General features: G+C 61.9%; 91 protein-coding genes, 1 tRNA gene, 1 pseudogene and 1 riboswitch (1 of these 94 running past the window's edge). Of the genes and pseudogenes, 44 read left to right on the top strand and 49 right to left on the bottom strand.

Translation table 11 applies throughout. From position 1 onward, the window contains the following. Positions 1-143, bottom strand: the 5' portion of a protein-coding gene (locus tag HNQ81_RS04725) for a carboxyl transferase domain-containing protein (RefSeq protein WP_183348832.1). The gene continues 2,131 nt to the left of window position 1, outside the view; only the first 143 of its 2,274 coding nucleotides appear in the window; it begins with the start codon at positions 141-143; its stop codon lies off the left edge, out of view. Between the two features lie 27 nt (positions 144-170). Further along, positions 171-1,574 carry a biotin carboxylase N-terminal domain-containing protein gene (locus HNQ81_RS04720; RefSeq protein WP_183348830.1) on the bottom strand — a complete coding sequence of 468 codons (1,404 nt, stop codon included), beginning with the start codon at positions 1,572-1,574 and terminating at the stop codon, positions 171-173. A gap of 387 nt (positions 1,575-1,961) precedes the next feature. On the opposite strand from HNQ81_RS04720, the gene HNQ81_RS04715 reads away from it, so the two are divergent. The 5 genes from HNQ81_RS04715 (at position 1,962) to HNQ81_RS04695 (ending at position 9,547) form a co-directional block, all read left to right on the top strand. Next, positions 1,962-2,840 carry a hemolysin family protein gene (locus tag HNQ81_RS04715; RefSeq protein WP_183348828.1) on the top strand — a complete coding sequence of 293 codons (879 nt, stop codon included), beginning with the start codon at positions 1,962-1,964 and terminating at the stop codon, positions 2,838-2,840. Further along, positions 2,840-4,423 (top strand): apolipoprotein N-acyltransferase, encoded by a 1,584-nt coding sequence (gene lnt / locus HNQ81_RS04710; protein ID WP_183348826.1) that lies wholly within the window; start codon positions 2,840-2,842, stop codon positions 4,421-4,423. Before HNQ81_RS04715 ends, lnt begins: the two co-directional genes overlap by 1 nt. A 68-nt stretch (positions 4,424-4,491) precedes the next feature. Then, positions 4,492-5,602, top strand: a protein-coding gene (prfB, locus tag HNQ81_RS04705) for a peptide chain release factor 2 (RefSeq protein WP_183348824.1) whose coding sequence is annotated in 2 segments (ribosomal slippage) — positions 4,492-4,575 and positions 4,577-5,602 — 1,110 coding nt in all. Because the reading frame shifts where the segments join, the coding sequence is not laid out codon by codon here. A 28-nt stretch (positions 5,603-5,630) separates the two neighbouring features. Continuing rightward, positions 5,631-6,875, top strand: coding sequence for a heterodisulfide reductase-related iron-sulfur binding cluster (locus tag HNQ81_RS04700; RefSeq protein WP_183348822.1), 1,245 nt, complete (start codon positions 5,631-5,633; stop codon positions 6,873-6,875). A gap of 188 nt (positions 6,876-7,063) precedes the next feature. After that, positions 7,064-9,547, top strand: a complete 2,484-nt coding sequence (locus tag HNQ81_RS04695) for a PAS domain S-box protein (protein WP_183348820.1) — start codon at positions 7,064-7,066, stop codon at positions 9,545-9,547. A gap of 25 nt (positions 9,548-9,572) precedes the next feature. On the opposite strand, the gene ald is transcribed toward HNQ81_RS04695, so the two are convergent. From ald to HNQ81_RS04655, 8 genes are read right to left on the bottom strand one after another with little or no spacing between them, the layout of a single operon-like run. After that, positions 9,573-10,688: an alanine dehydrogenase gene (gene ald / locus HNQ81_RS04690; RefSeq protein ID WP_183348818.1), complete on the bottom strand. Its 1,116-nt coding sequence runs from the start codon at positions 10,686-10,688 to the stop codon at positions 9,573-9,575. Between the two features lie 46 nt (positions 10,689-10,734). After that, positions 10,735-10,980 (bottom strand): hypothetical protein, encoded by a 246-nt coding sequence (locus tag HNQ81_RS04685; RefSeq protein ID WP_183348816.1) that lies wholly within the window; start codon positions 10,978-10,980, stop codon positions 10,735-10,737. Positions 10,981-11,004: 24 nt separating this feature from the next. Beyond that, a complete protein-coding gene (nqrF, locus tag HNQ81_RS04680) occupies positions 11,005-12,228 on the bottom strand; it encodes an NADH:ubiquinone reductase (Na(+)-transporting) subunit F (RefSeq protein WP_183348814.1) in 1,224 nt (407 codons plus the stop codon). A 15-nt stretch (positions 12,229-12,243) separates the two neighbouring features. Beyond that, entirely contained in the window at positions 12,244-12,852 is a 609-nt protein-coding gene (gene nqrE / locus HNQ81_RS04675; RefSeq protein WP_183349056.1) for an NADH:ubiquinone reductase (Na(+)-transporting) subunit E, read from the bottom strand. After that, positions 12,849-13,472: an NADH:ubiquinone reductase (Na(+)-transporting) subunit D gene (locus HNQ81_RS04670; protein WP_183348812.1), complete on the bottom strand. Its 624-nt coding sequence runs from the start codon at positions 13,470-13,472 to the stop codon at positions 12,849-12,851. Before HNQ81_RS04670 ends, nqrE begins: the two co-directional genes overlap by 4 nt. Further along, positions 13,465-14,250, bottom strand: coding sequence for a Na(+)-translocating NADH-quinone reductase subunit C (locus HNQ81_RS04665; protein WP_183348810.1), 786 nt, complete (start codon positions 14,248-14,250; stop codon positions 13,465-13,467). Before HNQ81_RS04665 ends, HNQ81_RS04670 begins: the two co-directional genes overlap by 8 nt. Further along, positions 14,243-15,451 carry an NADH:ubiquinone reductase (Na(+)-transporting) subunit B gene (locus HNQ81_RS04660; RefSeq protein ID WP_183348808.1) on the bottom strand — a complete coding sequence of 403 codons (1,209 nt, stop codon included), beginning with the start codon at positions 15,449-15,451 and terminating at the stop codon, positions 14,243-14,245. Before HNQ81_RS04660 ends, HNQ81_RS04665 begins: the two co-directional genes overlap by 8 nt. Positions 15,452-15,494: 43 nt before the next feature. After that, on the bottom strand, positions 15,495-16,841 hold the full coding sequence (locus HNQ81_RS04655) for a Na(+)-translocating NADH-quinone reductase subunit A (RefSeq protein ID WP_183348806.1): 1,347 nt from the start codon (positions 16,839-16,841) through the stop codon (positions 15,495-15,497). A gap of 254 nt (positions 16,842-17,095) precedes the next feature. On the opposite strand from HNQ81_RS04655, the gene HNQ81_RS04650 reads away from it, so the two are divergent. Both HNQ81_RS04650 and HNQ81_RS04645 read left to right on the top strand, forming a co-directional pair. Continuing rightward, positions 17,096-19,519 carry an ATP-binding protein gene (locus tag HNQ81_RS04650; RefSeq protein WP_183348804.1) on the top strand — a complete coding sequence of 808 codons (2,424 nt, stop codon included), beginning with the start codon at positions 17,096-17,098 and terminating at the stop codon, positions 19,517-19,519. Between the two features lie 66 nt (positions 19,520-19,585). Next, a complete protein-coding gene (locus HNQ81_RS04645) occupies positions 19,586-19,918 on the top strand; it encodes a carboxymuconolactone decarboxylase family protein (protein ID WP_183348802.1) in 333 nt (110 codons plus the stop codon). Between the two features lie 24 nt (positions 19,919-19,942). Here HNQ81_RS04645 and HNQ81_RS04640 read toward each other — a convergent pair whose 3' ends face one another. The 3 genes from HNQ81_RS04640 to HNQ81_RS04630 are packed head-to-tail and all read right to left on the bottom strand — an operon-like array spanning position 19,943 to position 22,093. Further along, a complete protein-coding gene (locus HNQ81_RS04640) occupies positions 19,943-20,593 on the bottom strand; it encodes a TPM domain-containing protein (protein WP_183348801.1) in 651 nt (216 codons plus the stop codon). 1 nt (position 20,594) lies between these two features. Continuing rightward, entirely contained in the window at positions 20,595-21,491 is an 897-nt protein-coding gene (locus HNQ81_RS04635; protein ID WP_183348799.1) for a TPM domain-containing protein, read from the bottom strand. 14 nt (positions 21,492-21,505) lie between these two features. Further along, a complete protein-coding gene (locus HNQ81_RS04630; RefSeq protein WP_183348797.1) occupies positions 21,506-22,093 on the bottom strand; it encodes a LemA family protein in 588 nt (195 codons plus the stop codon). Between the two features lie 341 nt (positions 22,094-22,434). On the opposite strand from HNQ81_RS04630, the gene HNQ81_RS04625 reads away from it, so the two are divergent. Continuing rightward, positions 22,435-23,742, top strand: coding sequence for a CDP-alcohol phosphatidyltransferase family protein (locus HNQ81_RS04625; protein WP_183348795.1), 1,308 nt, complete (start codon positions 22,435-22,437; stop codon positions 23,740-23,742). 63 nt (positions 23,743-23,805) lie between these two features. Here the strand turns inward: HNQ81_RS04625 and HNQ81_RS04620 are convergent, their stop codons facing one another. The 4 genes from HNQ81_RS04620 to eno form a co-directional block, all read right to left on the bottom strand. Next, complete coding sequence (locus HNQ81_RS04620) at positions 23,806-24,591, bottom strand: DODA-type extradiol aromatic ring-opening family dioxygenase (protein WP_183348793.1); 786 nt, start codon at positions 24,589-24,591, stop codon at positions 23,806-23,808. 121 nt (positions 24,592-24,712) lie between these two features. Beyond that, the gene (locus tag HNQ81_RS04615) at positions 24,713-24,913 is read right to left on the bottom strand and encodes an ankyrin (protein WP_183348791.1); all 201 of its coding nucleotides are present in this window, start codon (positions 24,911-24,913) and stop codon (positions 24,713-24,715) included. 62 nt (positions 24,914-24,975) lie between these two features. Then, positions 24,976-25,164 carry a hypothetical protein gene (locus tag HNQ81_RS04610; RefSeq protein WP_183348789.1) on the bottom strand — a complete coding sequence of 63 codons (189 nt, stop codon included), beginning with the start codon at positions 25,162-25,164 and terminating at the stop codon, positions 24,976-24,978. Positions 25,165-25,453: 289 nt separating this feature from the next. Beyond that, positions 25,454-26,728 carry a phosphopyruvate hydratase gene (gene eno, locus HNQ81_RS04605; RefSeq protein ID WP_183348787.1) on the bottom strand — a complete coding sequence of 425 codons (1,275 nt, stop codon included), beginning with the start codon at positions 26,726-26,728 and terminating at the stop codon, positions 25,454-25,456. 264 nt (positions 26,729-26,992) lie between these two features. On the opposite strand from eno, the gene HNQ81_RS04600 reads away from it, so the two are divergent. After that, positions 26,993-27,385, top strand: a complete 393-nt coding sequence (locus HNQ81_RS04600; protein ID WP_183348785.1) for a universal stress protein — start codon at positions 26,993-26,995, stop codon at positions 27,383-27,385. A gap of 59 nt (positions 27,386-27,444) precedes the next feature. Here the strand turns inward: HNQ81_RS04600 and HNQ81_RS04595 are convergent, their stop codons facing one another. Then, the gene (locus HNQ81_RS04595; RefSeq protein WP_183348783.1) at positions 27,445-29,121 is read right to left on the bottom strand and encodes a glycerol-3-phosphate dehydrogenase/oxidase; all 1,677 of its coding nucleotides are present in this window, start codon (positions 29,119-29,121) and stop codon (positions 27,445-27,447) included. Between the two features lie 28 nt (positions 29,122-29,149). Further along, positions 29,150-30,070 (bottom strand): hypothetical protein, encoded by a 921-nt coding sequence (locus tag HNQ81_RS04590; RefSeq protein WP_183348781.1) that lies wholly within the window; start codon positions 30,068-30,070, stop codon positions 29,150-29,152. Positions 30,071-30,235: 165 nt separating this feature from the next. On the opposite strand from HNQ81_RS04590, the gene galE reads away from it, so the two are divergent. The 3 genes from galE to HNQ81_RS04575 all read left to right on the top strand — a co-directional run bounded on the left by galE (position 30,236) and on the right by HNQ81_RS04575 (position 33,834). After that, positions 30,236-31,258, top strand: a complete 1,023-nt coding sequence (galE, locus tag HNQ81_RS04585) for a UDP-glucose 4-epimerase GalE (protein ID WP_183348779.1) — start codon at positions 30,236-30,238, stop codon at positions 31,256-31,258. A gap of 176 nt (positions 31,259-31,434) precedes the next feature. Then, a complete protein-coding gene (locus HNQ81_RS04580) occupies positions 31,435-32,619 on the top strand; it encodes a polysaccharide pyruvyl transferase family protein (RefSeq protein ID WP_183348777.1) in 1,185 nt (394 codons plus the stop codon). A 15-nt stretch (positions 32,620-32,634) separates the two neighbouring features. Beyond that, positions 32,635-33,834 (top strand): glycosyltransferase, encoded by a 1,200-nt coding sequence (locus tag HNQ81_RS04575; protein ID WP_183348775.1) that lies wholly within the window; start codon positions 32,635-32,637, stop codon positions 33,832-33,834. A 3-nt stretch (positions 33,835-33,837) separates the two neighbouring features. Here HNQ81_RS04575 and HNQ81_RS04570 read toward each other — a convergent pair whose 3' ends face one another. From HNQ81_RS04570 to HNQ81_RS04555, 4 genes are all read right to left on the bottom strand, one after another. Next, positions 33,838-34,845 carry an NAD-dependent epimerase/dehydratase family protein gene (locus HNQ81_RS04570; RefSeq protein ID WP_183348773.1) on the bottom strand — a complete coding sequence of 336 codons (1,008 nt, stop codon included), beginning with the start codon at positions 34,843-34,845 and terminating at the stop codon, positions 33,838-33,840. Positions 34,846-34,975: 130 nt separating this feature from the next. Next, positions 34,976-35,476, bottom strand: coding sequence for a thiol peroxidase (gene tpx, locus HNQ81_RS04565; RefSeq protein WP_183348771.1), 501 nt, complete (start codon positions 35,474-35,476; stop codon positions 34,976-34,978). A gap of 155 nt (positions 35,477-35,631) precedes the next feature. Beyond that, the gene (locus HNQ81_RS04560) at positions 35,632-36,003 is read right to left on the bottom strand and encodes a cupin domain-containing protein (protein ID WP_183348769.1); all 372 of its coding nucleotides are present in this window, start codon (positions 36,001-36,003) and stop codon (positions 35,632-35,634) included. Then, entirely contained in the window at positions 36,000-36,779 is a 780-nt protein-coding gene (locus HNQ81_RS04555) for an MBL fold metallo-hydrolase (RefSeq protein WP_183348767.1), read from the bottom strand. Before HNQ81_RS04555 ends, HNQ81_RS04560 begins: the two co-directional genes overlap by 4 nt. Positions 36,780-37,040: 261 nt before the next feature. Here HNQ81_RS04555 and HNQ81_RS04550 point away from each other — a divergent pair, with 261 nt between their 5' ends. The 10 genes from HNQ81_RS04550 (at position 37,041) to HNQ81_RS04505 (ending at position 49,447) form a co-directional block, all read left to right on the top strand. Continuing rightward, complete coding sequence (locus tag HNQ81_RS04550) at positions 37,041-37,637, top strand: YfbR-like 5'-deoxynucleotidase (RefSeq protein ID WP_183348765.1); 597 nt, start codon at positions 37,041-37,043, stop codon at positions 37,635-37,637. Between the two features lie 150 nt (positions 37,638-37,787). Beyond that, entirely contained in the window at positions 37,788-38,762 is a 975-nt protein-coding gene (locus HNQ81_RS04545) for a radical SAM protein (protein ID WP_183348763.1), read from the top strand. 63 nt (positions 38,763-38,825) lie between these two features. Next, complete coding sequence (locus tag HNQ81_RS04540) at positions 38,826-42,248, top strand: DUF748 domain-containing protein (protein WP_183348761.1); 3,423 nt, start codon at positions 38,826-38,828, stop codon at positions 42,246-42,248. Positions 42,249-42,291: 43 nt separating this feature from the next. Further along, positions 42,292-42,642: an argininosuccinate lyase gene (locus HNQ81_RS04535; protein ID WP_183348759.1), complete on the top strand. Its 351-nt coding sequence runs from the start codon at positions 42,292-42,294 to the stop codon at positions 42,640-42,642. Positions 42,643-42,764: 122 nt separating this feature from the next. Continuing rightward, the gene (locus HNQ81_RS04530; RefSeq protein WP_183348757.1) at positions 42,765-43,859 is read left to right on the top strand and encodes a deoxyguanosinetriphosphate triphosphohydrolase; all 1,095 of its coding nucleotides are present in this window, start codon (positions 42,765-42,767) and stop codon (positions 43,857-43,859) included. A 247-nt stretch (positions 43,860-44,106) separates the two neighbouring features. Then, positions 44,107-46,776, top strand: coding sequence for a valine--tRNA ligase (locus tag HNQ81_RS04525; protein ID WP_183348755.1), 2,670 nt, complete (start codon positions 44,107-44,109; stop codon positions 46,774-46,776). A gap of 9 nt (positions 46,777-46,785) precedes the next feature. Further along, positions 46,786-47,622: a carboxylating nicotinate-nucleotide diphosphorylase gene (gene nadC, locus HNQ81_RS04520; protein ID WP_183348746.1), complete on the top strand. Its 837-nt coding sequence runs from the start codon at positions 46,786-46,788 to the stop codon at positions 47,620-47,622. Between the two features lie 137 nt (positions 47,623-47,759). Continuing rightward, complete coding sequence (locus HNQ81_RS04515) at positions 47,760-48,638, top strand: hypothetical protein (protein ID WP_183348744.1); 879 nt, start codon at positions 47,760-47,762, stop codon at positions 48,636-48,638. A gap of 76 nt (positions 48,639-48,714) precedes the next feature. Beyond that, positions 48,715-48,790 (top strand) — tRNA-Phe (locus tag HNQ81_RS04510). A 441-nt stretch (positions 48,791-49,231) separates the two neighbouring features. Further along, positions 49,232-49,447, top strand: a complete 216-nt coding sequence (locus tag HNQ81_RS04505) for a hypothetical protein (protein WP_183348742.1) — start codon at positions 49,232-49,234, stop codon at positions 49,445-49,447. A gap of 2,361 nt (positions 49,448-51,808) precedes the next feature. On the opposite strand, the pseudogene HNQ81_RS04500 reads toward HNQ81_RS04505, so the two are convergent. The 5 genes and pseudogenes from HNQ81_RS04500 to HNQ81_RS04480 all read right to left on the bottom strand — a co-directional run bounded on the left by HNQ81_RS04500 (position 51,809) and on the right by HNQ81_RS04480 (position 57,912). Further along, a pseudogene (locus tag HNQ81_RS04500) lies at positions 51,809-52,079 on the bottom strand (nucleotidyltransferase family protein). Positions 52,080-52,424: 345 nt separating this feature from the next. After that, on the bottom strand, positions 52,425-52,928 hold the full coding sequence (locus HNQ81_RS04495) for a hypothetical protein (protein ID WP_183348738.1): 504 nt from the start codon (positions 52,926-52,928) through the stop codon (positions 52,425-52,427). 204 nt (positions 52,929-53,132) lie between these two features. Continuing rightward, a complete protein-coding gene (locus tag HNQ81_RS04490; protein ID WP_183348737.1) occupies positions 53,133-54,539 on the bottom strand; it encodes a sensor histidine kinase in 1,407 nt (468 codons plus the stop codon). Next, positions 54,536-55,216 (bottom strand): response regulator transcription factor, encoded by a 681-nt coding sequence (locus tag HNQ81_RS04485; protein ID WP_183348736.1) that lies wholly within the window; start codon positions 55,214-55,216, stop codon positions 54,536-54,538. The genes HNQ81_RS04490 and HNQ81_RS04485 overlap by 4 nt, the downstream gene beginning before the upstream one ends. Continuing rightward, the gene (locus tag HNQ81_RS04480; protein ID WP_183348735.1) at positions 55,213-57,912 is read right to left on the bottom strand and encodes a glycosyltransferase family 39 protein; all 2,700 of its coding nucleotides are present in this window, start codon (positions 57,910-57,912) and stop codon (positions 55,213-55,215) included. Before HNQ81_RS04480 ends, HNQ81_RS04485 begins: the two co-directional genes overlap by 4 nt. Positions 57,913-58,235: 323 nt before the next feature. Between HNQ81_RS04480 and HNQ81_RS17755 the strand changes: the two genes are divergently transcribed. Next, the gene (locus HNQ81_RS17755) at positions 58,236-58,364 is read left to right on the top strand and encodes an IS3 family transposase (protein ID WP_275888834.1); all 129 of its coding nucleotides are present in this window, start codon (positions 58,236-58,238) and stop codon (positions 58,362-58,364) included. A gap of 96 nt (positions 58,365-58,460) precedes the next feature. On the opposite strand, the gene HNQ81_RS04475 is transcribed toward HNQ81_RS17755, so the two are convergent. From HNQ81_RS04475 to HNQ81_RS04460, 4 genes are all read right to left on the bottom strand, one after another. Further along, positions 58,461-59,090: a DedA family protein gene (locus HNQ81_RS04475; RefSeq protein WP_183349054.1), complete on the bottom strand. Its 630-nt coding sequence runs from the start codon at positions 59,088-59,090 to the stop codon at positions 58,461-58,463. Positions 59,091-59,314: 224 nt separating this feature from the next. Next, positions 59,315-60,550, bottom strand: coding sequence for a CDP-glycerol glycerophosphotransferase family protein (locus HNQ81_RS04470; protein ID WP_183348734.1), 1,236 nt, complete (start codon positions 60,548-60,550; stop codon positions 59,315-59,317). A 53-nt stretch (positions 60,551-60,603) separates the two neighbouring features. Continuing rightward, positions 60,604-60,768, bottom strand: a complete 165-nt coding sequence (locus HNQ81_RS18050; RefSeq protein ID WP_353740482.1) for an ATP-binding cassette domain-containing protein — start codon at positions 60,766-60,768, stop codon at positions 60,604-60,606. A gap of 130 nt (positions 60,769-60,898) precedes the next feature. Continuing rightward, positions 60,899-61,243: a PepSY domain-containing protein gene (locus HNQ81_RS04460; RefSeq protein ID WP_183348733.1), complete on the bottom strand. Its 345-nt coding sequence runs from the start codon at positions 61,241-61,243 to the stop codon at positions 60,899-60,901. Between the two features lie 908 nt (positions 61,244-62,151). Between HNQ81_RS04460 and HNQ81_RS04455 the strand changes: the two genes are divergently transcribed. The 6 genes from HNQ81_RS04455 to HNQ81_RS04430 all read left to right on the top strand — a co-directional run bounded on the left by HNQ81_RS04455 (position 62,152) and on the right by HNQ81_RS04430 (position 67,925). Continuing rightward, positions 62,152-62,898 (top strand): glycosyltransferase family 2 protein, encoded by a 747-nt coding sequence (locus tag HNQ81_RS04455; protein WP_183349050.1) that lies wholly within the window; start codon positions 62,152-62,154, stop codon positions 62,896-62,898. Between the two features lie 12 nt (positions 62,899-62,910). Then, entirely contained in the window at positions 62,911-63,192 is a 282-nt protein-coding gene (locus tag HNQ81_RS04450; protein WP_183348732.1) for a lipid-A-disaccharide synthase N-terminal domain-containing protein, read from the top strand. A 212-nt stretch (positions 63,193-63,404) separates the two neighbouring features. After that, positions 63,405-65,087, top strand: coding sequence for an FG-GAP repeat domain-containing protein (locus HNQ81_RS04445; RefSeq protein ID WP_183348730.1), 1,683 nt, complete (start codon positions 63,405-63,407; stop codon positions 65,085-65,087). A gap of 49 nt (positions 65,088-65,136) precedes the next feature. Next, positions 65,137-66,729: an ArnT family glycosyltransferase gene (locus HNQ81_RS04440; RefSeq protein WP_183348728.1), complete on the top strand. Its 1,593-nt coding sequence runs from the start codon at positions 65,137-65,139 to the stop codon at positions 66,727-66,729. A 45-nt stretch (positions 66,730-66,774) separates the two neighbouring features. After that, complete coding sequence (locus HNQ81_RS04435) at positions 66,775-67,245, top strand: GtrA family protein (protein ID WP_183348726.1); 471 nt, start codon at positions 66,775-66,777, stop codon at positions 67,243-67,245. A 434-nt stretch (positions 67,246-67,679) separates the two neighbouring features. Continuing rightward, positions 67,680-67,925: a DUF47 family protein gene (locus HNQ81_RS04430; protein WP_337833421.1), complete on the top strand. Its 246-nt coding sequence runs from the start codon at positions 67,680-67,682 to the stop codon at positions 67,923-67,925. A 671-nt stretch (positions 67,926-68,596) separates the two neighbouring features. On the opposite strand, the gene HNQ81_RS04425 is transcribed toward HNQ81_RS04430, so the two are convergent. The 12 genes from HNQ81_RS04425 to HNQ81_RS04370 all read right to left on the bottom strand — a co-directional run bounded on the left by HNQ81_RS04425 (position 68,597) and on the right by HNQ81_RS04370 (position 79,301). Beyond that, entirely contained in the window at positions 68,597-69,007 is a 411-nt protein-coding gene (locus HNQ81_RS04425) for a single-stranded DNA-binding protein (protein WP_183348724.1), read from the bottom strand. Then, positions 69,004-69,234, bottom strand: coding sequence for a hypothetical protein (locus tag HNQ81_RS04420; protein WP_183348722.1), 231 nt, complete (start codon positions 69,232-69,234; stop codon positions 69,004-69,006). The genes HNQ81_RS04425 and HNQ81_RS04420 overlap by 4 nt, the downstream gene beginning before the upstream one ends. Positions 69,235-69,523: 289 nt before the next feature. Then, a complete protein-coding gene (locus tag HNQ81_RS04415; protein ID WP_183348720.1) occupies positions 69,524-71,617 on the bottom strand; it encodes a bifunctional DNA primase/polymerase in 2,094 nt (697 codons plus the stop codon). A 200-nt stretch (positions 71,618-71,817) separates the two neighbouring features. Then, on the bottom strand, positions 71,818-72,069 hold the full coding sequence (locus tag HNQ81_RS04410) for a hypothetical protein (protein WP_183348718.1): 252 nt from the start codon (positions 72,067-72,069) through the stop codon (positions 71,818-71,820). Between the two features lie 389 nt (positions 72,070-72,458). Continuing rightward, the gene (locus HNQ81_RS04405) at positions 72,459-72,776 is read right to left on the bottom strand and encodes an addiction module antidote protein (RefSeq protein WP_183349046.1); all 318 of its coding nucleotides are present in this window, start codon (positions 72,774-72,776) and stop codon (positions 72,459-72,461) included. A gap of 223 nt (positions 72,777-72,999) precedes the next feature. Continuing rightward, the gene (locus HNQ81_RS04400; RefSeq protein ID WP_183348716.1) at positions 73,000-73,404 is read right to left on the bottom strand and encodes a type II toxin-antitoxin system HicB family antitoxin; all 405 of its coding nucleotides are present in this window, start codon (positions 73,402-73,404) and stop codon (positions 73,000-73,002) included. Beyond that, positions 73,401-73,595: a type II toxin-antitoxin system HicA family toxin gene (locus HNQ81_RS18040; protein ID WP_183348714.1), complete on the bottom strand. Its 195-nt coding sequence runs from the start codon at positions 73,593-73,595 to the stop codon at positions 73,401-73,403. Before HNQ81_RS18040 ends, HNQ81_RS04400 begins: the two co-directional genes overlap by 4 nt. Before the next feature lie 68 nt (positions 73,596-73,663). Further along, positions 73,664-74,908, bottom strand: coding sequence for a tyrosine-type recombinase/integrase (locus tag HNQ81_RS04390; protein WP_183348712.1), 1,245 nt, complete (start codon positions 74,906-74,908; stop codon positions 73,664-73,666). Between the two features lie 296 nt (positions 74,909-75,204). Then, positions 75,205-75,708 (bottom strand): hypothetical protein, encoded by a 504-nt coding sequence (locus tag HNQ81_RS04385; protein WP_183348710.1) that lies wholly within the window; start codon positions 75,706-75,708, stop codon positions 75,205-75,207. 417 nt (positions 75,709-76,125) lie between these two features. Next, on the bottom strand, positions 76,126-77,037 hold the full coding sequence (locus HNQ81_RS04380) for a glycine betaine ABC transporter substrate-binding protein (RefSeq protein ID WP_205240250.1): 912 nt from the start codon (positions 77,035-77,037) through the stop codon (positions 76,126-76,128). A gap of 107 nt (positions 77,038-77,144) precedes the next feature. Continuing rightward, positions 77,145-77,978: an ABC transporter permease gene (locus tag HNQ81_RS04375; RefSeq protein ID WP_183348708.1), complete on the bottom strand. Its 834-nt coding sequence runs from the start codon at positions 77,976-77,978 to the stop codon at positions 77,145-77,147. Continuing rightward, positions 77,979-79,301 carry a quaternary amine ABC transporter ATP-binding protein gene (locus HNQ81_RS04370; protein WP_183348706.1) on the bottom strand — a complete coding sequence of 441 codons (1,323 nt, stop codon included), beginning with the start codon at positions 79,299-79,301 and terminating at the stop codon, positions 77,979-77,981. 925 nt (positions 79,302-80,226) lie between these two features. Between HNQ81_RS04370 and HNQ81_RS04365 the strand changes: the two genes are divergently transcribed. Further along, positions 80,227-81,483, top strand: a complete 1,257-nt coding sequence (locus tag HNQ81_RS04365) for a multiheme c-type cytochrome (RefSeq protein WP_244960470.1) — start codon at positions 80,227-80,229, stop codon at positions 81,481-81,483. A 160-nt stretch (positions 81,484-81,643) separates the two neighbouring features. Here HNQ81_RS04365 and HNQ81_RS04360 read toward each other — a convergent pair whose 3' ends face one another. Beyond that, positions 81,644-82,084 (bottom strand): acyl-CoA thioesterase, encoded by a 441-nt coding sequence (locus HNQ81_RS04360; RefSeq protein WP_183348702.1) that lies wholly within the window; start codon positions 82,082-82,084, stop codon positions 81,644-81,646. Positions 82,085-82,561: 477 nt separating this feature from the next. Here HNQ81_RS04360 and HNQ81_RS04355 point away from each other — a divergent pair, with 477 nt between their 5' ends. After that, complete coding sequence (locus HNQ81_RS04355; protein WP_183348700.1) at positions 82,562-93,940, top strand: NHL domain-containing protein; 11,379 nt, start codon at positions 82,562-82,564, stop codon at positions 93,938-93,940. Positions 93,941-93,950: 10 nt separating this feature from the next. Next, positions 93,951-94,391: an ankyrin repeat domain-containing protein gene (locus HNQ81_RS04350; RefSeq protein ID WP_183348698.1), complete on the top strand. Its 441-nt coding sequence runs from the start codon at positions 93,951-93,953 to the stop codon at positions 94,389-94,391. A gap of 191 nt (positions 94,392-94,582) precedes the next feature. Here HNQ81_RS04350 and HNQ81_RS18035 read toward each other — a convergent pair whose 3' ends face one another. Together HNQ81_RS18035 and HNQ81_RS04340 are read right to left on the bottom strand one after the other, a co-directional pair. Further along, on the bottom strand, positions 94,583-94,876 hold the full coding sequence (locus HNQ81_RS18035) for a transposase (RefSeq protein ID WP_353740481.1): 294 nt from the start codon (positions 94,874-94,876) through the stop codon (positions 94,583-94,585). Continuing rightward, the gene (locus HNQ81_RS04340) at positions 94,873-95,613 is read right to left on the bottom strand and encodes an IS110 family transposase (protein ID WP_183348696.1); all 741 of its coding nucleotides are present in this window, start codon (positions 95,611-95,613) and stop codon (positions 94,873-94,875) included. Before HNQ81_RS04340 ends, HNQ81_RS18035 begins: the two co-directional genes overlap by 4 nt. Positions 95,614-96,037: 424 nt before the next feature. After that, positions 96,038-96,220, top strand: a riboswitch (cobalamin riboswitch). Between the two features lie 119 nt (positions 96,221-96,339). Here HNQ81_RS04340 and HNQ81_RS04335 point away from each other — a divergent pair. The 7 genes from HNQ81_RS04335 (at position 96,340) to HNQ81_RS04305 (ending at position 103,049) form a co-directional block, all read left to right on the top strand. Further along, positions 96,340-96,528: a hypothetical protein gene (locus HNQ81_RS04335; protein ID WP_183348694.1), complete on the top strand. Its 189-nt coding sequence runs from the start codon at positions 96,340-96,342 to the stop codon at positions 96,526-96,528. A gap of 358 nt (positions 96,529-96,886) precedes the next feature. Then, positions 96,887-98,647 carry an acetate--CoA ligase gene (gene acsA / locus HNQ81_RS04330; protein WP_183348692.1) on the top strand — a complete coding sequence of 587 codons (1,761 nt, stop codon included), beginning with the start codon at positions 96,887-96,889 and terminating at the stop codon, positions 98,645-98,647. Continuing rightward, a complete protein-coding gene (gene pdhA, locus HNQ81_RS04325; RefSeq protein ID WP_183348690.1) occupies positions 98,644-99,651 on the top strand; it encodes a pyruvate dehydrogenase (acetyl-transferring) E1 component subunit alpha in 1,008 nt (335 codons plus the stop codon). The genes acsA and pdhA overlap by 4 nt, the downstream gene beginning before the upstream one ends. Further along, on the top strand, positions 99,648-100,652 hold the full coding sequence (locus HNQ81_RS04320) for an alpha-ketoacid dehydrogenase subunit beta (protein ID WP_183348688.1): 1,005 nt from the start codon (positions 99,648-99,650) through the stop codon (positions 100,650-100,652). The genes pdhA and HNQ81_RS04320 overlap by 4 nt, the downstream gene beginning before the upstream one ends. After that, positions 100,645-101,922, top strand: coding sequence for a dihydrolipoamide acetyltransferase family protein (locus tag HNQ81_RS04315; RefSeq protein ID WP_183348686.1), 1,278 nt, complete (start codon positions 100,645-100,647; stop codon positions 101,920-101,922). Before HNQ81_RS04320 ends, HNQ81_RS04315 begins: the two co-directional genes overlap by 8 nt. Beyond that, a complete protein-coding gene (locus HNQ81_RS04310; protein ID WP_183348684.1) occupies positions 101,919-102,164 on the top strand; it encodes an acyl carrier protein in 246 nt (81 codons plus the stop codon). Before HNQ81_RS04315 ends, HNQ81_RS04310 begins: the two co-directional genes overlap by 4 nt. Before the next feature lie 507 nt (positions 102,165-102,671). Next, the gene (locus tag HNQ81_RS04305; protein ID WP_337833420.1) at positions 102,672-103,049 is read left to right on the top strand and encodes a carboxymuconolactone decarboxylase family protein; all 378 of its coding nucleotides are present in this window, start codon (positions 102,672-102,674) and stop codon (positions 103,047-103,049) included. On the opposite strand, the gene HNQ81_RS04300 is transcribed toward HNQ81_RS04305, so the two are convergent. Next, positions 103,013-104,755, bottom strand: a complete 1,743-nt coding sequence (locus HNQ81_RS04300) for a cache domain-containing protein (protein WP_183348682.1) — start codon at positions 104,753-104,755, stop codon at positions 103,013-103,015. The two genes, HNQ81_RS04305 and HNQ81_RS04300, sit on opposite strands and share 37 nt — an antisense overlap. Positions 104,756-105,388: 633 nt before the next feature. Next, complete coding sequence (locus tag HNQ81_RS04295; RefSeq protein ID WP_183348680.1) at positions 105,389-107,131, bottom strand: cache domain-containing protein; 1,743 nt, start codon at positions 107,129-107,131, stop codon at positions 105,389-105,391. A gap of 414 nt (positions 107,132-107,545) precedes the next feature. Here HNQ81_RS04295 and HNQ81_RS04290 point away from each other — a divergent pair, with 414 nt between their 5' ends. From HNQ81_RS04290 to HNQ81_RS04270, 5 genes are all read left to right on the top strand, one after another. After that, entirely contained in the window at positions 107,546-108,871 is a 1,326-nt protein-coding gene (locus tag HNQ81_RS04290; RefSeq protein ID WP_205240319.1) for an HD-GYP domain-containing protein, read from the top strand. A 151-nt stretch (positions 108,872-109,022) separates the two neighbouring features. Continuing rightward, a complete protein-coding gene (locus HNQ81_RS04285; RefSeq protein ID WP_183348678.1) occupies positions 109,023-110,198 on the top strand; it encodes an efflux RND transporter periplasmic adaptor subunit in 1,176 nt (391 codons plus the stop codon). A 12-nt stretch (positions 110,199-110,210) separates the two neighbouring features. After that, positions 110,211-113,369, top strand: a complete 3,159-nt coding sequence (locus tag HNQ81_RS04280; RefSeq protein WP_183348676.1) for an efflux RND transporter permease subunit — start codon at positions 110,211-110,213, stop codon at positions 113,367-113,369. After that, positions 113,366-114,742 carry an efflux transporter outer membrane subunit gene (locus HNQ81_RS04275; RefSeq protein WP_183348674.1) on the top strand — a complete coding sequence of 459 codons (1,377 nt, stop codon included), beginning with the start codon at positions 113,366-113,368 and terminating at the stop codon, positions 114,740-114,742. Before HNQ81_RS04280 ends, HNQ81_RS04275 begins: the two co-directional genes overlap by 4 nt. A gap of 134 nt (positions 114,743-114,876) precedes the next feature. Next, positions 114,877-115,101: a hypothetical protein gene (locus HNQ81_RS04270; protein WP_183348672.1), complete on the top strand. Its 225-nt coding sequence runs from the start codon at positions 114,877-114,879 to the stop codon at positions 115,099-115,101. Positions 115,102-115,343: the final 242 nt, after the last annotated feature.

The following is a 115,343-nucleotide window of genomic DNA, read 5'->3' as shown; positions in this document are numbered from 1 at the left end:
GTATGGTCGTAGACGGTCTGTTTGAGGCGGTCGCAGGTGGATTTGAAGCCGTCCAGGTTGCCCCAGTTGCTGAAATCCTTGATCTGCAGCAGGTAGTTGATCCTCTCGTCGATTTTATGCAGTTGTTTTAACTGTTCGTTCATAGGGCAGTGTTTCGTCCGGTGCTGGTCTCAGAAGGCAAGCAGGCGATCGAGATTGTTTTTGAGGTACGTCAGGTTGGTGACGATCGGGCTGTCGTTGGAATCCTTGCCGCGGATCACCACCTCGTCGATGAAGCTGGCGGCCCGGGCCTTGGCCTCGTCCATCGAATCGCCCCAGACCAGGGCCAGGGCGAGATTGGGGTCGAAATCACTGGGAATGGGATAGGGCCGGTCGAAGGGGACATGGGTGTACACCGCCGACCACTCGTGCTGCGGGAACGTGAAGTCGGTGATGGTGCCGATCCACGGGGCGAACCCTCGTCGGGTGTCCTCGGCGACGATCCGCAGCTCGATGGCGGCGCCGCGCAGGTCGACATCGGCCTGGCGATAGCCGATCTTGTCGCCGAGACCAAGGCGGATCTGTTCGCGCAGCAGGTTCGGCTGTTTGCCGTTGATGTAGCTGATGCGGGCCGAGATGTCGTTTTCCACCTGGATCCGGGTGTTGACCTCGAGCAGGTAGGGCTGGCCGCTGCGGGAGACGATCCACTCCCAGGTGCCGACGTTGTCGTAGTTGACGTGGGCGGCGAGTTTCAGCGAGTAATCGACGATCTGGTCGAGGACCTGCCGTTCGTCGAAATCGTAGGCGAAACAGGAGTTGTGGAAGCCGGGGGCGGCCTCGACCCGTTTCTGCCGGCCGGTCGACTGGATCGTGCAGTTGCGGGTGCCGAAATGGATCCGTTCGCCGTGCTTGGAGCAGACCAGCTGGACCTCGAGGTGGTTGTAATCGCGCAGGCACTGCTCGATCAGGACCCCGCCATCGCCGAACTGGCGTTTGGCATAGTTCTGCAGCTGGCGGTAGATGCGGCGGAAGTGCTCGATTTCGGTGACCTCTTCGATTCCCATGCCGCCGCCGCCGGCCGCCGCCTTGACGAGGATCGACGGGTTGTCGATGCCGTCGGCTTCCTGGCCCTCGAGCAGCCGCAGGGCGATCTCCTCGGCCTCCATCTCGTTGTAGATCGGGGCGTCGGTGCCGGGGATGGTCGGGATGCCGAGCTGGTTGGCGGTGCGCTTGGTGTTGATCTTGTCGCCGAGACTCTTGATGACCTCCCAACTCGGGCCGATAAAGGTCAGGGACCGGTCGCGGTTCGAGGCCCGGCGGGCGAAGCGGTAGTCCTCGGAGAAGAATCCGTATCCCGGATGGATGGCGGTGCAGCCGCTGTGGTCGGCGACCGCCAGGATATCGTTGGGTTCGGTGTAGCTGGTTATCCGCCAGGCGTTCTGGTCCGGCCCCCGGGTGATATTGCGCTGAACATGCTCGGAATCCTTGTCCGCCTCGGTGTAGACCACGGCGTAATCAAGACCGAGATCCTTGCAGGCGTTCATGATCCGGATGGCGATTTCCCCCCGGTTGGCGATAAGAACCTTTCCTTCCAAACTGTTCCTCGTTTATTATAATGAAAGAGCGCCGCGCTGTCGTTGAGGGCAGTGGCGCTGCAGAAATGAACCGGAAATGGACACCCAATAACTCGAGCCTACTATAGTCTCGCCTCCTTAATAAGCAAAGAAAAAAGATGTATGTCCGCCGCCGGGCCAGGAACAGTGCGGCTTAGCGGCCGACGAGGGCAACCCGTGGGACGATGGCCGGCGATGGGCGGGCTCTGGAAAAATGCAGGGAGGAATGAGCGCCGATATTGCTTTTTCCCCCGCTGATGATAAAAGTCTTGGCATTAACGGCGGACGCATTTTCGCCACAGGCAGGGAGAGTCGGCACTGCCTGATGATCCCGGGCCTCCATCCCGAACACCAGTTCCCGAACGATACATGGAAACGGATAATGTCACTGATCAGCAGGATGCTGCTGAACGCAAAGGTATTTTCAAACGTCTGCTGGCCTCGATCTCCTTCGGCCGCCCGGGAACGACCGCCGATCTCGAACAGGAAATCCAGGATCTGCTGGAGGAGGGCGAGGAGCAGGGACTGATCACCAGCATGGAAGAGAAGATGATCAACTCGATCTTCGACTTCCGGGAGACGGTGGCGGCCGAGATCATGACCCCGGCGGCCGAGATCGTCGATTTTGATGAATCGTTGTCGCTGTCCGAGCTGGTCGATCTGGTGATCGAAAACGGTTTTACCCGCATCCCGGTCTACCGGGGCAACGCCGACCGGGTCATCGGTATCATCCATGCCAAGGACCTGCTGAAGATCTGCGCCCGGCCCCAGGCCGGACCGATGACCCTCGACAGCTTCCTCCGCCCGGTCCACTTCGTGCCGGAGAACAAACCGATCGGCGAACTGTTCCGGGAGTTTCAGAAGAACAAGGTGCACATGGCGATGGTGACCGACGAGTTCGGGGCCATCCGCGGGCTGATCACGATGGAGGACATCGTCGAGGAGATTGTCGGTGAGATCGACGACGAGTACGACGACGACCAGGACAACCTCGAGATCGTCGACGACAACACGATCATGGTCCATGCCCGGGTCGATCTCGAAAAGGTCGAGGATCATTTCGACCTGAAGCTGCCGGAGGGCCCGTATGAGTCGATCGGCGGTCTGATCATCCACATCCTCGGCCGTCTCGGCCAGGTCGGCGATACGGTGGCGGTCAACGGCCTGAGGCTGGTGGTCAGGAGCGCCGCCAAGCGCCACATCAAGATGATCGAAATCACGCGCCTGACTGTCGCGGAGTCTGTTTGATGGCTGTGACCGTCCGTTCACCGCTGCTGGCGGCCGGGTTGTCAGGGCTGCTGCTGGCCCTCTCTTTTCCCGGCGGGCCGGGCTTGTGGCCGCTGCTGGCGGTCGCCCTGGTGCCGCTGCTGCTTGCCGTTCGGGGCGGAAGTCGGGCCCGGGCCTTCCGGGCCGGGCTGGTCGCCGGGATGGTCCACTTTGTTATCCTGCTCTACTGGCTCGTCACCGTCCTCGGCCACTACGGCGGCCTGCCGTGGTATTTTTCGGTGCCGGCGCTGGTTCTGCTCGCCCTGTACATGGCGCTGTATGTCGGATTCTTCGCCCTTGGCGCCCGGGTGCTGGTCGAGACGCTGCCGCCTCCGGCCGCGCTGTGGCTGGTGCCGGCTCTCTGGGTCGGCCTCGACTGGCTGCGCGGCGTTCTGTTCAGCGGCTTTCCGTGGATGGACCTTGGTTATGCCCTGTGGGGGCAACCGGCGCTGATCCAGGTGGCCGACCTTCTCGGCCACCACGGCGTCACCTTTCTCCTCGTTCTCGTCAACACCCTGCTCGCCCTGCTGCTCAGTGTCGGGCAGGAATCAGGGCCGGGGGGGTGGGGGCGGCTGAGGCTGGCCGCGCCTGTCGTCCTCGTGGTCGCGGTCGTGGCGGTCTACTCGACGGTGCGCTGGACCCAGGTCGGGCAGCAGATGGCCGGGGCCGGGCGGATGCCCATCGGCATCGTCCAGGGCAATATCGACCAGGACCTCAAGTGGTCGCCCGAGAACCAGGGCAAGACGATGGCGATCTATATCGATCAGACCGCCTCGCTGTTTGCCGGCGGCGTTGGAGCGCGGCGGCCGACCCTGGTGGTCTGGCCGGAGACGGCCCTGCCATTTTATCCCGCGAACAGCATGTTCGTCGAGGACCTGCAGCGGCTGAACACCCGGTTCGACATGGCCCTGCTGACCGGGGCGCCATGGTATGAGGTCGTCGACCGGGAAAAGAGGGAGTATGATTACTATAACAGTGCCGTGCTGATTGCCCCGACCGGGAAGTTCATCGACCGCTATTCGAAGAGTCACCTCGTTCCGTTCGGCGAATATGTCCCGCTCAAACCGCTGCTGCCGTTTCTGGCGCCGCTGGTCGAATCGGTGGGCGATTTTTCGCCCGGGGTCATCGGCCGGCCACCGCAATGGCGGCAGGGACGGCTCGGGGTGCTGATCTGCTTCGAGAGCATCTTCCCCGCCATCGCCGGGCAGTGGGTGCGAAACGGGGCCAATGTGCTTGTCAATTTGACCAATGACGCCTGGTATGGTAAATCGAGTGCCCCTCACCACAGTCTGGCGATGACGGTCTTCCGCGCGGTGGAGACCAGGCGCAGCCTGGTCCGTTCGGCCAATACCGGGATTTCCGGGTTTATCGACCCGCTCGGCCGGGTCGTTCGGCAATCTGGGCTGTTCGAACCGTGGGCGGTTGCCGAGGACGTGGTCCTGATGGAAGGCAAGAGCCTCTGGTTGCGTGGCGGCCGTCTCTTCGCCCCGCTGTGCGCCGGAGCGGCGCTGGCCGCCATCGGCTGGAGCGTCGCCGGACCCCGGCGCCGTCGACAAACCCTGTAACAACATGCTCCGCGGCCCCTGTCGGCCTGGCGGCGGATTTGATCAACTTTATCGTGTAGGACGCAATTATGACGCTTGATACCGGTGCTGCTGTTTCGAAACAGAGGATAACTGAATTGAAGGAGCGCCTGCTGGCCCTGAAGGAGCATCTTTGACCTGGCTCAAAAGAAAGACGAGCTGGAGCGGCTGGAACAGCAGACCCTCGCCCCCAATTTCTGGAATGACGCCGAAATGGCGCAGAAGGTCCAGAAGGCGCACGGTCAGCTGCAGGAGATCATCAACGGCTGGGAAAACAAGTGGAGCGAGCTGGAGGAAGTCGACCTGCTCCTCGATATGGGGGTGGAGGAGAACGACAACGACACCTTCAACGAGGTCGCCCTCCGTCTCACCGATCTGCAGGATCTCGTCGCAGTGTCGGAAGTGGAGTGCATGTTCAGCGGCGAGCACGACAACAGCAACGCCATCATCACCATCCACGCCGGGGCCGGCGGCACCGAGGCCCAGGACTGGGTCGGCATCCTGCTGCGGATGTACCTGCGCTGGGCGGAAAGGATGGACTTCCGCTCCGATATCCTCGATATCCTGCCGGGAGACGAGGCCGGAACGAAGAGTGTCACCATCCTGATCCAGGGCCGCTATGCCTACGGCTACATGCGCTCCGAACTCGGCATCCACCGGTTGGTGCGGATCTCGCCGTTCGACGCGAGCGGTCGCCGCCACACCTCGTTCGCCTCGGTGATGGTGATGCCGGAACTCGACGACAGCGTCAATGTCGACCTCGATGAGAAGGACATCCGCATCGACACCTTCCGTGCCAGCGGCGCCGGCGGCCAGCATGTCAACAAGACCGACTCGGCGATCCGCATCACTCACCTGCCGACCGGCATCGTCGTCCAGTGCCAGAACGAGCGCTCCCAGCACCGCAACAAGGACATGGCGATGAAGATGCTGATCTCCCGCCTCTATGAACTGGAGGAGGAGCGCAAACAGGCCGAGCAGGAAGGCCTGGGCGGCGACAAGAAGGAGATTGCCTGGGGCAGCCAGATCCGCTCCTACGTCCTCCAGCCCTACCGGCTGATCAAGGATCACCGGACCGACCACGAGATGGGCAACGTCGACGCGGTGCTCGACGGCTACCTCGATTCCTTTATCAAGGCCTATCTGCTGTGGCGGAATTGAGGCGGCGACCCGGCAGGAGCCCGGCCCCGTGACGAATCCCGTTCGCTGCGCCAAGTGCGGGGCCTGCACCGTCGTCTGCCCGGTCTACCGGGCCAGCGGCGGCCTGGAGTCCTATTCGGCCCGGGGCCGCAACCATCTGGCGACGGTCCCGGAGTATGCCCGGCCGACCCCGGCCTATGAGGACATCTTCTCCAAGTGCCTGCTGTGCGGGGCCTGCACCAAAGCCTGTCCCCGCGGGATCGATGTCAACCGCGAGACGGTCCGTGCCCGTGCCGGTTTCACCCGCCTGTACGGCCGCCATGGCTTTCAGAAGTACCTGGCCCGCCAGGCGCTGCGGCATCCCGAGATCCTGGGCGCGGCCGGGCGGCTGGGACGGACCGCCGGGCGATTGACCAGGCGGCTGCCGACCGACAGCGGCCTGCGGCTGCGGCTGGCGATGTTCGAACCGCCGGCGGCGGAACTGCCGGCGGCGCAAGAGGCTGCACCCAGACCGTTACCGTCGCTCTCGTCGCTGACCTGGTTTCCCGGCTGTGCCGCCGAGTATCTCTTTCCCGAGATTGCCGACGCCTGCCGCGACCTGCTGGCCGGCCATGGCTTCGACCTGGTTGCCCCGGAGGGCCTCGGCTGCTGCGGCCTGGCCCACCATGCCGCCGGCGATATCGAGGCGGCCCAGGCCCTGGCCCGTCGCAATATCGAGGCCCTGGAGCGTCGCCCCGGCCCGATCCTGATCTCCTGCGCCTCCTGTTTCGCCCATCTCCGCCATTATCGCGATCTGCTGGCCGACGACCCCCTGTGGCGGGAGCGGGCGGCGGCGGTCGGCGACCGCCTGGCGGAAATGATGCAGTTTGTCGATGGCCTTGCCCCGCCGACGGATGGAGGATCTGCCGCGGCGACGACGCAACGGCCGCTGCGGGTCTTCTATCACGATCCCTGTCATCTCCGCCATGAGGTCGCAATCGTGAAGGAACCGCGGCGGCTCCTGCAGCGACTCCCGGGCGTCGACCTGGTGGAGTTGCCCGGCGGGCCGCAGTGCTGCGGCCAGGGCGGACTGTTCCACCTCGGCGCCCCCGAACTGGCGGCGCTGATCCGCGACGATCTGGCGGCGAAGGTCCTCGCCCTGCAGCCGGATATCGTCACCAGCACCTGCTCGGGCTGTCTGATGCAGTGGAAGACGGCGCTGACCGCCGCCGGGTCGCCGGTTGCGGTCATGCACCTGGCGGAACTGCTGCGCCTGATGGCCGCCCCCTCCCTCGCGCCCGCATCCCCTTTGTAACTCGCCTTCGCCCTGCAGGGTATCGATCCGCTGCGATCCGTCGACCGGGCCGCCGGGATGGTCGTTCCGCCTGATTTTCCTTCATTTCGTCTTCATAAAGCGTATATACTGGTGCTATGGGTCTGCCCGTCCGCGGGGCGGCAGGCATCGGAAGCATTGACCGAGTGAATGGCTGGATGGAGACGGTAATGGTGGCGGACGACCTCAAGACCCGAGAAGAACTCCTCGCCGAACTGGCTGTCCTGCGACAGCGGCTTGGCACGGCAGCGGCGCGGCTCGACGACCGGGGGCCGCATGGCGGCGACGATCTGCTGCAGCGGCTGATGGATGATTTCATGGCCCCCGTCGTCATCACCTCGATGCCTGACCGGCGGATTCTCTATCTCAACGGCTACGCTTCGCGTTATCTGGGGGTGAGGGCGGAGGACGCCGTCGGCATGATCGACCTTCAGTTCTGGCTGGTCCCCGAAGACCGGAGCCGGTTCGTGGCCGAGATCAACCGCCAGGGGATGGCCAAGGATTTCGAGACCAGTTTCCGAGCGCGGGACGGCCGGGTTCTCCATGCCCTCCTCTCGGCCCATTCCGTGACCTTTGCCGGCCGGATGGCGACGCTGACCCTCTTCGCCGATATCACCGACCGGAAAAAGACCGAAGAGGCCCTGTTCGAGAGCGAGACGCGGGTCCTCGACATCTACAACCTGATGCGGCTGATGTCCGATACGGTTCCGGATTTCATCTGGGTCAAGGACCTTGATGACCGCTATCTCTTCGCCAACAAGGCCCTCTGCCTGCGGCTGCTGATGAGCGACACCGTCGACGAACCGATCGGCAAGGATTTCCGATATTTTGCCGAACGGGAGAAACAGCGGGGGGTCGGCTTCACCTTCGGCGACGGTTGCGTCGATTCCGATGCGGTGGTCAGGCAGACCGGGGAGGCCGGGCGTTTTGTCGAGTCGGGGCTTGTCCGCGGGGAAAATCTGATCCTCGATGTCTACAAAACTCCGCTGTTCGACGAATCCGAACGGATGATCGGCACGGTCGGAGTCGGCCGTGACGTCACCCAGGACTGGCGGACCAGGCAGGCCCTGGGTGAGAGTGAGGAGCGCTACCGGCTGCTGCTGAACAATATCCGTGATGTGCTCTGGATCATGGATGAAAACCTCCGCTTCACCTTCGTCACTCCGTCGGTCACCGCCCTGACCGGTTACAGCCCGGAAGAGTTTCTGAACCTGTCGCCAGACAGCTATCTGGTGCCGCGCTCCCGCTTGATGTACGAGAATGCGGTGCGCAAGGGGCTGGCCCGGGAGGCCCGGGGCATCCGCGAAGAATCGCCGCGGCTGTGGAAATTCGAGTGGCAGTGCAAGGACGGTTCGGTGATCTGGGTCGAGAGCCTGATCTCGATCCTCAGGAACGACGATGGCTCGTTCCGGGGGCTGATCGGGGTGAGCCGCGACACGACCAGCCAGATGCGGGTGCTCCGCGATCTCAAGCAGGCCAAGGAGATCGCCCTGGCCGCCAATCGGGCCAAGTCCGAGTTCCTCGCCAATATGAGCCATGAGATCCGCACGCCGATGAATGCGATCCTCGGCATGATGCAGCTGCTGCGGGAGACTCCGCTCAATCGGGAGCAGCGAGGCTATGTCGACACCACCCTGGTGGCGGGGGAAAGCCTGCTCCGCCTGATCAGCGATATCCTGGATTTTTCGAAGATCGAGGCGGGCAAGGTCGAACTGGTCTGCGAACCCTTCGCCCCCGTTCCCCTGGTTGAATCGGTGCTCCGCTCCTTTGACAGCATGGTCGACCGGGACCGGGTCGACATCCGGTACATCGTCAACGGCAGTCCGCCGGAATGGGTGGTGGGCGATGGCTTGCGGCTGCGTCAGATTCTCTTCAACCTTCTCGGCAACGCCGTCAAGTTCACCGACGAGGGTGATATTGCGGTTACGCTCGAGGCGAGATCCCATGACGACGGCGGAACCGCGAATCTGCTGTTCGAGGTCCGGGATACCGGGGTCGGCATCCCCGCCAATCTGTCCGATCAGCTGTTCGAGCCCTTCGTCCAGGCCAACGGCTCCTTCCGTCGCCGGTACCGCGGTACCGGACTGGGGTTGAGCATCGTCAAACGCCTGGTCGGCATGCTCGGCGGCGAGATCAGGCTGTCGAGCATCGAAGGCGAGGGGACCGTCGTGCGATTTTCAATTCCGGTGCAGATCTGCGACGATCACGACACGGCGATGGACGACACGGTGAAGGCCGACGATCCCGGTGACGTCTCCCTCCATGTCCTGGTGGTCGAGGATGAGGCGATCAACGCCCAGGTGGTGTCGGCGATGCTCCGCAATCAGGGGCATGGGGTGGTAGTGGCGCCGAACGGCCGGCTGGCCCTCGAGACCCTTGAAAACGAAATGTTCGACTGCATTTTCATGGACATCCAGATGCCGGAAATGGATGGTCTCGAAACCTCGGCCGCGATCAGGGAGCACGCCGGGTGCAACCGCCACGACATCCCGATCATCGCCCTGACGGCCCATGCGATCCAGGGTGACCGGGAGCGCTTCCTGGCCGCCGGCATGGATGATTACCTGACCAAGCCGATCAGGGCCGAATCACTGCGGGAGATCATGCGGAAGGTCGCCGGCCGCCGCTATTGCCGGGGTTACGGCCGGGCATAGTGCCCGGCCCCTGGTCTTGCCGGTATCAGTCGAGGAACGACTCGATCGGCGTGTGCTCCATGTTGAAGGCCTCGGCCACGCCCTTGAAGGTGATCCTGCCCCCGACGACGTTGACTCCGGGGCGGATCTCCTCGTTGTCCCGGCAGGCCTGCTTCCAGCCCTTGTCGGCGATCTGCAGGGCGTAGGGGAGGGTGGCGTTGGTCAGGGCCAGGGTCGAGGTCAGGGGGACCGCGCCCGGCATATTGGCGACGCAGTAATGGATGATGCCGTCGACGATGTAGGTCGGCTGCGTGTGGGTGGTCGGGCGCGAGGTTTCGAAACAGCCGCCCTGGTCGATGGCGACATCGACCACGACCGATCCCGGCTTCATCTCCTGCAACATCTCCCGGCTGACGACCTTCGGCGCCTTGGCGCCGGGGATCAGGACCGCGCCGACGACCAGATCGGCCTCTCGCAGCAGCTGGCGCAACTTCGGCCGGGAGCTCATCACCGCGTAGCAGTTGCCCGGCATGATCTCACTGAGGTAGCGGAGACGGTCGAGATCGATGTCGAGCATGTAGACCCTGGCCCCGAGGCCGCTGGCGATGCGGGCGGCATTGAGACCGACGACGCCGCAACCGATCACCACGACATTCCCCGGTTCGACTCCGGGAACCCCGCCAAGCAGGATGCCGCGGCCGCCATTGCTCATCTGCAGGTAATTGGCGCCTTCCTGGGCCGCCATGCGGCCGGCGACCTCGCTCATCGGGGTCAGCAGCGGCAGGCTGCGGTCGTTTTTCTGGATGGTCTCATAGGCGATATTGACCGAGCCGGCGGTCATCAGGGCCCTGGTCAGTTCCTCCTCGGCGGCGAGGTGGAGGTAGGTGAAGATGATCTGATCGCGCCGGATCAACGGGTATTCGCAGGGTTGGGGTTCCTTGACGTGCATGACCATATCGGCCCCGGCATAGATCTCGGCCGCCGTCGCGAGAAGCGTCGCCCCGGCCTGCCGGTATTCGTCGTCGGTGAAACCGCTGCCGGCACCGGCGCCCTGTTCGACGAGGACCTGGTGCCGGTGGCGGGTCATGGTCTCCACCCCGGCCGGGGTCATGCCCACGCGGTTTTCGGCTGTTTTGATTTCCTTGAGAATTCCGATGATCATGATTCTGGTCCTTGTTCTGGGATGAAGGGGCGTGGGCGGCCTGTCGTCAGGGCGTCGGCGGGGATTTTGCCGCTGCCGGCGGCTCAGCGGCGGGGATGGATGGGTCGACGGCGGTGTCGGGTTTGCTCGCCAGGGCCGAACAGCTGCAGCACATCGTCCCGCCGTCCTTGTGGCACATGCCGGTGAGGCCGTGCCGGGTGCGGCGCAGGCGGCGGCGGGCGAAGTTGATCATGAAGGCCATGATCAGCACCAGCGGGAAGGTGAACATCAGGAAGAGGAGAAAGGTGTTCATGGCTCGAATATACGCACTGTCGGCTCAATCGCCGAAGTCGTCGAAGTGGATGTTGTCATCGTCGACCCCGAGGTCGTCGAGCATTTCCCTGATCGCCTTCAGCATCGGCGGCGGTCCGCACAGGTAGTAATGGATGTCGTCGGGGGCCGGATGGTCCTTGAGATACTGGTCGTAGAGGATGAGGTGGATGTAGCCGGTCGCACCCTGCCAGTTGTCCTCGGGCATCGGGTTGGAGAGGGCGAGGTGGAAGGTGAAGTTGTCATGCTTCGCCGCCAGCTGTTCGAACTCTTTGTCGTAGAATACCTCTTTCAGGCTGCGGCCGCCGTACCAGAAGGAAACCTTGCGTTTGGTCTTTTTATCCAGGAACAGATCGAAGATATGGCTGCGTAGCGGGGCCATGCCGGCGCCGCCGCCGATGAAGACGATCTCGGCGTCGCTGTCCTGCATCAGAAACTCGCCGAAGGGCCCGGCGATGGTGACCTCGTCGCCCGGCTGGAGGTTGAAGATATAGGACGAGACCTGCCCCGGCGGGATATCCGGACTGCCCCCCGGCGGCGGGCTGGCGATACGGACGTTGAGCTTGATGATCCCCTTCTCGCCGGGGTAGTTGGCCATCGAATAGGCCCGCGACACCGGGGTGTGGACATGGGATTTGTACTGGAACATCTTGAACTTGGTCCAGTCGGCGAGAAAGCGTTCATCGATATCGAAATTGGCGTAGGACAACGTGTGCGGCGGCACTTCGATCTGGATGAAACCGCCGGCCTTGAAATCGACATCCTCCCCGGGCGGCAGGGTCAGGACCAGCTCCTTGATGAAGGTCGCGACGTTGTTGTTGGAGAGGACGGTGCAGCGCCATTTCTTCGACTCCAGCGCGTCCCGCGGCACTTCGATGGCCAGGTCCCGCTTGACTCCGACTTGGCATGACAGGCGCATCCCCTTCTTTGCCTCGCGGATGTTGATCTTCGACCGCTCGGTCGGCAGGATCTGCCCGCCCCCCTCCCTGACAATGCAGCGGCACTGGCCGCAGCTGCCGCCGCCGCCGCAGGCCGAGGACAGGAAGATGCCGTGATCGGCGAGGGTCGTCAACAGCTTGCCGCCGGGCCGGGCCTTGATCTGCCGCAGGCCGTTGACGTCGATGGTGATATCGCCCCCCGGCAGCAGGGACCGCTTGGCCAGAACGATGATGGAGACGAGGACGAACTGGATCAGGACGAAGGTCGCCACGGCGAACAGGATAAGATGCATCGTCGCGATCCTCCGTTACAGTTCCATGCCGGCCAGGCCCATGAAGGCCATGGCCATCAGGCCGGCAACGATAAAGGTCTGGCCGAGGCCGCGCAGGCCGGGGGGCGGGTTGGCGTACTCCAGTTTTTCCCGGATCCCGGCCAGGGCCACCACGGCGAGGAAGAAACCGGCCCCGGCGCCGATGCCGTAGGCGGCGCTCTCGCCGAGGCTGTAATCGCGTTCGACCATGAACAGCACCCCGCCGAGGATGGCGCAGTTGACGGTCAAGAGCGGCAGGTAGATCCCCAGGCTGTTGTACAGCGCCGGCAGGTAGCGGTCGATCGCCATCTCCATGACCTGGACGATGGCGGCGATGATGGCGATATAGGTCAGCAGGCCGAGGAAGGTCAGGTCGAGATCGGGCTGGCCGGCCCAGGCCATGGCCCCCGGCTTCAGCAGGTGGTTGAGGATCAGGTTGTTGATCGGGGTGGCGATGGCGAGGATCGCCAGCACCGCCGTGCCGAGGCCGAAGGCGGTCTTGACCTTTCTGGAGATGGCGAGGAAGGTGCACATCCCGAGAAAGAAGCTGAGCGGCAGGTTCTCGAGAAAGATCGAGCGGAAGATGATGTCGAGGTAATGCATCAGTCTTTCTCCTGTTGGCTCGGGTCGATTGTCCGCAGGACCCAGATGATCAATGCGATGAGGAAAAAGGCGCTTGCCGGCAGGATCAGCAGGCCGTTGCGGACGTACCAGCCGCCGCTCGTCGTCAGCGGCAGGATCTCGACGCCGAAGACGCTGCCGGAACCGAACAGTTCGCGGATGAACGAGACGACGACCAGGATGAAGCCGTAGCCGAGGCCGTTGCCGATGCCGTCGACGAAGCTGGCCAGAGGCGGGTTGCTCATCGCGAAACCCTCGGCCCTTCCCATGACGATACAGTTGGTGATGATCAGGCCGACGTAGATCGACAGCTGTTTGGCCAGGTCGAAATAGAAGGCCTTGAGGATCTGGTCGACCAGGATCACCAGCGTGGCGATGACCGTAATCTGGATGCCGATCCGCACCGTGCTCGGGATCTGGAAGCGGACGATGCTGATGATCAGACTGGAGAAGGCGGTCACCAGGGTGACGCAGATCGCCATCACGACGGCGGTCGCCATCTGGCCGGTGACCGCCAGTGCCGAACAGATGCCGAGGACGAGCAGGGCGATCGGGTTGCGCCGCAAGATCGACCTGGTCAGCAGTTCCCTGTTGCTCTCAGCCATTGGATGTCTCCTCCTGCCGCAATTGCCGGAAAAATGGTTTGAAACCGTCGTCGCCGAACCAGAAGTGGAGCAGGCGGTCGACCCCCTGGGTCGTCAGGCTGGCCCCGGACAGGCCGTCGATCTCGTAGGCGGCCTGGGCCCCGTCGGTGGCAGCCTTGCCTTTGACGACCCTGATTGCGATCTCGCCCGAATCGGCATAGATCCGCTTGCCCTGCCACAGCTGCTGCCAGCGGCTGTTTTCAATCTCGCCGCCGAGCCCCGGGGTCTCGCCGTGGTCGTAAAAGGCCACCCCCCGGATGCGGTTGAGATCGGCATCGACCGCGACGTAGGCGAACATCGTCGACCACAGGCCCTTGCCGCGGACCGGCAGGATGTACTGCTCCACCGTTTCGCCCTGCTTCACCAGGTAGACGAGGGAATATTTTTCCAGGCGGCGGAGGCGGGCCGGATCTTCGGCGGCATCGAGGCTGCGGCCCAGATCGGTGCTGAGCGCGGCCTTGAGCTGGTTGTAGGCCTCGGGGTCGAGCTGGTCGTCGGGGACGTAGCGGCCGGTTGCCAGGTCGACGATGCGGGTCTCGACGCCGGCGAAGAGGCGATCGATCGGCTGGTCCTCCCGGTACAGGCCGGCGGCCGCGAGGATGTTCTTTTTGCGGTCGAGCTGGCGGTTGGCCTCCTGCAGCGGCTGCAGACCGACCACCGCCCCGGCGACCAGGGCCGAACAGACGAAGGCCAGGATCAGCACCGAGTAGAAGGGCTTGAGCGGGGATTGATCAGCCATGGCGCAGTCTCCTCCTTTTGACATTGGCCTCGATCACGAAAAAATCAAGGAGAGGAGCGAAAACATTGCCCAGCAGAATCGCCAGCATCACCCCTTCCGGGAAGGCCGGATTGGCCACCCGGATCATGATCGCCAGGATGCCGATCAGCAGACCGTAGAGCCATTGGCCGGTCGCGGTATGGGCCGAGGACACCGGGTCGGTGGCCATGAAGACGAGACCGAAGGCGAAGCCGCCGAGGACGAGATGCCAGTGTGGCGGGATCTCCCGCAGCGGGTTGATGCCGTCGGCGGTCAGCCAGAACCAGAGAGCGCAGGCCAGGGCCCCCAGGGTCATCGCCAGCATCACCCGCCAGGAGGCGATGCCGGTGGCCAGCAGGACCGCGGCGCCGAGCAGGCAGGCCAGGGTCGAGGTCTCGCCCATCGACCCGGGGATCGTGCCGATAAAGGCCTGGGACCAGCTCCAGTCGAGCGACTGCATGATCTGCCCCGGCTGGGCGGCGGCCAGCTGGCCCAGCGGGGTGGCGCCGCTGACGCCGTCCACGGCGGACCACACCTGATCGCCGGTGATCTGGGCCGGGTAGGCGAAAAAGAGAAAGGCCCGGGAGGCCAGGGCCGGGTTCATGAAGTTGCGGCCGACCCCGCCGAACACCTCCTTGGCGAAGATCACGCCGAAACTGATGCCGAGCGCCACCTGCCACATGGGGATCGTCGGCGGCAGGGTCAGGGCGAAGAGCAGGCCGGTGACGAGAAAGGCCTCGGAAAACTCATGGCCGCGGACCAGGGTGAAGATCGCCTCCCAGAAGCTGCCGACGACCATCGTGACGAGGTAGATCGGCAGGAAGTACAGGGCGCCGTGGACCAGGTTCGAGAGGTGGCTGGCGGGATCGCAGCCGATCAGGGCCATGACCGAGCCGCGCCAGCCCTCGGGGGTGGCCAGGCCGAGGGTGGCGAGGGCGGTATTGGCGAGATGGCCGGTATTCCACAGGGCCATCACGACGCAGGGGATGAGGGCGACCAGGACCGTGCTCATGATCCGTTTGAGGTCGAGGCCGTCGCGGACATGCGGCGCCCCGACCGTCCGGGTGTTGCTGCCGAAGAGGAAGCTGTCGACGGCCTCGTAGAGCGAATACCAGCGTTCGTATCGGCCGCCCTGTTGAAAATGGCGACCGAGCTTCTCCATGAGTGTGCTGAGTTTTTGCATAGATTGTCGTCCAGCGGGTGGTGGTTCCTTTATTGCCGGGGAATCAGCCCCCGCTTTCGATGGTTGTCAGCAATTGCCGCAGCATCGGTCCGAAATCGTTCTTGCCGGGACAGACGAAACTGCAGAGGGCCAGATCCTCCTCGATCAGCTCGAGACAGCCGAGTTCCTGGGCCTTTTCACTGTCCTGGACGGCGATGCTTCTGAGCAGCGAGGTGGCGATGATATCGAGCGGCATGACCTGTTCATAGCTGCCGATCGGAAAGATCGCCCGCCGGCCGCCCCAGGTGGCGGTGATCATCGGCAGCGGTTTTCGGCCCAGCAAGGCGGAGAGGAAGACCGGTTTGAGCGAGAAACGGTCGCGGCCCGGCATCAGCCAGTTGAACAGACTGCGGCCGCTGTCCTCCCGTACCGCCGAGACCTGGTTGTGGTAGCGGCCGAGAAAATCGACGGGGGCGGCCATCGCCCGTCCGCTCAGGACCGAGCCGGAGATCAGGCGGCAGGGGGCGTCGCCGGTCTCGTCCCGGCACAGTTCGGTGATCGAGGCGCCGATCCGGGTGGTGACGAGGCCGGGCTTGCTGATCGCCGGGCCGGCGAGGGCGATGATCCGCTCGGTCTGCAGGCGGCCGGTCCGGAACAGGTGGCCGATGGCGATGACGTCCTGGTAGCCGATCTGCCAGACGGTCTTGTGCTCGTGGACCGGATCGATGAAATGGATGTGGGTGGAGGCCAGACCGGCGGGGTGGGGGCCGGAAAAGAGCCACGAGTGGAGGTCGTCGATATCGTCGATCCCGTCGATTGGCTGCGCGCTGCAGAGGTGGATCGGGCAGGCGGCCAGGCGGCGCAGGATCTGCAGGCCGCGGCGGAAGTCAGCGGCGGCGAGGGCGATGATCACCAGCGGGTCGGCCGCCAGCGGCTCGGTGTCGATGGCGGTGACGAACAACGAGGCCGGGGGCGCGGCAACGGCCGGGATCCGGCCGAAGGGCCGGGTGCGCAGGCTGGTCCACAGGCCGGAGGCGATCAGCGTCGCCTGCACCGCCGCCGCCGTCAGGGTCTGCGGGTCGTCCCCGGGGTGGTCGAGGAAGGCGATGTCGTCGTCGCCGTCAACGGCGATCACCAGCGACTGGAAGCGCCGCTTGGCCCCGCGGTTGATCTCGACGACGGTGCCGCAGCCGGGTGAGGTGTAGACGACCTCGGGGTTGTTCTTGTCGGTGAACAGCGCCTGGCCGACCTTGACCCGGTCGCCCTCGCCGACGGCCAACGACGGGCGGATGCCGAAACTGTCGTTACCGAGCAGGGCGACGCGGCCGACATCCCGCCCCGGCCTGACGTTCTGCACCGGTCCCCCGGATATCGGGATGTCCAATCCTTTTTTGATGCGGATATGGTTCATATGCGGGTGTATCCCTGTCGGTTTTTCTGGCCCCGAAAAAAACGGAAGGGGCGCAGGTATTCCTGAAAGCCTGCTTGAGAATAGGGAGGCAAATCGTATATCATAGTTTTCACATCAGATTGCTGCTATTATATTCACGAATGCCGCTCAGGGCAAATGTAATGCTGACCCGGGCTCGTCCGATGCCGCCTGAATGAGGGGTGTATCCGCATCCGGGATGCCTGCCGACCGGCAGAAAATGAAGGAGAATCGCCTTGGATCCCCAACTTTACGAAAAACTCGGCCTGTTCTATCTCGGGCGTCAGCTCGATGGTGCCGGCCAGCCCCCCGCCCAACCGCCCCTTCTGTTCAAGAGCAAGGATTTCACCACTCATGCCGCGATCATCGGTATGACCGGCAGCGGCAAGACCGGTCTCGGCATCGGTCTGATCGAGGAGGCGATTCTCGACAACATCCCCTCCATCATCATCGATCCCAAGGGGGATATGGGCAATCTCCTGCTGGCCTTTCCGGAACTGCGGCCGGAGGATTTCCTGCCCTGGATCGACCCCGCCGACGCCGCGCGCAAGGAGATGACGGTCGAGGCCTATGCCGACAAGACCGCCAGGGAATGGCAGGAGGGGCTGCAGGGCTGGGGTCAGGGCCGGGAGCGGATCGCCGCGATGCTGGCGGCGACGACGATGACCATCTACACCCCGGGCAGCGGCAACGGTGTGCCGGTGTCGGTGCTCAGCAGTTTCCAGGCCCCGGCCGCCGAGGTCGTGGGCGACACCGACACCTTCAACGCCCTGGTCAATTCGACCACCACCAGTCTGCTCGCCCTGATCGGGGTCGAGGGCGATCCTCTGCAGAGCCGGGAGCATATCCTTCTCAGCTCGATCCTCATCCATTTCTGGCGCCAGGGAGAAAGCCTGACCCTCGAGAGCCTGATCGGCAACATCGTCAATCCGCCCTTCACCAAGGTCGGGGTCTTTCCCCTCGACACCTTCTATCCCCAGAGCCAGCGGATGACCCTGGCGATGAGCCTCAACGGGCTGCTCGCCAGCCCGACCTTCGCCGCCTGGCTCCAGGGGGTGCCGCTCGACATCCAGAGGATCCTCTACGGCGACGACGGCCGGCCGCGGACGGCGATTTTTTCGATCTCCCACCTCAGCGACAGCGAGCGGATGTTCTTCGTCACGACTCTGCTGAACCAGATTATCGGCTGGATGCGGCGGCAGTCGGGGACCTCGTCGCTCAAGGCCCTGCTCTACATGGACGAGATCTTCGGCTACTTCCCGCCGACCGCCAACCCGCCGTCGAAACGGCCGATGCTGCTGCTGCTGAAGCAGGCCCGGGCCTTCGGTCTCGGGGTGGTGCTGTCGACCCAGAATCCGGTCGACCTCGACTACAAGGGGCTGGCCAACATCGGCACCTGGTTTGTCGGCCGGCTGCAGACCAGCCAGGACCAGGAGCGGGTACTCGACGGCATTGTCGGCGCGAGCGAGGGCAAACTCGACCGGCAGCAGGTCAAGGGGATGCTGTCGGCGATGAAGGGGCGGCAGTTCGTCCTGACCTCGGCGCACCTCGACGTTCCGCTCCTCTTTGAAACGCGCTGGGTCCTGAGTTACCTCCGCGGCCCGCTGTCGGCGGCCGACATCAAGCGGCTGTCGCAGGGGCGGCCGGCCGGCGGCGAGGAGGGGGCAACGCCGATGAATGCGGTGGTGGCGGCTCCGGTTCCGGCGGGCGCATCCGCCGGCCTGAGCGATCATCCGCCGCTGGTGGCGCAGGGGATCGAGCAGCTCTACCTGCTTCACAACCTGGCGACCGAGCAGCCGGCGTTCGAACCGTGGCTGGCGGCCGCCGCCTCGATCCGATTCTACAACAGCTCGCGCAACATCGATATCGTCGAGGAAAAGACGGTGCGACTGTACCTTCATGAGAATTTCTCGACCCCGGACTGGGCCTCGGCCGAGGAATGTCCCTGCCCTCTCGACCAGTGCGCGCTCCAGGCGCCGACCAACAGCCGCTACTACCCCCTGCCGGAGACCGTGGTCCGGCTCAAGGATCTGGGGGGCCTGGCCCGATCCTTCTCCGATCATCTCTACCACAACAGCAGGCTGGAGCTGTTCCGGGTCGCGGCGTTGAAACTGGAGTCGCGGCCGGGCGAGCAACTGGGTGATTTCAAGGTCCGGCTCGCCGATCTCCTGCGGGAACGCAAGGACGCCGAAGTCGAAAAACTGCGCCAGAGCTATGCGGCGCGGCAGAAACGGCTCGAGGACAGGCTCGACGCGGCCATGAACCGGGTCGAACGGGAAAAGGCCGATGTCGTCGCCAAGACCGCCGACACCGTCATCTCCTTCGGGGCGGCGGTGCTCGGGGCCTTCCTCGGGCGCAGGGCCGTATCGGCGACGACGGTGTCGAAGGCGGCGACCGGGATACGCAGTGCCGGGCGGGTGGCGAGGGAGAAGGGCGACGTCCAGCGGGCCGAAGTCGAGGTCCAGCAATTGCAGCAGGAGCTGAACGGTCTTGGCGTCGAGGTCGAGGCGAAGGCCCTGGCCCTGGCCGATACGTTCAACCCGGAGCACTATACCGTCGAGACCTTTGCCGTCAAGCCGCGGCGCAGCGACCTCTTCAACATCCGCCTGGCACTGCTGTGGCAGATGGTGCCGGAACAGGTGATGCCGGCGGCTTCATGAATACCGGGGATGACAACGGTCTACGATAGCGATCATGGTGATCGCAATTACTTACCAGGAGGGAATATGTCCGAGAAGGGAAAACCGTCGTTTTACAAGAAGATGAACAAGCAGTATCCGGAGATCTTCACTGCCGCCGAAAACCTTGGCACAACCCTGCGCACGGCCGGTCCGCTCGACGAGAAGACCTCGCATCTGATCCAGCTTGCGGCGGCGGCGGCCGGCCACTCGGAGGGGGCGGTATGCTCCCATACCCGACGGGCCCTGCAGGTGGGGGCGACCCCGGAGGAGATCTCTCATACCCTGCTGCTGCTGATCTCGACGATCGGCTTCCCGCAGGTCATGGCGGCGATGTCCTGGGCCCAGCAGGTTGTCGACAAAACGACCAAGGTTAAATAATCCCGGATCTGCACCGCCTGGCGATCAGCGGATAATCAGGTCGTGCAGCTCGTTGGGGTCGTCGGCGGTGATCGGGAAATGGTCGCGGAGGATTTCGCCGACCCTGGCGATCGCCTCGCCGATTGCCTCGCCCTGGCGTTTCTCCTTGATGCCGGAGGTGATGTGGTCGACGATCTCCTGCCACTGTTCCGGCCTGATCCGGCTGTTGATGCCGTTGTCGGCAAGGACCCAGACACGGTGTTCGAGGACCGAGATGAAGATCAGGATGCCGTTTTCCTGTCGGGTCCGGTACAGTCTCTCGTTAAAGAAGGCGGTCACCGCTGCCTCCCGCACCTCTTCGTCGATCTGGTCGGCGTTCAGGAACCATCGCTTCAGCGCCGGTGTGCGTCTGATCAGCGCGTGGGCAGGCAGGGCGAAGAGACAGAAGAGGGCGAGAAAAATCCAGGTGTCCTGGTGGCCGAGCCAGAGCGGGGCGGCAATGAAGGGGGTGAGGGCCAGGGCCGGCGGCAGGGCGAAGACCACCGCCCCGACGATTGCCGCCAGCGGGTAGTCATGACTGGCCGAGACCACCATCGGCACGATCTCGCCCGAGGTCAGTGCTTCGGCCTGGCGGGTGGCCTCGCTGATCCGCTGCCGCTCCGCTGCCGTCAGAAACCGCTGTGCCAGAGTCTGCATTCTACCATCCTCCCGAGGCGCCGCCGCCTCCGAAACCGCCGCCGCCCCCACTGAAGCCACCGCCGCCGCCGAATCCGCCCGAGGCACCACCGAAACCGCCGCCGCTCCAGGTTCCCCGCCCCGACCGGGTCGAGGTGGTTGCACCGGCGATCGCGGCAATCAGGAAACCGGCGACGAAACCGATTGGGACCAGGGCGAGGAGCGTCAGCCAGCGGCCGCCGAAGGCGAGAAAGCCGAGGGTGGGAGCGGCGATGCCGCCGAGGGAGGCGGTCACCATCTTGTTCCTGCCGACAAGCCGGCTGATGAAAAACAGTCCGATCAGAAAAGGCCCGACGAGGCTGCCGAAGTCGACCTGGCCGTCACCGCGCTGGGCCGCGATCTGTTCGGCCGAGAATTCGCCCTTGACGGCCGCCATCATGACGGACACCCCGTTGATGACCCCCTGGTCGAAGCTGCCGTTGCGGAATTGGGGCGTGATGACATCGCGGATGATCCGGCCGGCGGTCAGGTCGGTCAGTCGGCCCTCGAGGCCGTAGCCGACTTCGATCCGGATCTTGCGGTCGTCGCGGGCGACCAGCAGCAGGGCGCCGTTGTCCAGGCCCTGCCGGCCGATCTTCCAGGTCTCGGCGACCCGCAGCGAGAAATCTTCGAGACTGTCGCCTTCGAGCGAGGCCACGGTCAGGACGACGATCTGGGTCGATTGTTCCTGCTCGAAGGCGGTGAGGGATCTTTCGAGCTGATCGACGGTGGCCGGCGCCAGCATCGCCGCGTAGTCGTTGACCCGCCCCTTGAGTGGCGGGATCTCGAGGGCGAGGGCTCGTGTTGCCGGCAGGTGCAGGCAGACCAGCAGCACGGTCAGGAGGATTTTTCCCGGGAGCGGGAGGCGAAATGCGGTCATGATGGGTGAGGCCGTCAGTTGAACTTGACCTGCGGTGCGGCCTTGGCCCCTTCGTCGGCCTTGAAGTATTCCTTGCGATCCAGGTGCAGCAGGATCTTGTTGGTCAGGCTCTCGGGAAACCGGCGGATTGCCGCGTTGAAATCCTCGACGGTCTGGTTGTAGCGCTGGCGGGCGACGTTGATCCGATTTTCGGTGCCCTCGAGCTGGGTCTGGAGGTCGAGGAAATTCTGGTTGGCCTTGAGGTCGGGATACTGTTCGACGACGACCATCAGCCGGCTCAGGGCCGAGGTCAGCCCCCCCTGGGCGGCCTGGAACTGCTGCATCGCCCCCGGATCACTCAGGGCCTGCGGCGGCAGTTGCACCGAGGTGGCCTTGGCCCGGGCCGTGATGACCGCCTCGAGGGTCTCCTGCTCGTGCTTGGCGTAGCCCTTGACGACCTCGACCAGATTCGGGATCAGGTCGGCGCGGCGCTGCAGAGTGGACTCGATGTCGGACCACGCCTTGAAGACGGTTTCCTCTTTCATCTGCAGGGCATTGTAGCCGCAACCGCTGAGAAGAAAGAGGGAGAAGATGATGGTGGCGAGACGGGCAAAAGGTGTCATGGAACCCTCCTGGGAAATGGATATCCGGGTGCGTATCGGTCCTGCCGGCAGGGGCGGGCCGGTGGTTGCTGCCTGGCTCCATGATAGTCCTTCCGCCGATCCATGTCCATATCGTTCCGATGGAAAACCTGCTGGGCGATTGGATGCAGCGGCTGCCCGCCGGTTGCGGGCAGATTCCGGTTCCATGATTTTTTACATGAAATATCAAATAAATGATATCCGGACGGCAATGTACGGGAATGGACATTTGAGGATGAAAGTGCTAAATACCCGTGTGGGGATTCCCTCCCCTGAGCAACTGTACCTGTTCTCGCTGCGCAGCGCCACTTTCGGGAGAAAAAATGGAAAGACTTGGAGTGATCGTTTTCGCCGCCGCCCTCGGCACCGGCTTCTATTACTGGTTTGCCTCGATGATCAAGAGGCAGCCGATGCAGGACTACATCCGTTCCCATCTCTGGCTGCTGCACCCGAATTCGATCTGCTACTGGCGGACGGCGATGGCCCTGGGGGGCTATGTCCTTTATTTCCATACGACCTTCCAGGCGACGGCGATCATCATCTTCACCTTTGCCGCGATCCTCGACGGGGTCGACGGAGTCGTGGCGCGGGGGATGAACCTCGTTACCAAGTGGGGGGAATCTCTCGATCCGATGTGCGACAAGCTGACCTATCTGCCGCCGCTCATCGGCTTCGCCTACCTCGGGATCATGGCCCCGGAACTTATCTGGCTGCTGGTTGCCGTCGAACTCTTCGGCCAGTTTTTTGCCAGGAAGCTGCTCTCCTATCTCAGTTTTTCGGTGGCGGCCAACAATTTCGGCAAGATCAAGGCCATCATCTGTTTCGCCCTCGTCATCTACTGCGCCCTGCTCGACAGCAACCCCGGCTTCGTCAATATCGGCAACGAGGTGCTGATTGCCTGCATCACCCTGTCGGCGGCGTCGATCGTTTTCAAATTCATTCCCAACCGGCTCTACGCCGATATCCTGTCGACGCTGAATTTCTTCTGCGGCCTCGCCAGCCTGATCCTGACTTACGACCGGCGTTTCGCCTGGGCGATCTTCGCCATTGTCCTCGGCCAGTTGTTCGACCTCTTCGACGGCCGGATGGCGGTCAAGCACGGCGGCACCAAATACGGACCGTACCTTGACGATATCGCCGACTTCACCAGTTTCGGCCTCTCTCCCGCCTATATCATCTTCAAATCCGGCGGCGACTATGCCTGGTTGTTCGGGACGCTGTTCTTTGTCGGCGTCGCCTACCGCCTGGTGCGGTTCGTCACCGTCGACAAGAAGCGGACCGATCTGCCCGAGGGCGTGTTCAACGGTCTGCCCAGCCCGGCCGGGGCGCTGATCGTTCTCGGCGCCGCCCTGGTCGCCCCGCCGGTCGTTCTGTGGGGCATCGCCGCTGTCTCGGTCGGGTTGATGGTCAGCCATGTGCGCTTTGCCCATTTCGGCCGGGTGATCCTCAAACAGATACCCAAGCCGTTGTTTTTCCTGGTAAGCGCGTTGATGATCATCACCATCGCCTTCATCCTCAAGACCAAAAGCGCCCACCTTTTCGGCTACCTGATCCTGACCTCGGTCTTCGGGTATCTGATTGCGGGGAGGAAGATGCTGCCCTCCCGGCCCGCTCAGGACGATCATTCCTGAGTCGCGGCATCATTGCGGGATCAACGGGGGAATACCGCCCCGGCCGCTGTGAAGGGGGGAGCGCTAGAGTCCCCAGGCGAAGGCGGCCATCGACAGGATGCCGTACTCTATCCGGTGCTGGATCCTGCGGCCGCCGGTTTTCCCAGCGGCGGCGCCTAACGGGGCGAAGAGCGGCAGGATGTGATCTTCGCTGGGATGGTTGCGTCGGGCCTCCGGGCCAAGGTCCCGGTAGTCCAGCAGGTCGTTGACCGCGTTGCGTTCGATGCGTTCCGCCAGCCACTCGTCGAAGGCCGCGGCATAGGCGACCGGCGGGGCATCGATCGGGTAGCGCCCGAATTCCCGCAGGTTGTGGGTGGCGCCGCCGCTGCCGATGATCAGTATGTTTTCCTGGCGCAGCGGGGCGAGGGCCCGGCCGAGGTTGTAGTGATGGCGGGTGTCGCGGTCGGTCTGGATCGATAACTGGACGACCGGAACGTCAGCCGCAGGGAACATCAGTTTCAGCGGCACCCAGGCCCCGTGGTCGATGCCGCGATGTTCCGAGACGAAACAGAGGATTCCCGCCGCCACCAGACTGTCGGCGATCCTGGCGGCGAGCGCCGGTTGCCCCGGGCAGGGATAGCGCGTGGCGTACAGTTCGGCCTCGAAGCCGGAGAAATCGTGAATCGTCGGCGGCAGGTCGACACCACTGGTCAACGGCTCGTCGGTGTCCCAGTGGGCGGAGATGCAGACGATCGCCGCCGGTCGGGTCAGGGATTGCCCCAGGTCCCGGAAGAAGCGGCAGTTGTCATCGTCTTTCAGGATCAGATTGGGGGCGCCGTGTGAGACGAAGAGCGCCGGTTGCTTCATCATGCGGTATCTCCCGGAGGCGGATTCGCCCTTTCCCCGCCGCCGCAGGACCTGCCGCGGGGAGAGGCGATGGAGGGCTGAAGATGGGTGGACGCGGCGCCTTCGCTGCCTTTGCCGTGGCAGCTCATTTTCTGCCCGGGCCGCTCCCGTCGACCTCCACATACCCCTTGCCGTGGCAGGTCGGGCATTCCTGGTCCGGGGTGCACTGGGTGTCATTCTTTTCGTCTTCGCTGGTGCCCCTCCATTCCGAGCTGGCCTCGCAGACTCCTTCGATGATCTTCTTTCCCTGACAGGTGGGGCAGGGCCGTCTGTTTGTCTCTGACATGGCGAACTCCTTCTGGTAAGAGAATGATGGGCACGATGACCGGGTCATCCGGCCTGTCGTGGTTATTCTTCCTGGTCGAGAACGACGTAATCTTTCAGCTTCTCCAGCAGCGAATCGGGCAGCGGCCGGTTGTACATGAAGGCGGCCGCCTCCTCGCCGGTGATCTTCTCCTTGACTGCAAGCGGCAGGGAGCGCAGCACGGCGACCCGCTTGGGATCCGGTTTTTCCTTGAGCTGTTCTGGTGGGGCCATATTCTCTCCTTTTGGCTCTGAATACTCGCCTGCTTCGCCTTAGCTCCGGTTTCAACGGGTGTTCCCGCGCCCAGGCCTCGGCGATGCGCTGTCATATACGTTTACTGGTTGTGCTTCGGCCCGGGGAAGTCAATGCGACCGATCTTCATTTCACCGTTGCACCCGGCGATTCGGTGCAGCCGATAAATCGACCGGCGACGCCCCTCGCCCCGCCTTTTCCCCGGTTGGTCTGCATCCAACGGCCATGGCCGCCGCGATCTTCAGAGAGGCGGGACGACGGCGCTGACCCTTATTTCCAGTAGTACAGCGCCGTCGCGCCCAGTTCCTGCTCGATCTCGAGCAGCCGGTTGTATTTGGCGATGCGCTCGCTGCGGCTGGCCGAACCGGTCTTGATCTGGCCGCCGTCCATCGCCACCGCGAAGTCGGCGAGGAAGGTATCCTCGGTCTCGCCCGAACGATGGGAGATGAAATAGCGCCAACCGGCATCGCGGCACATCCGCACCGCATCGATACTCTCGGTGACGGTGCCGATCTGGTTGAGCTTGATCAGTACCGAGTTGGCGGTCTTCTCCTGGATGCCGCGCTCGATATAGCGGGTGTTGGTGACAAAGATATCGTCACCGACGACGTCGATGCGGTGGCCGAGTCTTTCGGTGAAACGGCGGAAGCCCTCCCAGTCGTTTTCGGCCAGCGGATCCTCCCAGGTCAGGATCGGGTACTTGTCCACCCAGCGTTCGCCGAGGGCGATCATGTCGGATGACGACAGCCGCCCGCCGCCGGAACGGCTCAGTTCGTAGGTCGTGCCGAGGTCGGGGGAGAACGAGCTGGCGGCGCTGTCGAGCGAGATGCCGATATCGACCCCGGGGCGGTAGCCGGCCTGTTCGATGGCCTCGATGATGGTCTCGATCGCCTCTTCGTTGCTCGCCAGATTGGGGGCGTAACCGCCCTCGTCGCCGACGCCGGTCGCCAGGCCGCGGGACTTGAGGATCTTCTTCAGGGTGTGGAAGGTCTCGGCGATGGAGCGCAGGCCTTCGCCAAACGACGGCGCCCCGAACGGCACGGCCATGAATTCCTGGATGTCGACGCTGTTGTCGGCATGGGCCCCGCCGTTGATGATGTTCATCGCCGGCACCGGGATGCGGCGGCAGGCGGTGCCGCCGAGGTAGCGGTAAAGGGGCAGGCCGAGCGAGGTCGCGGCGGCCCGGGCGACCGCCATCGACACGCCGAGGATGGCGTTGGCGCCGAGGGTCGACTTGTTGGGGGTGCCGTCGAGGTCGATCATCAGTTCGTCGATGGTGGCCTGGTCGCCGGCGGCCATCCCGATCAGCCGGGGGGCGATGACCGCGTTGACGTTGGCCACCGCCTTCAGCACCCCCTTGCCGAGATAACGTCCGGCGTCGCCGTCGCGCAGCTCGATGGCCTCATTCTCGCCGGTGCTGGCCCCGGAAGGTACGGAGGCCGACACGGTCGTCCCGTCGTTCAGGGCGACAAAGACCCGCACCGTCGGGTTGCCGCGGGAATCGAGTATTTCCATCGCCTTGACTGCCGTGATCTTTCCTGTCATGAGCTTTTCCTCCATGGTGCAGCGGGTGGGGCTGCAGTGCCGTGCGGCCTGCCGAAGAAGTCTGAATCATTGTATGTCTCCGCCATAGCCCAGGTCAAGTACCATTGCATCCGGGCCGCCCCTGTTCCGTTGCCATCCGCCGGGAGGAACGGCGAAGGGGCAGCGGTGTCTTGTCCTTGACAGGCAGGCATCGGCGCAGGTATTGTCGTGTAGTATCGCTATCTACCTGCTGCTTATCAACAACCTGGGAGGGAGGAACACTACATGAAAATTCTTGTCGGCTATCGGGGAGTGAATGTCGGAAAGGACCTGCTGAAAGAGGCGGCCAAGCGGGCCCGGACCGGCGACGACGAGGTCCATGTCGTCACTTCGATGTTCGGAGGGGGGATGACGGAGGAAGAAAAGATCAGGGAGGCCGAGGAGAATCTCGTCAAGGCCGGACAGTTCCTTGACGAACAGGGGGTGAAGAACGAGACCCATCTGCTGATCCGCGGCAGCACCCCCGGCGAGGATCTCGTCCAGTACGCGCGAGAGAACGGGTGCGACGAAATCATTCTCGCCGTCAAGAGCCGGTCGAAGGTCGGCAAGCTGATCTTCGGTTCGACCGCCCAGTATGTCATCCTCAAGGCCGACTGCCCGGTGGTCTCGATCCGCTGATCATTCCCGGCGGATGATCCAATCGGGCCTGCCCGCCGGAGGCGGGGGCCGGCAGCCGTTCAGCGGCTCTCCCTGTTTTCTTCCCTTCTCTTGAGACCGAGGTTGCCGGCGTAATGGGCCAGCACCTCGGCGATCTCCCGCTCGATCCGTGGCTCATCCCATCCCAGTTCGCCGGCCATGACCCCGGCGATTGCCCGCAGATCGTGACGGTCCGGACAACCGGTGGTGCCGCTGTCGGTCCGCCGCAGGACGACATCGCTCAGCTTGACGGCCATTTCCTCGCGGACGGCGTTTATCACCTCGGCCGCCAGCAGCGGCGGGTCGAGCCGCAGGTAACAGGCCGACCGTTCATCAGCGGCGATGATCCGGAAGATCTCGACACAGTCCGGACCATAGACCTGTTCGATGTGACGAAAGCGCCGGCCATATGCTTCGACCAGTCTCCGGTCGGCGAAACCATGGGGCCGGGGGCCGACAGCGGCGGTTCCGTCGGCGCTTCCGCCGGCCGCCAGCAGCTGTTCGACCTCCCTGGCAATGGCCGGAGCGGTGGTGTACTTCACCCCCTCGATCGTCAGCAGGCCCTTGATGCCATCCTGGCGCGTATGGTCGATGATCTTCGAGTGCTTGACCATCTGCGGGGCGGCGCTGTGGCGCACGCTGCCGGTGGGCCGGTAGGCGGGGACCAGCCCGGCGTGGCTGAAGATCACATCTTCCATGGTCAGTCGGGCCATCGGGTAGATGGTGTTGACCTCCCTCAGGATTTCGACGATGTCCTCGTCGGTGACGATTGTCGCCGTGTCCTGCCCGGCGGTGTACTTGTAGGTGGTGCCGATGATCGTCCGGTTCTGCCAGGGAGCGAAGAAGTACAGCCGTTTGCCGCGTTTGAAGGCGGCGTCGCGGTCGACATAGTCGGTGGAGCCGGCGAGTCCCACCCCGTAGCCGGGGAAGAGGGCGCGGTCGACGACGATGTTGACCGCCTTGGCCAGGTCCTCGGTCGTCGGCAATTGCCGGGACCGGCGCTGGATCTCGCCCAGCCAGGGCCCGGCGGCGTTGATGACGAGCGGAGCGTTGATGGCGAAGGCGGTGTTGCCGAGCCGGTCGCTGACCTCCACCCCCCTGACCTCCCGGTCGGCGATGATGATCCGGTCGGCCTGGAGGTAGTTGGCGCAGACGGCATCGTGGCGCATCGCCGCCTTGATGAAGGCCAGGGTCATCCGCTCGGTGTTGACGATCATGTCGTCGTACCACAGGGCGGCGCCGGTCAAGCCCTCGGCCTTGATCCCCGGACCGATCGCCAGGCACTCCCGCCGTGACAGGATCCGGCCGCGCCCGGCCCGGTTGGCCGGCGGGGCGCCCTGGTTGCGGTCGCAGCCGACGAGATCGAAGAGGGTGAGGGCGATCGCCATCACCGGCCGGCCTTGAAGGCCGAGGCCGTAGGTCGGCATGATGCAGGGCATCGGCTTGATCAGGTGCGGAGCCATCGCCATGAAGAGCTTGCGCGAACGGATCGATTCGCGGATGCGGTGGAAGTTCAGGTGCTGCAGGTAGCGCAGGCCGCTATGCAGTATCTTCAGGCTGTTGGCCGAGGTGCCGCTGCCGAAATCGTTTCTTTCGATAAGGGCGATCTTGAGGCCGGCGGCGGCGAGCTGGCGGAAGACGGTGGCGCCATGGATGCCGCCGCCGACGACGACGGCGTCGAATTGGTGGTCGCGGAGGAGAGAGAGGTCTCGTTTCATGATCAGGGGTGGATGAAGTGGTTAAGGCTCAGCTGAGCCGCAGGGCGATCTGGTCCCGGCAGAAATGCCAGGGGGATTCGAGGCTGCCGAAGGGTTGGAACCGGGTAGCGGCGGCCGGCAGGGTTTGAGCCAGGGAGTGGCCGGGCCGGGCCGGATCGAAGGGGCCGTCGATGAGGCTGCCGAAACTGCCGGGACCCCGCCGCTTGAAACTGCAGCGCAGCGGGTCGGAACCGCGGAGGATCCTGATCCCCCCGGCCGTGGCCTGCCGGAACTGCGGCACGAAGGACCAGAACGCCGGGCGGCCGCCGTTGTCGCCGACCAGGATCGGGCCTTCTTGACTGCCGGCGAGAAAATCGCTGATGACCCTGCCTCGCCGGCCCAGCCATTTGCCGACGCCCCAGGGCAGCAGCGGCAGGCCGCCGACCTGCCGCACCCGTCGTACCGTCGCCTGGAGATCGATCCCGTCGGCGATCTCGGGCAGGGCGCAGAGCGCCAGGACCTCGAGGTTCTCGGCGGTGACGATCTGTTGACCGGCGATGAGGTGGATCGTGTCGCCGCTGCGGTTGCGGGCCTGCAGCGAGATGGCCTCTTCGGTCGCCTCGAGCCGCCAGGCGGCAGCTGTCATAGTCGGCAGCGGTTTCGCCGTGAACTCCTTGAGGGTCGCAAAGGTCGGTCGGGCGGCCGGCTCGGTCAACAGCAGGGCGGCGGTCAGGGGCTTGTCGCCGAGGTTGCGGCGCAAGGCCGCAAGGGCTGAATCGAGCAGGGCGGCGGGGTCGCTCAGGTCATGGAAGTGGACATGGCTGTCAACGGCGACGATGGTGCCGAGTGGGGGCGAAATCGGGGGCATGCGATGTTCGGGATAGAGTGAAGTCGGATCGGCCGGGCTGCGGTGGTCGATCCTGCCGGAACCTGTGCCGGGGTGGGACGCGGTGGTGAATCTCATAGCCAATGGCATGGCTCCTGTCAAGGCTTTTCCCGGCTGGTCCTGGGGGCGGGCAGGGGAGTGCGGGCGGCAGGAATCGCGAAAACCTGTTGCCCTCGGACCGCCGCTGCGCTAGGATGGCCGCATTTTTCCAGAGGGCAACGGGGGCCGGGGGAAGACGTCCCGGTCCGGATGACAGTCAGCGCCAGGAACCAGGCGCCGGAGGGGGAGAAGATCGTGGTGGAGAACGTACTGGTCACCGGCGGCGCCGGGTATATCGGGAGCCATACCTGCAAGGAACTGGCGAGCAACGGGCTGGTGCCGGTCAGCCTCGACAATCTGGTTTACGGCCATCGCGAGTTCGTGCAGTGGGGTCCCTTCGTTCAGGGCGACATCGCCGACGGCCGCCTTCTCGATGCGCTGTTTGCCGAACACCGGTTTGCCGCCGTCATCCATTTCGCCGCCTTCGCCTATGTCGGCGAGTCGGTTCAGGATCCCGGCAAATACTACCGCAACAACGTCGCCGGGACCATCAGCCTGCTCGAGGCGATGCGCCGGGGCGGCTGCAGCGACATCATCTTCTCCAGCACCTGCGCCACCTACGGCATGCCCGACGCCGACCTGATCGGCGAGGAGACGCGACAGGAGCCGATCAATCCCTACGGTCGCGGCAAGCTGATGGTCGAGACGATCCTCAGGGATTACCAGGCCGCCTACGGCATCCGGCATGGCATCCTCCGCTACTTCAACGCCGCCGGCGCCGATCCGGACGGGGCAATCGGCGAGCGCCACGACCCCGAGACCCATCTGGTGCCGCTGGCGATCAGGGCGGCGCTGGGGCAGGCCGGCCCGCTGACGATCTTCGGCAGCGACTACCCGACCCCGGACGGCACCGCGATCCGCGATTACATCCACGTCACCGATCTCGCCGACGCCCATGTCCGCGCCCTGACCCACCTGCGTCGGGAACGGGCCAGTGTCGTCTGCAACCTCGGCACCGGCCGCGGCTCTTCGGTCCAAGAGGTGATCGAGACGGTGGCCGCAATTGCCGGGCGGGAAGTTCCGGTGCTGCGGGGGGCCCGGCGTCCCGGCGACCCGCCCCGCCTGGTCTCGGCCAATGGCCGGGCCCGGGAGGTCCTCGGCTGGGTGCCGCAGCGGTCGGCGATCGCGACCATCGTCGCCGACGCCTGGAACTGGCACAGCCGGGAGGGGTGAGGGTGGAAGGCGTTTCGGCCATTGAGAGATTGTCATCTGCGGCCGAATGATTTAGACTTGCATGCCTTCGGCACAGCGAAGGAATGCTGGAATCGACGTATTTTTAATAAATTGACCGGGAAACAGGCCGAAGGAGTGTCTCCTTCGCCCGTTTCCGGCCGACGAGGTACACCATCATGATCAATTCCGTCTGTCTGCTCGGTTCCGCCGCCGGCCGCAACGCCGGCGATGCCGCCTTGATCTCCGGCATAATGGAGGCCATCGACCTGCGCCTGAAGTGCCGGCTCCTCTACCGGGTCCCGACCCTCTTTCCCCGTTTTGTCGAACAGACCTACCGCCACAACCGGGTCGAGGCGGTCAACGTCATGCCCTGGACCGGCTCGCTGAAGCTGCTGGGGTGGCCGACCTACCGCGCCGTCACCACCAGCGACCTGTCCCTGGTCTTCGATGCCGTGCTCTTCGATCGTTCGCTCTTCAACCCGATGTTCAACTTCCTGTCGTCGCTCTATTTTCTGCTGCCGGCGGCGAAGAAGGCGGGACGAAGGGTCGGTCTCTACAACTGCGGGGTCGGGCCGATCACCACCGACCTCGGGGCGAAGATGCTGAAAAAGGTCTGCGACAGCTGCGATTTCATCACCGTGCGGGAGGAGGGCTCGGCCGAGGTCCTGCGGCGGATCGGGGTGCCGGACAGCCGCTTCCTCGTCACCGCCGACGCCGCCCTCAACGCCCCCGGGATCAGCGACGGGGAGATCGACTCGATCTACCGTACCATCGGCCTCAATCCCAACCAGGAGATCCTGGCGATCAACATCAACAAGTACCTCAACACCTGGTCGGAGCAGAGCGGGGTGAAGCTCGATGTCGGCGGCTTTCTCGACCTGATCGCGACCGCCATCAACCAGCTGTGCCGGACGGTGGCGGCGCCGCTGCTGCTCGTCAGCACCTACCACGGCGATATCGAACTGACCGCCGAACTGCGCAAGCGCCTGCAGGTCAGCCAGCCGGTGGCGGCGATCGACAACCGCCAGTATGACCACTACCAGATCAAGGGGGTGCTGTCGAAGGTGTCGATGCTGTTCGCGATGCGGCTGCATGCGATGATCCTGGCCTCGTCGTCAGGGACGCCGATTGCCGGCCTGGCCTACCAGCCGAAGGTCCAGCACTACTTCGATCAGCTGGGGATCGCCGATTCCTGCACCGATTTCCAGCAGTTCAGCAGCGAGCGGATTCACCGTTTTCTCCTCGCCAACTGGGAGAGGCGGCAGGCAACGCGGGATATCCTGGCCGAGCGGATCCCGCAGCTGCAGCAGAAGGCGATGATCGCCGCCGACTGCGTCGCCGAACTCGATGCCGGACGTTGAGGAAAGACCGGGGCGATGACCGCACACAAGATTCTCTACATCCTGCCGCAACCCTTCCTTCTCTCGCGCGGCAGCTCCTTCCGGGCCCTGGCCACGGTCAACGCCCTGGCCGAACTCGGCTACCGGGTCGACCTGCTCTGCTATCCCCTGGGGGTCGATCCGAAAAAGAAAAAATACGAGATCCACCGGTCCCTGCGGCCGCCGCTGCTGACCTCGGTGAAGATCGGGCCGTCGCCGCAGAAGGTCATCTTCGACATCCCCCTGGCCTGCGCCGCCCACCGGATGGTGCGGCGCAACGGCTATGCCGTCATTCACGGGGTGGAGGAGGCTGGCTTCATCGCCGCCTGGCTGGGGAAAAAGTACAATGTCCCTTATATCTACGACATGCACTCGTGGATGTCGCAGCAGATCGAGGACGGCAACTACCTGCCGTTTGCGCCGTTGCTGGCGCTGTTCAGGAAGATGGAGTCACGGGCGATGCAGCGGGCCCGGGCGATCATCACCGTCGGCCCGGAGATGACCGAAATCCTGCGGACGAAGCTGGCGCCGGGTGTCTATGCCGCCACCCTGCCGGACTGCCCGCTCGTCTTCGACGATCTCGACACCGGCGACCTGCGGCAGCGGATTACGCAGGAATTCTTTGCCGTGCCACGCAAGGTCATCCTCTATACCGGCAATTTCCACCCCTACCAGGGTATCGATCTGCTGCTGGAGGGCGTCAGGGAACTGAAGGCCCTGGTGGCCGGCCGCTTTCCCTTCGCCCTGCTGCTGGTCGGCGGCGGCGAGGGCGAGGCCGGATCGGTGGCCGCCTACCGCCAGAAGGTCGCGGATCTGGGGATTGCCGAGGAGGTGGTGTTCTGCGGCGCCCATCCGGCCGAGGCGATGCCGATCTTCATGGACGGGGCCGATCTCCTGGTGTCGAGCCGCAGCACCGGCAACAACGTCCCCCTCAAGATTTATACCTATCTCGCCTCCGGCCGGCTGCTGGTGGCGACCGACATCCCCTCCCACACCCAGGTGCTCAATCCCGGCAATTGCCTGCTGGCGAATCCGGACCCGGCGTCCCTGGCCCGCACCCTCTACCGCGGCCTGGCCGAGATCGGCGACGAGGAGCGGCAGGTGCTGACGACTGCGGCCCGGCGGATCGGCGGCGACGAGCAGCACCGGATCTTCAGCGGCGTGCTCCGCGACTGCTACGCCCACTGCACGGGCTGATCCCTACAGCCAGCCCTTGTCCTGGTACCACTTCACGGTCTCGATGATCCCCGAGCGGTTGGAATAGACGTTTTCGAAGCCGAGTCGGGTGCGGATCTTCGAGGTGTCGAAGGAGCGGTCCTTGGTGTAGAAGGCCACCCGGCGGCGGTAGATCGGCGGCTCGATCTTCAGCGGCTTGCACACCAGTTCGCAGAGGTCCCCCAGCCAGAAGAAGGGGGTGACCGGCAGCCGCAGGATCTTCGGCATATGGCCGGTGACCTCGGCGCTGATTCCGACCATGTCGACCAGCGAGATCGCCTCGGGGTCGCCGCAGAGGAAGACCTCGTTCTCGGCCGCCGGGTGGGTCGCGGCCAGCAGGAAGGAGTTGGTCAGGTCCTCGACGTGGGTCAGGTGGTAGAGGCACTTGCCGTAGCCGAGGATCGGAAATACCGGCCACTGCGCCATCTTGAAGACCTTCAGCAGGCGGCGGTCGCCGGGGCCGTAGATGCCGGTGGGGCGGATGACGGCGAGCGACATCCCGCTTTTCTTTGCGAAATCCCTGAGCCACAGTTCCGCCTCGAGTTTGGTCTCCTGGTAGAGATCGCCGGGGCCGTAAGGCGATTCCTCGTTGGCCGGCGGGTTCTCGATGTGGCCGTGCACCCCCATCGTCGACACGTGGACGAAGCGCTTGAATCCCGGGATGGCCGTCGCCGCCCGGGCCAGCAGTTTGGTGGCGTCGACATGGACCTTGCCGTAGATGTCGTCGGAGATTCCGGCCTCGCGAAAGGCGGCGGCGATATGGATGATATAGTCGATATCGCGGCAGGCGGCCGCCACCGTCGCCGGGTCGTAGATCTGGCCTTCGAAGACTTCGCAGCCAAGGGCTTTCAACTCTTCGGCGCGGCGGGAGGGGCGGGCGATAACCTTGACCCTGACCTTTTCATTGAGGAGTTTGTCGACCAGCCAGCGGCCGGTGAAACCGGTGGCGCCGGTGATGAGCACGGAGGAGTTGTCTGGCAGCGGATATTTCATGACCGGATGGATGTCCTGGGTGGTAATAAATGAGGTGGATTCGATGGCCGTTGGGGATTGGCGTCGGCAACCGCTCCACCCTGACTGTCGGTGGCAGTCAGGGTGGAGATCGATCGGGAGTCGCGGTGTACTATGAAAGTACGCTGATGGCCTTGTGGTAGTCGGGTTCCTGGCCGATTTCCGGCACCAGTTCGGTGTAGACCACCTTGCCGTCGCTATTGATGATGACGACCGCTCTGGCCAGCAATCCCGCCAGCGGCCCGGTGGTTATGGTGACGCCGTAATCGCTGCCGAAGGTAGGTGAGCGGAAGACCGACAGTGGGATGACGTTATCCAGGCCGTCCGCCTCGCAGAACCGTTTGTGGGCAAACGGCAGATCGGCGGAAATGCACAGCACGACCGTATCCTTCTGGAGGATGGCCTCGGCGTTGAAGCGGCGCACCGAGGCGGCGCAGACGGACGTGTCGATGCTGGGAAAGATGTTGAGGACGACCGTCTTGCCGGGAAAATCGTCCTGGCTGCAATTGGAAAGATCGGTCCGGGTCAGGGTGAAGGCCGGCGCCTGGCTGCCGATGGCCGGCAGATTGCCTGCAGTCTCGATTGGATTGCCTTTCAGTGTGATTGTCGCCATCAGTGTACTCCTGAGTGAAGGTTTCGGGCAACGCGATCCATCCCGCGCTACCGCATCTGGGTACGACTCTTGAACAGCAGGTATGCACAACAACTATTCGTATCCTGCGCCCTTCTGTCAAGAGGGGCGTCTGATCGCGGCTCGCCGGCGGGGCGTCAGTACCTGGCCGGCCGGGGGGCTTCGGGGCCTGGGCCCTTGCCGACGGCGTAGCGGCTGGGTTCATCGTAAAAGGTGATGTCGGCGTAACCGGCATGAACTCTGCCCGAATGGCGGACCCCGGCCGGGATGTGGTAACGGTCGCCTTTGCAGAAGGTGAACTCCTGGCCGTCGATGACGAGATCGATACGCCCTTGAAGGACGAAGCCGGTCTGGGCGCTGTGGGCGTGCTCGGGGAGATCGACATCGTCGGCGAACTCCATGAACAGGATCTGGTGGGAGACGGCCTGGGAGAGGAAGGCGGTGGCGCCGTCCAGCGGGATATCGGCCAGGGGCAGGGCGGTGATCGAGTCGGGGAAGATGCTGGTCATTGGTTGTCCGTGTTGGCAGAGATGGCCGGATGGCAGTGTTGGAGGTTGTCGGCGTGGGTTTGATGGTAGAACGGGGTGAGATCGCCGAGGTTCATGGGCGGCCGACCGGCCCCCAGGTCTTCGAGATAGTCGAGCGTTCGGCGGATGATCTCCTTGCCGCCCCAGGGCCCGTGGGCGGGGACCACGGTCGTCACCCGCGGGTCGGCCAGCCACCGCTCGAGTTCGCTTTGCCACCGATTGAGCCGGCAGCCCGGCGGGATGCAGGGCAGGGGCGTTTCGACCGTGTCGCCCATCAGCAGCAGGCGGTGCTCGGGGATCAGGCCGACGATCGAATCCGGGGTGTGGCCGGGCAGCGCCCGCAGCTCCAGGCTCAGCCCGCCCAGATCGAGAACCATCTGTTCGTCGAACACCTCATCCGGCGGCAGCAGGCGGACGGCGTCCCATCGCCCTGGTTCCTCGATCCGGCGCTGCTCCAGGGTGGTGGGGACGTCGGCGTCGAAGCGGCGGCGGCAGAGGCGGTGGCCGACAACGGAGAGACCGGCGCCGGCCACCGCCGCCGTCCCCCAGGCATGGTCCCAGTCGGCATGGCTGTAGACGACGATGCGGCGACGGTCGTTCAGCAGCGGCAGCAGGGGCTGCAGGTCGTCCGGGTGGGTCAGGGTGTCCCAGATGACCACCGCCTCCGTGCCGAAAATCGCCGCGCCCCGGACCAGGAAGTCGGGGAAATCGACCTCGGTCAGCACGATCCGGCGGTTGAACTGGTAGAGCGTCGTCATGATCCGTTGATATCGGTTGAATATGCCTGCCGGCCGTCATCCGGCCCGGTTGTCGAAATGTAATTGGCCCGGCTGTCGATGCAAAGGAAATTCCGCTGCGCCGACCAGAAAGCCGCCGGGCGCAGAGGTCCTTGGACAGGCCCGGCAAAAGATGGTAGGATGGGGGGTATCAGAGCCGGACAAGGTTTGCCCGGCTGATATCGTTCGTGAACGACGGAGTGCGCGCCGGCGTGCTCCGGCAACTCCGTGCCGCAACTGCCGATGACCCTGCCGAAACTCGAACTCGCCGATCTCGCCCGCGCCGGTCATGTGACCCGCTGGCACAGCGTCCGTACCTCCCGGGACCAGACCCTGGCCGAGCACCTGTTCATGGTGACCCGGATCGCCAATCATCTGGCGAGGGACTTGTTCGGGCCCGATCTCGACGATGCCGCCCTGCTGCGGATCATGGAATACGCCTCGCTGCACGACGCTCCGGAACTGCTGATGGGCGATCTGCCGAGCCCGCTGAAACGGCATATCGAGGCGATCAGCGGCGCCGACAACCCCGTGCGCGAGATCGAGAGGCAGATCGCGCCCTGGCTCGAGGACATGCGGGAGGACATCCGCCGGCGCAACCCGGAGCATCTGGTGGCGATCAAGCTGGCGGACCTGATCGATGCCATCCTGTTCATCGACCACGAGGGTATCGGTCCCCATGCCCGCGCCGTCTGCAGCGGGCTGCACCAGATCTTCGGAGGCAAGATCGACGAGGCGAAAGACCTGTATCCCGGCTATCCCTGGGACAAGGCCGTGTCCCTGCTGGAGACCCTGCGACAGGACACGGCCGCCGCCCAGATCGCTTTCGAACGGACATAGGATTGTCGGCGTCGAGGCCATCGGCGCCAGGGGTTCCACACTGCAGGAAGTGGTCGAACAACAACCGGCGTCAGGTATCGACCGGCCCGGACTGACTGAGGATCCGCCGGGTCTGGGCGGAAAGGTACGGATTGTCGAGGAGGAGGGAAGATGTCCTTTGCGGCGCGACTCAGCCACTGTGAATGCTGCCCGCGGCACTGCGGGGTCGATCGGCTGGCCGGCGAGGCTGGATTCTGTCGGGTGCCGCCCGGCATCCTGATCTCCCATGCCGGTCTCCATTTCGGCGAGGAACCGCCACTGTCCGGCAGCCGCGGGTCGGGGACAATCTTCTTTGCCGGCTGCAACCTGCGCTGCGTCTTCTGTCAGAATTACCAGATCAGCCAGGAGTTCGAGGACAATCCGACCTGGCTGCTGACGATCGACGAACTGGCCTCCATCATGCTGCAGTTGCAGGACGAGGGCGCCCATAATGTCAACTTCGTCTCCCCCTCGCACATGGTCCTGCAGATGGCCGATGCCATCGTCCTGGCCAGGGCCCGGGGGCTGAAGATCCCGGTGGTCTACAACTCGAACGGCTACGACGAGGTCGAGACCCTCAGGTTGATCCGGGGCCTGGTCGACATCTACCTGCCCGATTTCAAGTACCTTCACAATGCCCTGGCCGGCAGACTGTCGGCGGCCGGCGACTACGCCGATATCGTCCCCGGCGTTCTGCGGGAGATGCTTCACCAGGTCGGGAACCTGCAGCTCGATGAGGCCGGGATCGCCACCCGGGGGCTGCTGGTGCGCCATCTCGTTCTGCCCGGCCACCTCGACAACAGCCGCAGATGCCTCAAGTTTCTGGCTGAACTGTCGCCGGATATCGCCGTCAGCATCATGTCGCAGTATTCGCCCCAGTACCGGGCCTGCCAGTATCCCGGAATCGATCGGACCCTGACGGAGGAAGAGTATGATGACATCATGGGTTATGCCCTCGATCTCGGGCTCGACAACGCCTTTATCCAGGAACTGACAAGCCAGGATCTGCTGATCCCCGATTTCCGCCAGAACCGGCCGTTCGAGGCCGCCGATGATGATGGTTCCGAACAGGCCGACGCCGGCAGGATCAAAAGATGGCAGCCCTGAATTTCCCGCCGGCCCTGGCGGTGGTCTGAAGGCAACAACCGACAATTTCCACATTACCGACACATGCATCCCACGATTCGAAAGGCGCTGACCAACAGATACCTGATCATTGCAGCGGTCGCCGTGCTGCTGTATGCCCTTGCCGGTTTTGTCGCGGCGCCGAGGATCCTGCGATGGTATGCGCCCGGCTATGCGGCCCGGCATCTTGATTGCCGGGCCGCGGTCGACAGGATCGCCATCAATCCCTTCCTGCTGACCATCGATGTCAACGGCTTCAGCCTGCAGCAGACGGATGGATCGCCGCTGGTGAGCTTCGAACGGCTGTTCGTCGACCTCGAGGCCAGCAGTCTGTTCCAGTGGGCCGTGGTGCTGCGGGAGATCGCCCTCACCCGGCCGGAGGTGCATCTGGTCGCCGAGGCCGACGGTTCGTTCAATCTGGCGAGGCTGGCCGCCTCGCCGTCGCCGACTGCGGCGGACAAACCCGATACCGGCCCCCTGCCGTTGATCCTCGGCAATGCTGCCATCCGCGACGGGAGACTGGTCGTGGTCGACAGGCGCCCGAGCACCCCGGCCGGTTTCACGCTGCACAACCTCGACTTCGACCTGCAGGGCCTGGCCACGGTCAGGGATCATAGCGGCGCCTGCCATCTTGCCGCCGTCACCGACGAGGGCGAGTCGATCGGCTGGGAGGGCGAGATCGCCCTGGCCCCGTTCCGTTCAAGCGGCAGGCTCACTCTCAATGCCGTCCGGACCGCCAGCCTGTGGCAATTCGTCCGCGACAGCGTCAACCTGGAGGAACCCGAGGGGCGGATCGATCTCGCCACCGCCTACCGGTTCAGCGCCGAATCCACCCCGATTCACCTGACCCTGGAAGGGTTGGATCTCTCCGTCACCGAGCTGGCGCTCAAACTGCCCAAGGCCGAGAAGGCCTTGTTCCACGCCCGAAAGCTGGAACTGGAAGCGCCCCGTTTCGATTCGGCGAGCCGCGAACTGCAGGTGACCCGGCTGCTGCTGGGAGGCGGCGCCATCGACGCCCGGATAAACGATGCCGGCGTTCTCAACCTGCAGCAGGTCGTCCGGCAGGCATCGTCGCAAAAAACCGAGCCGCAGGAGCCGCCGCCGGCCGCCGTCGACCGGCCCTTCACGGTCAAGGCAAACGCCGTTGATCTGGAGGATATCGCCATTACCCTCGATGACAGGAGCCGCAAGGTCCCGGTCAAGGCGGTGGTCGCCGGCGCCGATCTCCATCTCCAGGCGGAACTTGCCGTCGGCGGCGGATCGACCCGAGCCGTCCTGGGCCGGATCGCCGGCGAATGGCGGGGCATCCGGGTCGACCGCGGCCAGTCGCCGCAGCCGCTGTTTGCCGTCGAAACGCTGACGGCGGAAGGCGGTGAATGCGATCTCGGCGCCCGGTCGTTTTCCCTGGAACGGCTGGCGCTGCGCCGGGGCGGGCTGGACGTCGCCCGCGATGGCGCAGGAAACTTGAACTGGGGGCAGCTACTGGAGCCGAACGCCAAGGTCGCGAAATCAGGCAAGGCCGCCCCGGCCTCCGATCCCGGCCCGGCGTGGAAATACCTGGTCAAATCCTTCGAGGTCGAAGGATTCACCGCCGGCTTCACCGACCTGACGACGCCGGCGGCAACGCCCGTGGTCAATCTCCAGGATTTCAAGGCCAGGCTGACCGGGATCGACGGCCGATCACCGATGGGTTTCACCGCCGGATTTCAGGTGGCACCGGGGGGGACGGCAACCATCAGCGGCACGGTCGACCCCGCCAAGCCGGCGGTGGAGGCCGAGATCGAGGCGACCGATGTGGCGCTGACCTCCCTGCAGCCCTATCTTCAGCCGTATGTCACCCTGCAGCTGGAGTCGGCCCTGGCCTCCGCCAAAGGCAAGCTGCGGTATGGCTTTCCGGGTGAGTCGGCAAAGGCAGTCTTTGCCGGGAATTTCAGCCTCAACAAGCTGCGGCTGACCGATCCCGCGGCCGAGAAGCCTTACCTCAGTGTCGATGCCGTCCGCTTGCCCAAGTTCAGTCTGACGCTGCAGCCGAATGGGCTCAAGGCCCAGGAGATCAGGATCTCCCGACCGGTCGGGGAGTTGATTATCGGCGAGGACAGGACCTTGAATATTGCCAGGGTCCTGAAAGATCGGCCGGCCGCCGGTCCTGCCCCATCCTCGGCGGTGTCGGCGGTTGAAACCAGGCAGTCCCAAGACGGCGATGACGCCTTTGCCTTCGATGTTTCCCGCATCCTGGTCGACAAGGGCGATATGGTCTTTGCCGATCTTAGCCTGCAACCGCAGTTCAGGACCCGCATCCATCACCTCGAGGGCGTCGTCGCGGGGCTGTCGTCGAAGCCCGACGCTCAGGCCCGGGTCAAGCTCGACGGGCAGGTCGATCGTTTCGGGATTGCCAAAATCAACGGGGTGATCCGAACCGATGATTTCCGCCGTTCATCCGATCTCAACATGATCTTCCGCAACCTCGAGATGCAAAGCCTGTCGCCGTACTCGGGCAGATTCGCCGGCCGTTTCATCAAGTCGGGCAAGATTTCCGCCGATCTCAAATACAAGCTGCAGGACTACCGGATGATGGGCGAGAATAAGATCGTCATCGACAACCTGATTCTGGGCGAGCGGGTCGACAACCCCGATGCCGCCAATCTCCCCCTGGATCTGGCCCTGGCGCTGTTGCGGGATGCAAGCGGCCGGATCGATATCGGTCTGCCGGTGACCGGCGATCTCAACGATCCCCGTTTCAGCTTCGGTTCGCTGATTGGCAAGATGTTTGCCAACCTGATCACCAAGACGGCAACCGCCCCGTTCCAGGTTCTGGCGAAGATGTTCGGCGGCAAGGCGGAAAAATTCGATATGCTGGCGTTTGATCCGGGCAGCGCCGAACTCCTGCCCCCGGAAAAGGAAAAACTGATCAAACTCGCCGCTGCCCTGGGAAACCGGCCGCAGCTCAAGCTGATCGTCCAGGGGCGCTACAGCCCCGAGGCCGACGGCATCGAGCTCAGGACCCGGAGCGTCCGCCGCACGGTTGCCGCCCGCCTGGGGAAAGAGATCGCGCCGGAGGACAACGTCGGCCCGCTCGATTTCAGTGACCTCGACGTCCGCGAGCTCCTGGAGGAACTGTATCGAGAGCGGTTCGGGCCGCAGGCGCTGGAGGAACTCGAAGAGGTCTTCGCTGCGGCAAAGCGGCAGCCTCAAACATCTGCAGCCGCCGGCAGGAAAGAGGATCCGGAAGAAGGAGGGCGGCCGCGGCAGGCGGTCCGGTGGGCGAAGGAACTGTACGGCCGGCTCGTTGACAGCGAAGCGGTGGCGGATGCCGATTTCCGGCGGCTTGCCGAGGAGCGGGCGCAATTGATCGTCTCCAGGCTGGAAAGCAAAGGCCGGATTGCGAAGGCCAGGATCGCCGTCAAGGCCGCAGAGCCGCTGCCCGCGAAAGCGCAGCCTTCTGCCACGCTCGCTCTCGAAGCCCTGTAAGCGCGGGCTGCGGCGGGGCCAATACCAACAAGGGGCATGAGCCATGAACAATCTGGTGCCGACCGTGCTGCTGGTTCTCCTTGCCTTCGGCCCGGCAACGGCGGGTGAACAGGATTTCACCCTGGTCAACAGGACCGGAGTCGAGATCTATGAGCTGTATATCAGGCCGGCCTTTGCCGATGACTGGCAGGAGGACGTGCTGTCGGCCGATACTCTGCCGGACGGACAGGAAATCGAAATCAGTTTCGACCTGGAGGAAGAGGCTGATTACTGGAATATCAGGGTCGTCGACGGTGAAGGCGATGCGATCGACTGGCCGGAGGTGGACCTTACCGAAATCTCGACGATCGTGCTGTCGTTCGAGGACGGTCTGCCGATGGCACGCTACGAATAGCGAACACCGCCCGCTGCCGTTTCGGTCCGGTCCGCCATTCCTGCTTGCGTTTGTCGCCCCCGGTGTGTAAAGAAAGCCGGTGAGGTCAAGAATCTCTATTCCTGGACAGGCAGAGAAGCGGAATGGCATTTATCCCTGTGGTCGGTACCTCGATCAGAAGACAGCTCGAAGAACGGGAGGAACAGATCCTCTCTCCCTACGCCACCCTGAACAAGCGATCCAGGGGGCGAATCAAGCCGGAGGATGACGATCTCCGCGACATCCGTCTGCCTTTCCAGCGCGACCGGGACCGCATCACCCACTCGAAAACCTTCCGCCGTCTCAAGCACAAGACCCAGGTTTTCCTGGCCCCGACCGGCGACCACTATCGGACGCGGTTGACCCACGTCCTCGAGGTCTCCCAGATCGCCCGCAGCATGGCCACCGCCCTGTGCCTCAACGAATGCCTGACCGAGGCCATCGCCCTCGGCCACGATCTCGGCCATACCCCGTTCGGCCACGCCGGCGAGGCGACCCTCAACGAACTTCACCCCGGCGGTTTCCGCCACTATATCCACAGCCTGCGGGTCGTCGACACCCTGGAGAACGGCGGCCAGGGCCTCAACCTGACCTTCGAGGTCCGCAACGGCATCGTCAAGCATTCCAAAGGCAACGGCGATATTCTGCCCAAAGATACCGCGGAGATCGCGGTGACCCTCGAGGGCCAGTTGGTCCGGCTGGCCGACATCATCGCCTACGTCAACCACGACATGGACGATGCCCTGCGTTCGGGGGTGCTGAAGGGCAAGGATCTGCCGCAGAAAATCAAGAACGTCGTCGGTGAGCGGCATTCGAAACGGATCGGGGCGATGGTCCGGGACCTGATCGTCGAGACCCTCGGGGCGGATGACGGCCGGCTCCACGTCAGCGAGGCGATGCTCGAGGCGATCACCGACCTCCGCGCCTTTCTGTACGACAACGTCTATCGCTATTACAAGGTCCACAACGAATTCGAGAAGGCGCAGAAGATCATCCGCGAGCTTTACGGCTACTTCTTTGAGAACGGCCTCTCGGGGCGGATCGACGAGGGCTGGGAACCGGGCGAGGAGGAGAGCGACTGGCCGAACGAAAAGATCGCCCACCGCCGGGTCTGCGACTATATCGCCGGGATGACCGACCGCTATGCGCTCAATCTCTACGAGCAGATCTTCCTGCCCAAGCCATGGGGGGCCAGGTAGGGGCCGCTTGCCGCCACCGTTCGGCTCGCTCTCGCATTGGCCCGAAATGGCCGCATTTTCCCTCTTCTTCACGGAAAAACTGTTGAATTAAAGATCCTTCCTAGGTAGTGTCTGGGCAGATTCGATTTTCCCGTATCCCCTCTGCATGTCTCCCACCGGCCTTGTCCATCGTCGGCGTCTTCCCGCCGATTTTACGGCAGTGAACAGCGGGACGGGCCGACTATTTCAAACATTCATCATACTGGTCATGGCAAGCAACGAAGAAAACCTGTTGAGCAAGGGGTACGATTTTTCCCTGATCGAAGAAAAATGGCTGCGGCACTGGCTGGAGCACGACTGTTTCGCGGCGAAGATGGAGGAGGGGCGACCCTCGTTCTCGATCGTCATCCCGCCGCCCAACGTCACCGGCGTCCTCCATGTCGGTCACGCCCTCAACAATACCCTCCAGGATATCCTTACCCGCTATCACCGCATGTGCGGTGACAATACCCTGTGGCTGCCGGGCACCGACCACGCCGGCATCGCCACCCAGAACGTCGTCGAGCGGCAGCTGGCGACAGAGGGCAAGAGCCGGCACGACCTCGGCCGCGAGGCCTTCATCGACCGGGTCTGGGGCTGGCGCGAGGACAAGGGCGGGACGATCATCAACCAGCTGAAGCGGCTCGGCTCCTCCTGCGACTGGCGGCGCGAGCGGTTCACGATGGACGAGGGGCTGTCGACGGCGGTGCGTGAGGTCTTCGTCCGCCTCTACAAGGAAGGGTTGATCTACAAGGGCGACTATATCGTCAACTGGTGTCCGCGCTGCCATACCGCCCTGGCCGATGACGAGGTCGAACACGAGGACAGAAAGGGCAAGCTCTACCATATCCGCTACCCGTACGCCGACGGCTCCGGCTACGTCGTGGTGGCCACCACCCGGCCCGAGACCATGCTGGGCGACACCGGCGTTGCCGTCCATCCCGACGACGAGCGTTACCGCGACCTGGCCGGGGTCGGCATCCGCCTGCCGCTGACCGGCCGGGTCATCCCGGTGGTCTACGATCACCACGTGCAGATGGAGTTCGGGACCGGCGCCCTCAAGGTCACCCCGTCCCACGATCGCGACGACTACGAGATCGGCCGCCGCCACGGCCTCGATCTGCTGAAGGTCATGGACGACATGGGGGTCATGAACGAGGCGGCCGGCAAGTACCAGGGCCTCGACCGTTTCGCCTGCCGCCAGCAGGTCGTGGCCGACCTTCAGGAGCTGGGCCTGCTCGACAAGGTCGAGGACTACGACCATGCCATCGGCCTCTGCTACCGCTGCAAGACGGTCATCGAGCCGACGACCTCGATGCAGTGGTTCGTCTCGGTCCGGCCCCTGGCCGACAAGGCGGTGGCGGCGGTGCGCGACGGCCGGATCAGGATTTATCCCAGAACCTGGTACAACACCTTCTACGGCTGGATGGACAACATCCGCGACTGGTGCATCTCGCGCCAGATCTGGTGGGGCCATCGCATCCCGGCCTGGACCTGCCGCGACTGCGGCGAGCTGATCGTCGAGGCGACCGACCCCGTGCGCTGCCCGCAGTGCGGCTCATCCCGGCTGGAACAGGAGCACGACGTCCTCGACACCTGGTTCTCCTCGGCCCTGTGGCCCTTTTCGACCCTGGGCTGGCCGGAGCCGACCCGGGAACTGGCGACCTTCTACCCGACCTCGGTGCTGATCACCAGCTTCGACATCCTCTTCTTCTGGGTGGCGCGGATGATGATGATGGGCCTGCACTTCATGGACGAGGTCCCGTTCCGCGACGTCTACCTCCACGCCCTGGTCCGCGACAAGCATGGCAAGAAGATGTCGAAATCGACCGGCAACGTCCTCGATCCGCTCGAGGTCATGGACCGCTACGGCACCGACGCGATGCGCTTCACCCTCACCGCCTTCGCCGCTCAGGGCCGCGAGATCCGGCTCGACGAGGACCGGATCGAGGGCTACCGCTTCTTCATCAACAAGATCTGGAATGCCGCCCGCTTCGCCCTGATGCACGTCGGCGACTGCGGCCCGGAGGTGCGCGGGGTCTGCGAGCAACCGCAGCAGTTGTCGCTGGTCCACCGCTGGATCCTCAGCCGCACGGCGGCGACGATCGCCGCGGTCCGCGACGGGCTGGACGGCTACCAATTCAACGATGTGGCCTCGGTCAATTACCAGTTCATCTGGCACGAATTCTGCGACTGGTACCTGGAGTGGATCAAGGCCGACCTGTTCAGCACGGATGCCCGCGCCCAAAGCGATGCCCGCGCCGTCCTGTTGACGGTGCTGGAGATCGTGCTGAAGCTGATGCATCCGCTCACCCCCTTCGTCACCGAGGAGATCTGGAGCGTGTTGCCCGGCGAGCGCCGCACCCTGATGCTGGAATCGTTCCCGGAGCGGCAGGAGCGGTGGGCGGATCCGGCGGCGGAAGGACAGATGACGACCCTGATGGGGATCATCACCGGCATCCGCAACATCCGTTCCGAGGCCGACATCCATCCGTCGGCCCGGATCGAGGCCTGCGTGGTCTGCGCCGATGCGGAGACCAAGGCGCTGATCGATGCCTATGCCGCCGCGATCGCCGACATGACCCGGCTCAGCGGCCTCGCCGTCCAGGTCCTGGGCGACAAGCCGGCCGATGCCGCCACCTACATCTACAACGATATCGAGATCTACGTCCCGCTCAAGGGCCTGGTCGACGTGGCGGCCGAGCTGCAGAAACTGGGGCGGGAACGGGAAAAGACCGAGGCCAGGCTCCGCCAGGTCAGCGGCAAGCTCGGCAACGCCAAGTTTCTCGCCAACGCCCCGGCCGAGGTCGTGGCCGGGGAACGGGAGAAGAAGGCGGCCCTCGAGGCCAGATTGGCCGCGATCGCCGAGGCCGAAGCACGGTTGAAGAACATTGGCTGAGACGCAACCATGGACAGGAATCTGCTGCAGGGGATGATCAGGTCCTTCCTCGCCGAGGATATCGGCCGGGGCGATCTGACCAGTGAATCGATCTTTGGCGACAGCGATTTCGGCTGTGCCCGGTTGGTGTCGAGACAGGAGTGCGTCGTCGCCGGATGCGGGACGGTGGCGGCCGAGGTCTTCCGGGTCCAGAATCCGGCCGTCGAGACCATCGACCCGGTCGCCGACGGAACGGCGGTGCATCCCGGCGCTGTCCTGCTGACCGTGCGCGGCCCGGTGGTCGATCTGCTCAAGGCCGAGCGGGTGGCGCTCAACCTGCTGCAGCGCCTCTCCGGCATCGCCACCCTGACGGCCCGCTTCGTCGAGTTGGTCAGGGGACACCGGGCGCGGATCACCGATACCCGGAAGACCACACCGGGCCTGCGGCTGCTGGAGAAGTACGCCGTCCAGGCCGGCGGCGGCAGCAACCACCGCTTCAACCTCACCGACGGCGTACTGATCAAGGACAACCACATCGCCGCCTGCGGCAGCATCACCGAGGCGGTGGCCAGGGTCAGGACCAGGGTGCCGCACACTATCCGCATCGAGGTGGAGACCGAGAGCATTGAGCAGGTCAGGGAGTGTCTGGCCTGCCGGGTCGATATCATCATGCTCGACAACATGGGTATAGAGGCGATACAGGAGGCGGTGGCCTGTATCGATGGTCGGGCCCTGGTCGAGGCCTCGGGCGGGGTCAACCTCGAGACGGTGGCGGGGATTGCCGCCACCGGGGTCGATATCATCTCCATCGGCGCCCTGACCCATTCGGCCCCCGCCTGCGACATCGGCATGGATTGGTTCGTGTAAGTATCCGCGGCCATGGAATAATTCTTGATTAATCGCAAAAAAACGTGTGATAATGCGGCACAATCGATATCAGGGGCGATTCCGGTCGCCAGAATGTGTAAGCCGGGACTGGGAAATATCTCAATAGAGGAACACTCATGCGCTGTCCAAAATGCGGATTCATTTCGTTCGACCAACTGCCGAAATGTGGCAAATGCGGTAAAGATTTTAATAATGTCGCGGATTTGGTGCATGGCACGGCTTTCAGCGTCACAGCCCCTCTCTTTCTGAAAATCCAGGATCTGGATGAGACGAAGACATACGGCGAGGATATCAGAATAAGCGATGAGGTCGTCGAGGATTTCGAGGTGCAGGATCCTGATCTCGAAATTCTTTTCGATGATCAGGAACCTGAAACCATCGCTGAGCGATCTTCCTTGCAGATGGAGACCGGTGATGAGAGCGGGTTGAGGGATGGAATGGAACTTCCGCTCGAACCCGGCCAGGATGAAGAAGGGGATATTGCGATTGATCTTTCGCAATTCGAGAATGATCTGAAGGGGCCGGTTCTCGGCGGTTCGGTTGCGGCTCCTGGAAGTGGGACCACGATCGGCCGGGAATTGCCGGAAGAGCTTGCCGATATTTCCGATCTGGCTCCACCGCCCAGAGAAACCTTCCCGCCGGTAACGGAAAAATCAGAAGACGGTTTCGATTTCAGTCTTGATCTGGATACGGATGACCTGGAAGGTGATACCCACCTCGCCGTGAGTAAATCGATGGAGGCGCAGCCGGCTGCGAAGCAGGATGATGACGAATTCGATTTCAGCCTTGATCTGGATATGGATGACTTGGGAGGCGGTACATCGAAGGTCGCGAATCAGGCCGAAGACGAACTCGATTTCAGCCTTGATCTGGGAATCGATGAATTGAAGACCCGCCCGGATACGGCAGGCAGGAAGGCGTCTTCAGCCGGGGATATCGATCCGGAACTCGATTTCGATCTCGATCTGGGCGGCCTTACCCTTGACAAGGATTGAAGCCGCAGGCTCCAGTCCGGGGGAGAAAATGGTTGACATGGTTTTGCAACTCGTGTAAAAAGCCCACCTACAAGGTGCCGGGATAGCTCAGTCGGTAGAGCAACGGACTGAAAATCCGTGTGTCCCTGGTTCAATTCCTGGTCCCGGCACCAGCAAATTCAAGCACTTAGAGTTTAAAGGCTCTAGGTGCTTTTTTGTTTCAAAGTAGTTTATCCCACATTTATCCCACATTTTTTCATTCCAAGGGGGTTATCCCATCCCGCCTCTATCATCCGACCCCGTCCTCAAGTCTGAGAACTCCCCCCATTTTTTGGAAGCACTGATCCCACCGCCGGCCCCTGGACCTCGATGATAGATTGATCAGGCTGCCCCCTGGTCGGTCGGCAGGGCAAAGGCTTTGGTATGGCTGTGGCGTCTTCCGCCCCGTGGTGGCGATCCTGGCTGCTGTGTTGGCGGCATGGTTGAATGACTGTGGCCGGGTGGTTCGGATCAGCACCAGGGTGTCTAATGTCCCGCCGAGTTGGATTCCTCCTGTGGCAGAATTGCCAGAATGGCCGGGCATCCTGCTGGTTTTGATATAGTGGGAAAAGGACATGAAGGACGAGCTTGAAGAACTGATCGATGTCGCCCACGATCTCTTTGGCGACTACTCGATCTATGAAGTGATGGACCTGGAAGACCGAGCCTCTGCCATCGAACGAATGGTGGAGGTGTACGGTGGCTCGGTGGATCTCGGGAAGATGGAGCGCTACTTCTCCATTCTCGATCAGATCCGCGAATGGAGGGAACCGGCCGCGATGCAGCGCTGAATACATTGAAGTGGGTGCTTTCCTGCAGGAGTGGCGTAATCATGCTTGGGATAGACATTCGCCTTGCTCTGGCCGAGGTGTTGACAGCTACGGGCCCCTTTTTCAGTAACCAGCTCTTTGGTGGATACCTGGGGTGGATACCAGTGTATCAGTCAGACAAGTTCCCCCATCGGGGGTTGTTGGGGACTTGTGTGTTTGCCCCTCCTCCTATTTGGGCGAGCGAAGGAAGGGGCGGACACAAGCCCCCATTTTTCGGGACGGTACCATCTCGCCCCCGATGCTCCGCAATTTTGCGGGCGGCCCATCTCGCTCCTAAAAATTAAGTGCATCTCCGGCAGGTCGACGATTCCCTCGGGTGTCCGCCGGCAGTAGGGATGCCCTGAGTCAAGGCCCCCTCGGGCGTCCGTCGGCAAGATGGAAGGGGGTAGATACTATCGACAACCTATGTCGAAGATGGCCCGCCAGGGTGAACGTATCGTTCACCCTGCCTGACTTCAGTAATAATGAAGTTGGCCGGCAGGTGGGGGGTAACGATTCGTTACTCGGTGTCGATGACCTCGACCGCACCGTCCTTCATGCGTACGGTGAAACCGATGGTGTCAGTGAACCCCACGCCGGCAAGCGGTCTGTAATCGTTCAGTGATGTGATTGACGGATCGCCGGCAAGGTGAGCCGAGCTGAAAATCCAGCTCGTTAACTTCCTCAATTGGAGGAAGTTCGATAACTCCATTACTTGCGACAGCAGAGTAGTTCTTGGTTTCGTCTCCGGAAACGATATGTGCGCTCAGCTTTGAGCTGACATCGATCGGCGGGCCGAAAAATCGGGCCTCGGTATGGCCGTGGTGGTTTCCTGCCGGTGGTGGCGATCGTGTCCAGCGTAGTGATGACCTGGTTGTAGGAGTGCGGCCGGGCGGTCAGTATCGGCGTCAGGATGGCGTCAGGATGGCGCCGATCCGCTGCCGGTGGTGTATTTGATCTGTAAAAATGTGTAATCGATCTCAGGAACAGGTTAGGGTGACAGCCAGGCTGTGCGGCCGGTGAGCTCGGGTTGTTGTGCCCTGGCCGTTGTCTTGCTCTTAGCCGGTGGGGATGATCGGTGTCGGTGGAACTGTTGCCCGAGCTGGTGGAGCTTTCCCCCAATGGGGGATTTTAACTTCCACCATTGGTGGAAGTTGCCCGAAGCGTCCTTGTATTCATCCAGCGCAAAGGTGCGCTCGTCGATTGGTTCGCCTATTTAGGCGAATCAAAGCGGCACCTCTCTGCGCGTGGGGATTCCGTAGTTTCCCCCCAAAAAGGGGAAAAACCATTCGGAACGTCCTGGTGCGCGTGGGGATTTCTTCAGCCTGATGAGAATCCAATTTTGGACTGTCACCCATCTTGATTCACCAGAACAGGGGAACCAATCTCGCTCGCCCTTTTGGGTGAACGAGGACTCCCCGGGTCTCGGGTGTCCGCCGTTTGGGCGGGGGATGTCTGGTAAACACTCGGCTCAGAATTGAGCTCAGCGTTCGTCTATCTGATTCTACCAGTCCAGAACTGGCCCCGCTGAACATTTCCTCAGATTGAGGGAATTGTTCCCCGCAGGCCCCTAGCGCCTTAGCAGGGCGATTTTCTTCGCTCGCCCAAAAAGGCGAGCGAACACAGGAAAAAGGCCCTCCGCATTTCTGTCTTCCTTGAATGGACAACCCATCGGTTGAAGCCAGTTGGTCCGCACTCTGATCCGCACCTTTTTGTCCCCTTTTTTGAATAGGTGCGCAGTGAAGTTCGCACCCCTGAGGGGGGAGAACTCGCGGACAAGGTGGCGGTTCGTTGATGGTTGCATTGATGGTTGAGGGGGTAACTGAAGGTGTAACTATCAGCCCCCCTCAACGTGGGGATGTGCTTTCCGGCCTCGGGTGGGAAGTTATATTCAACACATATCTTTCCGCCGGTCTTTGCTCACCCTTCAGGGGGAGCAAACGAAATCCCTGTCTTCGAGGTCGCTGTCGTTGCGGATGAAGACGACTCGCTTCCCGAAAATTCCTGCAAGAGACTGGACGGCACGGTTCTCGGGCTCCGACACCTGAACAGGTGTAATTCTGCCGGTGGCCTGGTCTCCCACTCTTCTTTATGGATCTCGCCGCTTTCGTACTTTCTCAAGAACTCATCGAATAACTCTTCCATTTCTTTTAAACCGTTCATCGGTTGCTTTTTCGATTATCCCTACAACGACACATATGACTTGTCCGTCGGCATCCGTAACCGCTTTTTCCGATGCGAAAGGCAAGCCCGATGATTCAACACCTGAAGCCATATTACCGGAGCGATGAGGATGTCGATATCAAATCGCCGAGAGATAAACGCCGTTCGCGCTGTTTGGCATCAGACATCGACCCGCTCCTGTTCGATGTAGGGGCGCAACTCCGACCGCAGGGCCATTTCTGTCAACAGATCGACCGGGCCGCCGAGCAGATCCTCGGGGCAGAACTGCACCCCGAAATAACGTTTGGGGGTAGCCGGGCCGTCGAAAGCTACCAGAATATCGACATCGCTGCCGCTGGTCGCCGTATCGCGGGCGGTCGAGCCGAACAACGACAGCCGGGTCATGCCTGCCGAACCGGGCCTGCAGCTCCGGTTTGCTGCGGCTCAGCAGTTCAAGGGCGCGCGGTCTGTTCTTCCTTCAACCTCTGAACGGTCGTATTCATCTGCTCAGCCTTTATGCCCAGGAAACCCTTGGCCACACAAAGACTGTCCCAAGCTAATCATCACATATAACATCAGCTAAGTGGCGTGCACCATAAAAATTGGGAGAATCCCGTGGGGCCCCCCATCAATCGGACGGGTCATTGCAATGGATAGAGGGATGGAAAACCATCGCGCAGCCGTCGAAAAAACGCCCGGGAGGTGGAAGAGGTGATGTCGATTGCGGGCCGGAACAGACTGAAAACCCTCGCCGGCACTGGCCGGTCTCTCGCCGCAAATCGGCAACACTGGAAGGCTAGAAGCTCGTCTTCGCGAAGAAGTAGAGGATAGAATTGAAGAAGGTGCAGTAGAGGGAGACTTTTTCGTTGCCGATGCTCACCAGGGGGGCCGGAGCGGGAAAAGGAATATAGTCGGTGGCGATGCTGTTGGCAATGATTGCCACCGAGTAGCCGGCGCCGACGCGCAGGTCCCCGGGCATCCGCCATTGCGCCAACCAGCCGACGCCCGTGAGGTACATCGGTTTTTCGAAGGAGTCTTGGGCGATCAGGGCGTACAGCATCCGCTGGTTGCCCTTCTCGTCAGTGAGGCTTCGGCCGTAGCCGCCGCCGAGTCCCCAGTCGTCGTACCGGTCCCGGTCCTCGTCCGTGAAACCCAAGGAGGTGTGCCAGTATCGGCCGGAGAGGTAGAAATCCGAATTTCCCTTGTCCCATATCTGTTTGATTCCGCCCCAGGCCCCGTGGAACCAGCCTTTTTCCTGGTCTTCCGGATCAGCGATGGCGAAGGGAGTGGTGTCGTTCACGGCCGTAAGCGATCGTTCCCAGAGACTGTCATTTTCGCTCGCGTTTACACCGTTTGCAAACAGACAGAAGAGCAGCATCATGACAGTGAGATGGTACAGCGACCTCATGGCGGCGACAGGGCGAGTGGATGCCAGGTGTTGGCGGCACAGCCAAACTGGCGGCCGGAATTTGGTCGGAACGCTGCGATACATATGGCTTTCGAGTCAGGACATCTCGGGTAAAACAATGGTGAACGTGATCCAGCCGTCGTGACTGGCCGCCTCGATCGATCCGCCATGCAGTTCGACGATCCGTTTGACGATGGTCAGGCCCAGGCCCGAGCCGCCATACGCCTGGGAGCGCGACTTTTCCACCCGGTAAAATTGATCGAAGATCCTCGGCAGATCAGCGGCGGGGATCGATAGCCCGGTATTGGCGATGGTCAACACCATCTGCCCGTTGTTCTTCTCCGTCCTGATCACGATGCGGCCGTCGGCCGCCAGATTGTACTTGATGGCATTGTCGATCAGGTTGATCAGCAGCCGCAGCAGCTGTTCCGGGTCACCGGCAAGACTCGCCGCAGCCGTGTCGATCTCGACGCTGATCCGCCGCGCCTGCAGCATTTCCTGGTAATCCTCGACCACCTGACCGATCAGCTGATCGAGCCGGACGGGTTGACGGTGGCAGGTCTCTCCCTGCTCCAACCTCGAGATATCGAGGAGGTCGCGGACCAGTCGGCTCAGCCGGCGCATGGTGTTGAGCTGTTTTTCCAACTCCTGGCGAACCTTTTCCGGGGGGTCGCCGGCCAGCAACTCTTCATGGCCGAGCATCAGGATGGTCAGCGGACTCTTCAGTTCGTGGGCGGCATTGCCGATGAACTCTTTTTGCTGGGTGAACGAATACTGCAGGCGATCGAACATCATGTTGAGCGAGGTCGACAGGACGTGCAGCTCATCGCGACTGTCGCCCAGCGGGATCCTCCGATCAAGCGACTGTTCACGGATCATCCGGATATGGTGGTTGATCGTCGATATCGGCCGCAGCATCCGTCCCGCCAGGAAATAACTGGCCAGAAAGACCAAGACGACGGCGACGCAGATACCCCAGGCAACACTTGACCGCAACTCCTGCAGTTCAATATCGAAAAACAGCAGCGGCTTGGCGATCATCACCGTAAAGGTTCCGCTCGGCGTGTCCCGCGACACCGTCACCACCCGAAAATTGACGACATCATCGGTAACCTCGTTTAATTCGTCAAGATCTCCAGGATCTATCCACAATTGAGCCAGAGATATTTTCTGCCTGATGAAAAATTTCCCTTTATCCGATCGGCGCGGGATATCGAACAGCCGGGCCAGTGGCGAAGAAAAAAGCGCTTTGCCGTTGCTATCGATCATTTTGAACCAGTACCTGTTGATATGGTAGTCCAGTTTCTGCAGCCTCCCTCCGATCTCGGCGGGATGGGAAAAATCCACTACGTTGAGGGCGGCACCGGCCACTTCGTACAGTTCGCGATCGATCAGTTTGTACGGTTCTTCGAGCAACTCGATGTAGACGAAGAACGCGGCAACGATCGTCGTCGACAGAGAAACCAGCGAGATCCAGAGGGTGAACTTCGTTCGGATTCTCATGTCCCTTCCTTGTCGATGCGATAGCCGACCCCCCGGACCGTCCTGATCAACGGTTCGTTCTCCGGAGTGTTCAGTTTTTTCCGCAGCTTGCTCATATGGACATCGATGAAGTTCGACATGCTGAACGGATCGAAATTGTCGCCCCAGACATGCTCGGCCAGGGTGAAGCGCGATACCGCCCGGCCCTGGTTGTGCAGCAGGAATTCAAGGATGGCGAACTCCTTGGCGGTGAGGATGAGGGGTACGCCGTTTCTGGTGACCTCCCGGCTGATCGTATTGAGGCGGAGAGTGCCGATCTCGATCATTGGACTGCCGGTTTTTCCCCTCCGGATCAGGGCCCGCACCCTGGCCAGCAGTTCGGCCAGGGAGAACGGCTTGGCAAGATAGTCGTCGGCACCGAGATTGAGCCCCTTGACCTTATCGTCGATGTCGCCCTTGGCAGTCAGCATTAGGACGGGAGTCTGGATCCCGGCGGCCCGGATCTCCGCCAGAATCTCGAGGCCGCTCATGCCCGGCAGCATGATGTCGAGAAGGATCAGATCGTAGGTATCATTCCAGATTTTGTCCAACCCTTCCCTTCCGTCCCCCGCCGTTGCGACGGAGTAAAACTCATCGGTTAGCACCGAGCCGAGTTTTTCGAGCAGATAGGGTTCGTCGTCGATGATCAGGATGTTCATAATCGCCTGGTGTTGGTGGCTGCTGCCGTAAAAATTGGCCTGACGGCAATGGCGGAGCGAGGGGTGGTTCTGGCGCCGTTGTCGACAGGCCCGTTGGGACGATACCGGGTTAACAGCCGATAATAATACACGCCGACCTCCTTGCCGTGTTTTTTTACCGGGAAAGAACGAATTTTGCCGAGTTCTTTTACCCTCCCGACAAAGAGCCGATTGTCGAGTTTCTCCTCTTCGTCGGCGATGACCAGCAGATCCCTGCCCGTCAGTGCCGCCGGTGCCTGCCAGAAGGCGTACATCAACGAGCCCAGGTTGAAGAGATGTCGTCCGGTTGTTTCCGGAGCCGATTGGGGCGACGAACCCCGTTCCGAGGGATTGAACGTCTTCACCCGGTAAAACGCCAGGCCGCTGGCAATTTGGTACTTGTCCATGCCGACGACGACGGGGGGCGCACCTCTTTTGGCCTCGACCCGCCTGACGGTCTGTTCGACCCGGTCGGCCAGATCTTCACCGCCGAACAGGAAGGCGCCGGTGTTGAACGGGATACCGGGAATACCAAGAGAGAAATAATGGAGAATCAGACCATAGCCCAGGACCAGGCAAACAAGGGTGACCGACCAGGCCCGCTGGACGACAGATCGAATCCTGCCGCCTGCATCACTGGTCGGCAGTGACGAGGCCATCAGCGGAATGCAGGCCAGCCACAAGGGGCCGGCCCAACTCAGCTTGACCTCCCTGGAAAAGCTGAAGAAGACGAAGACGGAGAGGGGCACTAGCGCCATGCAGAGGGCGAACAGCCGGTGGCGACGGCGGCGATCAGCCACAAGGGCGGTAACACCCGGTTCCAGTTTGCGGTGGGTGTAACCAACAGCCCAGACGGCGAACAGACCCGTCGGGGTCAGCAGCAGGAGTATGGAGCCTAACAGTTCCGGGGTGGAAAACATGAACTGATCGGCAAGCCGGTGTTGACTCTGAAACAGAAACGACGCCCAGGCATGACGATAGTTCCAGAAGATAACCGGCGAAAAAATCACCATCGCCAGCGCGGCCGCGAGATAGGGCCGGGGGCTGGCGAACCAGCGGCGGGAGCGGCGGTCGCTCACCATGAACAGGATGGTCGCCGGTCCGAGGAGTATGATGGTGTATTTCGAGAGCAGACCGAGGCCGAGCCAGATCCCGACTCCGATCCAGGAGCGCTGGTCGCCATCGATCAGGGCGCGATGAAGGTAAAACAGGGTCCCGGCCCAGCAGGCGATCAGGGGCGCGTCGGGGGTCATGATCAGGGCCGTCCCGAAAAACAGCGGCAGAGCGGCGATCAGCACCAGACTGTTGAGGGCGATCTTCCTGTCGAAGGCCGAAAGGGTGAGGCGGTAGCTGAACCAGGCGGTGATGATCCAGCACACCAGGGCCCCGACACGGACGCCTGCCTCGGAATTGCCAAACAGGTGGGTGCCGACCCAGATCATCAGGGCGACCATCGGTGGATGATCGAGATAGCCCATGGCCATGTGCTGGCTGTAGTTCCAATAATAGGCCTCCTCCTGGGTGAGTTCGAAGGTCCCGAAGTAGACGAGCCGCAGGATGACGGTATAGGCGACGATGAACAGCGTCGCCAAGCGCCAGTTCACCGGGCCGCAGGCCCTGTTCCTGTTGCCTGAGACCAGGAGAAACCCTGCCGTCGCAGCGCACAGACTGTAACAGGCGGCCGCCACCGACAGCAGCCATGACCAGTCTGGGAACCATGGCGCCATGGCGGCCATGATGCCGCCACGGAGGAACAGGACCGGCAGAAGGATACACTGGTAGCGCAGCAGGGCGGCGGGCCGGAAATAGGAGAGGGGATCGTCGGTGGTGGTGGCGGTGATGATGTAGCCGAGATTGCAGGCCAGAAGAAAACTGAAGATATGGACGACCGCGAGTTCGAAGCCATTGTACTGCAGCAGGTGAAATATGAGGAAATCGAGGATGACGACGCTGGTCGCCAGGGTGGTCAGCTCCTTTTTGCCGACCGCCTCGAGCGGCAGCCCGCCGAGGGCGGCCAACTGCTTGAGATACTCGAGGATGACCGCGCCGTTCATCTTGGAGCTGCCCTGTGTCCTGTCGATAAAGGTGATCGGGACCTCGGCAGCGCGCAGGTCCGGACTGGTGGCCAGGATTTGCAGGGCGATCTTGAAACCGGTGACCGGTTGCCGGACGGCGAGCAGGAACTCCCGGCGGATCGAGAAAAAGCCGGCCAGAGGATCATGGATCGCGGTGAACAGGCGGGCCGGCAGGGTGGCGAGGCGTGAGGCGACCTTCCTCGTCCAGGGCCACTCCGGGGTCGAGCCGCCGGGGATGTAGCGGCTGCCGACGATCATATCCCGGCTGCCATCGAGCAGGGGCTGGAGCAGGTCGGGGATGACCTCGGGCGGGTGGCTGAGATCGGCATCCATCACCACCAGCAGATCACCGGCCGCCGCCCGGGCGCCGGCGCAGACCGCGCTGGCCAGGCCGGTTTCATCGTCACGGCAGATCAGCCGCACCGGCAGCGGCCCCTTGTAGCCGTTGATTTCGGAACGGGTGCCGTCGGTTGAGCCGTCGTCAACAAAGACAATTTCAGTGTCATGCGCCAAAGTGGAGACAGCCGCGGTTATCCGCTCCAGCAAGGGGACGATGTTGTCCCGTTCGTTCCTGGTCGGGATAATGATTGAGATTGAATTCATGGATTACCTCTCTGCATTGGTTACCGTATGCCTTGCGTGCTACGGATGACAGGGTAATCGATGAAGATGAAGAAATGATGAACCGCAATGACCGGCGAAGGCCGGTTTTTCGGACGGGAAGTATGAACGCTGGAATTGACTGAAGGGGGATGAACTCAAGGGCGGATGGGTGCTGGCGCCTTCATCAAATCTTCAATTTCGGTTGACAATATATCCCGGAAACGATGTAGCAATTTGATGAGGTAAGTTCAAAATAGCCGATACAAAAGCAGAATTGGCAAGAACCAGCCAAGTTGTGTCCAATGAGGAGAATCTCCAACAGGATGCGCACCAAGAAGTTCAGAGAGTACATTGAGATCTTCTACAATCGGCAGCGCCGCCAGAAGAAACTCGGCCATCTCCCGTCGGCCGCATTTAAACGCAAATATTACAAGCGGCAGCGTATTGCGTGATCATTTTGGTCTCCATTACTGTCGACAGACCCCATATGCTCACAAGGCCGAGTACCCAGCCGCTGATTGGGATACGTATGAGCGGCGTGGTCATCTTCATAACCTGGTCTCAAGTTCCTGTGTCCGCCTGATATGGCTTTGCCATGTGCGCCAGTAAAAAAACACAATGACGCCGCATCCGACCATCAAAATCAGTGTGGCCCAGTGCAGGTTTTGCAACACCAGTTGCTCGTTGCGTCCGAACCAGTAGCCCATGCTCGCCAGGATCAATACCCATATTCCGGCGCCCAATGCCGTGGCCGTGCAAAAGATAAAGATATTCATACGGGCCAACCCTGCAGGCAAGGAAATATACTGCCGAATTCCCGGCAGCAAACGGCCGATAAAGGTGCTGATATGCCCATGACGCTCAAAAAACCGGTCGGCCTTTTCCAGGGACTTGGGGCTGACCAGCAGGTATCGCCCATATTTTTCAAAAAACAACCTTCCAAACTTCAGGGCGAACCAATAGTTGAACACAGCCCCCAGCAGGCTCCCCAATGTGCCGCAAAGGACGACCATTCCGATATTCATCTTCCCGCTCGCAGCAAGGTAGGCGGCAGGCGGAATGACCACTTCACTGGGAAACGGAAAGAAAGAAGATTCCAAGGCCATGAGCATCACGATGCCCGGATAACCCCATTGGCCGATGGTATCGGTCAGCCAGACGACAAAATGATGAAACATCTCAATGCGCTCCCATTTCCCTGTCCCCATGACGTTTTCGGGTCTTCTTGAAGACAATCAGGCGAATAAATTTTCGGCACCCAAAGTTGCTGACCGCATTTCGAGCACTTGATGTAATCACCATCTTTGATGGCGTAGGCAATCAGGTAGACCACATCTCCATCCCTGTCAGGTCGAGAAGTGAAAGTTCTCGACCGTAAGTCCTGCAACTGAAACCTCTTTCTTTATCCAACGGAACCACTTTGACGCATCGGCCGAGATACTGTCCGCTCAGTTTTTTCCTGGAACGACCTTCCTGTGCGAAACGGGTACCCCCCGGCCTTCCGGGAGACGAAATCAGCGATGGTCTTCGCTCCTCTCTCAGCCGCCGTGGATCCAGCCTCGGTATGAAAAGTATAGGCTAAGGCCTCGCGTTGTTTTTCCAGATACCGCTGATGGGTCGTAAATACCTGCCCCAGCGCCTGACTGAGTCCAGGCTCGATGTTGTCGACGACCTGCCCCATTCTCCAATGGTAATAGGACGGATTGCCCCGCCAGGCGACATGATGACCGTTGAGGAAAAGACAGGGGCGAGGTTCGAGCAAAAATTCATAGACCTGGCTGCTCACGTCACCGAGATAGATATCGGCTGCCAGCAAGTAGGTCATATCTATTGACGCGGCGCTGCCCGTGTCGACATGGATATTCGGCGTCCGGCGGTACTTCCCGGGCAGGAATGCGCCATGGCGCAGGCTCCTTTTGAATAGCACCACGTGGGGGGCGAAAATCAGATTGAACTCCCGGTGTTGGAAAAAGAATTCAAGAACCTGCAGGCCCATGGGGCCCCAGGAGGATTGCGACTGGTCGAAGTGAGGGTTATAGACCACGATCGGATTGTCATTGGCAAATAATCGCGGAATTTTCCTTTTCAGACCCATGACGACATCGAATTTTGGATAGCCTGGCACGGCGAAGCAATCCTTCCGCAACAATCCCTGATCGTTGAGGCGGTCCACATACTTTTGACCCGGCAGGAGCATAAAATCAAAGGCCAACAACCGATCATCGAACACGCCATCCCGGTCCCCCGCACCATGACGGGTACGGATCATGGTCAGATTTTCCAAACCACGTTCTTTACGCAAATCGGCGCAATTGACCTCGGGCGACACCAGGGCGTTCAATCCCCTGAAAAAATCAAGATTATGCCATAGAACGATCTGCTTGCGCATAAACGACCACTTCGATACCACCGGGTCGATCATTCTGTAATACCATGGGACCATCAACATTTTGAATGTACAGCGATGACCCGGGTACAGCGCCCCTATGGCCTCGACAAGATCCATCTCCTGCCGGGAGGAGCAGGCAACGACGACATCAATATCCGGATAACCCCTGGACAGTTCAAAGGCATACGGCGCCGCATGGGGCACCTGGTGCGGAAAATAATGATTAAAAAGAAATCCGATTCGCAGCATTACAATTAAAATATAGAAGTTAAGGATTCTAGCGGGCTATGTACCTCAATTTCCTACCCAGGTGCGCTGAAGCGGACTGCATTCCGGGAATGGACCTTCAAACATGCCCTTCGGAGGTATGCGGGCAACCCCAGAATGGCAAAGATGATGGTGGCCTTTCCTGCACCGTTCGGCCCCAGGAGGCCACAGGTGTCGCCGGGGCGCAGGCGGAGATCGATGTCCTTGAGGATTTCCTTCCCCTCAATCGTTAACCGCAGATATTCAATGTCGATTGTGGCATAGGCCTCACAGTGCTATGTTGATCCGGTTTGTTCATAAACGTTGGCTGGATCAGTCCTCGTCGTCCGCTTAATCCTCTTCCATGGCCAGCACCTTTCCGGTACCGGCGTCCACCGTCACATCCATGACAGTCTTGTCGGCGGAGACCACCTCGATCCCATACACCAGAAAGCCGTCTTCATCCTCGAGCTCAGCCTCCAAGACTTGCCCTTGAACCGAGGCCAAGGCTGTCTGAACAGCCTGAACCATCGATATCTTGGCCATCGAAGGAAACTCCGCCTTGGACTGCTTTTCGATTCGGATGGTGCCCCCGCTGACTTCGCCATTCTCTGATTTCGCGAAACTCGCTCCGGCAACAGCAAGGCCTGAGACCAAAACCCCACTTCCAATGATAACAATCCATTTCTTCTGCATGACGCTACCTCCAGCTATTAGGTTATTTCGGCAGTAATACCGGCAAGACGACCAACGTCTTGCTCCTACCGTTGGACCCGATCATAAAACGCTAACATGAAGAGATGATGAACGGGAAAGCAGTGGACCGATTTTTTTTAATATGAAATGCTTTACCATCTGAAATAACAAAAATAATTTTAAAGAGGCACATTCCAGACGCCAATGCCGACCCGAGTGCCGTTATCAATGCGCGGCACCCAGCAGGACCAGGCTGGAATCGAGATGCAATCACACAGCACAGCCACCATCACCCACTGGTACATGCTCTGTGCCCGTCGCGGCGGACTATGGCTTGCGTGGCAAACAGAGCGCGAGCCTTCAAGGCGAGACCCGAAGGGATGCCACTGCGAAGCAGGGCACAACTCTTCCATCCGGTCGGTGGGCGGCAGATCGCGCTGGGGTCGGCAAATGTCACTAGTCCCTTATGGATCAGATCCCAATCGCCGGTCGGGCAGCCGAACCGCGGCTTGCCGATCTCCTGCTGTTTACGGGCATTGGCCAGTTGGCCGGCGGTGCCCCGTGACAGTAAGGAGACGATATTGCCCCGTTTATTTCTGCTTGGAATGATAATTGACGTTGAATTTGTGGGATATTCGATCAGACCGGTGTTCGATGATCCCGGCGCCGATTCGTCACCGGGCCTTCATCAAATCTTCATTTTCGGTTGGTAATGTATCCCGGAAACCGTGTGGCGCGTTGCCGCATCATCGGCTGCCGGCCATTACTGAAGGCGTAACGGATACTGGCAGGTTATGCCGGACCGGACATTGACACAGATCGACGCGTAAGGAACTGTTTGAACAATGAATACCCCCGCCGGCATACTCGTCCCATGTGCCTATCCGCAACAGTTGGCTCAACAGGTTATGGCTGTGCCAGATAGCCGGAGAGCACATCCCGGGTTGACGATTGTCATCCCTGTCCACAACGAGGAGGCCAATATCATTCCTCTGTTGGTGGAAATTCGTCAATATCTGGACGGAAAATACGACTATGAGGTGATTGTCGTCGATGATCACTCCACCGATAACACGGAATTACTGCTGAGAAAGTCAGTTGACGAGTATCCGGTCTTGAGAATCATCCGGCTGATGAGAAGAGGCGGCCAGAGCGGCGCAGTCCTGCAGGGGGTACGGGCGGCCGGTTATCCACTTATCGTAACCCTCGACGGTGATGGCCAGAACGATCCCGCTGATATCGATGCACTTGTGGCGTGTTACCGGCAGACATCCTCCAGAACTCCCCGTTGCCTGATCATCGGTAACCGGTACCGGCGGCGTGATTCGATGTGGAAGAAATTTTCTTCGAAAATAGCGAATAGTGTCCGCGGGAGCATCTTACGTGATAAAACGCCGGACAGCGGCTGCGGCATCAAGGCCTTTCCCCGTGATTTTTTTCTCGAATTTCCAGCGTTTGACCATATGCACCGGTTTCTCCCGGCTTTAGCCTGTCAAAGGGGAGGAACAGTTGTTTCCCTGGATGTGCATCATCGCCCTCGCAAAAGCGGGGCGTCACATTACGGATCGCTCGATCGGCTGATGGAAGGAATTATCGACCTGTTAGGGGTTGTGTGGCTGGGGTATCGAAGGATTGACAATGAGGCTGTCAAATAAAAGGACAGGGACATGGACAAGACAACGATCTGGCTGATTGTCGGTTTTTTCGGGCAGGCCTTTTTCACCAGCAGGTTTCTCGTGCAATGGTTTGCGAGCGAGAGACTGAAAAAAAGCGTTGTCCCGACGGCATTCTGGTATTTAAGCCTGCTCGGGGGCACGATCCTCCTGGCCTATGCCCTGAATCGCCGTGACCCTGTTTTCATTGTAGGGCAGCTGACCGGTATCTTTATTTATTTGCGAAATCTCCATTTTGTCCGGGAAGAAGCACGGCAGACAAGAACATTAACATGAGAGTTCCTTGAATAATTTCGTCTTAAATGGAGAATATCGAGATAATCATCCTGATCGGCCTCTTGTGTAGCCTTCGACAGACTGATTTTGATTAACGTTGCAGCTTTATGGCGGGATTGGTGATTATTCAAAATTCCCTTGAAACAAACCAGGATACAGCAGGTGAAAATATGTTGAAAAGCGGATTTTTGGTTCTGACGTTGCAGTTGATCATGATTGGAAATGCGGTAGCCCAAAACGATGCGGAGGGCCGGACCTCGCGATTCCTCTTCTTGCCTTTTGACAGCAGTTCCGCAGGTAAATACACCTATCTCGCCTATGGGGTTCGCACCATGCTGGCCAGCCGCCTGGCGGCAAAGGATGGGGTGCAGCTTGTCGATTATGCCATGCAGGCATCAGAGGTGAAAAAATTGGAGGCTGCCGGCAGGGGAGAGGGGGATGCCAGGGTCGACTTCAGCAGGCTGCAGGCCGATTATCTGGTCTCAGGGGCGTTGTATGCCACAAACAATGGTCTTAAGATTCAGGTTGTCGTGTCCGCCGCCGACTCAGCAGATAAGCAGCAGAATTTTTCCACAACAGCTGAAAACGAAGAACAGGTCATTCCGGTGATCGGAACCTTGAGTGAGGAGATCTACGCGAAGATCCTGCGCACTCCCGCCACAGCCGGCTCTCAGCAGGCAGCGGTACAGGACGAGAGCGGGGTGGTCGGTTTTCGCACCGAACATCCGGAGAAGGAGTACAAGAAGGGCCTCTTTGGCGGAGGTTCCATCGTCGGCAGCGAAGGGAGTGACGTCGCGGTCACGGCAAAGGGGTTGAAAAAAAGCTCGACAATCCCTGTCGTCATGGTCGCCATGGACGTCGGCGATCTCGATGGGGATGGGGAACAGGAGATCGTTTTTAGCTCGAGAACTGCACTGGAGATTTTTCATTACAATGACGGACGGTTTCAAAAGATCGGCGACTACAGGCTGAGGCCGACCTTCAAAATCCATGCCCTGAATATCGCAGATCTCGATAAAGACGGAAAATCAGAGATATATATCAGTGCCAACGAGCGTTTCAGGGTTTCCTCGCTGATTGCCGAGTGGTCCGCCGGCGAGGGTGTGAAGATTCTACACGAGAATATCGCCTGGTTTCTCCGGCCGATCCTGTTGCCGGGCGAAGGGATGATCCTGGCCGGACAGATCGGCAGCAATGAGGCCGGCAAGGGATTCGTCGGGTCTGGAATTTATCGTCTTGAGATCGGCGGATCCCGGGCTTCTGTCCGTCGCGGCGCCAAACTGCCGCTTCCCGGCTCGCTCAATCTTTTTGATTTCGTCCAGGCGGACCTTGACGGCAACGGGACTGTCGAGACGGTGGCCATAGACAGAAATGAAAAACTCCTGGTCTATGACAATCAGAATAATCTGCTGTGGGTCAGTGAAGGCAATTTCGGCGGCAGCAGAAATTATCTGGGGCCGGTGAAGGGCGAGGAAAACATCGGTGAGCCAACCGGCGGCAAAACAGAACAGGGCTCGAGTAGAGATATGGTGTTTGTGCCGACCAGACTGCTGGTGCAGGATATCGACAATGATCGCCAGCAGGAGATTATCATCGGCAGGAATAAGCGGAATTCCCCACGGTACCTCCGGAATTACCGGGAATATGACGGAGGCGACATTGCCTGTCTCAGCTGGCGGGAATCGGAGTTGAAAGAGGTCTGGCATACCAGTACAATTCCTGGTTATATCTCTGATTACAGTTTCATTCTGCCTCCTGCCGGCACGCAGAAGGATTCTCGGAAAACCAACGCGCAACTGTATGTCGGGCAGGTCCCTGGCAGTACTTTCCTGAGTTTTTTGGCCGCCAAGGAGAGTAGAATGCTGGTGTACGAGATTGAACTTCCGAAACCATGAGTGTCAGCCTCGTAAAAAGACACTCCGCCGACATCTTGTCCCCCGTATCATGCTGATTTCAGGCAGTGTGGCCATTAATCTCCTGAAAACCAATTGGTTCTGGCTGCTTCTGTGGGCAGGGCTGGTGGTTTCCGCCATTCTTTCACGCCCGCCATTGCCAATCGATGAAACCCGCTATCTTTCCGTCGCCTGGGAGATGTGGCACAGCAATCAATTTCTCGTCCCGCATAGCAATGGCGTCCCCTACAGCCACAAGCCTCCATTGCTGTTCTGGCTGATTCATTTTGGCTGGTGGCTCTTCGGCGTCAATGAATGGTCGGCACGACTGACGCCGCCACTGTTTGGGCTCGCCTCTCTGTTCCTGACAAGACGTATCGCGACAGTTCTGTGGCCTGCCCTTCCCGCTGTCGGGCAGACTGCCCCTCTGATCCTTCTCAGCATGGGTGTATGGAGCATCTTCTCTACACTCACCATGTTCGACACACTGATCGTTTTCTTCACTCTTGCCGCTTATCTTCTGGTTCTGACCCGGGCAGAAAACGGTGGCCGCGGTTTATGGCTCGTTCTTGGTCTGGTGCTCGGGCTGGGTTTGTTGACAAAAGGACCGGTGATTTTCGTCTATGTCGCCCCACCGATACTCCTCGCCCCGCTGTGGACCTTTACCGCCAACTGGTGGCGTTGGTACGGCGGCTTTGTCCTTGCTCTGTGCATCGGCGTTGTGGTCGCCCTGGCCTGGGCAATCCCGGCCGCTGTGGCAGGGGGAGAGGAATATGGCCAGGCCATTCTGTTCAGCCAGACCGCCGGGCGGATGGTGCAGTCGTTCGCCCATCGTCGGCCTGTGTACTGGTATCTCCTGCTGCTGCCTCTGGTGCTGTTTCCATGGTCTCTATGGCTGCCTTTCTGGCGGGGTTGGAAAATCCAGGGTGATAATTCACTGCGATTCTGCCTTTCCATTCTGGTCCCGTCCTTTGTTACGCTCTCCATCGTCAGCGGCAAACAGATCCATTATCTCCTGCCCCTGCTGCCAATAGCCGCAATCGTCCTGGGTCGGATTGCAGCCGCTTCACCTGGGCCAAAACGGTATGATCGATGGCCCTATCTGCTGTTTTTTACGATTCTGGCCGTGGCCCTGGTGGTGCTTCCGACCCTGCCGGTTCTGGGACGGGAAGCGACCATCGTACACTATATCCCATGGTCGGCGGCATTCGTCCCACTCCTCACCGGCTGCATCCTGGTATGGCTCGTCGGTTCGAAGCCCGATCATGGGCCTCAGATCATCGCCGCCTCGGTGCTTCTCCATCTCATTGTGTTACACTTGGTGTTGTCTCAATCGATTGCCACGCTGTTCAACCCGAGCGACATGATCACCGTGGTATCTCAGGTCGAGAGAGAGGGAAAACCAATCGCTGTCTATCCCAAGGATCTTGCGGATCAGTTCCACTTCGCCGCCCGTCTGACGCGACCGGTCACGGCATTGGATACGGTTCCGGAACTGCAGGGCTGGTCGAGACGGAATCCGACCGGTTACTGCCTGGTCTTTGCCGACAGAGAATTCCTCGCTCAGTTTGGTCAGGATCAAGGAGCCCGGCCCTACAGGGATAAATGGCTCATGTTCAGTCGTCGATTGTATCCCTCGGAGTAGTCGGGATTCGCCCGGAAAATTACATCGAAATGTTGAAGGCAACCCATGCTCGGCACTCATCCCGCCCTCCTCCAGTTTATCCGGTACGTCATCGCCGGAGGCGTCGCCACCGCCGCCCATATCGTCCTGTTTCACCTGGTCGCCTGGAAGGTATTTCCGTCGCTGCAGGCGAACGATTACGCCGTCCGGTTTTTTGGGCTGAAGATCCGGGAAGTCAACGATTACAGCCGCGCCCGCAACTCGATGCTCGGCAACGTCATCGCCTTTGTCTTCTCGAACATGGTCGCCTATCTGATCAACATCTTCTGGGTCTTCGAACGAGGACGCCATTCCCTGCTGGTCGAGGTCGTGCTGTTCTACCTGGTCTCGGGGATCAGCATGGCCATCGGCACCGTGCTGATGGGACTGCTGATCCGGCGTCTGCGTCTGCTCACGACCTTCGCCTTCGGCGCCAACCTGGTAGCAGCGGTGATGATCAATTACGTAATGCGGAAGTATTTGATCTTCCAGGGATGATCCGATCCATTGCAATTCGGGTTCGAGGTAGAGCGGGCCAATTTTCTACCATTCTGCATCGGTTGTGCATTTCCGGATTCGCCCGCAACTCCGGTGTCTGGGGAAGGGGGGACGCCTCTGGTGGCGTCGACAACAGCATCCTGCACCATGTCTATCGCACCACGGCAATCCTTGGCGAAGAACTGGAGGTACAAGGACACCGTGTCGAGCGAGTTGTCAATCCAGCTGGATGGTGCGGAGTTGTCAACCATGGCAAAGTTGACGTTTGCTTAAAAAGATAATTGGTACTGGTTGATCCAGCTGAAGGGAACCTATACGTATCTCTTTCAATATCGGCTTGGCTTTGTTCTGACGCTCATCAACCAACTGCTCCGGTGTCAGTTCCCTGCGCCTGACTCTGAGGTCAAGGCGATCATCGAACAGCTCGATGAATTGTGCTGGAAGTGGGTTTCAACGGCCTGGAGGTGGATAAGGTCTCGGCGATGATCTCCGGCCTTCGCCGCGACGAGCACAATATCGACGCGATCATGCACCGGCTGCGCCGGACCATGTTCACGCAGGAGAAAGAGCTCGACCCGATTTCGGTGATGTTCTGGTACAAGCTCATCCACCGACTCGGCAGCATCTCCGATCAGGCGGAAAACATTGCCGACCGCCTGCTGCTCTTTCTTTCCAAATAAGCACAGGGATGACGATGGAAAATTCTGAATGGCAGGGTATTTTGACCGGGAGAGTCCGGCTGTCATTGTATTATTCCATGGAGATCACATAATGTCCCGATCACCTCCCCTGATTCAAATTTATCCCGCTGGCCAGCCAGGGCTCACTAACCAGTTTTGTTATCGGCGTTGCGCTGTTGCGTTGCGTTGCGCGTTGCGTCCAACATGGGAATGGTCCGCACACAGGTCCGCACCTCGCACAAGGGCAAAAGAAGTACGCAGTGGAGAGGGGAAATTGGTAAGTAGTAATCTTGTGTGCAGCGATGTCAGAACATCTTAGGAACATTGAAGAATCTCGAAATTCATCAGTAATATTGATATTTACTGGAGTGAAGTTCGCACTGAAGTACGCACCCTGCAGAGGGAGTAATGAATTTGTCCGCACAAGTGTCCGCACGGTAAGCCGCGTTCTGTTGATTAACGCGATGCCCGGCGAAGTCCTGGCCACATGACTGGACACCGATTATTCCATGTTCCGGGTTGAGTGCGATAACCTCGATAATATCGAAATAATCCTACCTGAGTCCATGCGGGCCAGCGTAGGGGTTGGACTTTTCCACAATGGCGCAGGCGCAGACGAGACCGCGACGACGAGGGGCACGCAATGTTCTCTGGGGCGGCGCATATCCCCATCAGAAAGGCCCTCCCTGGTAAGAGAACTGCTCATTGGTGTCCGGCCTCCGCTCCTCCGGGAACATTCCCGACTGGCGCGCTGGTTGCAGCCGTGCCGGTGGGGTTGGTTGTCCCTGGTTCAGCCCGGTCATGTTCTCGGCCCGGCTGATCTCATGAGCGATGACCTGCCAGCCGGTCCGCCGATTCCCATCCTTGTCTTGCCACTCGGTTGACTGGATGTGACCTCGAACCTCGATCCGGTCGCCGGGGGAAAGCTCGGTTTGTTCCGCCAGGGCCTTGAAGGCAACGTTCCTGATTCGTTCCTTCCAGCACAGCACCGAAAATGAAACCATCGCCATGCCGGTCTTGGTCTGTATCCGGTCGAATCTCTGGACCGTGCCGGAGAATCGAAACTCGTTCAGATCTCTCATTCCTCGTCTCCATCAAATGGGCTTAGGCTTGTATTGCTGCCGTTTGCCTGTAAATAAAGTTCCTCATCAAGTTCGAAGATGTTGAAGGTAAGAGCACAGTTAAAGCAGAAGGCAAAACTCTTCACGTCTCCTCGGGAGTTGTTTATCAGGACTCCTGTAAAATCCACTTCGGGAGTGTCGCAGATGGTGCAAGTTACTTTCTCTGGTTCAGTGTTCTGATTTTTCATTTTCAACCTCGTAGTGGTCTCTTAGTGAATGTTCGCCTTGCCTCTCGATGTCCGCCGACTTTCCCCGGCAAGTGTCCAAATGCACCCTGCAATTCCTGCAGGTATCCGCCGCCAGCCTTCCGAAAACTCCCCCTCGGCTTGGTAGAGGCAACCGGGCACGGCCTCACCCATGATGGTCAAAATCTCAACCCTCGAACAGTTTAGGCAGGGGGGCGGGATAGACATGGGGGTATCCCGATCCCCTTTGTTTGCAGCCAGCCAGGTTGTGTCTGTGGGGGCCTCCATCGACTCAGTTCTCCGAAAAAGTTTTGTATTGATAATCCTTGTGGACGCGGTCGCGCTGCTTGCCGTCCAGCCACCGGAGGTCAGAAACAGGCTTGATAGTCAACCCGTCCCCGATCCGGTATTCGATCTCCTTACGCTCCGGATGATTCCGGGCATCGCGTGGATACTTGATTTTCCGCAGGTAGCATGACTTCACGTTCTGGGTCACTGAATCGAGTAACAAGGCGATCCTGGCGCGTTCCAGGGCAAACTCTCCGCCGCGCGGGAACGATTCCCCGGACTTCTTCTGGATCAGGATCACGAGCAACCCGGCGCCTACCCGGTCGGCCATCTGTGCGATGGTCTCGCCGATCTCGTAGAAATCCCGGTGGATCTGGAGAAAATCGAGGATAGTGATACCATCGGTGAGGACGGCGCGGGGAAAGTCATATTGTCGGCTCACCCATTGGACGTGATGACAGAGCATGTCGCCATCAGGCCCCATCTCTGCCAGGAGCGCCCCCAACTCCTCGGATGTCATCTCGGAGTTCAGGTATCGGATGCCGGTCCGGGCGATTTCAACTAAACGCTGGTCAACCTCCCCCGGCGCTGGCACCCCCCCACTAAACGAACGAAGAGAGTGGGGGGGTGAGACAAGAGGGTCGGCCCCAATTCCGGACAACTGGCCAGTCCATCTTCTCAAAAGGTCCATCGCCATGAGGGTTTTTCCGCTGTTGGTTGCGCCGCCGATGACGATAACCGTGCCAGGCATGACATTGAAATGATTGTGTAATCCGAGCGGAAAGGGGAGTGGTAACGGGATACCCTTCTCGATTACCGGCTGCATGAATTCAAGCCCTGGCTCGGTTGGAAGATACACACCTCTTTTTGCAGGGTGTTTTTCGATGACCCCGGTTTTCACCAGGTAATTCAAAGCATCGTTCGCGGTCTTCTTGTCGCGCCTTGTAAATATCCCAATATCCTGACATAACTGACTATATTTTACCTCTCCAGGGTGTCCGTCGACATACTCCCGCACATCTCCAGCGATACCGCCCCATTTCCGTTCAGATTGTCCGGGATTTTGTCCGAATTGACTTTCGGACTGTCCGTTTTGTCCGTTTTGTCCGGAATGTCCGGAATGTCCGGAATGTCCGGAATTAGTTTGATAGTCGTCATCGCTGGGAAATGGTGGTTCCTCAATCATCGATGTCCTGCTTTTTGGGAAGTGTTCCGGGTAAGTCTCGACAACCCACCGTGCCGCCGCTTTAAAATCTCCATTGAAACGGAAATGCGTTACATAGCCGAATTTTTTGATCGGCTGCTCTGCTGGTAGCGGAGTGCTGCTGGAGAAGACGTACAGCCCCCTCTCGTTTACCGTGGCGCTTGTACCCGGCGGGGTCTTGCCGGGCCGGGAGTAATGATGTCGGTCGCCTACCTTCTGGAGATATTTCCATCCATCGGTGGTCAACAAGTCGTGCCAATCTGCAACCCGCTCCAGCACATCGCCAGGACGTTCACCATCGGTGTGGCTACAGGCCTCCAGCTTCGGCTCTCGAGCCTGTTCGGTGTGACGATCGAAGGATCGCGCCAGGCCATGAAGGAAAGCCCGGTCTGCTGCTGTGATCGTCGCCAGGGTGGATATATCGGACTCCAACCGATACCCTGGACTCGGGGCAACGAGAGCGTAACCGCCTTCTCCCCGGGTCTCGATCTTGGTTTCCCGGCCATCCGCCGACCGCGCCAGTTTCAGGTTGCCCTGTACCGGCTCACAGGAACGATAGAGTAAATGGTATCCGCCGCTCGGGGTCTGCTGCGTCAACAACAGGCTAGCCAACTCGGGCCGCGCCGCTCGTAGCTGGTCCATGAATGGCTGGAAAAGTTCCGGTGCGTCGAAGTCGAGAATTTCGAAATTTCCAGATACCCGGCCAGCGACAACTGCGACCGCATAATCTTTTTCGGTTGGGAACAGGTGCTGGATCTCTGCCAGAGTGGGGGCATGATCCTGGTATTGCTTCCATTTGCAGGTCGGCCTCTTCGGTCGGTCAGGGTGATCGGCTGGAAATGTCGGAATGACTGACAGGCCCAGTTCGATAAAAGTATTGATCTCCTCAATCATGGCCACCTCCCGGTTAACCAATCGACAGCGGCGCCTGGGCACAGGCCCCGAAACACGAAGGAGGGACGACGCGCTTGATGGTTCGGCGGATAAGGCGTTGAGTCTTTAGCAAAAATCGGTTAGGTTGGAACTGTATTGTTGAAGCGGTCTCCGGCCTGCCAGCCACACAGGGGACCGCTTTTGTTTTGGCGGGCATTAGCCTATGCCTCCATCCGCTCGATCAACCACCTCAGCAGGCCTTCGACGGAATAACACTGTTGGCGGCCGATTTTGAAGGCTCCTTCCGGGCCAGTGCCCGCTGAATCTCGATTGGCCATCGTCCCCACGGCAATCAGTCCGCCGGTGAACTCCGGTACTCGCGATCTCGGCACAAAACTTGTCGGCCATTTGTCTGCCGCCTTCATAATGGTTGCAATTGCGGCTTCTTTGGCGTCGTTATCAGACTTTTTCATAATTCCCCTCCTGGAATCGGCTTGTTGGCTGCCCCCAGTGAAAAGGCAGCCGGTTCAGACCGTGCGGTAAATCGATTGTCGAATCTCGAAAAAAGCAAAAAAAAAAGGCCCGGCAATAGAGGGGCATTACTCACCTCAATTACCGGGCCTGCAGACCTCTGTTAAAGGCCAGCTCGACACCTACGTTATGAGAATGTCGTTGTTAAACGGCTACTCTCATTAATTGAATATACATCATTTGTTAAACCGAATGCAAACGAAATCTATGTTGCATGATACGACTTCGGCAATGATGAGTGATCAACCGTTCTGTCACATGATTCTTGTGATTTTTCCGTTCTATTGCCAGTTGAGAAAAACGCCGTTTACCAACAAGGATTGTATGTCTATTATCCTTCATCGCGATAATTGGAGTGGCGAGTTCTGCCGGCATGCAAACGTAAACCCAACCCTTTTATTACCTTCATTATCGTAGCAAACTCCGGATTGCCGTCGGTGCTCAGCGCCCGATACAAAACCTCCCGAGAAAGCCCGATTTCTCTGGCCAGCTTCGACATGTTGCCGGCCTTGGCGATATCTCCCAAGGCTGCACGCACGAGGCTACCGTCACCGGGATCGTCATCAAGACACGCTTCGAAGTAGGCCATGATATCCTCTTCCGTTTTGAGATGGTCCGAGGCGTCCCATCGGGTGAATTTTTCTGTCATGTTCAGTCCCTGTTCAGGGACCGTCCCTGCTTCGGCCATTCCTCCGGCGGAATCCACCTCACCCGCGGATCGTCCTCGAAGCTCAGTTTCAGAACGTCCTCCTGATCCTTCTTCCCCTGCATTGCCCAATACCTCCGCTTGGTTGGTCCGTCAGGGTCGTGCTTTTCCGGTGATCAGCATGGCCCGGTGAATGCCGGTTTAATGTTCCGTTGCCCTGTACGATTCAACATCCATGGGCGATCCGCTCAAGAGCGGCATTGACCAGGAAACCGCTGCGGGTTTCTCCCCTGGCTGAGACATACCTGTCGATCCGGGAGAGGACCCGGCGCGGTACGCTGATGTTGATCCGTTCAGTCTTGTCGTCAAGCAGGGCGCTGTCAATATCGACAATCGCCCAGACCATCCCGGCATACTCGGAATTGTGGACGTGATCAGCAAGCCTTCCCGGTGCCGGTATGGTCTCTCCGGCATCAAGGGCTGCCTCGATCCACAGAGCGATTGCCTCCCGGCTGTTTTCGACCGCCTCGTCCATCGTATCGCCGGCGGAAAAACATCCGGGAAGATCCGGCACGACAACGCCGAATGCCGTGGTCTCAGAACCTTCCTCAATAGCGATTGGATATTTCATGAAGCCACCTCGTGAATTCCTGCTTGTTTTAGGATCTTCGTAACCAGCCCCGAGCCAAGGTCTTTCTTGGGATGGGGAATGGTGATATGCCCTGGCCTGTTCGGATGTGTGAGAATATGGTGCGAACCTTTCACCCGCTGCACGGTCCACCCGGCATCCTCAAGTCGTCGAATCAATTCCCTGCTGTTCATATTGTGTATAGTACACACTCGCTAGTGATAGGTCAATGGCTGCCAGGCAAACGGCTTTTTGGAGAAGGTCATTGTCCGTTGCTCTGTCGCCTCATCCGTGTAATCTTTCCGCCCTGCTGCCGGTCGAGGACCGCCATTGCTGACTTGATGCTGTCGTCGTTGATATGGCTGTAGCGCATCGTCATTGTCAGCGTTTTGTGTCCAAGGATCTTGGCTATAACTGGAATCTCGACACCGGCGTTGACGAGGGTCGAGGCGCACGAGTGCCGCAGGGAGTGGAAGACCACTTTCAGGCGCCGGTCGTCGATGCCATCATTCAGCCCCAGCCGGTTCACGCCGTCCATGAAGGTGTTGGATACCCGCGCCATCTTCCGCCCGTTGGCGTCAACGAAAACGAGGTCGTCCGGCCGCCCTGGTTGCATCTCATCGAACATGTCGAGAACGGTATCGGTCAGGTAGACTGCTCTGGTTTCTCCGTTCTTGGGTTCGAGCACCAGCATTTCCCTGTTCTGAATGTTGATGTGCTGCCATCGGAGATTGGCAATCTCGGAGAATCGCATCCCTGTATTCAGAGACAGCAGGGAGATGCGCCAGGTCGTCAGGGAGTGCGCTTTGATATCGGCCAGGAGTTCCGCTGCCTCCGCCGGCGACAAGTACCGCTGCCTCTTGTTGTCGATCTTCTGGCGTTCGAGGAAGTGGGTGGTGGGCACATCGCCGGCATAGATTTTGTGCTTCAATGCGAAGTGATAGACCTGCCGGACGATACTCTTGGTGTAGCCAATCGATCGAGGCGCCTTTCCCGCTTTGGTCATCTTCGCCCGGATCTTCTCCAGGTCGAACAACAGGATCTGGTCGAGGCGCTTCTTGCCGATGGTGGGCGCTATCCAATTCTTGTAATAGTTGGCCTCGTCCTTCAAGCTCTTCTTGTGCTCGTTCGATTCGCAATACTGCTCAAAGACGTTGTCGAAGATGATCCGGTTCTCCCGGATCTGCCGGCGCTCTTCCTCCTGGCGTTGCCGCTCTACCTCGTCAAGATCGGCTTTTCTCAGCGCCTTGAGTTCGGCCAGGGTGAAGGGTGGGGACATGTTCCGGCGGTTCTGCCGGAGCTCAAGCGCGGTGGAGACGATGTCGTCTTCATTCCTGAAATCATCTCCCTCCCACCCGTATGTGTCGGTGGTGGTCCGGCCCTGCCATTTGTAGACCGCCACATAATTCCGGGTCGGCCGCTTACTCCTTCCGACACCAACCGACCGCGTATTGTCTTCGCTATATCGCAATCCGTATTTGCCGACCGAGACCCATTCTTTCACCATCCGTGCATCCCTGGTTCAATTCCTGGTCCCGGCACCAGCAAATATAAGCGCTTAGAGTTTCAAGACTCTGGGCGCTTTTTTCGTTTCAATGGTTTTGTCCCCCATTTATCCCGCCTTTTTGATTTTCCAAGCTACAGATACGGGCAGAGGCCTCAGGATGCCAGAGAAGGTTCCATCGAAGAGGAAGATGATCCCATGCTCGACAACCTGATCGATGCCGGCCATGATTTATAATCAGTGGTTTCGCTCTCTTCGCAGCGTCACCACAGTACAGTTCCCAACTGTCCGATTGGTCGCTATATTTTTCGGCTATCGTATGCCCAATGGAGAAGTGCTTGTCTTTGCCTGCGACGGCACGACCAATCTCCTGGAGCACAGTTTTTCCTGACTTGAGCCACATGACGCCGCATCGCCGTCCAACGTTCAATTTGCCGGGTGTCATCGGGGCATCTTCGTCCCATGTAATACCTGCAGTACCATTGGAACCACCCTCGAGGATCTTCCCAGTAGATCCACCCTTTCTTTCTCCAGTACGATAAGGGCTGGGATGCATTGATTTTAAAGAAGTTTAATTCCGGATCATGTCTTTGATGACAAAATTCGGCGTTCTTAAACCATGTCTTCGGGAATTCGTCCCTGCAATCCGTCATGTATTTGCCGCCAAAGATCCCTAATTTCAGCATTTGGGCCGGTGTCAATTCAGGACGAAAATCCAGTGAGAAGTTCTTCCCTGCGGGTTCAGACAGAGTGTACCTGTAGTCACTCTGCATCATATCGTTAACGATGATCGTTTTCGTCATGTGGAAGCGCCTACCGTTGAATTTCAGCGGTTTTCCCGCTGAAACGATGAGGTCCGCCCTGTATGGGCGTGATCTTGCGGGGTGCGGATCCTCTGTATATAAACCCGTTACTGTCGTGATGACAGGAAAATAAAACGGGGATCATGTAACAAGTATGGCTTCGGATAAAGGCGTTCCGGTGTTGTCCGTCCCTCAGCTGTCGCGAACTGCCCGTCAATCTTTCGAGTTGCGTATTTTCGAGCATGCCGCCTGCTTGCAACCTCGACCTGCAGCGTGACCATATCGGCTATCCGGCAAAGGACATTGACCTTTCAAAACACTGGGTTCGACTTCCGCCATGGCGGGCAAACAAAAACCCCGTCATGTCTGACATGACGGGGTTTCGGGATTCTGTCCTCGAGTGGAATGGGGGATGCCTTACGGGATCCACCTGGCGACCACCTTGTCGTTGGCCTGCATCCAGTCGCGGGCCGCGTCCAGGGTGTCCTTTTTGGATTCGTTGATGGCCACCATCAGCGAGCCCAGTTCGCTGTTGGTCAGCCGCATCTTTTCCAGGAACGTGGCCAGCTCGGGCTTGTCCTCACGCAGGGTCTTGCGGCCCATGATGTGGATGTTGCCTACGCCCCAGACCTTGTCCTTGTCCTGCTCGAGGAAGGCCAGGTCCCAGTAGCCGAACATGGAGTGCGGTTTCCAGCCGGTGACCACGATCCACTCCTTCTTGGCGATGGCCTGCTTGAGCGCGGCCATCATGGCCGGGCCCGAGGAGGGCAGCAGGGTGTAGCCGGCAGCGGTCAGGCCGTAGGCGGGCATGACCTCGTTTTCCGTGGTGACCATGACGCCCGCGCCGGCATCGATGCCGGTGATGGTCTGCCGGAGCTTCTTCTTCGCCTCGTCCTTGAGCAGGTCGGAGATGGTGCGGACGCCGGCCTCCACCATGTAGCGGGGCACCACCAGGCCGCTCTCCGTGCCCTCGAACACGTGGCCGAGGTCGATCACGTCGTTTTTGTAGCGCTCGATGTAGTCCTTGTGCAGCACCGGCAGCCAGGTCTCCATGAAGGCGTCCTTGTCGCCCTGGGCCACGGCCGCATACGCCGGGGCCACGTCGGCCGCGGTGATGGTCACCTTGTAGCCCATCTTGTCCTCCAGCACGGCCTGGGCCAGGTGGGTGTAGGCGATGCCTTCCTCCCAGTTGGCGTAGACCAGGTCCGCGGTTTTGGCGTCCGCGGCCCGGGCACTGCCGGACCACGCCGGCGCGAGCGCCAGCGCGAACAGCAGGCAGGTCATCAGCAGTCGCAGGCCGTTTTTTCTGTAGGATGTTTCTGTCATCATTGTCCTCCTGTACGTGTTGTCTTCAGCCGCGGGCCGGGTGCCCGGGGCCTGGTCAGCGCGATGGATCGCGTCTTCAGTATCTGGTTGCCTCATTGTCCCGGTCACGCTCACACGGTCCTGCCCAGGGCCTGGGTGACCCGGTCGAGGAAGATGGCGAGAATGACGATGGCGATGCCGCTCTCGAAGCCCAAATCGATCTTCAGCTGGGTGATGCCCTTGAGCACCTCGTTACCGAGTCCGCCGGCGCCGATCATGCCGGCGATGACGACCATGGACAAGGCGAGCATGATCGTCTGGTTGACACCGGCCATGATCGTGGGCATGGCCACCGGCAGTTCCGCCTTGAACAGCATCTGCCGGGGGGTGGCCCCGAAGGCGCGGGCCGCCTCCTTGATCTCGCGGGGCACCTGGCGGATGCCGAGGTTGGTCAGGCGCACCGCCGGCGGCAGCGAGAAGATCAGCGTGGCCACCACGCCCGGCACCGGGCCGAGGCGGAAAAAAAGCACCGCCGGGATGAGATAAACAAAGGCCGGCAGGGTCTGCATGAAGTCGAGGATGGGCCGCACCACCTGCTCGACCAGGTCGCTCTTGCTCGCCCAGATGCCCAGCGGGATGCCGATGCCCATGGAGATGATCACCGAGGTGAGCACCAGGCCGAGGGTGGCCATGGTCGCGGCCCACAGGCCCATCACCTCGATGAGCAGGAAGCCGAACAGGGTGAAGCCGGCGACCCAGCGGCCGGCCATGCGCCAGGCGATGAGGGCGAACAGTCCGGTCATCACCAGCGGCGGCGGGAAGGAAAGCACGGCGTTGAACGCGTCGAGGACCGCCCGCACCCCGGTGCTGATGGCGTCGAAGACCGGGCTCATGTTGGCCATGAGCCAGTTGATGACGGCCTCGAAGGCACCGCCGATATTGATATGTTCGCGTAGCTGCATCATTTAACTGACAGCCTCCTCGGTCTGTTTGTGAAGATTCACGGCACCGGCGGCCTGGTCGCTTCCGGCCTCGGGAAAGGTTGCGTCCGGATCAACGGTGGCGTTCTCGATGTCGCTCAGCCGCACCGGCGCAGCCTCGTCATCCACCCCGACGCGCACCTCGGCGAGGACCGCGCCGTGGTCGACCACGCCCAGCAGCACCCGGTCCTCGTCGATCACGGCAATGGGGTAGCGGGAGGTGACGGCCGTGTCCAGCAGGTCGGAGATGGCCGTGTCCGGTGTGGTGGTGAACACCCGGTCGCTGATCACCGGGGTCAGGTCGCGCTGGTTCCTGCGGGCCAGCCGGGCGGCATCGTCGATGGTGACGATGCCCATGAGCTTGCGGTCCGTGTCGGTGACGAACACCACGTCCGTTCGTTTCTTTTCCATGAGCCGGGTGGCCGTGCCGGGACCGTCCTTGGGGATGGTCACGGTGGCGTGTTTCTGCATGATCGCCGAGGCGGTGATGACCTTGGTGCGGTCCACGTTCTGGACAAAGGCGCGCACATAGTCGTCGGCCGGGTCGCAGAGGATCTCCTCGGGCGTGCCGATCTGCTGCACCCGTCCTTCGGGGCCGAGGATGGCGATGCGGTCGCCCAGCTTGAGGGCCTCGTCCAGGTCATGGGTGATGAACACGATGGTCCGGTGCATGCGGGCCTGCAGGTCGATGAGCTCATCCTGCATCTGGGTGCGGATGAGCGGGTCAAGGGCGCTGAAGGCCTCGTCCATCAGCAGCACCTCCGGGTCGTTGGCCAGGGCCCGGGCGAGGCCCACGCGCTGCTGCATGCCGCCGGAAAGCTCGGAGGGCCGGCTCTGTTCGAACCCTTTCAGGCCGACCAGTTCGATGGCGTTCATGGCCTTTTCCGTGCGGGTGGCCTTGTCCAGGCCGCCGATCTCCAGCCCGAACTCGACGTTGTCGAGCACGCTGCGGTGAGGCAGCAGGCCGAAGTGCTGGAAGACCATCGACATCTTGTAGCGGCGCAGGTTGCGGAGCGCCTCCCGGTCGAGCTGCATGATGTCCTTGCCGTCGAAGAGGATCTCGCCAGCGGTGGGTTCGATCAGCCGATTCAGGCAGCGGATCATGGTGGACTTGCCGCTGCCGGACAGGCCCATGACCACGAAGGTCTCCCGCTTTTCGATGTCGAAGCTGGCACCGTTGATCGCGACCGTGCAGCCGGTTTTGGCGAGGATCTCGCTCTTCGACAGACCCTTGGCGAGCAGGGGCAGGGCCCGCTTCGGGTTGGGGCCAAAAATTTTAGATAAATTTCTGATAGATATCAGTGGCATAAAGTTTTTCTCGGTTATGTTGTGCATGATGGATAAGACAGGCCGACGCACACCGCCGACAGGTCTGGAACTAGTGGTACCGGCAGCCTGGCGCAATCCTCTGCAGGGCCTGGATTGGTGGAAAAAAAACGAATAAAACAGGGATGGTGGATCATTTTTTCGTTAAATTAACCACTTACATATCGACTGAATAACATGTAACGAATACAAGCCATTATGTCAACCCCCCGACCCGGGCCGACCCGGTCGGGGTAGACATCGCAACGGCAATTTTCGCCTGAGACCTCGGAGTGTTGGCGTAATTTGTACGACGGTCATTTTTTGTTTATTTATTCTGATATTTTTATTTCCCTGCGTCGTTTGTTCGTTCAAATCGATCAATAATTATAGAAAATTTCGATTTGCGTGGATAAGCGCCATCGGTCCCGGTGGCGACTGCCGCCGCCTACAGGTGCGGCGGGGCGGCGTTCGGTGCATTGTTTCGCCACAGGCAGGTGGTGAACTCCGGGAGTACCGGGTTGATAAAACCGCCGTCTACCCATCCGTTTGCGGGGGCGTCTAAACATAGCGATGGACCTGTTTTTACGGCAGATGTTTGAGGAACATGAGGTCGATGATGTCAACCTGGGCCGGCTTGACTTCGCAACACATTCGAGGATAAAATGTGCCGTCAGGGTTTGAATTTTCGATGCAAGGTGAAAGTGATTTGCCGGATGGCAAAACAGGCGGATTGCCTGGGGGAGGGGCGTGCGGCAAAAAGGGATGAAGCCGGGGGATATCCCGGCGCTGTCAGACGTTGTGCTGGTGATTTCCTGATCCGATTCGGCATCTATCCCGGTGTTGCGGCCCTATGAGAGTTTATTGTACCCATCGCAAAGGAGGAGGAAAAATGCGGATCAAGATGTCGGTTGTGGGATTGTTGGCCATGGCAATCATAGGTTACGCCGGGGGAGTGTCTGCCGGCGATCCCTGTGTCGATTGCCATACCACGATTTCCCCCGGCCAGGTCAAGGATTGGCAGGTCAGCAAGCATTCCGGGAATGACGTGACCTGTTCCACCTGTCATGGCGACAAGCACATGAAGGCGGAAGACGCCGCCCTGGCGCAGATGCCGGATGAAAAGGTGTGTGCCGAATGCCATGAAGAGCAGTTCAACCAGTTTGCCAGCGGCAAACACAATTACGGCTGGACCTCGCTGAATGCGATCCCGGCCACCCACCTTGCCCCCGACGAGCTGATCGAGGGCGGCCGCGGGTGCGGCGGCTGCCACAACATGGGGATCAAGACCGAGGAGCAGAAGAAGGAACTGCGGGACAAGGGCTATCGCTACCAGACCAATTCCTGCGACGAGTGCCATACCCGGCACGCCTTTTCCAAGAAAGAAGCCCAGAATCCGAGGGCTTGCCAGCAGTGCCACATGGGATACGACCATCCGCAATGGGAAATGTGGTCCAGTTCCAAGCACGGGGCGCGCTATTACATCCAGAAAGAGGGGGATCTGCCGAATGAGGCGGCTGCACCCAGCTGCCAGCAATGTCATATGCCGGACGGCAACCATGCCAACCATACCGCCTGGGGCTTCCTCGGCGTGCGGCTGCCCCTGCCCGAGGACAAACAGGCCGCGGCCGATCGGGTGACGATTCTCAAGGCCCTCGGCGTGCTGAACCCGGAATCCGGTGAGGCCACCCCCATCCTCGATGCCGTCAAGGCCGTCGACATGGTCCGGCTCGACCAGGAATCCTGGGAGAAGCACCGCAACAAGATGATCAAGACCTGTGCCGGCTGCCACTCGGAACAATATGCCAGGAAACAGCTGGAAATGGGTGACGCCATCCTCCAGAAGTCGGACCGGCTGATGGCCGATGCCATCGAGACGGTCGCCGCCCTGTACAAGGACGGCATCATCAAGAAACCCGAAGGATATCCGTTCAACTATCCCTTCCTGTTGACCTTCATGCACACCAACGGCGCCAACTGGAATGAAAAGCTCGACGATCTGTCCTTTATCGATCAGGTCCTGGTGCAGATGTACATGAAACACCGGATGCGGGCCTATCAGGCCTTTTTCCATGTCAACCCGGACTATGCCTACTGGTACGGCTGGAACGAGATGACGAAGGATCTTGGGGAAATCAAGGAGTTGGCGAAGACCATGCGGGCAACGCATGTCGAGAAGAAGTAACGAGGAAACGGGCTGGAGCGGCGGTTGAAGCGTTCCGCCCGTGCCGGTCTGAAATGAGCGCCGACGGTATCTTCACTGCGTTATGCGGTTGGCGACAACAGGGCGAGCCTGCTCACGTCGGATAACAGGCTCGCTCGCGGCGGGAAAACGACAGGCCGGGCTATCGGTCGGCTGTTGCCTCGCCGGAGTACTCCGTCAGTTTTTCGCGGATATGCGCGGGAATAGCAAGGGTGGTGTTCTGCTGATAATCATAAAAGACCTGGACGGATCGCCCGTTGGCGCAGATTGACGAATCATTTTCATCAACGCCTTGCTTGAGCAATCGATAGATAAAATCAAAGCGTTTTTTGCCGATTTCTCCGACCCATATCTCTAGAATCACTGTGTCGCTTATTGTGATGGGCCTGAGAAAATCACAGGCGATGTGGGCGAGGATGAAATTGTATTCGTCCGGCTGAACGATCCCGAACAGTGAACGGACGAATTCCTTTCTCCCTTCTTCAAAATAGGTCAGATAGACGGCGTTGTTGACATGTCCCATTGCGTCGATATCTCTGAATCTGATCTGTATCTTCGTTACAATTTTTTTGTGTTCGACCATGCTGTAATCACCCTCGAATGGAGATCATGCAACTGCGATTGAGCGGGTATTGCAATGCACTCAACGGTTCTGGGTCGTATCTGGTTTTTCCAAAAGCAACAAACCGTAGTCCGCCTGTTCAAACCGCCATGTCCGGCACGTCCGCATACACTCTGCCGGACGTGCCGGGATGAGTATAACAGTCTGTGCACCCATCTCAAAGAGTAACGTTGTCTGTGCGGCAGGGAAGGTTGTCGGCTGCCTGCTGCACCGCCTGCCTCCGATGACCGCCGCCGTCATCGAATGCAATATTTCCGACCATGCTGACACCGTATCTTTCCCCCCTTGTCCTCTTTGTCATTTGTTGTCTGACAAGCTGATGGCGTCATGTCTGAGAAATGTCATCCTCCCTGTGTATGGTAGGACGGTCCGGCGGACTGCTGCGATCAATGAGGCGGTTGCGATTCGTTTTGGCCTGGTGATTGGATTGGAGGGGTTATGGCTCTGGTATTGCGTCTTTGTACTCTGGTGGTGCTGGTGAGCTGTGTTGTCGTCGCCTCGACGGCGACCGGCGGTGAGATCAGCGCCTTTGGTCCGAAAAAATACCTCCGTACCACCGGGGCGCCCAATGTCTACCAGGATACCTTCGCCGCCGAACCGGGAGAGGCGCGGCTCACCATCCGCAATGGCCGCGAAGGACAGAAATCAAATGCCGACGATCGCGTCACTTCAGGCGTCGTTCGCCTCAATGGCGTCGTCCTCTTCACCCATGACGATTTCAAGCACCAGACCTATATTCTCGAGACCCCGGTGATCTTGAGTGGCGATAACGAGATCCGCGTCGAACTTGAAAGCAAACCCGGCTCCTATCTCGCGCTCGAAATCATCCGGACGGTCGCCGATCCCCTGAACGACCTGCTGGCCGCCAACCTGGCGGGGGATGTAACCAACTGTCCACAAACCATCGATCTCACTGTTGACATTACCAACCAGGGAGAGGCCGAAATCCCGGCCGGGGTCCGGGTCGCGTTGTACAACGGCGATCCGGAAGACGGCGGGCAACTCATCGGCTGGAGCGAAACTACGGAAAAACTGCTGCCGACGGAAACAGAGACGGTGGTCTATCGCTGGAGCGATCCCCCGACAGGGGATGTCGCCATTTTTGCCCGGGTCGACGATGACGGCTCCGGGGTCGGGCACATTGAAGAAATCGATGAACTCAACAACCTGGTCGCGGCCGAGCTCAGCCTGTGCCGGGAGATGCCGTCCGGAGACAGTTCAATTGCCGGCAAGGTCATTGACGCCGTCAGCGGCGCCGGGCTCGGTGATGTTCAGCTCGTCCTCCGCCCGGAAGACAACGGCACTGCCGGCGCCGCCGTCGCCACTGCCCGCTCGGATGCAAGCGGGGCCTTCCTCTTTGCCGGACTGGCCGCCGGAACGTACCAGATCGCGGCCGTGCACCAGGGCTATATCGACAACAGCAAGACTGTCGTCCTTGGTGAAGGTGTGGATCTGGCGGATCAGGACCTGGTGCTGTCGCCGGTTCTCGCCGACAATGAGATCCGTATCGTCCTGACCTGGAACCAGAGCCCGGCCGATCTCGAGGCCCATCTCACCCAGCCCAATGACGTCGGCTGCCGCTACCACTGCTATTATTTCAACAAGACGATCCCGACCGCCAGTCTCGATCTCGATGACCGCAACGGTTTCGGCCCCGAGACGATCACCATCACCGACAAAATTCCGGGAACATACCGCTATTACGTCCACGACTTCACCAACCGCTACGCCAACAGCCGCTGGCTGTCGCTGTCGGGGGCGCAGGTCAAGGTCTATGCCGGCAACCATGAGCCGCTGATCTTCACCGTCCCGGGCGGCTACGGCAATGTCTGGCACGTCTTCGACTTGAACGGCGAAACCGGTGAGATCGTCCCGGTCCATGCGTTGTCGAATCAGTCCGAGCCGGGCAAGATCGATTACCCGGTGATTACCTCCTCTCCCGGTGGTCGTGCCTACTGGGATAGCCTTTATACCTACCAGGTGCAGGCCACCGACCCGGATAACGATCCCCTGGTCTACGCCCTCGACAAGGCCCCGGCCGGGATGACCATCGACGCCGCGACCGGACTGGTCCAGTGGCGGCCGTCGGGGGCGCAGAGCGGCCGCTATGACGTGGCGGTCAAGGTCACCGATGACCGCTGCGGCGAAGCCGTACAGAGCTTCACGATCTACGTCTATTCCCAACCCACCGCCCAGTTCAGCGTCGATCCCTGTTCCGGCTCCAACCCGGGCGGAGACATCACCCTGAAGTGGAGCACGACGCTGGCCGCGACCGTCCTGATCGAGCCGGGCATCGGCGTGGTCGAGAAAAACGGTGCCTTGACCATTCCTTCACCGGCGGAACCAACGGTCTATACCCTCACCGCCTTCAATGATGCCGCTTTGACCAAACGGACGGTGCCGGGGTTGCCGTCGGCCTCGTTTTATTTTTCGCCGAATCGGGTGTACAAGGGGCAGAGCACGACGCTGCGCTGGACGCCGTCCTGCGCCAACGAGGCGGTCATCGATCACGATATCGGGACGGTGACCGCTGCCGGCTCGCAGAACCTGACCCCGACAGCAACAACGACGTACAATATGCAGGTCGGCAACGCCGCCGGGAGCAGAAATTATGCGGCAACGGTGTATGTCGTCGAACCGCCGCCGCCATCGCCGCCGAGTATCAATTTTTCGATTTCTCCGACCTGCAATCTGACCCCCGGTGAGCCGCTGACTCTGACGTGGTCGACCAGCAACGCGACCAGTGCCGTCATCAGCCCCGATATCGGCGAGGTGCCGCTGGCCGGCTCCCAGCAGGTAACACCGACGACGGCCGGCAGTTATACGCTGGAGGCGACCGGCGATGGCGGAATCCGCAGCCGGACGGTGGCCTATCCCAATTACCCCGGTGTCTCATTCTCGGCCTCGACCTATTCCATCGATCCCGGTGACAGCGTCGATCTGCGCTGGAGCGCCGGCTGCGCCGACACGGTCGTCATCAACCAGGGGATCGGCACGGTGGCGGCCCAGGGCAATCTCACCGTGACCCCGCCCAGTCTGCCGCTCACCTATACGATCACCGCCGCCAACGAACGGGGCCCGGTGAGTCGCAGCGTCACGATCGCCCCGATCGGTCCCGCCGGGACGCTGGCCGCCGATCCGGCCGTCTTGAAGGTCGGCGACAGCACGACGCTGACCTGGTCGAGCACCCGGGCCACCTCCTGCGCCATCACCCCGGATGTCGGTGAGGTCGATTGCAACGGGTCGATCACGATCACCCCGACCCGGCCGACGACCTACAGCCTCAAGATGGTGGGGCCGGGCGGGACCGCCTATCGCAAGGTGGCGGTGTCATTCGTCGCCCCGGTCGCCGATCTCAAGGCCTCGGCGACGACGATCAAGGAGGGGGAAAGCGTGCGGTTGACCTGGGTCTATGCCAATGCCACCAGTTGCGTCATCGATCAGAATATCGGCGCGGTCGAACTGGGCGGCGAGATTACGGTGACCCCGGCGGTCACCACGACCTACACGATGACCTCGACCGGACCGGGCGGGGTTGCCCGGGACAGCGTCACCATCACCGTCATTCCCGCCAATCCGCCGCCGACGATGACGCTGACGGCTGGGGAAAACATCATCCTCCGCGGCAGCGCCACTACCCTCAGCTGGGACAGCAGCTACGCCGATGCCGTGACCATAGCGCCCGGCATTGGGGCGGTGGCGGTCTCCGGCTCCACCACCGTCGCCCCGGAAACGACGACGATCTACACCGCCACCGCCACCGGCCCCGGCGGCGCCGCCACCGCCGCCCGGACCATCACCGTGCTGCAACCGGCGCCGATCCTGAGCCTCCATGCCGTCCCCGCCGCCATCGCCGGCGGCGATTCGGCCCAGCTGAACTGGGCCAGCACCAACGCCGACCAGGTGGTGTTCAACCAGGGGATCGGCGCGGTGGGGGCCGAGGGCTCGCTGGCCGTCAGTCCCGGCCAGACCACGACCTATATCGCCACCGCGACCGGACCGGGCGGGACGGTGGCGAAAAATGTCACCGTCACCGTGAGTCAGCCCCAGCCGACGGCAACCCTGTCCGCGGCGCCATTGGCGGTGCCGGCGGGGCAGCCGACGGAGTTGAGCTGGACTACCGCCAATGCCGACACGGTTACGATCAGCCCGGACATCGGCACGGTCGCGACCACCGGCGCCATGGCGGTGACCCCGACCGCCACCACCACCTACACCCTGAGCGCCACCGGCCCGGGTGGGACGGTGGAGGAGAGCGTCGAGATCACGGTCTACCCGGAACTGGTGCTGCAAGTTGACAGCCCGGTTGCCGGGGCGGTGACGGCAACCCCGACGGTGGCGGTCAGTGGGCGGGTGACGACGGGCGCCGCCGTCACCGTCAACGGCGAGCCGGCGACGGTGCTCGGGGCCGGCTTCAGCGCCGAGGTCGTGCTGGCGACGGAGGGGGAACACAACCTTGATGTCGAGGCCGTCGACCGTTACGGCCGGCGACAAGCAGTCACGGTGACCATTTTCTATATGGCGATCCCGACGGTCGCCATCGCTGCCGACCGGCGCCGGATAGCCGCCGGCGACACCGTTACCCTCACCTGGAGCGGTGAAAACTGTCTCAGCGCCGCCATCACACCTGATCCGGGCGAGGTCGAGTGCACGGGAACAGCCCAAGTATCCCCGGCCGTCACCACCGAGTACATCATCAGCGCCCGGGGTGATGCAGACAAGATCGCCAGGGCCGGCGTCATTGTCGTCGTTGCCGATCCCTACGGCGATCCGAGCGCGGAAGAGCAGGCCCACCTCGAGGCCATCAACCGGGCCCGGGCCAACCCGGCGGCGGAGGCGGCCCGCCTGGGCATCGATCTCAACGAGGGCCCGCCCGAGGCGGTGATCGACGCTGCGCCCCTGCCGCCGTTGACCTTCAACGCCACCTTGGCCCGGGCGGCCCGCGGTCACAGCGAAGATATGGTCATCAACCACTACTTCGCCCACGAGGGCAGCGATGGCAGTTCCCCGGCCGACCGTTGTCTGGCGGCCGGATACGTGGGGAGCACCGGCGAAAACATCGCCGCGGTGACCGCGAGCGACCCCATGGACCCCGTCCGGACCGCGCTGCAACTGCACGACAATCTGTTTGTCGACGCCGACTATTCCGGTCGCGGCCATCGCCTCAACATCCTCGGCGCCGAGTGGAGCGAAATCGGGATCGGCTATCTCCACGACAGCGTCCAGGCCGATGCCCCCTACGGCGGGGTGATCACCTGTAATTTCGGCGCCAACGGTGATGGCGGTCATGTCCTGCTGGGCGTGGTTTACGCCGATGCCGATGGCGATCAGGTCTACGATGGCGGCGAGGGGGTGGGCCAGGTCCTGGTCCGCGACCGCACCAGCGGCGCCATGACCTATTCGGCGGCGGCCGGCGGCTACTCGCTGCCGCTGGCCGACGGCGACCATACCATCGAGGTCAGCCTGGCCGACGGCCGCACCCTGAGTCGGCAGATCACGATGGCAGGCGCCAACCTCAAGCACGACTTCGAGGTCGGGATGTTTGTCGACCATCCGCCCACGCTGCAGTTCACCAGCCGGGACCAGGCGGTACGGCCGGGGCAGACGACCTGGCTGGAATGGACCACCACCGATGCCCGGTACGCCGCCATCGACAACGGCATCGGCTATCTGCCGGTCAACGGCGCGGTGGCCGTGGCCCCGGCGGAAACCACCACTTATACCCTCACGGTCACGGGCAGAGGCGGGACCGTCACCGCCACCGCCACGGTCTATGTCAGTGAATTTATCGTTCAGCCCACCATCGCCTTCTCCGCCGCGCCGCTGACGGTCGCCAAGGGCGAAGCGACGACCCTGTCCTGGACGACGACCGATGCCCAGGGTGTCCATATCGATAACGGTGTCGGCGCCGTCGCCCTCAACGGCTCGGTGACGGTCGCCCCCGATCACTCGACCACCTACACCCTGACCGCGGTCAGTCCGGGCGGGGTGGCCAACGCCCGGGTCCGGGTCCTGGTCACCGGCGAACCGCCGCCCCAGCCGGCCGGATCCTTCGGCGCCCTGTACAATTCCAGCATCCCAACCGATGCCACGGTAGAAAATTATGATCCGGCACGGTTCGCCCTGGCCACCGGCGCGGTCAACAATCGCGCCGGCACCCCCGTCGCCGGCGTGGCGGTCACCGTCCTGCACCACCCCGAGTACGGCACGGCGGTCACCGACGCCGGCGGCCGATTCGTGCTGCCGGTCGAGGGCGGCGCCACCTACACCCTCGACTATGGCGGCGCCGGCTTCCTGCCGCTCCAGCGCCAGCTCTATGTCCCGGTCAACGACATCGCCATAGCCCCGACCGTCCAACTGCTGAAACAGGATGGGCTGACCACCACGGTCCGCCTCGATGGCGACCCCGCCACGATCACCACCCATCGCAGTTCACTCGTCACCGATGACTCCGGCTCGCGGGCGCTGACGATGGTGTTCCAGGGTGACAACCGTGCCTTTGCCGTCGATGAGGACGGCCGGGTCGTGCGCGAGCTCAGGAATTTCACCGTCCGCGCCACCGAGTATCCCACCTCGGCGTCGATGCCGGCCGAGTTGCCGAAGACCTCGGCCTATACCTACTGCGCCGAACTGGAGATCGACGGCGCCGACCGGGTCCGATTCGACAGGCCGGTGGTGACCTGGGTCGACAACTTTCTCGGTTTCGAGGTCGGGGCGGCGGTGCCGGTCGGCTATTATGACCGGGACAGGGGGATCTGGGTCCCCTCCCGCAACGGCGTGGTCGTGACCCTGGTCGATAGCGACGGCGACGGCGCAGTCGACGGGGTCGACCGCGACGGCGATGGCCAGGCCGATGATATCGACGGTGACGGCGATCTCCGTGACGAGGCCTTCGGCCTGGCCGATCCCCAATTTTACCGGCCCGGGGCTGAATTCTGGCGGGTCGAGGTCGACCATTTCTCCCCCTGGGACTTCAACTGGTGCTCGCTGATCAGCCTGTTGAACATGCTCGGCTTCAATCCTCCCAGCCTGCAGGAACAACTGTGCCCCGACTGTCCGCAGTCGGCCACCGGCTCATCGGTCGGTGATGCGAGTCAGATATACTATGAGAATATCGCCATTCCCGGCACCGGTCTGAGCCTCGCCTATGCCAGTGACCGGGCCGACGGCTACCGCCAGGTCATCTCCGTGCCGGTCAGCGGGGCGGAGGTCCCGGCCAGTGTCAAACGGATCGAGGTCGAGCTCCATATCGCCGGCCGTAAGCTCACCAGAACCCTGGAACCGTCTCCCAATCAGGTGACCGAGTTCGTCTGGGATGGCCGCGATCTGCTGAACAACCGGGTCCTGCACAAGGTCACCGCCGAGGTCGACATCGGCTATGTCTACGATTCGTACTATATGGACTCCGGTTATCTGGCGATGGCCTTCGGCTGGTTCGGCACCACGCCGACAGCGGTGCCGACCCGGGACGAGGTCATCAACTGGCGGCGCAGTCAACTGGTGATCAACCCGGCGGAGAAGGGCCACGGCCTGGCCCAGGGCTGGTCGATTTCAGCCCACCACAGGCTCAGCCCGACCGACCCGACGACACTGCACAAGGGCGACGGCACGGTGATCCGCAACGCTACCCCGGTCATCGCCACCGTCGCCGGCAACGGCGAGGAGGGCTGGGCGAGCGCCGGGGCGGTGGCGCGCGAGACCCCGATCAGCAACCCGGTCAGCACTGTCATCGATCCGGCGGGCAACATCTATGTGGCCAACCAGGTCCATCCCGCGATCCTCAAGATCGCGCCAACGGGAACGATCGAGATCGTCGCCGGCGGCCCCGACGGCACTGCCGACGAGGACGGCATCGCCGCCAGGGAGGCCCGCCTCCACATCCCCAACGATCTCGCCCTCGATGGCCGCGGCAACCTCTATGTCGCCGATATGGGGAGCAACCGGATCCGCCGGATCGATGCCGACGGCATCATCACCACCATCGCCGGCAACGGCCGCCAGGAATCGAGCGGTGACGGCGGCCCGGCCCTGGCCGCCGGGATCATGCCGTCGAGCATCGCCGTCGACGATGCTGGCAGCATCTACTTCGCCGAAGCCACGTCCTGTGTCGGCGGCGAGGTCGACCCGATCACCGGGGTGTGCAGCGGCGGCGAGATCGTCGAGAGCAGCTACCGGGTGCGGCGGATCGCCACCGACGGTATCGTCCGGACGGTGGCCGGAACCGGCGACCAGTACGACCCCCAGGTGCATGGCTCGAATGGCGACGGCGGTCCGGCCGACCAGGCCTATCTCAGCGGCCCGACCTCGGTCAGCGTCGACCGTGACGGCAACCTCTACATCGCCGACGGCGCCAGGATCAGGAAGGTCAACCCCAGCGGCAACATCACCACCGTGGCGGGGAACGGTACCTCCGGCTATTCCGGCGACGGCGGACCGGCAACCCTGGCCCGGATCACCCAGGCGGCCGGCATGGCCTTCGACCACCAGGGCAATTTCTATTTTTCCCAGTACTACGGCAACGGCGACGTCATCCGCAGGGTGGGCAGCGACGGCTACATCTCGACCGTCGCCGGCAAGGGTGAGCCGGGGCTGGCCGGCGACGACGGCGCCGCCACCCGGGCCCTGCTGATGCAGCCGCAGCGGCTCAGCCTCGATGCCCGCGGACGTATCGTCATCCCCGATCGCGGCAACCGCCGCATCCGCCGGGTCGCCGTCAAGAGCTACAGCCAGGAGGAAGTCCACTTCACTGAAGGCAATGGCCTGGGGTACCTGATCTCGGCCGAAGGGCGGCACCGTCTCACCTATGACCTCGAGACCGGGGTGGCGCTGCTCGAGTTCGGTTACGACGACGACGGCCGGCTCAGCACCATCACCGATCAGTTCGGCAAGAGCGTGACAATCGAAAGAACGCTCGGGGTGGCGACGGCGATAGTTTCTGCCGATGGTCTGCGGACCGGACTGGTCATCGACGAGCAGAACCAGCTCGAGGCGCTGACCACTCCCGACGGCAGCAGCTATACCTTCGAATATCTCAACAGCGACGGCCTGCTGACGGCGAAAGTCGAACCGAACGGCAACCGCTTCGAACACCTGTTCGACGATACCGGCCGGGTCTCCAGGACGACGAACCAGGAGGGCGGGATCTGGCAATTTGCCCGGGAAGCGATCGCCGCGGGGCTGGTCACCAGCACCACCTCCACCCCCAACACCTCCGCGAGCGTCAAGCGGCTGGCCCGGTCGACCGGCGCGGTCGACAGCACGGTCACAGCCACCTCCGGCGAGGTTGTCACCACCGCGACCTCGGCCGACGGTCTTGACTCGACCACCACCTCCAGTTGCGGGGCGAAGGTGGAAAGTTCCAGCGATCTCGACTACTGGTTCGACCATACCGCGGTGCGCTCCACCAGAACCACCACCCCGGCCGGGCTGAGCCGGGTCACCGCCATCGACCGGGCCTATGTCGATGCCGATGCCGACGGCCGGCTCGAAGCGGTCACCACGACGACGACCGTCAACGGCACCACGGCCACGGCCCGGCACGACATCGCCCAGGCTGCCACCACCGTGACCTCGGCCGAAGGCCGGACCGTCACCACCACCTACGATCCCGACACCCTGCAGCCCCGCAGCATCGCCGTGCCCGGGCTGCTGGCCACCACCTACGACTACCGCAGCGACGGCCGGCTGGTCGCGGTCACCAGCGGCGCCCGCCGAACCAGTTACAGCTACGATTCCAGCGGCAATATCGCCACCATCACCGATCCGCTCGATCGGGTGACCAGGTTCGCCGAATACGACGGGGTCGGCCGGGTGAAGAAGATCGTGCGACCCGACAGCACCATCCTGCAGTTCGCCTATGATGCCAACGGCAATATGACCCTCTACCGGACCCCGAATCCGGCCGATAACGGTTTCGGCTACAACCGGGTCAACAACCGCGCCGCGTTCACCTCCCCGCTGGGCGGCGCCACCGGCTATGCCTACAACGAGGAGCGGCAGCTGACCCGGGTGACCCTGCCCTCGACCCGGACGATCACCAACACCTACAGCTCGGGTCGGTTGACGAAAACTGCCACCCCCGAATGGGTCAACGTCTATAGCTATGCCTGCGGCGCCAATGTCGACACCATCACCCGGGGGACGGAGGTCATCGATTACAGCTATGACGGCAGCCTGGTCACCGGCGTTTCCCAGAGCGGCACCCTGGCCGCTGCCCTGGGGTTGAGCTACAACAACGACTTCCGGCTCGCCACCCTGACCTACGGCGGCGCGACCGAGAAAATGGAGTACGACAAGGACGGGTTGCTGACCGGTTCCGGCGGTTTCGTTATCGGCCGCAACAGCGGCAACGGACTGGCGGAAAAGGTCACCGATTCGTCATTTACTCTCAGTCGAAGGTTCAACGACTACGGCGAGGTCGACGGCAGCGCCATTGACGTTGCAGGTGCGGTCTACAGCTACGACCTCACCCGCGATGACGGCGGCCGGATCGAGAGCCGGACCGAAACCGTGGCCGGGGCGAGCCGCCGGTTCCAGTACGGCTACGACCCCCTCGGCCGGCTGCAGACCGTCACCAGGGACGGCATTCTGGTGGAGGAGTACCGCTATGACGGCAACGGCAATCGCAGCTACCAGATGAACGCCGATCTGGGCATTGCCGGCCGGACCTTCAGCCACTCCATCGCCGACCATACCCTGACCGCCGGCCCGGTCAGCTACCAGTTTGACGAGGACGGCAATCTGGCGGCGCGGTTCGAGGACGGGGCGACGACGCGGTACACCTACTCCGCCGCCGGGGAGTTGCTGCGGGTTGTCCGGCCCGACGGCGCCGTCATCGCCTATGTCCACGATCCGCTGGGGCGGAGGATCGCCAAGCAGGTCAACGGCGCCACGGTGGAGAAATACCTGTGGTCGGGGCGGACGACCCTGCTGGCGGTCTACGACGGCAACGACACTCTCCGCCAGCGCTTTCATTATGCCGATGACAGGATGCCCTTGGCCATGACGACGGGGGGTGCAACCTACTATCTGGCCTATGACCAGGTCGGCTCACTCCGGCTGGTGGTCGACAGCGGCGGCGCGATCGTCAAGCGGATCGACTACGATTCCTTCGGCAATATCCTCAGCGACAGCAACCCCGGTTTCACCATCCCCTTCGGCTTCGCCGGCGGCCTGTATGACAGGGATACCGGCCTGGTCCGCTTCGGCTTTCGGGACTATCTGCCGGAGATCGGCAAGTGGACGGCCAAGGATCCGATTGATTTTGCCGGCGGGGATAGTAATCTGTATGGGTATGTTGCTAATGACCCGGTGAATTTTATTGATTTTGATGGGTTAGAAACTTTGGTAATCATAAATGGACCTACTCCTAGAAATCCATTTGGACATACAGCAATTGCAACTACTGGATCGGGTCTTTATAGCCCCGGAAATAATCCTAATGCAAAAAATTTGAATTATGCTGGTAGCAGTGTCACCGAGTACATCGAAAAAGAATCAAAGCGACGTGAATCACTAGCATTTATTTTACCAACAACATCTGCTCAAGAGGAAAAAATTATAAATTTTATGAAAGGAAAAACTACGAAGACTGAGGCATTTCCTGATAATTGTGCGGCTCGTGTTGGTGGTGCACTTGGGGCTGGTGGAGTAGATCTTAGCGACCCATTGATCCCAGGAATTTCATTGCCTATAACTGCATTTCCAGCATCAATAATCCGATCTCTAAAAAGTTTGGAACTTCAAGGTGGAGCACATAGCATTGCAATTCCTTTTCGTAGTCATAATTCAGAAATTTTCAGGTCTTTTAATCCTTGAGAGACGAAATATGCAAAATAAAATATTGATATGGGTATTTTTTATTGTTTATGCATGCGGATGTACTCCTGAAATCGACAAGGATTTGGTTTCTGCCGCTGGTATTGGTGATGTGTCCAAGGTGAATTTTTTAATTCAGCGTGGGGCTGACGTTGATGCGTATGCTATTGATGGTTGGACACCACTGACTGCAGCTGCAAGTGGAGGTTATTTGGATGTGGTGAAGATTTTATTGGAGGCAAATGCAGATGTCAACGCACGGGAAGATGGTGGTAACACTGCTATTTTCTGGGCGGCATATTATGGGCATACGGAAATTGTCAAAACTTTGATTCTATATGGTGCTAATGTAATAAAGAAAACAAAGAAAGGCCAACTGCCGCTTGATATTGCAATAGAAAAAGGGCATGAAGAAATTGTGGAAATATTAAGGAAAGCGAGTGTCCGATGATAATACTGATAATTGGAAACACTTCTTAGCTTTTTCAAAGCTTATCGCTATTTTTTACTCTGTCGCGTCGACCTGCCCCCGCTGTCATCTCGACCGCAGGGAGAGATCTTAAACCGTTTGTGAGGGGTGGGCTTTGGCCATGAAAAGCAAGATTTCTCGCTACGCTTCGAAATGCCCGTTAAAGGGAATAGTCAAGGTGTAACTTGAAATGCCTTTGAATTATCGAACGTTTTTTGGTGCACGATGAGTGCATGCATAATGCTCAACAGTTTTTTGGCCATTATGACCAGGGCTTCTTTATGTTTGCGTCCGTTTGCCTTCAAGGTATCGTAATAGAGCCGCCCCTGGGAGTCCGCCATGGTTGTACCCCAGGCAGACTGGAACAGCCTCTTTCTCAGCCAGGAAGGGCCGCGTTTGGTTATCTTGCCATGACCGCGCCAAGTGCCGCTTTCTTTGATCGCTACATCCAGGCCCGCATAGGCTATCCAGGATTTTGCGCTGGATACCTTAGGATCGAGAACAAAGGTGAAGAGCGCAGCGTTACGACGTGTGATGCCCGAACTGCACAGACACGTTCAATCGCTTCCTGTCGCTCCGGCTGGGTTTCCAGCAGATAGGATTCCAATTCGGACAGCAGGTGTTTATGACAGTCTTTAAACTGCTTGAACACCTCAACGGCCTGTTTATAGGCATTACCGGCCTCAAGGTTCAACTGGCTGAGTCGTTCCAGGTAACTGTCGAGCGACCTTTTGATTCCTTGAAGATGCTGTTCCTGAGAATGAATGAGGCCTAAGGTATGGCGGACCAGACAATGACTGCGGCTCAGCTTCAGTGGTGGTGGCAGGTTGGGCTCGGTCAAGACCATAGTTGCCAGCACATGGGCATCAACCCTGTCGGTTTTGGTTTTACGAATAGCACTTTTGGCGTGCTTGCTCGACATGAGAGGATTGATAACCCGGATATCCAGTCCGGCCTCGCAGGACATAACGGCCAAAACAAGATGATAGTGACTTGTTGCTTCACACAATATTGTGCCTTTAAATTCCTGTTGACCAAGTGCTTTGGCAAATTCACCGATGGCTTGGGCGGTATTGTCGATCCTCCTGTAAAAGCTGGTGGATCCGGACAGCCCCACGAGATCCAGGTACTTTTTGCAGACATCGACTCCAATCGCGGGACAATTGGTGAATTCCTGCCAAGTAGAAACTTTCTTGAAATTCATTGAGTATTCTCTTTTAGTTAGATAAGCGAAGGGATGCCTTTTGCCGTTTCATATTCGTTAAGGGGACTTATTGCCATACCCGTTGAAGGAGGCTTCAAAGGCGCCGGGGTGAGAAGAGATTTTTGCATTTCGAGAGGCTGTATGCCGTTGACAGTTCGTCTCTTCTCCCCACCCCAACTTATCTTGTTTTTCAGTTTTTTCCTTTATATGACAGCGGGGGCGGGACCATGGCCTCCGCCCTGCCGGGAACAACCAGGTTTTTCGCTTCGCCCGATATGACAGGGGGATGCTCGAAATCGGGGGACATAGGGGTGAACACCTTTCGAAACAGGCAAATCTCCCGCAGTCATCGCGGCCCCGATCGACCATCTTGGGCAGTCGACCATCAACACCCGTTATCCCTTGCTTTCCCGCCCGCTATCTGGTCAAATCGTATCGTTCAGGTTCCGTAAAGGAAGAAAAGGGAACTCCGTGTGAATCGGAGACGGGCCCGCCGCTGTAACCGGGGACGAACGTTGCACCCATGTCACTGATCCATTGGATCGGGAAGACGCAACGAGTAGGATGAGCCGGAAGTCAGAAGACCTGCCTGAACAGGAAGACATATCCCCGTGGATCAGGGATGGTCGAGGCGTATCTGTGGAGAAATCAGGGCCCCCAGATCAATTTTCATTGGTCCGGGGGCTTTTTTTGTCCTGGGCCGGCACCTTTTCCAAGGAGGCTGTAATGGGCAATGCAGAATTAAGTTTTGCACGGCAGAATGCACTGAGCACAAGGGATTGGGACACCTACCAGTTGATCCTGCGGCGGTGTCTGGGGCAGGGGAGACCGGCCCCGAACTGTTCCGGTGTGCCCCGGAAAACGGCGGTGATCACCGCCGCCGTCGCCGGACGGCCGCCGGCGGTTGCCCGGTAAGGGGGTAGCCGCTGCGCGCCTGACCTCAACCCTCTCCCCTGGCCACCACCGGCAGGGGAGAGCGCTCCTTTGCCATGGCTGCGAGGGAACATAAAGATTTCTCGCTTCGCTTCGAAATGACGGTGGGGATCGGGATTATGGCGTTTGCCCTGCCGGGAACGACGAAGGCAGTGGGACATCACCCCTGCTGGAAGGGGAAAAATTTGCTTCGCCGGCGCCGTTTTGATAGTCTTACCACAGGGAGGCTCGGCGACGGTTGGGCCGAGCTCCCGGTACAGTCCTGACAGGCAGCCCCTCCGGTTCGATCCGCGGGGGCTGCACCCTTCTCGTTCACCGCCGCGTGAAGTGAGGTGAGACAGTGCACTGGGCGCCGATAGAGAAACAGCCACAATCCTGGGCGGTCCGGCCCAATCTGCTGGACTACGCCGTCACCTGTGCCGATTTTTCCTGGGACGACGTCCGTCGCGAGTTTGCCGGCCTGCCCGGCGGCCGGGGCTTCAACATCGCCCACGAAGCGGTCGATCGCCACGCCGCCGGTCCCCGCCGCGACCATCTGGCCCTGCGCTGGCTCGGCAGCGACGACACCGTCCGCGACTTCACCTACGGCGAGCTCAAGTCCCAGACCAGCCGCTGCGCCAACCTCCTCACCGGCCTCGGGCTCGGCAAGGGCGACACCGTCGCCGTCCTCGCCGACCGCATTCCCGAACTGTACATCGCCGCCCTCGGGACCCTCAAGAACACCAGTGTCTTCTGCCCGCTGTTTTCGGCCTTCGGCCCGGAACCGGTGTGTCAGCGGCTGCGCCGCGGCGACGCCCGGGTCCTGGTCACCACCGAGCGCCAGTACCGGCACAAGGTCGCCCCGTTCCGGGCGACCCTGCCCAGGCTCCAGCACATCCTGCTGGTCGATGCCCCCGACCATGGGAGCGACGGCCTGCTGTCATGGTCGCGGCTGATGGCCGAGGCGGCCGACAGCTTCGTCATCCCTCCCACCGACCCCGAGGATGTGGCCGTCCTCCACTTCACCAGCGGCACCACCGGGATGCCGAAGGGGGCGCTCCACGTCCACCAGGCGGCGCTAATCCACTACATCACCGGCCGCTACGTGCTCGACTTCCACCCCGACGACGTCTTCTGGTGCACCGCCGACCCGGGCTGGGTCACCGGGACCTCGTACGGGATCATCGCCCCGCTGCTCCACGGCATCACCAACCTCGTCGACGAGGCCGATTTCGACGCCACCCGCTGGTGCCGGATCCTCGAGACCCAGCGGGTCAGCGTCTGGTACACCGCCCCCACCGCCATCCGCCGCTTCATGCGGCTCGGGGTCGAACCGGTCCGCAGCTACGACCTCAGCCGCCTGCGCGTCATCCACAGCGTCGGCGAGCCGCTCAACCCCGAGGCGGTGGTGTGGGGCGAGAAGGCGCTGGGCCTGCCGATCCACGACAACTGGTGGCAGACCGAGACCGGCGGCATCATGATCGCCAACTTCCCGGCCCTGGAGATCCGGCCCGGCTCGATGGGCCGGCCCCTGCCCGGGATACAGGCCGCCATCGTCCGCCGCACCGGCCCTGACTCGGTCGAGCTTATCGCCGACCCCGAGGCCCACGGCGATCTGGCGCTGCGGCCGGGCTGGCCGTCGATGTTCCGCGGCTACCTCCACGACGAGGAGCGCTACCGCGCCTGCTTCGTCGGCGGCTGGTACCTGACCGGCGACCTGGCCCGGCGCGACGGCGACGGCTACTTCTGGTTCGTCGGCCGGGCCGACGACATCATCAAGACCTCGGGCCACATGGTCGGGCCGTTCGAGGTCGAGAGCACGCTGATGGAGCACCCGGCCGTGGTCGAGGCCGGGGTCATCGGCAAGCCCGACCCGCTGATCGGCGAGCTCGTCAAGGCCTTCGTCACGATCAAGCCCGGCATCGAAGCGAGCGACGAGCTCCGCCTCGAGCTCATCGGCTTCGCCCGCAAGCGGCTGGGGGCGGCGGTGGCGCCGAAGGAGATCGAATTCCAGGCCAATCTCCCCAAGAACAAGGCCGGCAAGATCATGCGGCGCCTGCTCAAGGCCCGTGAACTGGGGTTGCCCGAGGGCGATCTGTCGACATTGGAGAAGAGCGAATGACACCCAGAAAAAGCGCCAAGACCACGGCGGCGCCGGTCGAACGCGAGCACGGCCTGCACCTGCTGCGCTCGATGGTCCGGATCCGCCGCTTCGAGGACAAATGCGCCGAACTGTACACCGCCACCAAGATCCGCGGTTTTCTCCACCTCTACGACGGCGAGGAGGCGGTGGCGGTGGGGGTGCTGGAGGCCCTGACCGCCGATGACGCCGTCGTCGCCACCTACCGCGAGCACGGCCATGCCCTGGTCCGGGGTGTGGCCGCCGGCGCCATCCTGGCCGAGATGTACGGCCGCCAGGAGGGCTGCAGCCGCGGCCGGGGCGGGTCGATGCACCTGTTCGACGCCCGGACCCGCTTTTACGGCGGCAACGCCATCGTCGGCGGCGGCCTGCCGCTGGCGGTCGGCCTGGCATTGGCCGACACGATGCAGCAGAAGCGGCGCGTCACCTGCTGCTTTTTCGGCGACGGCGCCGTCGCCGAGGGCGAGTTCCACGAGAGCCTCAACCTCGCCGCCCTGTGGCGGCTGCCGGTGCTGTTCGTCTGTGAGAACAACCTCTACGCGATGGGGACGGCGCTGCGCTACGCCCAGGCGGCCACCGATCTCGCCGCCCGGGCCGCAAGCTACGGCATGGCGGCCGCCGCGGTCGACGGGATGGACGTGCTGGCGGTGGAGGCGGCGGCACACCAGGCGGCAGCGGCGATCCGGGCCGGCGAGGGGCCGCAGTTCCTCGAATGCCGCACCTACCGTTTCCGCGCCCACTCGATGTACGACGCCGAACTGTACCGGACCCGCGCCGAGGTCGAGCAATGGAAACAGCGCTGCCCGATTGCGTCCTTCACCGAGCGGCTGCGGGGCGCCGGGCTGGTCAGCGATGGCGATCTCGAGGCGATCGAGGCCGAGGTCGCCCGGGAGATCAACGAGGCTGTCGCCTTCGCCGAGGCCGGCAGCCTCGAGCCGGTCGAGGACCTGACCCGCTTCGTCTATTCGGAACGGAGGCTGCCATGACCACCACTGCCGGCACCATGCGCAAGCTGACCTACCGCGAGGCGGTGCGCGAGGCCATCCGCGAGGCGATGCACAAGGACGAGCGGGTCTTTCTGATGGGCGAGGATGTCGGCCGCTACGGCGGCTGTTTCGCCGTCAGCAAGGGCCTGCTCGAGGAATTCGGGCCCGAGCGGATCCGCGACACCCCGCTGGCGGAATCGGGGTTCACCGGGGCCGGGATCGGTGCCGCCCTGGGCGGGATGCGGCCGATCGTCGAGATCATGACCGGCAACTTCAGCCTGCTGGCGGCCGATCAGATCATCAATACCGCCGCGGTGCTGCTCCACATGTCCGGCGGCCAGTTCAACGTCCCGGTGGTCATCCGCCTGGCGACCGGCGGCGGCCGCCAGGTGGCGGCCCAGCATTCCCGCTCCCTCGAGGGCTGGTTCGCCCACATCCCCGGGATCAAGGTGCTGGCCCCGGCCACCGTCAACGACGCCCGCGGCATGCTGTGGACCGCCCTCGAGGACCCGGACCCGGTGCTGATCTTCGAGAACAGCAACCTCTACAATATGGAGGGGCCGCTGGCGGTCGAGGCCGGGGCGGTCGATATCGACCGGGCCCGGGTGCGGCGGGACGGCCGGGACATCACGATCATCAGCTACGGGGCGAGTCTGTTCAAGGCGCTGGAGGCGGCCGAGATCCTGGCTAAAGACGGGATCGAGGTCGAGGTCGTCGACCTGCGGACCCTGCGGCCGCTCGATGAGGCGACCTTCCTCGCCTCGGTGGCCCGGACCCACCGGGCGCTGGTCGTCGACGAGGGGTGGCGGAGCGGCAGCCTCGCCGCCGAGATCAGCGCCCGGATCATGGAGGGCGCCTTCTACGATCTCGATGCCCCGGTAGCGCGGCTGTGCACCGCCGAGGTGCCGCTGCCGTATGCGAAACACCTCGAAGAGGCGGCCCTGCCGCAGGTGGCGGGGATCGTCGCGCTGGTGAAAAAAATGGTGGGTGGCCATGGCTGATTTTTGCATGCCCAGCCTGGGCGCGGATATGCAGGAGGGGACGCTGGTCGAGTGGCTGGTCAAGGCCGGCGACGAGGTCAAGCGCCGTGATGTCATCGCCGTCGTCGAGACCGACAAGGCGGCGATCGAGATCGAGGTCTACGAGGACGGGGTGGTCGAGGAACTGGTGGTCGAGCCGGGGCAGAAGGTGCCGGTGGGGACCGTCCTGGCAGTGATCCGCAGCGAGGGCGAGGCGGCCGCCTCCCCTCAGCAGAGGCGGGAGCCAGCTGCCGGTACCGGCGGGGCTCCGGTCCCGGCCGAAAGCGCGGCAATCAAGGTCGCAGCGGCGCCGGCAAAGCCCGAGCCTGCCGTTTCGGTGCCCTCGGCGCCCGGGCCGGCGGCGGCCCGGATCAAGGCCTCGCCCTATGCCCGCCGGCTGGCGGCCGAGCGTGGCCTCGATCTGAGTCAGCTGCCGGGAACGGGGCCGGGCGGGGTCATCCGGGCGGCCGATGTCGCGGGCGGCGTCGCCCCGCAGGTTCTGCGGCCGGGAACGGAGCAAGCGGCACCGGTCGTGGCGGAACCGGCGCCTGTCCCGCCGGCTGCGGCAGCGCCACCGGCCAAGGATTTCCAGGCCGGGATGCGCCGGGCGATCGCCGCCGCCATGGCCCGCTCCAACCGCGAAATTCCCCACTACTACCTGGGGTTGCGGATCGACCTGAGCCGCACCCTGCGCCGGCTGGAGGCGGAGAACCTCAAACGGCCGATCCGGGAGCGGATCCTGCCCGTGGTGCCGCTCATCAAGGCCGTCGCCTTGGCCCTGGGCGAGGCGCCGGAGCTCAACGGCTACTGGGTCGACGACCGGTTCCAGCCGCAGGAGGCGATCAATATCGGCTTCGCCATCGCCCTGCGCCAGGGCGGGCTGATCACCCCGGCGCTCCTCAACGCCGATCTGCAGAGCCTCGACGAGCTGATGGCGGCGCTGCGCGATCTCATCACCCGGGCCCGCTCCGGCGGCCTGCGCAGTTCGGAGCTGACCGAGGCCACCGTCACCGTCACCAGCCTCGGCGACCTCGGGGTCGAAACGGTGTACGGGGTCATCTACCCGCCCCAGGTGGCCCTGGTCGGCTTCGGCCGGATCATGGAGCAGCCCTGGGCCGAGAACGGCATGCTGGCGGTGCGGCCGGTGCTGACCGCCACCCTGGCCGCCGACCACCGCGCCACCGACGGCCATCGCGGCGCCCAGTTCCTCGACGCCCTCAACCGCTACCTGCAGGAGCCTGAAAAATTATGACCGACGAACAGATCAGGGAGGTGGTGTTGACGATTCTCCGGCGGATCGCCCCGGAATCGGACCCGGCCGCCCTCGGCCCGGACGACAACATCCGGCGGACGCTCGACATCGATTCCTTCGACGCCCTCAATTTCTTCATCCGCCTCGACGAGGAACTGGGAGTCAGCGTGCCCGAGGCCGACTACGGCCGGTTGCACACCCTGGCGGAGATCGTCCGCTACCTGGCGGCGCGGGTGCAGTGATGGTGGATCGTGTTTTTCGATCGCTATTCTGTCATTTCGGGTGAAGCGAGAAATCTTCATGTTCCCGGTAGGGCGAAGGGCGCGATGCCGGCCCCGCTGTCATTTCGAAGCGCAGCGAGAAATCTTGCTGTTCCCTGCGGGGGATCATTCCAAGACCAGTTTAAGATCTCTCCCTGCGGTCGAGATGACAGCGGGGGCAGGTCGAGATGACGCGGCATGAAAGGGCGGCAAGCCAAGGGGCAGGTCGAGATGACACGGCATGAAAGGGCGGCAAGCCAAGGGGCAGGTCGCGATGACAGCGGGGGCAGGTCGAGGGGACAGCGAGAAATCCGGCGGTTCCCGGTAGGGCGAAGGGCGCGATGCCGCCCCCGCTGTCATTTCGAAGCGCAGCGAGAAATCTTGTCGTTCGTGGCAGGGAGCAGGTCGCGATGACAGGGAGTGAAGTCACCTCGACGCACGGAGGTCCAACCGCCAACCGGCGCAACCCCCGCAACAAGGAGACGAACAGTGCATGACAATTACCCCGACTACCACCGGCGGCTGCAGCAGATCTACGCCCGGCTGGCGAGAAACCTGCGCGGGCCGATGACGGCCTTCGCCCAGCTCAGCGCCGCGGCGACGACGGCCGGCGCCCTCGACGCCAGGACCAAGCAGCTGATCGCCCTGGGGATCGGGATCACGGTCCGCTGCGACGGCTGCATCGCCTACCACGTCCATGACGCCCTCCGCGCCGGCGCCTCGAGGGAGGAGATCCTCGAGACCATCGGCGTCGCGGTCCTCATGGGCGGCGGCCCGGCGGTGATCTACGGCTGCGAGGCGCTGGAGGCGCTGGAGCAGTTCGAGGCCTCTCACCCGACCCCGCCCCCGTCCTCGTCCCTGGTGTAGCTCAGGTCGAATCCCTTTTCCAGGATCAGGTCGATGCAGGCATCGACGCTTGCGGCATGATAACGGATGCCCCGCCCGGCACGGATCTCGTCGAGGGCGATGTCGATGCCGAGCGACGGCCGGTAGGGGCGGTGCGACGACATCGCCTCGACCACGTCGGCGACGGCGAGGATATTCGCCTCCAGCAGGATCTCGTCGTCCTTCAGGCCCCGCGGGTAGCCCGTGCCGTCGAGATGCTCGTGGTGCTGGAGGACCATCTCCGCCACCGGCCAGGGGAAGTGGATCCGCTTGAGGATGTCGTAGCCGACCTCGGGGTGGAGCTTGAACAGGGCCTTTTCCTCCGTCGACAACCGGGTGGGCTTGGCGAGATACTCCGACGGCAGGGTGATCTTGCCGATGTCGTGCAGCAGCGCCGCGATGTGCAGCCCCTCGATCTTGTCCTCGGGGTAGCCGATCTCCCTGGCGATGGCGCAGGCCAGACGCTCGACCCGCTGCTGGTGCCCGGCGGTGTAGGGATCGCGCTTTTCGGCGGCGGAGGCGAGCGAGGCCACCGTCTCTTCGAGGCTGGCATGGAGATCGTCGCGGCTCTTTCTGAGGATCTCCATCGCCGTCTTGCGCTCGGTGATATCCCGGGCGACCCCGCGGTATCCCGCCAGCTGTCCCCGCTCATCGAAGATCGGCACGGCGTTGCATTCGAGGACGACGACCCGGCCGTCCTTGCCCAGCGAGGTGATCTCGAAGCCGTTGAAGGGCTTGCCGGCGGCGAGCAGTTTTGTGAAGGCGGCGTTGATCGCGGCGGCCTGGCCGGGCGCGGCGAAGGCGGTCAGCGGGGCATGCAGGATCTCCTCCGGCTCGAAGCCGAGCAGGTTTTCGACCCGCGGGCTGGAGTAGGTGCAGCGGCCGTCGCGGTCGATCTCCCAGATCCAGTCGCTGGTGGTCTCGATCAGGTTGCGGAACCGCTCCGTGCTCATCTCCAGCGACTTCATCAACCTGCCACGCTCGGCGAAGATCCGCTGCCGCTCGCGGTCGGCCAGCACGCTCTGGCGGATGGAGTAGAGGGCGAGCAGGGAGATGATCACCAGGATCCCGGCGGAGACGGCGGCCAGGTGGTTGCGGATCGCGGCGATCTCGGCCTTGACGTCATCGCTGTACATCCCGGTGCCGATGACCCAGCCCCAGGGCTCGTAGCCCTTGACGTACGAGATCTTGGGCGCGATTCTCTGCGTTTCGTCCTTCCACTGCCACTCGTAGTCGACAAATCCCGCCTCCTGTTGCCGCACCACCTCGACGATCTTGGTTAAAATATTTTTCAGGTTCGGATCTTCAAAGGTGGCAACATCCTTGCCCTCGATATCGGGCCGGTAGGGGTGCATGATCATCACCGGGGTCATGTCGTTGATCCAGAAATAATCCTTTTTTCCCGGGCCGTAGCGCAGCTTGCCGATCCGCAGAATAGCCCGCCGCTTCGCCTCGTCGGGGCTCAGCTCGCCGCGCAGTTCGCGGGCATGGTAATCCTCGAGCAGGCTCCAGGCGGTTTCGGTCAACTCCATGATCATCTCCTGCTTGCGATTGAGCAGGCTCTGTTCCAACTGCGGCAGGGCGATGGAGAAGATGGTGATGACGAACAGGAGAATGGTCAGAAACGTCGGCAGGGCGATCCGGAAGGAGATGGTGCTGGAGATCCGTTGCAGTTGTTTTTCTGGCATGGCGGTCCACTGATGGATAGCGGGATGTTTTTGTTTTTATTCTGGCAGGAGTCCACTCCCAGGCCTGGTTGAGATCTCTCCCTACGGTCGAGATGACAGCGGGGGCAGGTCGAGATTACAGAGCATGAAAGGCGACAAGGCAGGGGCAGGTCGCGATGACAGTGCTGCTGTTCCCGATAGGGCCAAAGCCAAGATCCCGTCCCCGCTGTCATTTCGAAGCGCAGCGAGAAATCTTGTTGTTCCCGGTAGGGCGAAGGTCAAGATTCTGCCCCCGTTGTCATTTCGAAGCGAAGCGAGAAATCTCGTTGTTCCCGGTAGGGCGAAGGTCAAGATTCCGCCCCCGCTGTCATTTCGAAGCGCAGCGAGAAATCTTGTTGTTCCTTTGCCGGAGCCCATTCCAAATCCTGTTTGAGATCTCTCCCTGCGGTCGAGATGACAGCGGGGGAAGGTCGCGATTACAGAGCATGAAAGGCGACAAGGCAGGGGCAGGTCGCGATGACAGTGCTGCTGTTCCCGATAGGGCCAAAGCCAAGATCCCGTCCCCGCTGTCATTTCGAAGCGCAGCGAGAAATCTTATGTTCCCTGGTTGCCCCTTGTTACAACCACAGATAGTTGTCCACTGCCTGCTCAAATTCACCCGACCCCGCCGCCGCCTTCCTCCATGGTGTAGCTCAGGTCGTATCGCTTTTCCAGGATCAGGTTGAGACAGGCATCGACGCTTTCGGCATGATAGCGGATGCCCTGTCCGGCGCGGATCTCGTCGAGGGCGATGTCGATGCCGAGCGAAGGCCGGTAGGGGCGGTGCGACGACATCGCCTCGACCACGTCGGCGACGGCGAGGATCTGGGCCTCGAGCAGTATCTCGTCATCCTTCAGCCCCTGCGGGTAGCCCGTGCCGTCCAGGTGCTCGTGGTGCTGGAGGACGATCTCCGCCACCGGCCACGGGAACTGGATCCGCTTGAGGATCTCGTAGCCGACCTCGGGATGGAGTTTGAACAGGGCCTTTTCCTCCGACGACAACCGGGTCGGCTTGGCGAGATACTCCGACGGCAGGGTGATCTTGCCGATGTCGTGCAGCAGCGCCGCGATGTGGAGCCCCTCGATCTTGTCCTCGGGGTAGCCGATCTCCCGGGCGATGGCGCAGGCCAGGCGGTCGACCCGCTGCTGGTGCCCGGCGGTGTAGGGGTCGCGCTTTTCGGCGGTCGAAGCCAGCGAGGCCACCGTCTCCTCGAGGCTGGCATGGAGATCGTCGCGGCTCTTCTTCAGGACCTCCATCGCCGTCTTGCGCTCGGTGATATCACGGGCGACCCCGCGGTAACCCGCCAGCTGTCCCCGCTCATCGAAGATCGGCACGGCGTTGCACTCGAGGACGACGACCTGGCCGTCCTTGCCCAGCGAGGTGATCTCGAAGCCGGTGAAGGGCTTGCCGGCGGCGAGCAGTTTCGCGAAGGCGGCGCCGGCCTCGGCGGCCTGGTCGGGCGGCGCGAACGTGGTCAGCGAGGCGTGGAGGATCTCCACCGGCTCAAAGCCGAGCAGATTCTCGACCCGCGGGCTGGAGTAAGTGCAGCGGCCGTCGCGGTCGATCTCCCAGATCCAGTCGCTGGTGGTCTCGATCAGGTTGCGGAACCGCTCCGTGCTCTGCTCCAGCGACTTCAACAATTCCCCCCGCTCGGCGAAGATCCGCTGCCGCTCGCGGTCGGCCAGCAGGCTCTGGCGGATGGAGTAGAGGGCGAGCAGGGAGATGATCACCAGGATGCCGGCGGAAACGGCGGCTAGATGGTTGCGGATCGCGGCGATCTCGGCCTTGACGTCATCGATGTACATCCCGGTGCCGACGATCCACCCCCAGGGCTCGTAGCCCTTGACGTACGAGATCTTGGGGACGATCTTGTCCGAATCGTCCTTCCACTGCCACATGTAGTCGACGTAGCCGGCGCCCTGTTTTTCCACGGTCTTTACAAATTCGACAAAGAGGCGCTTGCCTTTAGGATCCCTGAAGTCGGAGATATCCTTGCCGTCGAGATCGCTGCGGTACGGGTGCATGATCATCCGCGGGGTCATGTCGTTGATCCAGAAATAATCTTTTTTTTCCGGGCCGTAGCGCAGCTTGCCGATCCGCAGCACGGCGCGCCGCTTCGCCTCGTCGGGGCTCAGTTCACCGCGCAGTTCCCGCTCATGGTAATCGCCGATCAGGCTCCAGGTCGTTTCCGTCAACTCCATGATCATCTCCTGCTTGCGATTCAGCAGGCTCTGCTCCAACTGCGGCAGGACGACGTAGAAGATGGCGACGACGAAGAGGAGAATGGTCAGAAACGCCGGCAGGGCGATCCGGAAGGAGATCGTGTTGGAAATCCGTTGCAGTTGTTTTTCTGGCATGGCGGTTTACCGGCAGGTGTTGGATGAGGTTGTGTTTTGTTCCGTCATTTCGAAGCGAAGCGAGAAATCTCGGTTTTCCTGTCCATGAGCCCACTCCAAGTCCGGTTTAAGATCTCTCCCTGCGGTCGAGATGACAGCGGGGGCAGGTCGAGGCGACAGCGGGGGCAGGTCGAGGCGACAGCCGGGGCAGGTCGAGGCGACAGCCGGGGCAGGTCGAGGCGACAGCCGGGGCAGGTCGAGGCGACAGAGAAAAAAGGGCGACAAGCCAGAGGGCAGGTCATCAGGACAGGGCAGACATTCCTCCTTTTTTAACAAGCTCTGATATATAATACCATTCGCAGTGAGGATGTCCAATCGGGCCGGCAATTCCGCCCCGGCCCGCCTTTCGCCCGCCCGTTTTTCAGGAGATCGACCATGGCCCGATCCCGGCCCCAGACCCTGCAGACCTTCGTTTACCGCACCCTGGCGATCCGGCTGGCGGTCATGGCCGCGCTCGTCGCCGTGGCGACCACGGCCGCCGTCTATGTCATCGAAGGCCGCAATCTCCGCAATCTGGTGGCGAAGGAGGTGCAGGCCGATGTCCGGTCGATCACTCTGCGGACCATGGAGATTGTCAATGAAGGGGAGGGCGATCAGCGCGCCGCCTTTCGCCGGGCCCTGGACGAATGGATGGCGGCCAACCTGGGCCGGCAGAGCGGCGAGTTCGTCTACGTCCGTTTTCACGGCGCCGCAACGAACGACCGCGAAGAACGGCGGGATGACGGCTATGCCCGGATCGGGCCGGTGCTGGCATTCATCGGCGCCCACCCCCTGGCCGGGGCCGAGATCACCCAGAAAACCAGGATCGTCATGATCGCCGGGGCAATGCACATCTACACTGTGCTGCCGGTGACGTACCGGGCGGAGCGGGTCGGTGTCACCCAGGCCGTCTTCGCCCCGGCGGCGGCGGTCCAGGCCGGCATCAGCAGAGATCTGCGGCGCAGCGCCGTCATCACGATCCTGGTCGTCGTGGTCACCAGCGCCCTGCTCTACCCGGTCATCCTGCTGCTGGCCCGCAAACTGGTGACCTTTTCGCGCAACCTGCTGCAGGCCAACCTCGAATCGCTGGCGATCCTGGCCGGCGCCATCGCCAAGCGCGACAGCGATACCGATATCCACAACTTCCGGGTCACCCTTTACGCCGTCCGCCTCGCGGAACAACTGAAACTGCCGCACCAGGACATCCAGACCCTGATCAAGGGGGCGTTTCTTCACGATGTCGGCAAGATCGGTGTCCGCGACAGCATCCTCCTCAAACCCGGCAGCCTCGACGAACAGGAATTCTCCGAGATGAAGGACCACGTCCGCCATGGCCTCGACATCGTCAAGGGGGCGATGTGGCTCAACGATGCCGCCCAGATCGTCGGCTCGCACCATGAAAAGTTCGACGGCAGCGGCTATCCGGAGGGACTGGCGGGGCAGGCGATCCCGCTGCCGGCCCGGATCTTCGCCGTCGCCGACGTCTTCGACGCCCTGACCTCGCGGCGCCCGTACAAGGAGCCCCTGTCCTGCGAAGCCTCGGTCGCCCTGGTGGCGGAAGGGCGGGGCCGCCATTTCGACCCGGAGGTCGTCGATGCCTTTCTCTCTATCGGCGGCGATCTCCACCGCCGCTATGCCGGCCGTGACGACCAGGGCCTGCGGGACGAATTGAAAACCGTCATCACCCGCTATTTCAGTACCGGCGAGATCCTGCTGGATTGATTGTATCCGCCGCCGCGGTCGTCCGTCGATTTGCTTTTCACTTCATCGCCATGCTATCATTGCCCAGCAGCGGTTGTGTGCTGCAGCAACTACCGCGACGTGACATTGCCGTCGTTTTCCTGCGCAACCATCACCGTGGGGGGAAGGTGCCGTGATCAACGGATACTGGTGGGGGATTGGAATCGGTCTGGTGGTGGTGCTGTGCGGGGCCTGCGATCGTCCCGCCCCTCCGGTGGCGCCGGCGCCGCCGACGGTCACGGCGATGCAGGTCATCCGCCGCGACACCCCGGTGGCAACGGAGGTCATCGCCGGGGTCAAGGCCTTCCAGGAGGTGGAGATCCGTTCCCGGGTCGGCGGCATGCTCGACCGGGTGGCGTTCCGGGAAGGGCACCGGGTCCGCAAGGGGGACCTGCTGTTCGCCATCGATCCGCTTCCTTTTGATGCGGCGGTAGCCGATGCGGCGGCCAAACTGGCGGAGGCCGAAGCGAACATGATCCGGGCCCGGCAGGACGTGGAGCGGTACAGGCCGCTGCTGGTGGACAATGCCATTCCCCGGCAGACCTATGATCTGGCTGTTGCCCAGGAAAAACAGGCTGTTTCGGTTGTCGCCTCGAAAAAGGCCCTGCTCGATCGGGCAAAGCTGGATCGCTCCTATGCCGAAATCCTCTCGCCGATAACCGGCCAGATCGGCCTGCAGAATGTCGAGGTCGGCAGTGTCGTCAGTGCCGGCCAGACGGTATTGGCGACGGTGTCGACCCTCGATCCGGTCTACGTCTACTTCAGTGTCTCCGAAACCTCCCTTCTGGAACGGATGCGGCAAAGACCGGCCCTGGCGCAGAAAGACAGCCCCGAAGCGGCCAACGTCAAGGTCGAGTTCCTGTTTTCGGACGGCGGCAGCTATGACCAGCCCGGCGCCATCGATTTCGCCGATCGGGCCATCGACGCCGCCACCGGCACCCTGCTGCTGCGGGCCAAATTCGCCAACCCCTCCCATTTCCTGCTGCCGGGGATGAACGGCCGCATCCGCATCACCTATGACCTGATCAAGGACGCCCGGCTGGTGCCGCAGAAGGCGGTGACCGAGCTCCTCGGCAAGGAATTCGTCAACGTCCTGAGGCCGGACAACACGATCGAGGTGCGGCCTGTGACGATGGGCAGCCGGAGCGGCGAGCTGTGGGTGGTCGCGGCCGGGCTGAGCGGGGAGGAGCGGATCGTGGTCGATGGGCTGCAGAAGGTCCAGGCCGGGACCGTCGTCGCCCCGACCCTGATCACCGAGGAAGGCACGCCTGGTGCAGCTCCGCCAGTGGAACCGGCGGTTCAGCCGTAAGCGGGGGCAGCCATGGCCAGGTTCTTCATCAACCGCCCCGTCTTCGCCATCGTCGTCTCGCTGTTCCTGCTGCTGGCCGGGATCATCGCCGGCCTGACCCTGCCGATCGCCCAGTTCCCGCAGATCACCCTGCCGACGGTGCGGGTCAGCGGCACCTATCCCGGCGCCAACGCCCAGGTCGTCGAGGACGGCGTCGCCCTGCCGATCGAGCAGCAGGTCAACGGCGTCGAACAGATGCTCTACATGAGCTCGACCTCGGCCGAAAACGGCCAGTACACCCTCGATGTCACCTTCAACCTCGAGGCCGACCCCGACATCGCCTCGGTCCAGGTCCAGAACCGCACCGCCCAGGCCAACGCCCAGCTGCCGCAGGAGGTGCTGGCGACCGGCCTGACGACCAAGAAGAGCACCCCCGACACCCTGATGTACATCGCCATCCACTCGCCGAAGGGGACCTACGACTCGCTGTTTCTGACCAACTACACGGCGATCAACATCATCGAGGCGATCAAGCGGGTCAAGGGGGTCGGCAACGTCACCCTGTTCGGCTCCGAGTTCGGGATGCGGGTGTGGCTCAAGCCCGACCGGATGGCACGCCTCGGCGTCACCCCGAGCGACGTCCTGGCGGCGATCAAGGAACAGAACGTCCAGGCCCCGGCCGGCCAGGTCGGGCAGTTCCCGGCCCCTGCCGAGCAGCAGTTCCAGTACGGGGTCCAGGTCCGCGGCCGATTGACCGAACCGGCCGAGTTCGAGAACATCATCGTCCGCGCCCAGGCCGACGGCTCCTTCATCCGCCTGCGCGATCTGGCCCGGGTCGAACTCGGGGCCAGGGACTACACCTTCAGTGTCCGCTACAACGGCCGCGACGCCACCGCCTTCTCGGTCAACCTGACCCCCGACGCCAACGCGATCGAGACCTCGGCCCTGATCCACGCCGAGCTGGAGCAGCTGACCCGGCGCTTTCCCGCCGACATCGCCTGCGATTTCGTCATCGACAACACGGTCTTCGTCGTCGAGTCGCTGCGCGAAGTCGTCAAGACCCTGTTCGAGGCCCTGGTGCTGGTGCTGATCGTTGTCTATCTCTTCCTCCAGAGCTGGCGCGCCACCCTGATCCCGATGCTGGCGGTGCCGGTGTCGCTGGTCGCGACCTTCGCCGCCTTCACCGTGCTCGGGTTCTCGATCAACACCCTGACCCTGTTCGGGATGGTGCTGGCGATCGGCATTGTCGTCGACGACGCCATCGTCGTCGTCGAGGCGGTCGAGTACCATATGCACCACGGCGGTCTCGGCCCGCGCGCGGCGACGCTCAAGGCGATGGACGAAGTCGCCGGGCCGGTCGTGGCGATCGCCCTGGTGCTGGCGGCGGTGTTCGTGCCGGTGGCCTTCCTCGGCGGCATCGCCGGGGTCATGTACAAGCAGTTTGCGATCACCGTCGCCGTCTCCGTCGGCCTGTCGTGCTTCGTCGCCCTGTCGCTGACTCCGGCCCTGTGCGCCCTGCTGCTGCGGCCCAACACCGTGGCGGTCGGCCGCGGCCCGCTGGCCCGTTTCTTCCGCCTGTTCAACCGGGGCTTCGACCGGCTGACGGCCGGCTACACCAACGGGGTGCGGCGGGTCATCCGCCTGCTGGCCCTGACCCTGGCGACGCTGGCGGTGATTCTCGTTTCGGCCGGGTGGCTGCTGCAGAGTGTCCCCGGCGGCTTCGTCCCGGCCGAGGACCAGGGCTACTTCATCGGCTCGCTGCAGCTGCCGGAAGGGGCGGCGATGCGGCGGACGATCGCCGCGGCGGAGAAGGTCGACGCCCTGGTCGCCGATACCCCGGGTATCGCCCGGCGGCTGATGGTCAACGGCTACAACATCCTCAGCGGCGTGCCGCAGTCGAACAGCGCCATGTTCGTCGCCGGCCTGGCGCCGTGGGAGGAGCGCACCACCAAAGAGCTGTCGCTGCGCGCGATCCTGCTATCGCTGTACCAGCGGGGGGCGCAGAACCCCGAGGCGGCGGTGCTGGTCTTCAACCCGCCGCCGATCCCCGGCCTGGGGGCCACCGGCGGCTTCTCGTTCAAGCTCCAGGATCGCGGCGGCGGCACGCCGCAGGCCCTGGCCGAGGTGGCCAATATGTTTGTCGCCGAGGCCAGGAAGCGGCCGGAGATCGGCTCGGTCTACTCGAAGTTCAATCCCCGCAATCCCGCCTACCAGCTCGAGGTCGACCGGGAAAAGGCCAAGAAACTGGGGGTCCAGGTCAACGATATCACGACCGCCCTGCAGACCTTTCTCGGCGGCCTCAACGTCAACGATTTCAACCGCTTCGGCCGCACCTACAAGGTGACGATGCAGGCCGAGGCCGAATTCCGGGGCGATATCACCAACATCGGCCTCTATCATGTCCGCAGTGGCGCCGGCCTGATGATCCCGCTGTCCACCTTCGTCGCCCCGGTGCCGATCAGCTCACCGAGCACCCTGCAGCGCTACAACATGTTCCGCACCGCCGATATCGGCGGCGATGCCGCCCCCGGCTACAGCTCCGGCCAGGCGATCGCGGCGATGGAGGCGGTGGCGGCGGCGGTCCTGCCGCCGGGCTACGGCTATGAGTGGTCGGGGATCAGCCTGCAGGAGAAGGCCTCGGCCGGCCAGGCGCCGGTGATCTTCGCGCTGGCGATCGTCTTCGTCTTCCTGTTCCTGGCGGCGATGTACGAGAGCTGGGCGGTACCGCTGGCGGTGCTGTTCGCCGTGCCGCTCGGGGTGTTCGGGGCGATGCTGGCGCTGCAGGCCGTCGGCCTGGCCCTCAACATCTACGCCCAGATCGGCCTGGTGCTGCTGATCGGCCTGGCGGCCAAGAACGCCATCCTCATCGTCGAGTTCGCCAAGATGCGGCGCGACGGCGGCATGGCGGCGGTCGAGGCGGCGGTGGAGGCGGCCCGGCTGCGGCTGCGACCGATCCTGATGACCTCCTTCGCCTTCATCCTCGGGGTCATGCCGCTGGTCCTGGCCAGAGGGGCGGGGGCGGCGTCGCGGGTGTCGATGGGAATCACCGTCGTCGGGGGGATGCTGGCCGCCACCCTGCTGGCGGTGTTCTTCGTCCCGGCGCTGTATGTGACCGTCGACCGGGTGGTGGGGCGGGTGCGCGGGCGGAAAGGGTCGCCGGTAACTACCGGGGCCGGGGAGGGGGAGTCATGATGCGCTTGCCGTTCGTCATCCTGCTTCTCGCCCTGTTCCTCGCCGGCTGCAGCGTCGGCCTCGATTACCGCCGCCCCGATCTCGATCTGCCGGCCGACTACCGCGACGCCGTCGCCCCGCCGGAGCAGGCGGCGGTGGCGGCGCTGCCGTGGTGGCAGGTCTACGGCGACCCGACCCTCAAGGGGCTGATACAGTCCGCCCTCGCCGGCAACCTCGACGTCCAGCTGGCCGCCGCCCGGGTGCAGGAGGCTCGGGCCCTGCTGGCCGGGGCCCGATCGCCGGCCCTGCCGTCGCTGGCGGCGGGGGTGACCGCTTCACCCACGGCCCGCCAGCCGGGCGATGACTTCACCACCAGCTTCCTCGGCGGGCTGTTCCTGGCCTGGGAGATCGATCTCTGGGGCCGCTACGGCCGGGCCACCGAGGCCGCCCGGGCCCAGCTGCTGGCGACGAAGGCGGCGCAGGACGGGGTCTATGCCTCGCTGGTGGCCAGCGTCGCCCAGAGTTATTTCCAGTTGCAGAGCCTGGCCGAAACGGCGGCGATCACCCGGCGGACGATCGCCGCCCAGCGCGAATCCCTGCGCCTGGTCAGCCGCCTGGCCGCGGCCGGGGTCAGTTCCGCCGCCGAGGAGCGCCAGGCCGAAAACCAGCTGGCGACCACCGAATCGCTGCTGCCGGGCCTGCTCACCAATATTGCTGCGACCGAGAATTCGTTGTCGATCCTCCTCGGCCGGCCGCCGGGCCCGGTGGCCCTCGGGACCCCGGCCGAACCGGCGCTGCCGCCGCCGGTGCCGGCGGGGCTGCCGTCGGCGCTGCTCGAGCGCCGCCCCGACCTGCGCCAGGCCGAGCAGCAGCTGATCGCTGCCAATGCCAAGGTCGGCGAGGCCAAGGCGCTGTTTTTCCCCAGCATCAGCCTGACCGGGACCTTCGGCGCGGTCAGCACCGAACTCGGCGACCTGGTCAGCGGCGAGGGGGCCACCGTCGCCTCGCCGGGCTTTGACCTGCTGCAGTCGCTCTACGTCGGCGGCAGCCTGACCGCCAACTACCGGGCGGCCCTGGCCCGGCTGCAACAGGCCGGGCTGACCTATCGCCAGACCGGGCTCAACGCCCTGCGCGAGGTGGCCGATGCCTTGGGCCGCTACGGTCGCAGTGGCGACGAGATCGCGGCCCAGCGGCGGCGGGAGACCGCGGCCCGGGAAGGGCTGCGGCTGGCGGAGATGCGCTACCGGGCCGGGGTCGTCAGCTACCTCGAGGTCCTCGATGCCCAGCGCCAGCTTTATGCCGCCGAGACCGACCGGGCCCAGTCGGAACTGGGGCGGCGGACGGCGGCGGTGCAGCTGTATCTGGCTTTGGGTGGGGGATGGGAGAACAGGTGAGAGATCTTCTGCCGGGAACGACAAGATTTCTCGCTGCGCTTCGAAATGACGGCGGGGGCGGGATCGTGGCCTTTGCCCTATCGGGAATGATGAGATTTCTCGCTGCGCTTCGAAATGACAGCGGGGGAGGGGGCGTGGCCTTTGCCCTATCGGGAACATCGAGCACTGTCGCCTCGACCAACCCCCTGATTCATGTCCCTTCAGCTTCCGTCATCGCGACCAACCCCCTGGTTCATGCCCCTTCAGCTTCCGTCATCTCGACCAACCCCCTGGTTCATGCCCCTTCAGCTTCCGTCATCTCGACCAACCCCCGCTGTCATCTCGACCGCAGGGAGAGATCTTCTTTTGCCATGGAATGACAAGATTTCTCGCTGCGCTTCGAAATGACAGCGGGGGCGGGGGCGTGGCCTTCGCCCTATCGGGAACATCGAGCACTGTCGCCTCGACCAACCCCCTGATTCATGCCCTTCAGTTTCCGTCATCGCGACCAACCCCCTGATCCATGCCCCTTCAGCTTCCGTCATCGCGACCAACCCCCTGGTTCATGCCCCTTCAGCTTCCGTCATCTCGACCAACCCCCTGGTTCATGCCCCTTCAGCTT

The organism is Desulfoprunum benzoelyticum (genome assembly GCF_014201505.1).
GTDB lineage: Bacteria > Desulfobacterota > Desulfobulbia > Desulfobulbales > Desulfocapsaceae > Desulfoprunum > Desulfoprunum benzoelyticum.
Note: the sequence above shows the minus strand (reverse complement) of the source record. Positions and strands in the feature narration are given on the sequence as shown.

What these genes read in the sequence shown, in the direction of transcription:
- HNQ81_RS04715 (WP_183348828.1), top strand. Translation starts at nt 1,962, where the DNA reads ATGGAAACGGATAATGTCACTGATCAGCAGGATGCTGCTGAACGCAAA.
- lnt (WP_183348826.1), top strand. Translation starts at nt 2,840, where the DNA reads ATGGCTGTGACCGTCCGTTCACCGCTGCTGGCGGCCGGGTTGTCAGGG.
- HNQ81_RS04695 (WP_183348820.1), top strand. Translation starts at nt 7,064, where the DNA reads ATGGTGGCGGACGACCTCAAGACCCGAGAAGAACTCCTCGCCGAACTG.
- ald (WP_183348818.1), bottom strand. Translation starts at nt 10,688, where the DNA reads ATGATCATCGGAATTCTCAAGGAAATCAAAACAGCCGAAAACCGCGTG.
- HNQ81_RS04685 (WP_183348816.1), bottom strand. Translation starts at nt 10,980, where the DNA reads ATGAACACCTTTCTCCTCTTCCTGATGTTCACCTTCCCGCTGGTGCTG.
- nqrF (WP_183348814.1), bottom strand. Translation starts at nt 12,228, where the DNA reads ATGCATCTTATCCTGTTCGCCGTGGCGACCTTCGTCCTGATCCAGTTC.
- HNQ81_RS04670 (WP_183348812.1), bottom strand. Translation starts at nt 13,472, where the DNA reads ATGGCTGAGAGCAACAGGGAACTGCTGACCAGGTCGATCTTGCGGCGC.
- HNQ81_RS04665 (WP_183348810.1), bottom strand. Translation starts at nt 14,250, where the DNA reads ATGGCTGATCAATCCCCGCTCAAGCCCTTCTACTCGGTGCTGATCCTG.
- HNQ81_RS04660 (WP_183348808.1), bottom strand. Translation starts at nt 15,451, where the DNA reads ATGCAAAAACTCAGCACACTCATGGAGAAGCTCGGTCGCCATTTTCAA.
- HNQ81_RS04655 (WP_183348806.1), bottom strand. Translation starts at nt 16,841, where the DNA reads ATGAACCATATCCGCATCAAAAAAGGATTGGACATCCCGATATCCGGG.
- HNQ81_RS04645 (WP_183348802.1), top strand. Translation starts at nt 19,586, where the DNA reads ATGTCCGAGAAGGGAAAACCGTCGTTTTACAAGAAGATGAACAAGCAG.
- HNQ81_RS04640 (WP_183348801.1), bottom strand. Translation starts at nt 20,593, where the DNA reads ATGCAGACTCTGGCACAGCGGTTTCTGACGGCAGCGGAGCGGCAGCGG.
- HNQ81_RS04635 (WP_183348799.1), bottom strand. Translation starts at nt 21,491, where the DNA reads ATGACCGCATTTCGCCTCCCGCTCCCGGGAAAAATCCTCCTGACCGTG.
- HNQ81_RS04630 (WP_183348797.1), bottom strand. Translation starts at nt 22,093, where the DNA reads ATGACACCTTTTGCCCGTCTCGCCACCATCATCTTCTCCCTCTTTCTT.
- HNQ81_RS04625 (WP_183348795.1), top strand. Translation starts at nt 22,435, where the DNA reads ATGGAAAGACTTGGAGTGATCGTTTTCGCCGCCGCCCTCGGCACCGGC.
- HNQ81_RS04620 (WP_183348793.1), bottom strand. Translation starts at nt 24,591, where the DNA reads ATGATGAAGCAACCGGCGCTCTTCGTCTCACACGGCGCCCCCAATCTG.
- HNQ81_RS04615 (WP_183348791.1), bottom strand. Translation starts at nt 24,913, where the DNA reads ATGTCAGAGACAAACAGACGGCCCTGCCCCACCTGTCAGGGAAAGAAG.
- HNQ81_RS04610 (WP_183348789.1), bottom strand. Translation starts at nt 25,164, where the DNA reads ATGGCCCCACCAGAACAGCTCAAGGAAAAACCGGATCCCAAGCGGGTC.
- eno (WP_183348787.1), bottom strand. Translation starts at nt 26,728, where the DNA reads ATGACAGGAAAGATCACGGCAGTCAAGGCGATGGAAATACTCGATTCC.
- HNQ81_RS04600 (WP_183348785.1), top strand. Translation starts at nt 26,993, where the DNA reads ATGAAAATTCTTGTCGGCTATCGGGGAGTGAATGTCGGAAAGGACCTG.
- HNQ81_RS04595 (WP_183348783.1), bottom strand. Translation starts at nt 29,121, where the DNA reads ATGAAACGAGACCTCTCTCTCCTCCGCGACCACCAATTCGACGCCGTC.
- galE (WP_183348779.1), top strand. Translation starts at nt 30,236, where the DNA reads ATGACAGTCAGCGCCAGGAACCAGGCGCCGGAGGGGGAGAAGATCGTG.
- HNQ81_RS04580 (WP_183348777.1), top strand. Translation starts at nt 31,435, where the DNA reads ATGATCAATTCCGTCTGTCTGCTCGGTTCCGCCGCCGGCCGCAACGCC.
- HNQ81_RS04575 (WP_183348775.1), top strand. Translation starts at nt 32,635, where the DNA reads ATGACCGCACACAAGATTCTCTACATCCTGCCGCAACCCTTCCTTCTC.
- HNQ81_RS04570 (WP_183348773.1), bottom strand. Translation starts at nt 34,845, where the DNA reads ATGAAATATCCGCTGCCAGACAACTCCTCCGTGCTCATCACCGGCGCC.
- tpx (WP_183348771.1), bottom strand. Translation starts at nt 35,476, where the DNA reads ATGGCGACAATCACACTGAAAGGCAATCCAATCGAGACTGCAGGCAAT.
- HNQ81_RS04560 (WP_183348769.1), bottom strand. Translation starts at nt 36,003, where the DNA reads ATGACCAGCATCTTCCCCGACTCGATCACCGCCCTGCCCCTGGCCGAT.
- HNQ81_RS04555 (WP_183348767.1), bottom strand. Translation starts at nt 36,779, where the DNA reads ATGACGACGCTCTACCAGTTCAACCGCCGGATCGTGCTGACCGAGGTC.
- HNQ81_RS04550 (WP_183348765.1), top strand. Translation starts at nt 37,041, where the DNA reads ATGACCCTGCCGAAACTCGAACTCGCCGATCTCGCCCGCGCCGGTCAT.
- HNQ81_RS04545 (WP_183348763.1), top strand. Translation starts at nt 37,788, where the DNA reads ATGTCCTTTGCGGCGCGACTCAGCCACTGTGAATGCTGCCCGCGGCAC.
- HNQ81_RS04540 (WP_183348761.1), top strand. Translation starts at nt 38,826, where the DNA reads ATGCATCCCACGATTCGAAAGGCGCTGACCAACAGATACCTGATCATT.
- HNQ81_RS04535 (WP_183348759.1), top strand. Translation starts at nt 42,292, where the DNA reads ATGAACAATCTGGTGCCGACCGTGCTGCTGGTTCTCCTTGCCTTCGGC.
- HNQ81_RS04530 (WP_183348757.1), top strand. Translation starts at nt 42,765, where the DNA reads ATGGCATTTATCCCTGTGGTCGGTACCTCGATCAGAAGACAGCTCGAA.
- HNQ81_RS04525 (WP_183348755.1), top strand. Translation starts at nt 44,107, where the DNA reads ATGGCAAGCAACGAAGAAAACCTGTTGAGCAAGGGGTACGATTTTTCC.
- nadC (WP_183348746.1), top strand. Translation starts at nt 46,786, where the DNA reads ATGGACAGGAATCTGCTGCAGGGGATGATCAGGTCCTTCCTCGCCGAG.
- HNQ81_RS04515 (WP_183348744.1), top strand. Translation starts at nt 47,760, where the DNA reads ATGCGCTGTCCAAAATGCGGATTCATTTCGTTCGACCAACTGCCGAAA.
- HNQ81_RS04505 (WP_183348742.1), top strand. Translation starts at nt 49,232, where the DNA reads ATGAAGGACGAGCTTGAAGAACTGATCGATGTCGCCCACGATCTCTTT.
- HNQ81_RS04490 (WP_183348737.1), bottom strand. Translation starts at nt 54,539, where the DNA reads ATGAGAATCCGAACGAAGTTCACCCTCTGGATCTCGCTGGTTTCTCTG.
- HNQ81_RS04485 (WP_183348736.1), bottom strand. Translation starts at nt 55,216, where the DNA reads ATGAACATCCTGATCATCGACGACGAACCCTATCTGCTCGAAAAACTC.
- HNQ81_RS04480 (WP_183348735.1), bottom strand. Translation starts at nt 57,912, where the DNA reads ATGAATTCAATCTCAATCATTATCCCGACCAGGAACGAACGGGACAAC.
- HNQ81_RS17755 (WP_275888834.1), top strand. Translation starts at nt 58,236, where the DNA reads ATGCGCACCAAGAAGTTCAGAGAGTACATTGAGATCTTCTACAATCGG.
- HNQ81_RS04475 (WP_183349054.1), bottom strand. Translation starts at nt 59,090, where the DNA reads ATGTTTCATCATTTTGTCGTCTGGCTGACCGATACCATCGGCCAATGG.
- HNQ81_RS04470 (WP_183348734.1), bottom strand. Translation starts at nt 60,550, where the DNA reads ATGCTGCGAATCGGATTTCTTTTTAATCATTATTTTCCGCACCAGGTG.
- HNQ81_RS04460 (WP_183348733.1), bottom strand. Translation starts at nt 61,243, where the DNA reads ATGCAGAAGAAATGGATTGTTATCATTGGAAGTGGGGTTTTGGTCTCA.
- HNQ81_RS04455 (WP_183349050.1), top strand. Translation starts at nt 62,152, where the DNA reads ATGGCTGTGCCAGATAGCCGGAGAGCACATCCCGGGTTGACGATTGTC.
- HNQ81_RS04450 (WP_183348732.1), top strand. Translation starts at nt 62,911, where the DNA reads ATGGACAAGACAACGATCTGGCTGATTGTCGGTTTTTTCGGGCAGGCC.
- HNQ81_RS04445 (WP_183348730.1), top strand. Translation starts at nt 63,405, where the DNA reads ATGATTGGAAATGCGGTAGCCCAAAACGATGCGGAGGGCCGGACCTCG.
- HNQ81_RS04440 (WP_183348728.1), top strand. Translation starts at nt 65,137, where the DNA reads ATGCTGATTTCAGGCAGTGTGGCCATTAATCTCCTGAAAACCAATTGG.
- HNQ81_RS04435 (WP_183348726.1), top strand. Translation starts at nt 66,775, where the DNA reads ATGCTCGGCACTCATCCCGCCCTCCTCCAGTTTATCCGGTACGTCATC.
- HNQ81_RS04425 (WP_183348724.1), bottom strand. Translation starts at nt 69,007, where the DNA reads ATGAGAGATCTGAACGAGTTTCGATTCTCCGGCACGGTCCAGAGATTC.
- HNQ81_RS04420 (WP_183348722.1), bottom strand. Translation starts at nt 69,234, where the DNA reads ATGAAAAATCAGAACACTGAACCAGAGAAAGTAACTTGCACCATCTGC.
- HNQ81_RS04415 (WP_183348720.1), bottom strand. Translation starts at nt 71,617, where the DNA reads ATGATTGAGGAGATCAATACTTTTATCGAACTGGGCCTGTCAGTCATT.
- HNQ81_RS04410 (WP_183348718.1), bottom strand. Translation starts at nt 72,069, where the DNA reads ATGAAAAAGTCTGATAACGACGCCAAAGAAGCCGCAATTGCAACCATT.
- HNQ81_RS04405 (WP_183349046.1), bottom strand. Translation starts at nt 72,776, where the DNA reads ATGACAGAAAAATTCACCCGATGGGACGCCTCGGACCATCTCAAAACG.
- HNQ81_RS04400 (WP_183348716.1), bottom strand. Translation starts at nt 73,404, where the DNA reads ATGAAATATCCAATCGCTATTGAGGAAGGTTCTGAGACCACGGCATTC.
- HNQ81_RS18040 (WP_183348714.1), bottom strand. Translation starts at nt 73,595, where the DNA reads ATGAACAGCAGGGAATTGATTCGACGACTTGAGGATGCCGGGTGGACC.
- HNQ81_RS04390 (WP_183348712.1), bottom strand. Translation starts at nt 74,908, where the DNA reads ATGGTGAAAGAATGGGTCTCGGTCGGCAAATACGGATTGCGATATAGC.
- HNQ81_RS04385 (WP_183348710.1), bottom strand. Translation starts at nt 75,708, where the DNA reads ATGACGAAAACGATCATCGTTAACGATATGATGCAGAGTGACTACAGG.
- HNQ81_RS04380 (WP_205240250.1), bottom strand. Translation starts at nt 77,037, where the DNA reads ATGATGACAGAAACATCCTACAGAAAAAACGGCCTGCGACTGCTGATG.
- HNQ81_RS04375 (WP_183348708.1), bottom strand. Translation starts at nt 77,978, where the DNA reads ATGATGCAGCTACGCGAACATATCAATATCGGCGGTGCCTTCGAGGCC.
- HNQ81_RS04370 (WP_183348706.1), bottom strand. Translation starts at nt 79,301, where the DNA reads ATGCCACTGATATCTATCAGAAATTTATCTAAAATTTTTGGCCCCAAC.
- HNQ81_RS04365 (WP_244960470.1), top strand. Translation starts at nt 80,227, where the DNA reads ATGGCAATCATAGGTTACGCCGGGGGAGTGTCTGCCGGCGATCCCTGT.
- HNQ81_RS04360 (WP_183348702.1), bottom strand. Translation starts at nt 82,084, where the DNA reads ATGGTCGAACACAAAAAAATTGTAACGAAGATACAGATCAGATTCAGA.
- HNQ81_RS04355 (WP_183348700.1), top strand. Translation starts at nt 82,562, where the DNA reads ATGGCTCTGGTATTGCGTCTTTGTACTCTGGTGGTGCTGGTGAGCTGT.
- HNQ81_RS04350 (WP_183348698.1), top strand. Translation starts at nt 93,951, where the DNA reads ATGCAAAATAAAATATTGATATGGGTATTTTTTATTGTTTATGCATGC.
- HNQ81_RS04340 (WP_183348696.1), bottom strand. Translation starts at nt 95,613, where the DNA reads ATGAATTTCAAGAAAGTTTCTACTTGGCAGGAATTCACCAATTGTCCC.
- HNQ81_RS04335 (WP_183348694.1), top strand. Translation starts at nt 96,340, where the DNA reads ATGGGCAATGCAGAATTAAGTTTTGCACGGCAGAATGCACTGAGCACA.
- pdhA (WP_183348690.1), top strand. Translation starts at nt 98,644, where the DNA reads ATGACACCCAGAAAAAGCGCCAAGACCACGGCGGCGCCGGTCGAACGC.
- HNQ81_RS04320 (WP_183348688.1), top strand. Translation starts at nt 99,648, where the DNA reads ATGACCACCACTGCCGGCACCATGCGCAAGCTGACCTACCGCGAGGCG.
- HNQ81_RS04315 (WP_183348686.1), top strand. Translation starts at nt 100,645, where the DNA reads ATGGCTGATTTTTGCATGCCCAGCCTGGGCGCGGATATGCAGGAGGGG.
- HNQ81_RS04310 (WP_183348684.1), top strand. Translation starts at nt 101,919, where the DNA reads ATGACCGACGAACAGATCAGGGAGGTGGTGTTGACGATTCTCCGGCGG.
- HNQ81_RS04300 (WP_183348682.1), bottom strand. Translation starts at nt 104,755, where the DNA reads ATGCCAGAAAAACAACTGCAACGGATCTCCAGCACCATCTCCTTCCGG.
- HNQ81_RS04295 (WP_183348680.1), bottom strand. Translation starts at nt 107,131, where the DNA reads ATGCCAGAAAAACAACTGCAACGGATTTCCAACACGATCTCCTTCCGG.
- HNQ81_RS04290 (WP_205240319.1), top strand. Translation starts at nt 107,546, where the DNA reads ATGGCCCGATCCCGGCCCCAGACCCTGCAGACCTTCGTTTACCGCACC.
- HNQ81_RS04280 (WP_183348676.1), top strand. Translation starts at nt 110,211, where the DNA reads ATGGCCAGGTTCTTCATCAACCGCCCCGTCTTCGCCATCGTCGTCTCG.
- HNQ81_RS04275 (WP_183348674.1), top strand. Translation starts at nt 113,366, where the DNA reads ATGATGCGCTTGCCGTTCGTCATCCTGCTTCTCGCCCTGTTCCTCGCC.